86 protein-coding genes, 1 pseudogene and 2 riboswitches (2 of these 89 cut by a window edge) are annotated in these 115343 nt (G+C 42.5%); of the genes and pseudogenes, 55 read left to right on the forward strand and 32 right to left on the reverse strand.

What is annotated here, in order from left to right; translation table 11 throughout:
• A protein-coding gene (locus D1614_RS12165; protein WP_119438223.1) for a gamma carbonic anhydrase family protein crosses the window boundary here: on the reverse strand, positions 1-329 show its 5' portion. It extends 187 nt beyond the left edge of the window; the window shows 329 of its 516 coding nt (coding positions 1-329); it begins with the start codon at positions 327-329; its stop codon lies off the left edge, out of view.
• 410 nt (positions 330-739) lie between these two features.
• Between D1614_RS12165 and D1614_RS12170 the strand changes: the two genes are divergently transcribed.
• A complete protein-coding gene (locus tag D1614_RS12170; RefSeq protein WP_119438224.1) occupies positions 740-2578 on the forward strand; it encodes a 2-oxoacid:acceptor oxidoreductase subunit alpha in 1839 nt (612 codons plus the stop codon).
• Positions 2579-2580: 2 nt separating this feature from the next.
• Positions 2581-3633 (forward strand): 2-oxoacid:ferredoxin oxidoreductase subunit beta, encoded by a 1053-nt coding sequence (locus tag D1614_RS12175; RefSeq protein ID WP_119438225.1) that lies wholly within the window; start codon positions 2581-2583, stop codon positions 3631-3633.
• Positions 3634-3706: 73 nt separating this feature from the next.
• On the opposite strand, the gene D1614_RS12180 is transcribed toward D1614_RS12175, so the two are convergent.
• Positions 3707-5032: an outer membrane protein assembly factor BamB family protein gene (locus tag D1614_RS12180; RefSeq protein WP_119438226.1), complete on the reverse strand. Its 1326-nt coding sequence runs from the start codon at positions 5030-5032 to the stop codon at positions 3707-3709.
• Positions 5033-5154: 122 nt separating this feature from the next.
• On the opposite strand from D1614_RS12180, the gene D1614_RS12185 reads away from it, so the two are divergent.
• The 3 genes from D1614_RS12185 to D1614_RS12195 all read left to right on the forward strand — a co-directional run bounded on the left by D1614_RS12185 (position 5155) and on the right by D1614_RS12195 (position 9015).
• Positions 5155-5715, forward strand: a complete 561-nt coding sequence (locus D1614_RS12185; protein WP_119438227.1) for a Tll0287-like domain-containing protein — start codon at positions 5155-5157, stop codon at positions 5713-5715.
• 430 nt (positions 5716-6145) lie between these two features.
• Positions 6146-7357: a glycosyltransferase WbsX family protein gene (locus D1614_RS12190; RefSeq protein WP_119438228.1), complete on the forward strand. Its 1212-nt coding sequence runs from the start codon at positions 6146-6148 to the stop codon at positions 7355-7357.
• Between the two features lie 125 nt (positions 7358-7482).
• Entirely contained in the window at positions 7483-9015 is a 1533-nt protein-coding gene (locus D1614_RS12195) for a sulfatase family protein (protein WP_206610004.1), read from the forward strand.
• Positions 9016-9132: 117 nt separating this feature from the next.
• Here D1614_RS12195 and D1614_RS12200 read toward each other — a convergent pair whose 3' ends face one another.
• Complete coding sequence (locus D1614_RS12200; protein ID WP_119438230.1) at positions 9133-13134, reverse strand: hybrid sensor histidine kinase/response regulator transcription factor; 4002 nt, start codon at positions 13132-13134, stop codon at positions 9133-9135.
• Positions 13135-13349: 215 nt separating this feature from the next.
• Between D1614_RS12200 and D1614_RS12205 the strand changes: the two genes are divergently transcribed.
• The 27 genes and pseudogenes from D1614_RS12205 to D1614_RS12330 all read left to right on the forward strand — a co-directional run bounded on the left by D1614_RS12205 (position 13350) and on the right by D1614_RS12330 (position 57104).
• The gene (locus D1614_RS12205; RefSeq protein ID WP_175579278.1) at positions 13350-14855 is read left to right on the forward strand and encodes an IPT/TIG domain-containing protein; all 1506 of its coding nucleotides are present in this window, start codon (positions 13350-13352) and stop codon (positions 14853-14855) included.
• Between the two features lie 19 nt (positions 14856-14874).
• Positions 14875-17976, forward strand: a complete 3102-nt coding sequence (locus D1614_RS12210; RefSeq protein WP_119438231.1) for a SusC/RagA family TonB-linked outer membrane protein — start codon at positions 14875-14877, stop codon at positions 17974-17976.
• Between the two features lie 12 nt (positions 17977-17988).
• Entirely contained in the window at positions 17989-20049 is a 2061-nt protein-coding gene (locus D1614_RS12215) for a RagB/SusD family nutrient uptake outer membrane protein (RefSeq protein ID WP_119438232.1), read from the forward strand.
• Between the two features lie 36 nt (positions 20050-20085).
• Complete coding sequence (locus D1614_RS12220; protein WP_119438233.1) at positions 20086-21081, forward strand: BT_3044 domain-containing protein; 996 nt, start codon at positions 20086-20088, stop codon at positions 21079-21081.
• Positions 21082-21128: 47 nt separating this feature from the next.
• A complete protein-coding gene (locus D1614_RS12225) occupies positions 21129-22244 on the forward strand; it encodes a BACON domain-containing protein (protein ID WP_162304482.1) in 1116 nt (371 codons plus the stop codon).
• Positions 22245-22554: 310 nt separating this feature from the next.
• Complete coding sequence (locus D1614_RS12230; protein ID WP_119438235.1) at positions 22555-24444, forward strand: beta-N-acetylhexosaminidase; 1890 nt, start codon at positions 22555-22557, stop codon at positions 24442-24444.
• A gap of 71 nt (positions 24445-24515) precedes the next feature.
• The gene (locus D1614_RS12235; protein WP_206610005.1) at positions 24516-26318 is read left to right on the forward strand and encodes a hypothetical protein; all 1803 of its coding nucleotides are present in this window, start codon (positions 24516-24518) and stop codon (positions 26316-26318) included.
• Positions 26319-26359: 41 nt separating this feature from the next.
• Positions 26360-29605 carry a glycosyl hydrolase gene (locus D1614_RS12240; RefSeq protein WP_175579279.1) on the forward strand — a complete coding sequence of 1082 codons (3246 nt, stop codon included), beginning with the start codon at positions 26360-26362 and terminating at the stop codon, positions 29603-29605.
• A 75-nt stretch (positions 29606-29680) separates the two neighbouring features.
• Positions 29681-30577, forward strand: a complete 897-nt coding sequence (locus tag D1614_RS12245) for an alpha/beta hydrolase (protein ID WP_119438236.1) — start codon at positions 29681-29683, stop codon at positions 30575-30577.
• A 43-nt stretch (positions 30578-30620) separates the two neighbouring features.
• Complete coding sequence (locus D1614_RS12250; RefSeq protein ID WP_119438237.1) at positions 30621-32375, forward strand: alpha-L-rhamnosidase-related protein; 1755 nt, start codon at positions 30621-30623, stop codon at positions 32373-32375.
• Positions 32376-32460: 85 nt separating this feature from the next.
• On the forward strand, positions 32461-34131 hold the full coding sequence (locus D1614_RS12255; RefSeq protein WP_119438238.1) for a beta-N-acetylhexosaminidase: 1671 nt from the start codon (positions 32461-32463) through the stop codon (positions 34129-34131).
• Positions 34132-34309: 178 nt separating this feature from the next.
• Entirely contained in the window at positions 34310-35734 is a 1425-nt protein-coding gene (locus tag D1614_RS12260; RefSeq protein WP_119438239.1) for a sulfatase family protein, read from the forward strand.
• A 161-nt stretch (positions 35735-35895) separates the two neighbouring features.
• Complete coding sequence (locus D1614_RS12265; RefSeq protein WP_162304483.1) at positions 35896-36495, forward strand: RNA polymerase sigma factor; 600 nt, start codon at positions 35896-35898, stop codon at positions 36493-36495.
• 172 nt (positions 36496-36667) lie between these two features.
• Positions 36668-37849, forward strand: a complete 1182-nt coding sequence (locus D1614_RS12270) for a FecR family protein (RefSeq protein WP_119438241.1) — start codon at positions 36668-36670, stop codon at positions 37847-37849.
• Between the two features lie 115 nt (positions 37850-37964).
• Complete coding sequence (locus D1614_RS12275) at positions 37965-41411, forward strand: TonB-dependent receptor (protein WP_206610006.1); 3447 nt, start codon at positions 37965-37967, stop codon at positions 41409-41411.
• Positions 41412-41428: 17 nt separating this feature from the next.
• The gene (locus D1614_RS12280; protein WP_119438242.1) at positions 41429-43420 is read left to right on the forward strand and encodes a RagB/SusD family nutrient uptake outer membrane protein; all 1992 of its coding nucleotides are present in this window, start codon (positions 41429-41431) and stop codon (positions 43418-43420) included.
• A 50-nt stretch (positions 43421-43470) separates the two neighbouring features.
• The gene (locus D1614_RS12285) at positions 43471-44781 is read left to right on the forward strand and encodes a DUF4959 domain-containing protein (protein WP_162304484.1); all 1311 of its coding nucleotides are present in this window, start codon (positions 43471-43473) and stop codon (positions 44779-44781) included.
• A gap of 19 nt (positions 44782-44800) precedes the next feature.
• Entirely contained in the window at positions 44801-46696 is a 1896-nt protein-coding gene (locus D1614_RS12290; RefSeq protein WP_119438244.1) for a DUF4998 domain-containing protein, read from the forward strand.
• Positions 46697-46715: 19 nt separating this feature from the next.
• Positions 46716-48527, forward strand: a complete 1812-nt coding sequence (locus tag D1614_RS12295) for a hypothetical protein (RefSeq protein WP_162304485.1) — start codon at positions 46716-46718, stop codon at positions 48525-48527.
• A 549-nt stretch (positions 48528-49076) separates the two neighbouring features.
• The gene (locus D1614_RS12300; RefSeq protein ID WP_119438246.1) at positions 49077-50474 is read left to right on the forward strand and encodes a 3-keto-disaccharide hydrolase; all 1398 of its coding nucleotides are present in this window, start codon (positions 49077-49079) and stop codon (positions 50472-50474) included.
• A gap of 147 nt (positions 50475-50621) precedes the next feature.
• Positions 50622-50993: pseudogene (locus D1614_RS27830) on the forward strand (Gfo/Idh/MocA family protein); the annotation flags it as partial.
• A 6-nt stretch (positions 50994-50999) separates the two neighbouring features.
• A complete protein-coding gene (locus D1614_RS12305; protein WP_438268353.1) occupies positions 51000-51932 on the forward strand; it encodes a hypothetical protein in 933 nt (310 codons plus the stop codon).
• A 267-nt stretch (positions 51933-52199) separates the two neighbouring features.
• Positions 52200-52610, forward strand: a complete 411-nt coding sequence (locus tag D1614_RS12310; RefSeq protein WP_162304486.1) for a Fur family transcriptional regulator — start codon at positions 52200-52202, stop codon at positions 52608-52610.
• A 413-nt stretch (positions 52611-53023) separates the two neighbouring features.
• Positions 53024-55420: a TonB-dependent receptor gene (locus D1614_RS12315; RefSeq protein WP_119438249.1), complete on the forward strand. Its 2397-nt coding sequence runs from the start codon at positions 53024-53026 to the stop codon at positions 55418-55420.
• 9 nt (positions 55421-55429) lie between these two features.
• A complete protein-coding gene (locus D1614_RS12320) occupies positions 55430-55909 on the forward strand; it encodes a DUF4625 domain-containing protein (RefSeq protein WP_119438250.1) in 480 nt (159 codons plus the stop codon).
• A gap of 86 nt (positions 55910-55995) precedes the next feature.
• Positions 55996-56487, forward strand: a complete 492-nt coding sequence (locus tag D1614_RS12325) for a DUF4625 domain-containing protein (protein ID WP_119438251.1) — start codon at positions 55996-55998, stop codon at positions 56485-56487.
• Positions 56488-56570: 83 nt separating this feature from the next.
• A complete protein-coding gene (locus tag D1614_RS12330) occupies positions 56571-57104 on the forward strand; it encodes a dihydrofolate reductase family protein (RefSeq protein ID WP_119438252.1) in 534 nt (177 codons plus the stop codon).
• A gap of 11 nt (positions 57105-57115) precedes the next feature.
• Here D1614_RS12330 and D1614_RS12335 read toward each other — a convergent pair whose 3' ends face one another.
• From D1614_RS12335 to D1614_RS12350, 4 genes are all read right to left on the reverse strand, one after another.
• Positions 57116-57865: a phosphatase PAP2 family protein gene (locus tag D1614_RS12335; RefSeq protein WP_119438253.1), complete on the reverse strand. Its 750-nt coding sequence runs from the start codon at positions 57863-57865 to the stop codon at positions 57116-57118.
• Positions 57866-57956: 91 nt separating this feature from the next.
• Positions 57957-59237, reverse strand: coding sequence for a cryptochrome/photolyase family protein (locus D1614_RS12340; RefSeq protein ID WP_175579280.1), 1281 nt, complete (start codon positions 59235-59237; stop codon positions 57957-57959).
• 4 nt (positions 59238-59241) lie between these two features.
• Entirely contained in the window at positions 59242-59724 is a 483-nt protein-coding gene (locus D1614_RS12345; RefSeq protein WP_119438255.1) for a TspO/MBR family protein, read from the reverse strand.
• Positions 59725-59830: 106 nt separating this feature from the next.
• Complete coding sequence (locus D1614_RS12350; RefSeq protein WP_119438256.1) at positions 59831-60301, reverse strand: hypothetical protein; 471 nt, start codon at positions 60299-60301, stop codon at positions 59831-59833.
• Between the two features lie 298 nt (positions 60302-60599).
• Here D1614_RS12350 and D1614_RS12355 point away from each other — a divergent pair, with 298 nt between their 5' ends.
• The 4 genes from D1614_RS12355 to D1614_RS12370 all read left to right on the forward strand — a co-directional run bounded on the left by D1614_RS12355 (position 60600) and on the right by D1614_RS12370 (position 64277).
• The gene (locus tag D1614_RS12355) at positions 60600-61091 is read left to right on the forward strand and encodes a hypothetical protein (RefSeq protein WP_119438257.1); all 492 of its coding nucleotides are present in this window, start codon (positions 60600-60602) and stop codon (positions 61089-61091) included.
• Positions 61092-61383: 292 nt separating this feature from the next.
• Entirely contained in the window at positions 61384-62475 is a 1092-nt protein-coding gene (locus tag D1614_RS12360) for a sensor histidine kinase (protein WP_147384189.1), read from the forward strand.
• Positions 62447-63484, forward strand: a complete 1038-nt coding sequence (locus tag D1614_RS12365) for a histidine kinase (protein ID WP_119438259.1) — start codon at positions 62447-62449, stop codon at positions 63482-63484. The genes D1614_RS12360 and D1614_RS12365 overlap by 29 nt, the downstream gene beginning before the upstream one ends.
• A gap of 76 nt (positions 63485-63560) precedes the next feature.
• The gene (locus tag D1614_RS12370; protein WP_119438260.1) at positions 63561-64277 is read left to right on the forward strand and encodes a LytR/AlgR family response regulator transcription factor; all 717 of its coding nucleotides are present in this window, start codon (positions 63561-63563) and stop codon (positions 64275-64277) included.
• Here D1614_RS12370 and D1614_RS12375 read toward each other — a convergent pair.
• Positions 64271-64849, reverse strand: coding sequence for a hypothetical protein (locus D1614_RS12375; RefSeq protein WP_119438261.1), 579 nt, complete (start codon positions 64847-64849; stop codon positions 64271-64273). The genes D1614_RS12370 and D1614_RS12375 overlap by 7 nt on opposite strands.
• 47 nt (positions 64850-64896) lie before the next feature.
• Between D1614_RS12375 and D1614_RS12380 the strand changes: the two genes are divergently transcribed.
• Positions 64897-65712 carry an aminotransferase class IV gene (locus D1614_RS12380; RefSeq protein ID WP_119438262.1) on the forward strand — a complete coding sequence of 272 codons (816 nt, stop codon included), beginning with the start codon at positions 64897-64899 and terminating at the stop codon, positions 65710-65712.
• Positions 65713-65750: 38 nt separating this feature from the next.
• On the opposite strand, the gene D1614_RS12385 is transcribed toward D1614_RS12380, so the two are convergent.
• The gene (locus tag D1614_RS12385; RefSeq protein ID WP_119438263.1) at positions 65751-66911 is read right to left on the reverse strand and encodes an iron-containing alcohol dehydrogenase; all 1161 of its coding nucleotides are present in this window, start codon (positions 66909-66911) and stop codon (positions 65751-65753) included.
• Between the two features lie 48 nt (positions 66912-66959).
• On the opposite strand from D1614_RS12385, the gene D1614_RS12390 reads away from it, so the two are divergent.
• Entirely contained in the window at positions 66960-67571 is a 612-nt protein-coding gene (locus D1614_RS12390) for a hypothetical protein (RefSeq protein ID WP_119438264.1), read from the forward strand.
• A 119-nt stretch (positions 67572-67690) separates the two neighbouring features.
• Complete coding sequence (locus D1614_RS12395; protein WP_119438265.1) at positions 67691-68386, forward strand: head GIN domain-containing protein; 696 nt, start codon at positions 67691-67693, stop codon at positions 68384-68386.
• A gap of 99 nt (positions 68387-68485) precedes the next feature.
• Here D1614_RS12395 and D1614_RS12400 read toward each other — a convergent pair whose 3' ends face one another.
• The 7 genes from D1614_RS12400 to D1614_RS12430 all read right to left on the reverse strand — a co-directional run bounded on the left by D1614_RS12400 (position 68486) and on the right by D1614_RS12430 (position 73554).
• The gene (locus D1614_RS12400) at positions 68486-68947 is read right to left on the reverse strand and encodes a GreA/GreB family elongation factor (protein ID WP_119438266.1); all 462 of its coding nucleotides are present in this window, start codon (positions 68945-68947) and stop codon (positions 68486-68488) included.
• Positions 68948-69075: 128 nt separating this feature from the next.
• On the reverse strand, positions 69076-70023 hold the full coding sequence (locus tag D1614_RS12405) for a GNAT family N-acetyltransferase (RefSeq protein WP_119438267.1): 948 nt from the start codon (positions 70021-70023) through the stop codon (positions 69076-69078).
• A 274-nt stretch (positions 70024-70297) separates the two neighbouring features.
• Complete coding sequence (locus tag D1614_RS12410; RefSeq protein ID WP_119438268.1) at positions 70298-70633, reverse strand: GIY-YIG nuclease family protein; 336 nt, start codon at positions 70631-70633, stop codon at positions 70298-70300.
• Positions 70634-71059: an ester cyclase gene (locus D1614_RS12415; RefSeq protein ID WP_119438269.1), complete on the reverse strand. Its 426-nt coding sequence runs from the start codon at positions 71057-71059 to the stop codon at positions 70634-70636. It lies immediately after the preceding gene.
• Positions 71060-71213: 154 nt separating this feature from the next.
• Positions 71214-71828, reverse strand: a complete 615-nt coding sequence (locus tag D1614_RS12420) for a hypothetical protein (RefSeq protein ID WP_119438270.1) — start codon at positions 71826-71828, stop codon at positions 71214-71216.
• Between the two features lie 154 nt (positions 71829-71982).
• Positions 71983-72819 (reverse strand): class I SAM-dependent methyltransferase, encoded by an 837-nt coding sequence (locus D1614_RS12425; protein WP_119438271.1) that lies wholly within the window; start codon positions 72817-72819, stop codon positions 71983-71985.
• Positions 72820-72861: 42 nt separating this feature from the next.
• Positions 72862-73554, reverse strand: coding sequence for a hypothetical protein (locus D1614_RS12430; RefSeq protein ID WP_119438272.1), 693 nt, complete (start codon positions 73552-73554; stop codon positions 72862-72864).
• Between the two features lie 999 nt (positions 73555-74553).
• Here D1614_RS12430 and truA point away from each other — a divergent pair.
• On the forward strand, positions 74554-75315 hold the full coding sequence (gene truA, locus D1614_RS12435) for a tRNA pseudouridine(38-40) synthase TruA (protein WP_119438273.1): 762 nt from the start codon (positions 74554-74556) through the stop codon (positions 75313-75315).
• 92 nt (positions 75316-75407) lie between these two features.
• Here truA and D1614_RS12440 read toward each other — a convergent pair whose 3' ends face one another.
• Positions 75408-75902: a peptidase associated/transthyretin-like domain-containing protein gene (locus tag D1614_RS12440; protein WP_119438274.1), complete on the reverse strand. Its 495-nt coding sequence runs from the start codon at positions 75900-75902 to the stop codon at positions 75408-75410.
• A gap of 212 nt (positions 75903-76114) precedes the next feature.
• The gene (locus D1614_RS12445) at positions 76115-76828 is read right to left on the reverse strand and encodes a VIT1/CCC1 transporter family protein (protein WP_119438275.1); all 714 of its coding nucleotides are present in this window, start codon (positions 76826-76828) and stop codon (positions 76115-76117) included.
• A 193-nt stretch (positions 76829-77021) separates the two neighbouring features.
• A riboswitch (cobalamin riboswitch) is annotated at positions 77022-77253 on the forward strand.
• Positions 77254-77335: 82 nt separating this feature from the next.
• On the opposite strand from D1614_RS12445, the gene D1614_RS12450 reads away from it, so the two are divergent.
• The 11 genes from D1614_RS12450 to D1614_RS12505 all read left to right on the forward strand — a co-directional run bounded on the left by D1614_RS12450 (position 77336) and on the right by D1614_RS12505 (position 90151).
• Entirely contained in the window at positions 77336-78142 is an 807-nt protein-coding gene (locus D1614_RS12450; RefSeq protein ID WP_119438276.1) for an ABC transporter substrate-binding protein, read from the forward strand.
• Positions 78143-78146: 4 nt separating this feature from the next.
• The gene (locus D1614_RS12455) at positions 78147-78674 is read left to right on the forward strand and encodes a cob(I)yrinic acid a,c-diamide adenosyltransferase (protein ID WP_162304487.1); all 528 of its coding nucleotides are present in this window, start codon (positions 78147-78149) and stop codon (positions 78672-78674) included.
• Between the two features lie 136 nt (positions 78675-78810).
• A riboswitch (cobalamin riboswitch) is annotated at positions 78811-79107 on the forward strand.
• An 80-nt stretch (positions 79108-79187) separates the two neighbouring features.
• Positions 79188-81119: a TonB-dependent receptor gene (locus tag D1614_RS12460; RefSeq protein WP_119438278.1), complete on the forward strand. Its 1932-nt coding sequence runs from the start codon at positions 79188-79190 to the stop codon at positions 81117-81119.
• A gap of 29 nt (positions 81120-81148) precedes the next feature.
• Positions 81149-82453: a PKD domain-containing protein gene (locus tag D1614_RS12465; RefSeq protein ID WP_147384193.1), complete on the forward strand. Its 1305-nt coding sequence runs from the start codon at positions 81149-81151 to the stop codon at positions 82451-82453.
• 195 nt (positions 82454-82648) lie between these two features.
• Positions 82649-83158, forward strand: a complete 510-nt coding sequence (gene cobU / locus D1614_RS12470) for a bifunctional adenosylcobinamide kinase/adenosylcobinamide-phosphate guanylyltransferase (RefSeq protein WP_119438280.1) — start codon at positions 82649-82651, stop codon at positions 83156-83158.
• A gap of 147 nt (positions 83159-83305) precedes the next feature.
• Positions 83306-84310: a nicotinate-nucleotide--dimethylbenzimidazole phosphoribosyltransferase gene (cobT, locus tag D1614_RS12475; RefSeq protein ID WP_119438281.1), complete on the forward strand. Its 1005-nt coding sequence runs from the start codon at positions 83306-83308 to the stop codon at positions 84308-84310.
• 821 nt (positions 84311-85131) lie between these two features.
• On the forward strand, positions 85132-85893 hold the full coding sequence (locus D1614_RS12485) for an adenosylcobinamide-GDP ribazoletransferase (protein WP_119438283.1): 762 nt from the start codon (positions 85132-85134) through the stop codon (positions 85891-85893).
• Positions 85890-86444: an alpha-ribazole phosphatase family protein gene (gene cobC / locus D1614_RS12490; protein WP_162304488.1), complete on the forward strand. Its 555-nt coding sequence runs from the start codon at positions 85890-85892 to the stop codon at positions 86442-86444. Before D1614_RS12485 ends, cobC begins: the two co-directional genes overlap by 4 nt.
• The gene (locus D1614_RS12495; protein ID WP_119438284.1) at positions 86434-87912 is read left to right on the forward strand and encodes a cobyric acid synthase; all 1479 of its coding nucleotides are present in this window, start codon (positions 86434-86436) and stop codon (positions 87910-87912) included. Before cobC ends, D1614_RS12495 begins: the two co-directional genes overlap by 11 nt.
• Positions 87905-88849: an adenosylcobinamide-phosphate synthase CbiB gene (cbiB, locus tag D1614_RS12500; RefSeq protein ID WP_241558105.1), complete on the forward strand. Its 945-nt coding sequence runs from the start codon at positions 87905-87907 to the stop codon at positions 88847-88849. The genes D1614_RS12495 and cbiB overlap by 8 nt, the downstream gene beginning before the upstream one ends.
• A 63-nt stretch (positions 88850-88912) precedes the next feature.
• Positions 88913-90151: a cation:proton antiporter domain-containing protein gene (locus D1614_RS12505; protein WP_119438286.1), complete on the forward strand. Its 1239-nt coding sequence runs from the start codon at positions 88913-88915 to the stop codon at positions 90149-90151.
• Positions 90152-90208: 57 nt separating this feature from the next.
• Here the strand turns inward: D1614_RS12505 and D1614_RS12510 are convergent, their stop codons facing one another.
• The 6 genes from D1614_RS12510 to D1614_RS12535 form a co-directional block, all read right to left on the reverse strand.
• On the reverse strand, positions 90209-91069 hold the full coding sequence (locus tag D1614_RS12510; RefSeq protein WP_119438287.1) for a sigma-70 family RNA polymerase sigma factor: 861 nt from the start codon (positions 91067-91069) through the stop codon (positions 90209-90211).
• A 105-nt stretch (positions 91070-91174) separates the two neighbouring features.
• Positions 91175-92614, reverse strand: coding sequence for a Do family serine endopeptidase (locus tag D1614_RS12515; protein WP_119438288.1), 1440 nt, complete (start codon positions 92612-92614; stop codon positions 91175-91177).
• A gap of 235 nt (positions 92615-92849) precedes the next feature.
• Complete coding sequence (locus D1614_RS12520) at positions 92850-93431, reverse strand: LOG family protein (RefSeq protein ID WP_162304489.1); 582 nt, start codon at positions 93429-93431, stop codon at positions 92850-92852.
• A gap of 137 nt (positions 93432-93568) precedes the next feature.
• Positions 93569-95545, reverse strand: a complete 1977-nt coding sequence (gene gyrB, locus D1614_RS12525; protein ID WP_119438290.1) for a DNA topoisomerase (ATP-hydrolyzing) subunit B — start codon at positions 95543-95545, stop codon at positions 93569-93571.
• A 298-nt stretch (positions 95546-95843) separates the two neighbouring features.
• Positions 95844-97631, reverse strand: coding sequence for a TonB-dependent receptor (locus tag D1614_RS12530; RefSeq protein WP_119438291.1), 1788 nt, complete (start codon positions 97629-97631; stop codon positions 95844-95846).
• A gap of 11 nt (positions 97632-97642) precedes the next feature.
• Entirely contained in the window at positions 97643-100714 is a 3072-nt protein-coding gene (locus D1614_RS12535) for a tetratricopeptide repeat protein (RefSeq protein ID WP_119438292.1), read from the reverse strand.
• Positions 100715-100929: 215 nt separating this feature from the next.
• On the opposite strand from D1614_RS12535, the gene D1614_RS12540 reads away from it, so the two are divergent.
• Positions 100930-101652, forward strand: a complete 723-nt coding sequence (locus D1614_RS12540; protein WP_119438293.1) for a cell division ATP-binding protein FtsE — start codon at positions 100930-100932, stop codon at positions 101650-101652.
• A gap of 613 nt (positions 101653-102265) precedes the next feature.
• Here D1614_RS12540 and D1614_RS12545 read toward each other — a convergent pair.
• Together D1614_RS12545 and D1614_RS12550 are read right to left on the reverse strand one after the other, a co-directional pair.
• Complete coding sequence (locus D1614_RS12545) at positions 102266-102475, reverse strand: glutathione S-transferase family protein (RefSeq protein ID WP_119438294.1); 210 nt, start codon at positions 102473-102475, stop codon at positions 102266-102268.
• Between the two features lie 62 nt (positions 102476-102537).
• On the reverse strand, positions 102538-103641 hold the full coding sequence (locus D1614_RS12550) for a glycosyltransferase (RefSeq protein ID WP_119438295.1): 1104 nt from the start codon (positions 103639-103641) through the stop codon (positions 102538-102540).
• Between the two features lie 161 nt (positions 103642-103802).
• Here D1614_RS12550 and murB point away from each other — a divergent pair, with 161 nt between their 5' ends.
• On the forward strand, positions 103803-104819 hold the full coding sequence (gene murB / locus D1614_RS12555; RefSeq protein WP_119438398.1) for a UDP-N-acetylmuramate dehydrogenase: 1017 nt from the start codon (positions 103803-103805) through the stop codon (positions 104817-104819).
• A gap of 35 nt (positions 104820-104854) precedes the next feature.
• Here murB and D1614_RS12560 read toward each other — a convergent pair whose 3' ends face one another.
• The 5 genes from D1614_RS12560 to mltG form a co-directional block, all read right to left on the reverse strand.
• A complete protein-coding gene (locus D1614_RS12560; RefSeq protein WP_206610007.1) occupies positions 104855-105421 on the reverse strand; it encodes a chemotaxis protein CheB in 567 nt (188 codons plus the stop codon).
• Positions 105421-106263, reverse strand: coding sequence for a CheR family methyltransferase (locus D1614_RS12565; RefSeq protein WP_119438297.1), 843 nt, complete (start codon positions 106261-106263; stop codon positions 105421-105423). Before D1614_RS12565 ends, D1614_RS12560 begins: the two co-directional genes overlap by 1 nt.
• Entirely contained in the window at positions 106256-107878 is a 1623-nt protein-coding gene (locus D1614_RS12570; RefSeq protein ID WP_119438298.1) for a response regulator, read from the reverse strand. Before D1614_RS12570 ends, D1614_RS12565 begins: the two co-directional genes overlap by 8 nt.
• A gap of 19 nt (positions 107879-107897) precedes the next feature.
• Positions 107898-111659 carry a response regulator gene (locus D1614_RS12575; RefSeq protein WP_119438299.1) on the reverse strand — a complete coding sequence of 1254 codons (3762 nt, stop codon included), beginning with the start codon at positions 111657-111659 and terminating at the stop codon, positions 107898-107900.
• Between the two features lie 250 nt (positions 111660-111909).
• Complete coding sequence (mltG, locus tag D1614_RS12580) at positions 111910-112944, reverse strand: endolytic transglycosylase MltG (protein WP_119438399.1); 1035 nt, start codon at positions 112942-112944, stop codon at positions 111910-111912.
• A gap of 197 nt (positions 112945-113141) precedes the next feature.
• Between mltG and D1614_RS12585 the strand changes: the two genes are divergently transcribed.
• Together D1614_RS12585 and D1614_RS12590 are read left to right on the forward strand one after the other, a co-directional pair.
• Entirely contained in the window at positions 113142-113510 is a 369-nt protein-coding gene (locus D1614_RS12585) for a four helix bundle protein (protein WP_119438300.1), read from the forward strand.
• Positions 113511-113688: 178 nt separating this feature from the next.
• On the forward strand, positions 113689-114894 hold the full coding sequence (locus D1614_RS12590) for an FprA family A-type flavoprotein (RefSeq protein ID WP_119438400.1): 1206 nt from the start codon (positions 113689-113691) through the stop codon (positions 114892-114894).
• A gap of 93 nt (positions 114895-114987) precedes the next feature.
• On the opposite strand, the gene D1614_RS12595 is transcribed toward D1614_RS12590, so the two are convergent.
• Positions 114988-115343, reverse strand: the final stretch of a protein-coding gene (locus D1614_RS12595) for a glycoside hydrolase family 16 protein (protein ID WP_119438301.1). Its footprint extends 460 nt past the window's final position; 356 of the gene's 816 nt are visible here — the last part of the coding sequence; its start codon lies off the right edge, out of view; its stop codon occupies positions 114988-114990.

Here is a 115343-nt window from a genome sequence, read left to right on the forward strand (position 1 = left end):
ACTGCATTGTCCAAAATGACGGCATTCATACCAATCATTACATTATCATGCAATGTGCATCCGTGTATTATTGCTCCATGCGCTATGGTAACATTGTTCCCGATATTGGTGGGTGACTTCTGGTAAGTGGCATGAATGGTTGCATTATCCTGTATGTTGGTGTTATTCCCAATTTTTATATAATGAACGTCTCCGCGTAAAACGGCATTGTACCAAACACTGCAATTGTCTCCTATTTCAACATCGCCAATTATGGCAGCTGTTTCTGCTAAAAAACAGTCTTTACCAAATTTTGGATTTTTTCCTTTTAGTTCTTTAATAAAAGCCATTATCTGTATTGAATTTAAATAGAATACAAAAATACGAAAACCCTAAAACTATCGCATATGTCATCATTCACTTGTTAAATAATGATTACATTTGTTTGTCATTTGATTGATCAACCATCAGCAAAATCGGTTCTGAAATTATGATTTATTAGTTTTAGAGTCGTTTTTTTTATGGAATAAACGAAAGATTGTTTTTTTAGTGTGTAAATGAAATTGATCCGTTATTTAGACATGCCATTTGGTAAGTGTATTTTTTAATGGGAGTTTATATACAAATGAAACATTAATAATAGGAACAGAGTAAAGAACTAAAAATGAACGAATATGCTTAGGGCTGGCTAAAATACCCGTTATTTCAGTGCAGTTGAGCAAAATTCCTACACCTTAAATCAAAAGCAATTTTATTAACAATGAAAGAGACCAAAGTAATTGAGCTGGAAGAAGTTGCGATACGGTTTTCTGGAGATTCCGGAGACGGAATGCAGCTTACCGGAACCTTGTTTTCAGATGCTACAGCGCTTCTTGGAAATGATATTTCAACATTCCCCGACTATCCGTCGGAAATTCGTGCACCCCAAGGTACTGTAGGCGGTGTTTCCGGATTCCAGGTACAGTTTGGGCACAAACAGATAAATACTCCGGGAGATTATGCACATGTGCTGGTTGCCATGAACCCGGCAGCTGTAAAGGCAAATGCCCGTTTTATGATGCGGGGCGGAACCATTATTTATGACTCTGACTCCTTTAACGAGAAGAACCTGGCAAAGGCCAATTTCAAAACCGATGATCCTTTTGGGGAACTGGGACTTGAAGATTATCCCAAAATTGCGGTTCCAATTACTTCATTAACTCAGGAAGGCTTAAAGGAATTCGGACTGGATAATAAGAGTATTCTTCGCAGTAAAAATATGTTTGCACTGGGCTTGGTTTGCTGGATGTTTAACCGCCCACTCGAATTTGTGGATGAATTTATCCGTTCCAAATTCAAGAAAAAACCGGTGGTTGTTGAGTCGAATATCAAGGTATTGCACGACGGGTACAACTACGGAATGAACATGCAGCATATGACACCTACTTACCTGGTGCATCCTGCAGAAATTGAAAACGGGACCTACCGCAATGTGAACGGAAACCAGGCAACTGCCTGGGGACTTTTGGCTGCAGCCGAACGTGCGGGGCTGGAACTGTTCCTTGGTTCTTATCCTATTACACCGGCCACTGATATTCTTTCTGCTTTATCGGAAAGAAAAGACCTGGGCGTAAAAACCTTTCAGGCTGAAGACGAAATTGCCGGAATTGCTTCTGCCATTGGCGCCGCATTTGCCGGCGATTTGGCCGTTACAACCACATCGGGGCCAGGTTTGGCTTTGAAATCGGAAGCGATCGGCCTGGCGGTTATGGCAGAGCTTCCGCTGGTGATTGTAAATGTTCAGCGTGGTGGTCCATCAACCGGACTTCCTACAAAAACGGAACAGTCGGATCTTTTGCAGGCGCTTTACGGACGTAATGGCGAAAGCCCCGTTGTTGTATTGTCTGCCAGTACGCCTTCTGATTGTTTTTACTATGCCTACATGGCTTCTAAAATAGCTCTGGAACGTATGGTTCCGGTTATTCTTCTTACCGACGGATTTTTAGGGAACGGAAGCGAACCCTGGAAAATTCCGAGTGTGGCAGAATTACCTTCCATCACACCTCGTTTAGCTAAAGATGCAGAAGCATTTCAGCCATACAAGAGAGACGAAAAGACACTTGCACGCGAATGGGCTTTCCCTGGTATGAAAGGATTTGAACATCGCATTGGCGGATTGGAAAAGAATGTTACCGGTACGGTTAGTCATGATCCTGAAAACCACCAGGTGAATACTGAGATCAGAGAAGAAAAAGTTCAGCGCGTAGTTGAGCTGGTTCCCGATCTGGAAGTTTGTGGTGACGAAGAAGGCGACGTATTGGTAGTGGGCTGGGGTGGTACTTATGGTCACCTGATCAGTACCGTGCGTCAGTTACGTTTGGAAGGCAAAGATGTAAGCCTGGCACATTTCAACTACATAAAACCGCTTCCAAAGAATACCGAGGAAGTTTTCAGCCGTTTCAAAAAGATTATCGTTTGCGAGCTTAACATGGGACAGTTTGCCGGTTATTTGCGCGATAAAATGCCCGGATTTAATTATTTCCAGGCCAATAAAGTGAAAGGCTTGCCATTTACGGTGAGTGAGCTGAAAGAAAGTATCAACAAATTGCTGGAGGATTAATCATGACTGATCTGAAATACACGATAAAAGATTTTAAAAGCGAAAATGAAATCCGGTGGTGTGCCGGATGTGGCGACTTTGCCATTATAAACGCCGTACAACGTGCAATGGCCGGTTTGGGCATTCCGCGCGAAAAGTTTGCGGTTATTTCCGGTATCGGTTGTTCTTCCCGTTTCCCGTATTATATGAGTACCTATGGTTTTCATACAATTCACGGACGTGCAACAGCTGTTGCTTCGGGGGTAAAAGCTGCCAATCCTGAACTGAGTGTTTGGGTAATGACCGGCGACGGAGACTCGATGGCTATTGGTGGGAACCACTTTATTCACCTGATTCGTCGTAATTTCGATATGAATGTGGTGGTTTTTAACAACCGCATTTACGGATTAACCAAAGGGCAGTATTCGCCTACTTCGGAGCGTGGTTTTGTAAGTAAAACTTCGCCGTTCGGAACAGTGGAAGATCCGTTTGTTCCCGGACAGTTGGTGATTGGTGCGCGCGGAACATTCTTTGGCCGCTCCATCGATGGAAACCTGAAACTGAGTCAGTCGGTTTTGGAAGGTGCTGCAGCACACAAAGGAACCTCGGTGGTGGAAGTGCTGCAAAACTGTGTGATCTTTAACAACGGTATTCATGCTGCCATTACCGACCCAAATCACCGTGCCGACCGTCAGTTGATACTGGAACATGGCAAGCCAATGCTTTTTGGTGAAGAAAACGACAAAGGGCTTATTTTTGACAAAGGCAAGTTGAAAGTGGTGAAGATAGGTGAAAACGGCGTGAAGGAATCGGATATCCTGGTTCACGATGCTTGCGAAGAAGATCCTACCTTACATTTGGCACTGATCAACATGAAGTTGCCCGATTTTCCGGTAGCTTTTGGTGTGATCAGAAGCGTTTCCGCGCCTGTTTACGACGTGGAAATGGAAGCTCAGATCGAGGAGGTTCAGCAAACATGTAAAATTAAGAACGTAGATCAGTTGCTACGTTCAGGAAACACCTGGGAGGTAACCGGCAATGAAAACGGTAAAGGCTCAGACCCTAAATGTCAGTAAGAAAGTTTTAAGATAATTATAGAAGGCTCTGTCGTTTGGCAGGGCCTTTTTTACTAGTGCCTTTGTCGACTGCTTATTTCCCGACACAATAAATGTTTTTAACTCCTTTTAAAATATATGCATCATTTGTGGCAGCTATGGATGACCAGAATTTGTCATCGATTGAATGAGAGCTAAGGACCTCAAACGTTCGACCAGGTTTTAATACATAGGTAAGGCCTTTTTCATCGTAAAAATAAAGCCGGTCATTGCAAATCCAGGGTGAAGCCCAGCAAGCGGCCGATTTTCCAGCACTCTTTTTGTATAGCCTTTCTCCGCTGGTGGCATCAAAACACGAGATTTCACCTCCGCGGTCGGAAAGCACGTAAAGCAAGCCGTTGTAAAGAAGGGGCGAAGGATAACAAAGGCCTGCCAGAGAATCGGACCAGGCAACAAATTCGCTGGTGCTTTCTCCAGGCGCCGGAGAAATGTTGCCTTCGGCTCCTGCCTTAACTGCGTATAGCGAACCTATGTCGCGCGGTCCGCCCGATAGTCCCAGATATATCTTTTCCTTGTCAAAAACGGGTGAAGCTACGGCTCTGCCTTTTTCAAAAGCCAGTTCCCAAATCAGTTCTCCGTTTTCCGGATTGTACGAACGCGCCAGCGACCCGAGGGTGACCAATTCTGTTCGCTGCGTGTTTTTCCAAATAACAGGTGTGGAATAAGTCGTTTTCTCATCGCGTGCCACTTTCCACTTTTCTTCGCCCGTAAGTGCGTCCAAAGCCACCAGAAAAGAACTTTCTTCGTTGTCGACCAAAACAAACAAAAGCTGCTTGTAAAGCACAGGCGAAGAACCGGTTCCCCAGCCCCTTTGTGTTTCATAGGCTCCGAGGTCTTTTTCCCAGACAAGGGTTCCGTTTAAATCATAGCAATATACTCCGTGCATACCAAAGCAAACATATACGTGTTTCCCGTCGGTAACGGGGGTTTCGCAGGCGTAGGTACTTCCGGCATGTTTTGTTATCCGCGGTTTTCCTTCGCGCGAAACAACGGTCCACAGATTCTTGCCGGTATTCAAATTCAGACAGGTTAGTTGCCACTTGTAAACATCTTCCGGTTGCGACGGCAGTGTTTCGTTCTCTTTAATGGGGGCTTTTTCTACCAGCACAGCAGATGAGTAAAAGACTTTGTCACCAAAAACGATGGGAGACGACCAGCTTTCCCCATCCATTGCTTGTGTCCAGCGGATGTTTAAACTGTCGTTCCATTCGCTTGGCAAATCTTTTCCGGCAACGATCATATCTGCTCCTGCCCCCCTGAACTGGGGCCATTCATTAGTAGTACACGCTGATAGAAAAAGTAAAATTCCCGTTGTTATGAATAAAATAGTTACGGGAAGTCGGTGGTGATTTCTTTTCATAGTTGTCGGTTAAGAAGTTGGTTTTGTGCATAAATTTATCAAAAAAACAAAAGCAGACAATAGCTTGTCTGTTTTGGAAATAACACCGCATTTTGATACATTGGTTAACTAAAAAGAATAATATGAAAATAATGCGGGTTACATGTATTTTATTGTTGATGGGCTTGTTGGCATGTCAAACAAAACCGGGTATTTCGCCTGAATCTTATCAGAAATTTCAGAAAGAAGGAGATGCGATTACTTCGCAGGTGCAGGGTGTTTTACTTTCGAATGTTGCCGGTGCCATTCAAAAAGGAGGAACTGAACACGCCGTTGAATTTTGCAACATCAAAGCCACTACTTTGGTGGATAGTTTGAGCCAGGCCTTTTCCTGCAACATCTCGCGGGTTTCAGACAGGAACCGAAATCCGGAAAATACTTTGAATAAAACCGAAGCCGAACTTTGGAAACTGTTTGCAAAGAATCCTCAGGCTGATACTTTGCTGAAGGTCAATAATAAAATCACCTACTACAAACGCATTAATACTGCCATGCCTGCCTGTTTAAAGTGCCACGGCGATCCGGTAAATGACATCAATGGCGCTACTTTGGAAAAGATTCAAACTTTGTATCCTCAGGATCTGGCAACCGGATACAAACTGAACGATTTCAGGGGATTGTGGAAAGTTGAGTTTACGGATTAGCTTTTGCCGCACCTCATTTAGGTTCTAAAAACATTTCAGGAGGAGAAGTATGAAGTTGTGCTAAAAAGTCGAACTTCTAGGTAGGTTTTCCTTTTTCTTGGGCTGTCCGGATATCAAAAAGATGATTAAAAAACATCAATAACGGATAGCACAGGATGCAAAGTATATTTGTATTTAATTTCTTGTTATAGCTTATGACAGAATTACTCCGGTAATTATTCGGAGTGTCAACGCATTGGTTACATAATAAATTGAATTCTGTGAACGTCGGCAAGGTAACGACATGTGCAGCGAAATTGTTTTTTATCGAAATAATTGATTCTAAGGAGCTGATATTCCCGACGTTTGGTAAACTAGGACGGTTGTCATCCTTTGATATTAAACTAAGGTTGCTGAATTAAATAACGAACATTATACTAATCTGACAAGCATGAAAAATAGAGGTACTTTTATCGGAAAAGCAATGGCATTGCTTATTGTTCTGGGAAGTGTGTTTCCCGCACAATCGCAGCAAAAGAAAGAAACACCGCAAAGCGACTACTATGTAGCGGCGTATGTTTGGCCTTCGTGTCATGACGATCTGTTGGGAAGGGAAAAATTATGGTCGGAAGGGATTGGCGAGTGGGAAGTGATAAAAAAAGGGAATCCTCGGTACGAAGGACACTACCAGCCCCGCCAGCCGCTGTGGGGCTATGAGATGGACAATGATCCCGAAGTGGTGGAACGCTGGATCGATGTTGCCACCGACCACGGAGTGAATGTTTTTGTTTACGACTGGTACTGGTACGAAGAAGGTCCGTACCTGGAAAGTGCACTCAATGATGGTTTTCTGAAAGCAAAAAACAATTCGAAAATGCAGTTTTACATTATGTGGGCGAACCACGATGTAAAGCGTAATTACTGGAATTACCACCGCTACGGTGACGATACTTCCATTCTTTGGGATGCCAAAGTAGACCGGAAGAATTTTGAAATTATTGTTGACCGTGTGATCAACCAGTATTTCAAACAGCCCAACTATTTCAAAATTAATGGCGAACCGGTATTCTCCGTGTTTAGTATTCATAAATTGATGGAAAGCTTTGGTGGCAGCGCGCAGGAAACCCGTAAAGCGCTCGACTATTTTAGAGACGAAGTAAAGAAAGCCGGTTTTCCCGGGTTGCATATTCAGTGGAATCAGGGCGGTGGTTCAATTATGTCGGACGAAAAAGCCAAGGAATTCCGTAAAAATGTGGATGCGATGGGCTTTAACAGTGTAGCCATGTACAATATGGGGGGAATGAACGAAGATTACCTTGTGTATGGCGCCAACTCGGTTAAAATTCGTGAACAGATGAATGAAATTCTGGACGTGCCTGTTTTCCCTTGCGTATCAATTGGCTGGGACGATACGCCACGCTTTCCGGCCAAAGGAATAAAGGACGTAGTGCATTATCACAACACACCCGACAGTTTTGCCGCCTTACTTTCGAAAGCAAAAAAATATGCCGACAAGCATCCGGACCAGCCCAAACTGATTACCATAAATGCCTGGAATGAATGGGTGGAAGGAAGCTACCTGCTGCCCGATATGCTGAACGGTTTTGGTTATCTCGAAGCAGTAAAAGAGGTGATGGTTGATGGCAAATACGATAAATATTAGCTTATTCGGTTGTGACCTGAAATCAGGAGGATGTTGTTTTTGATCCGTATAAAACGCTTATCGGAATTTCTGATTGGGGTGAAATTCATCATCCGTTAACGTCTTATTGACAGAAGTATAAAATTATGAAGAATAAAATTTTTAACGTCAACCTGTTGTTGAAAAGCTGTTTGCCTGGATCATTGTCAAAAAGAAGTTTCTGTAGCAAAGAGATGGACAAGAATAACAGTATCCATTCATTCAAATACCTGGGAGTGTTGTTGATCATTCTTTTTTCTGGCTTTAGTTTTGGGCAGGCTGTTTCCAAAAAAGTACAGCGTCCCAACATTGTTTTTGTATTTGCCGATCAGTGGCGGGCGCAGAGTACCGGGTTTGCCGGAAATCCGGATGTAGTTACTCCAACCATCGATAAACTGGCTGAAAAATCTGTTGTTTTCACAAAGGCAGTTGCCAATATGCCGGTGTGTTGTCCCTACAGGGCAAGTTTGTTAACCGGGCAGTATCCGTTAACCCACGGGGTGTTTATGAACGATGTCCGGTTTAATCCGAACGCCAACACAATGGGGAAGATTTTTAAAGCGGCCGGTTACAATACTGCCTATATCGGGAAATGGCATCTCGACGGAAATGGACGATCGGCGTATATTCCCCCAAACAGAAGACACGGGTTCGACTATTGGAAAGTGTTGGAGTGTACCCACAATTACAACAATTCCTTGTACTATTCAAACAATGATATCGTTCCTTCCAGGTGGTCAGGATACGACGCACATGCCCAAACACTGGATGCGATGAATTACATACGTGAGCATGCGAATACCGATCAGCCTTTTCTGCTGGTATTGTCCTGGGGACCTCCTCATGCACCTTACCAAACCGCCCCTGAAAAGTACCGCGAAAAATACCGTGATGTCTCCATTCGTTTGCGTCCGAATGTGCCTTCGGAATTTGCCGAGAAAGCGGAGAATGAACTAAAAGGTTATTATGCGCACATCAATGCATTGGATGATTACCTGGATATGTTGTTAACAACGCTGGAACGCGAAAATATTGATGAGAACACGATTTTTGTCTTTACATCCGATCATGGAGATATGATCTATTCTCAGGGAAAGATAAAAAAGCAACAGCCATACGATGAGTCGATAAGAGTTCCCTTCTTGCTGAGGTATCCTGAAATTCACCAAAACACAAAAAAGCTGGTTGAAGAGCCATTTGGGACGCCCGATATTTTACCAACGCTGCTTGGATTAGCTGATATTGATATTCCAAAGACAATTGAAGGCAACGACTATTCGGATGTCGTGAAAGGAAAGAAGAAAGGGATTGATAATACGGCGTTGATCTCATGCGTTACTCCTTTTGGCCAATGGGGCCGGAACTATGGAGGTGTTGAATACAGAGGCTTGCGGACAAGCAGGTATACCTATACCAGGAAATTGGATGGCCCCTGGCTGCTTTTCGATAATGAAAAAGACCCTTATCAGCAAAATAACCTGATTGGAAACCCGGGATACTCAAAGATTCAACGGAAGCTCGAAAGAGAATTGAAACAGAAATTGCGCAAAAACAAGGATAAATTTCTGCCCGGTGAAGAGTACATAAAAAAGTGGGGATACGAGGTGGATGAAACCGGAACAATCCCTTACGAACTGTAAATAAACTCAATCCTGATCACTTAGGATGAGGGGTATCTGGATTATGAACAGAGCTAGATAATCTGTAGAATAAGCCTGTCGCCAAAGTTTCCAGGGCACAATTGGTAACAAATATATTTATGCATAATCTTTCGGGGAAACCCCAAATTGTTTTTTAAATGATTTTGAGAAATATGGATAGTGGTTGAAGCCGGTATTGTTAGCAACATCAATTAAACTTAGTTTTTGTTCTCTAATAAGTTCTGCGGCTCGTTTTAGTCGATAGGTTCTAATAAAATCATTCGGAGGCATATCACTGAGTCCTTTTATTTTCCGATAGAATCCGGTTCTGCTGAAACCTAGTTCTCTCGCAATAGAATCAATATTTAAGTCGGGGTTTGCTAAGTCTTTTTGAATGATTTGAATTAGTTTATCCATGAAATTCTGGTCGTGAGGGCCCAATGACGGAGGAGGAGTCTCAACTTTTGAATTTGAAGGTTCAGAATAGTATTTTCTGATATTATTGCGGCTGGTAAATATATTTTTAACGGTCAGTAATAAATAATCAAGATTAAAAGGTTTGCAGATGTAGGCATCAGCCCCTAGTTCTAATCCTTCTAACTGTTCATTGACCGAAGTTTTTGCTGTCAGCAATATGATTGGAATATGACTGAATTCGGGGTGGCGTTTGACCGAATTGCACAACTCGTAGCCGGATAATCCTGGCATTAGCACATCACTTATGATCAGATCAGGAGAATTGCTCTGAATCAGTGACCATGCAATGAGGCCGTCTGGTGCTTCAATAAGCTCATAACGACCGCTTAATATGCTTCGGATAAAACTTCTCAATTCGGTATTGTCTTCAGCAAGCAATATTGTGTAATCTTTATTTTTTTTATCTGTAATCTTCTCTTCTTGTTTAATAGGTATAATCTCTTGTATTTCTTTTTCTTCAGTAATTTTATTGGATTCAGGGTAAATATCTCCCATTGGAAGGATGAACGAGAATTGCATGCCTCCTTCTTGACAATTTATGGCTTTGATTTTTCCATTGTGCGCTTCTACCAATCTTTTAGAATAATTTAAACCAATTCCACTTCCATGATTTCCTGGAACCTTATCTGTTAATTCGTTTATTTGGCGGTACCGGATAAAAAGCTCATGAAGTTTATCGTTGGGTATTCCTGGTCCGTTATCTTTTACTATAATCTCGATAAAAGAATAAGACGGAGCCTGATAGTGTTGTTTTGCTTCATCGGGGGTGATTATGTTTAAGCTTATATGAACCATACCTCCCCGGGGGGTGAATTTTATAGCATTAGATAATAAATTGTATAGAACTTTCTCAACTTTATCTGTGTCTATCCAAAGGAACAAACTAGGAGTGAGATGTGTAAAGCTTAACGTAAGTTGTTGCCGATTGGCAGTGTCCAAAAAAATAGAATGGATATTTTTTACAAATTGTATAATGTCGGTTTGTTGGACCTTTAGATTAAACATTCCGTTTTCCATTTTATTGAAGTCGAGCAGTTGGTTGATTAATCGCAACATGCTGTGCACATTTTTGGATATTATTTTTAGCAAATGATTTTCTTTTTCTGAAAAGCTATTTGAAGTCGATAATTGCTGTAACGGAGCAGAAATCAGTGTTAAAGGAGTTCTTATTTCATGTGAAATGTTAGTGAAGAAGTTTACTTTCATATTCGAAATCTGTCTTTCTCTTTCTCTTTCTTTTTGTTCTGCCTCCAGTTGATGCTGGTTTAATCTTGTTTTTAGGATTAATTTAAAAAGTATGTAAACAATGCCTGAAATTGTGAATATGTAAATTACCCAAGCAGGCCATGAAAACCAAGGGGCTGACTTAATATTGATTCTAAGAGTGGCGGGAGCCAAACACTCTTGACCTTCACCGTTAAAAGCTTTTACTTTAAAAAGGTATTTACCCGGTTTTAAATTTGAATAAGTAGCCCTTCTGTAGTTGCCAACATAATTCCAGTCTCGTTCAAATCCTTCCAATTTATAAGCATAAGTTAATTTGGAAGAGAATAAAAAATCAATTCCGGTATAGTCAATAGAGAACACATTCTGACGATGATTAAGTGTTATCTGTTTTACAAATGGAATACTTTGGGGTAGAACAGAATTCGATGAGGGCTTTATACTTTGGTTTAGAATCTTAAAATCTGTTAGTTGGACAACAGGAGAATTTTTGGGAGACAAACTAAATAATGGGTTGAAAAATGTCAGTCCGTGGTTTCCTGCAAAAAAAATACGCCCGTCAGAATGTTTCAATTTTGCCTTTTCATGAAATTGGTTTCCCAGAGTACCATCGCTGCCAAAGTAATTTACGATTGTGGTGTCACTAACATTCAATTTGGAAATTCCAAAGGAAGTACTCATCCAGATGTATCCGTGGTTGTCTTGTTCGAAAGCCAAGATATCGTTGCTGGGTAATCCTTGTTGCTTATCAAGAATCTGATGGTGTTTGAAATCGGGCGAGAAACGGAGAGCCCCGTTCCCATAACTGCCCAACCATGTATATCCCTGCTTATCCTGATAGATTGTTATGCAATTTTTTATTATTCGTTTTGCCTGCAATGAGAGAGCTTCTAAAGGAATAATGTCGTTGTTTTGATCAGGCTTGAGAAAGTATACCCCATCATTAAAAGAAGAAAAGAGAAGACTGTCATCGTTAATAATAAACACTTCCGGGATATTTCCCGAAAAAATCAGTTGAGGGGCATCGGAGATATCTCCCCTTTTTATCTTGTACAAACCCGATGTTGAGCCTATCCAAATATTGCCCGATAAGTCGGTTTTTATTGCTCCTGCCATTTTTATATTTTTTCTGGCAATTATATTGAGCAAACCTTCTTTTGAGATACCGGCCACAACCAATTGGTCGGTTAAGCCAATCCATAATCGGTTTTTTGAATCAATGGACAGCGACTCGATCAAACAATTATTGCTCGAAAACAAGTGCGAGTTATCAAAATTATAATTGGTTAACTTTCCTGAACCCGAATAATGGAAGAGTCCATAATATCGGGTGCTGATCCATAAATTTCCATAATCATCTTCAACAAGCTGTGTGACAAATTTATCTTTAAAAGTATTACTTAAATCTTGATCCGAATTAAAAAAGTTAAGGCTATTATTCCATACCTTAAATCCTTTGTCAAATGATCCGATCCAAATATTCTTGTCCTTGTCAACGGTACAGGAAAGAAGATGAGAAGATTGCAGGTTTGCCAGTGCTTGAGGAAGATTGTGTGACAATGATTGTGAAAGAATGTCGTAATGAAAAAAGCCTTGCGATGCAGTGCCTATCAAAAGTTTTAAAGGGCTTATTTCCTGTATGAAATTTATTTGAGAATGGCAGATTAATGTGTTGTCTTTTAGTGATTTGGGGAGGTCTTTGTATTGTCTGAGTATTGGGTCGAAAAGTACGATTCCTGTATCTGTACCTAACCACCAAAAGCCTTGAGGATCGTTGTATTTACATAATACTCTTTTGTTGTCAGGAAGCGAAAAAAGTTCCCATTCTCCGCTGGTATTCCGCATTGCAAGTCCTGCGGGGTGATCCATTCCCATCCATAATCTTTTCGATTCGTCTTCCCAAATCAGATTGGGGCTTAAAGGAACCGCAGTAGGCTCTAAAATCACCTGTTTCTTTATCGAATCAAGATACGCAGGGCCTACTTGGGTTGCTATCCAGATATTCTTTTTGTGGTCTTCATAAAAGAAAAGAGTGTACGGAATTCTTTTTGTCGATAGGGGATAATGTTCAAATTTCTCTGTTTTAAAATTGAAGCAATTCACACCGCTAACTGTCCCTACCCATAGTCGGTGAGATGAATCAAGGTAAAGAGAAAGAACAAAATCGTTGTCGATCGTACTTGAGTCTTTTGGGTCGTGATAATATTGGACAAATTCATAGCCATTGAACCGGTTCAATCCCCGGGGAGTGGCAATCCACATGTACCCGAGTGAATCCTGGCAAAATGATTTGATATTTAAATTCGAAATGTGAGTAGATTCTTGTTGAAAATGCTCCTGTGAAAAGGTGTTTGAACGATAAGCATCTAATATGAAAAGGTTAAAATTGGTTAGGATAAATAGAAATATTGCATGCATATCTGTGCCTTAATTAATGGCTCGTAAAAGTATGGATTTTGATTAGACGATTAACGTCTGAGAATTACATTGAACAGATAGTATAAGGAATTGAACAGAAAATGTAACTAAAGTAGTGATAGACCAAATTGAGCATTTAATTGGAATAATTGAGCTACAGTAGTGCTGGGATAAAAATTATAATTGTGCCATACTAAAACTAAAATATTGTATGTATGAAAAAATGTAAATTGATTATGGTGTATGTCATGCAGAGGTTCCTGGTTCCTGCATGCCTATGCTTTTCAGTTCTCGTGTCATGTAATGATGACGGAGCGGGTCTTGACAGACAACCGTATGATCCAACCAAACCGATTGAAATAAATGAATTTTATCCCGACTCAGGAGGGATTGCAACACCTATTATTATAGAAGGAAGCAACTTTGGTTCTGATACTACAGGGCTAAAAGTGTTCTTTAAAGACTCCCTGGGGGTAAAGCATCCCGCTGGCTTGGTAGGATCGAACGGAAACAAGATTTTTGCCATGGTTCCAAAGTTGACCTATTTAAAAAAGGTGAATATTATTGTGGAGCGAACCGATAAGAATGCTAAAACATATGCCGGTACAGCCGAAGATTATTTTGTTTACAAAACAGAAACAACGGTAAGTACAGTCTTAGGAAAACCTGAACCCGACAACCAATCGATGCCAACGGTTGGAGGTGATTTTTCATCGGCAACGCTTTCTGCTCCGTTCGCTATTGTACTAGATGATGAAGACAATATTTTTATTACAGAACGTAGCTTTTATACTCAATCCGGATATGGAGGGCAAGGCCCAAAAAATGAAAAAGGGGAAGGCGTTGCCAGTAATCTTGTTATTGCCGACACTAAAAGCCAATCTTCTACAGTAATTCTCTATAATGCCAATTTTACCAATGCCCCTACTTTTTCGGGCGAAGCAGGAAACGAATCGGTTTATATGCCTGAAGACGACGGTTTGTACTTCTATCAGTTGCTCAAGAGTTTGAGTTATGCGCCACGCCGCCGCTCTTTGATAACCGGTCCTGATACCAAAAATGTTATCGAAGGCAACTGGAAATACTCGTTTGTGGCAAATAAAGTCGACAACATGATTTATTCCGTGATGTGGAAGGGACAATTGGTGCGTTTTAATCCCTCAACACGTAACGTAGAGGTACTACTTGACAAAGTAATACCTGACATTCCGAATGCAAGAGGCCAGTCAGGTTGTAACACCTACTGTATCTTTTCTCCAACAGATCCCAATATGCTGTATTTCGCCATGGAAGAATACAATATGATTGGCCGGGTAGATGTATCAAAATTAGCCAATAAAGACAAGGCCACCTACAAAGGCGAAGCTTATGCTGGAAGATCCTTTATTGAAGGACCAGTAAACGGTAGAGGATGGGAAGATGGATTACTCGAAAACGCACGTTTTCTGAGTCCAAAACAAATCTGTTTTACTACTGACGGTAAACTCTATATCGCAGACTCAGGAAACCATTGTATACGAGTGATTGATACCACTGCTCCAAAAGACAAGGCCACTGTGAGCACAGCTATTGGCTTGCCTCAAAGTCCTGGATTCAGGGACGGTGGACCCGAAATCGCTAAATTCTATCACCCAACAGGTGTAGCTGTAAATGCCGACGGGAGTATAGTGTATGTGGCCGATCATAGGAACAAAGTAATCCGTAAACTTTCTATTGAATAATTTTAGATATATAATTGATATGAAAAAAATAATATGTTTCATCTTACTCCTGCTTGGGCTATATCCCCAAATAAGCTACGGACAAAATAAGGTAAACAGAAACCTGGAAATATCAGGTATCGTATCTGATGCCACAGGTGCTCCTCTTCCCGGAGTGTCCATATACATAAAAAACGTTCCCGGAGTTGGAACAATATCGAATGTTGATGGTGAATTCAAAATAAAAGCAGGACTTAGAGAAACGGTGGTCTTCCAGATGATTGGTATGACAACCGTAGAATTTTTTGCTGAAAAAAGCAAGGACGATTTGAAGATCGTACTGAAAGACGATGCTCAGAGTCTGGAAGAAGTGGTGGTAACCGGTTTAACTTCACAGAAGAAGGTATCAGTTGTAGGTGCAATCACCAGCATTAATGTGGAGGAGCTAAAAACACCGGCTGCATCGCTGAACAATATGTTAGGCGGTAGAGTAGCTGGTGTTATGTCAATGACAACATCGGGTGAGCCGGGTAAAAATATCTCAAACTTTTGGATTCGCGGTATCGGAACCTTTGGTGCAAATTCAGGAGCATTGGTATTGATCGACGGTCTTGAAGGTAATCTGTCAGATGTGGATCCCGACGATGTGGAATCATTTCAAATCTTGAAAGATGCTGCGGCAACAGCTGTTTACGGTGTGCGTGGAGCCAACGGTGTGGTTATTATCACAACCAAACGTGGTGCTGCCGGCAAACTGCAAATTACAGGCCGTGCCACCCTGCAGGTAAACCGATTGAAAAGGCTACCTGAATATTTGGGAGCTTACGACTACGCCAAACTGGCCAACGAAGCCAGGGCAATGTCTGGCGATCCTGATTTATACACTCGTCTCGATTTAGATGTAATCCAGTCTGGACTTGATCAGGAGCTTTATCCGGATGTTAATTGGATCGATGAAATTATGAAAAAAACTTCTTTGCAGCACAGGTATTATGTAAGTGCAAAAGGAGGAGGCGACCTGGCGAAATATTTCATTTCAATTGGAGCACAGCAGGAATATGCTGCCTACAAACAAGAGGACTCTAAATTCAAAAAACCGGTGGCATATAACAAGCTGACTTATCGTGCCAATATCGACATGAATTTAACTTCCACAACCAAACTCTATTTTGGTGTAGATGGAAATATGATCAATCACACATTGCCCGGATCACAAAATACCAACACCCTGTGGAGTGCAGTTCGTCGTCTTACACCTTTAATGTTCCCGGTTAAATATGCCGATGGAACACTGCCTACTTATGGTACCTATGACCTGTCGTCGCCCTACACCGCACTCAATTACAGCGGATACACACAAGAAAACAACTCTCGTAACATGATTACCTTGAGCCTGACTCAAGATTTTAAAGGTTTTCTCGAAGGACTTACAGTGTCGGCACAGGTAATGGCCGATTATCAAACCTTTTTCACCGAATATCGCCGTATATGGCCCAATATGTACCGCGCTTCAGGCAGAGATTCATACGGAAACCTTATTAAATCGTTGCGCATTGCTGAAACAGCTCTTTATTATGGAAACTCAAGCGACCTGTGGAGAAAAAACTACGGCGAAGTAAAAGCGAACTGGAACCGTTCATTTGGCAGCCACGATCTTGGTGCACTTTTGTATTACTACATGGAGAATATTCAGGATACCCGGTGGCGAGATTATGCTGACAATTTGGGAATCAGTTCTATTCCTGCTCGTCGCCAGAATGTTTCGGGGCGCCTTTCATACGGATATAACAACACCTATTTTATTGATGGTAACTTTGGGTACACGGGTTCATCGCAGTTTGAATCGGGTAAGCGTTTTGGGTTTTTCCCGTCTCTTGCCCTTGGTTGGGTAGTTACCGGGTACGATTGGGTAAAAAACAATTTTCCGGCACTTTCGTTCCTGAAATTCCGCGGATCGTACGGACTCGCTGGTAATGACCAGATTTCGGGTGCTGCCCGCTTCCCGTATTTAACCTTGATCGATAACCGTGCAGGAAGCTATTGGGGATACCGTGGGGCCGGTATTGTTGAAGTACAGGAAGGAGCTGATAACCTGAAGTGGGAAGTGGCCAAAAAAGCAAACTTTGGTGTTGAAGCTAACTTTTTTGACGATAACCTGAAATTGGTCGTTGATATATTCCGCGATCAGCGTGATCATATTTTTATGCCACGTGTAACTCTTCCTAACTATCTTGGATTAGTAACCACTCCCCAATCGAATGTGGGAAGTATGCACAGTTTCGGATCCGACGGGAATATTTCGTATTTCCACTCCATCAACAAAGACATGGATTTCACCCTGCGGGGCAACTATACCTTCTCTCAGAACGTTATTGATTACTACGAAGAGAACAAGTTACCTTACGATTATATGAGTGTGACCGGTAAACCTTATGGGATTATTCGCGGATATATTTCGGAAGGACTTTTTGCCAGCCAGGAAGAAATTGAAACCAGGGCCGACCAGAGTGCTTTTGGAACCGTTCGTCCCGGAGATATTAAATACCGCGATGTTAACGGAGATGGAACGATCAATGAAGACGACAAAGTGCCACTCTCTTATGGTAACCAGGTACCACGCGTAATGTATGGTTTTGGCGCCGATTTCCGCTACAAGAAACTAACAATTGCCGTTTTGTTTAAAGGTGCTGCAAAAGTGGACTACTACCGTGCAGGACTGGGTAACGATGCCGGTTGGATACCTTTCTATAACGGAGACTTAGGAAACGTGATCAAGCTGGCCAACAATCCGGCCAACAGGTGGACCCCGGCGTGGTACTCGGGTACAACGGAAACAGAAAACCCCAATGCCGAATTCCCTCGTCTTTCTTACGGTAGCAATACCAACAACTCGCAACTTTCTACCTTCTGGAAACGCGATGGCTCCTATCTTCGCCTGCAAGAGGTGAGCGCAAGGTATAAAATGGACAATTACTCGTGGATGAGCAGACTTGGATTACAATCCATCGATCTGGAATTTGTGGCAAACAACCTGTTTACTATCGACAAGGTAAAATACTTTGATCCTGAACAAGCGACTTACAATGGAGGCGCTTATCCAATACCTGCATCCTATACATTCCAAATCTACCTGAACTTTTAATTATTACTGTATATGAAAAGTATATTTAAAATATTGATAGCAGTGGCTGCCATCTCAAGCATGGCACTTAGTTCCTGCAGTTTTCTGGATGTAGATAGCTATTTTGAAGATACATTCAGACAAGATTCTATTTTCAACAGCACAAAAAATGCTGAGGGATATCTATGGAATACACCCAAAGACTTTCCTGATCCGGGGGCTATTTGGGGTAATTCATGGAACCTCGGGCAGATGGCATCCGATGAGATTACGACACGATGGAGAACTGCTGAATTCCCGGGTGTTTTGTTTACTGTGGGAGAAATAAACGAAAGAAACGTTCCATGGAGCATGAATATTTGGTACCGGATGTACCGGGTAGTTCGTCGTTGCAACACCATGCTTGCCAATGTTGATCAGATTGGTGACATGTCAACACGCGAGAAACAGATTTATGAAGGCTATGTTCATTTTTTGCGAGGTTATGCTTATTACCATTTGTTGATGAACTGGGGTCCCTGTTTAATTGTGGGTGATGAAGTTATCCCGAATTCAGAATCTGCTGAATATTATAACAAAGAACGTTCAACCTACGATGAGTCAGTTGACTACATTTGCAACGAATTCAAGTTGGCGGCACAAGTGTTACCAACTGCAGCTCAACAATCAATGAGCCTTTCCGATCGCCCTTCCAAAGGAGCCGCATTGGCTCTGATTGCACGCTTGCGTCTCTATCAGGCCTCTCCTCTGTTTAACGGAGGTGATGCTGCACGCAGAAGTTTTGGCAGTTGGACACGGAAGAGTGATGGTGTATTTTACGTGAACCAAGTGTACGATGCACGGCGTTGGGCTGTTGCAGCAGCTGCTGCAAAGGCGGTTATTGATATGAATTATTACCAGTTACACACCGTAGATGTAGATCCGCAAAATCCATATCCACTGGCATCGAATGTTCCAACAGATGCTTTCCCCAATGGTGCCGGAGGTATTGATCCCCTTCATTCATATCACGATATGTTTAACGGCGAAGGAATTATCCAAACCAACAAGGAATTTATCTGGGCAATGACGTCTCATAATGTCACCAATTACACCCGTCACTCATTTCCGGTTTATTTTGGAGGATGGGGAGGAATGGCCGTTCCTCAGCGCGTGGTCGACTGTTACCTGATGGCGGATGGGCGAACCATTCATGACGCATCAGCGGAATATTCCTATGATGCAGATTTGACAAACACCATCGGTGGAAGTGGTAAAAAATTAGGTTCCTATGTCCTTAAAGCTGATGTTCCTAAAATGTACGATAACCGCGAGGCTCGTTTTTATGCTTCCATTGGCTTTCCCGGTGCTATTTGGCAAATGAACTCCGCGTCGCAGGATGCTTCCTACACAAAAAGACAATTTTGGTTTTCGTATGATGATGTATCGGGTATCACAGGTACAGGAAATAATATCAACGACTACAACGTAAGCGGTTATTCTCCGATTAAATATATCCATCCCGATGACTCGTGGGCGAATGGTAAAGGAAACGTAAAATCGGCTTTCGTCACCAGTCCTAAACCGTTTCCGATTATTCGTTACGCCGAAGTGCTGCTCGAATATGTTGAAGCATTGAATAATGTAGAAGGATCTGAAACCGTGGAAACATTTGATGCGGTAGGTAACGAAACAGTTGAAGTAACCATTACACGCGATGTAGCTGAGATGGCCAAATATTTTAATATGATTCGTTATCGTGCCGGACTTCCGGGCGCTACCGACACACAGTTGACTAGCCAGGAGGAGTTTCAGAAAATTATTATGAATGAGCGCCAGGTCGAATTGTTCAACGAAGGTTACCGTGTCTTTGACACACGTCGGTGGGGAATATACCTTGATGAAGATGCCAACTCATCAAACTGGAGAGGCCTTAATGTGGAAAGAGACAGAACAAACAATAACAACAACGAAGGATTCTTTGATATCATAACCATTAACACGCAAAACATTCGCGATCGTGTAGCTTCTCCTAAAATGGTGTTATTGCCAATACCTCACGATGAATTGTTAAAGGTTCCTGCCATTGATCAAAATCCTGGTTGGGATAGATAATTGTTAGAATCATAAACTAATTAAATGATTTTTAATATGAAAAATAGTATAAAAGTTATTTACAGCATATTGCTGGGACTCGCTTTTGCTGGCTGTGACTCATACGATTTCGAACAGGAGCAATACAAAAACGAGATTAATCTCCTCAGTAATTCTAAAATGATCTACGACAAGCAGGTAGCAGATTTAACTAAAAGTAGCGATACAATTTATCTGGTAGCTAGCTTAAGTGGTACAAAAAACTCTGACAAAACGTTCAACGTTGCACTGATAGAGGCTGATTCACTGTTCAATGCCTATAATAAATCGAATTTCGATATTGATTCATCACGCTTTGCACGTTTGCTACCGAAAGAGTGTTATACAATTCCTAATTTTGAGATGCAGATTCCAGCAGGTGAAACACAGGTTAAGTTCCCGATTTATTTGCAAAATCTGAACAAACTCTCTCCCGACTCTCTCTATTTTTTGGACTATCAAATAGATCCTTCCAAAACAAGCGAGTTCAATCCTGAGAAGAGCGAGGTTTTACTGCGTATTTATAAAGAGAACGAGTTCTCTACCACGAAAGAAAATGTATACTACAACTACACTTCGTCCTTTATCATTACGCTATACAAGAATAATATGGAAACACGACGTCCCACAAGTTCGAATCAAGTGTTTGCACTGGGAGGCAATTCTGTTAGAATGATGGCCGGAGATGAAACGTTTGGCAGCTATACTACTGCGTATGACCGAATAAATAAAAAAAGTATCAAAGTGGTAATCGGAGATCAAACCTCGATTAATCCATTAGCACGCAATGTGACGATAGAGCCTTACAAAGAGATCGATGTGGTTCAAATGACGCCTGTTGATATGTATGACAATACATTTTTGATCAATATAATCTCAACACCCGACGGTCGCGCCACCTACTATAAAGAGTTTCGTCTTCACTATAAATACAGGTTGAGCGATGCTGATCCTTACCGGGAGGTAAAAGCAATCTTACGTATGGAATATAGCCCAAGGGCGGAATTACTGTAATGATCATGAAAGGCCCCGTGCCAATTAGAAATAATAATAAAAATCCTATGAAAAAAAATATATTATTGTTCGGATTAATCGGAATATTGATCAGTGCATTAACTATGAATTCTTGTGCTCCCGATTACGAAACGGAGTTCGAAGTGAAAACATTGGTTGTTCCGGATAAAAGCTTAACCCCGATTTCTTTTCCTATCGAAGGCGGAAATGCTGAAGCGGTGGTAGAAACAAACGTGGAGTTAAGCAACTGGTCAGCATCTTCTAATGCTGAATGGTTAAAGGTTGAAAAAAAGGAAGGTATTGTTGCCGTTACTGCCGGAAGCAATCCAACCTACGCACCTCGTATTGCCCGTATTACTATAGAATACGGACATCAGGCGTACTACATTAATGTTAATCAAAAAGGAAACAGCCCCATACTTTTAGTTGAAGGCAAAAGAAACGGTGTAGTAAAATCGCTTGGTTCAACTGCCGCAACTTTTTCTGTTCAGGTAGAATCAAATATGAATATTAATAACTTCTTGATTCCCGATACCGCCAATTTTGTTCATTTTGAATCTATTACAGATGTCGAAGGAAATACTGATGTAAAAACAGTGACATTCAAAGTGGATCAAAACATGAGCCGAAATCCCCGTTACAGTATGGTGACATTTCAGTCTTCTGACAATTATGCCTATACTGCATCATTTGTTGTTGCTCAAGCCGGAATAGTATTTACCGAAATTCCTTTAAGGGCTGATATGCTTTCTTCCAACGCGCAGGAAGTATATGAAGGGCCAATCGCGAATCTGTTGGATGGGGACCCCGGTACGTTCTTCCATTCTGCCTGGTCTTTTTCTATAAGTGAGGCTCATTATATTCAGGTTAAACTGGATGAGCCAATTTCTGGTTGTATTTTCTGGTATCAAAACCGAAACAACGGAAATGGCAAGCCAACAGATGTGTCGGTAATGGTTAGCGCCGATGGAGAAACATGGACCGAAATGACACACATCACTTCTGGGTTACCGACAGGACCATCAGAGACATATGAATCGAACTATTATACTTCGGAAACGCCGTTTACACATTTCAGGTTTGTAGTATATAAGACAAACGATGGTGTAGCACCCACATTCTTTAATATGTCAGAATTCCGGATGTATTGTATTGAAGAGTAAACTCGAATAGAAAAACTTGAAAAGACTGTATGTTTTATCAAGTGAAAAGCAAAAATAATTAGGGTGAAGGCAGCCATCTTGGCTGCCTTACTTTCAGCTAATTTTAATGTGATTCTTTTTGCAAGTAGATTGACTAAAAAATGGCTGTCTCGAAACAAGTAACAGTCTGGCCGAAAAATGTAGTCGAATTGAATTTTAATCTTGCTGTTGATTGGAAAATGGAAGTAAGGAAAATCTTTACAAATCAAATATTGGGATCAAGAGCTGGAACGAAGTATTGAAAAATATTTCTGAACAATAGAAAAATGAAATGAGAAAAACAAAAATAAACAAATGGTCTGCGTTTATCTTATTTGCGCTGGCTTCCTCTTTACAAATAAATGTTTCCTGGGGGCAGGAAAACGAAGCACTGATTCCCAAACCCGTATCAGAAACCAGGCGTTCAGGTCAGTTTGTTCTTTCCGGAAAAACAAAAATGCAGGTTTCTTCGGATAACGCAGAATTACAGACAATAGCCGATCTGTTTATTGGCGATATTGCAGAACTTTCAGGAATTTCGATTGAGAAAGGGGAGAGAAAGGCAAAAAGTACCATTGAGTTTAGGTTGAACATGGTGTCCGACTCTTTGCTGGGTACCGAAGGATATAAAATGAAAATTGCTCCCGGGCATGTTCTTATTCTGGCCAATCAACCACAAGGGATTTTTTACGGAGCACAAACATTATTACAGATGATCCCTGCAAATAGTGCAGCTGAGGTGTCCATCCCATGTGCCGAATTGATTGATTATCCGCGTTTCGGATGGCGTGGCTTGATGCTGGATGTAAGCCGCCATTTCTTTACCAAAGAAGAAGTGAAACAGTATATCGATCAATTGGCAAAGTACAAATACAATGTATTCCATTGGCATCTGACCGATGATCCGGGGTGGCGGATTGAAATAAAGGGATTGCCTGAATTAACCAATGTGGGTTCCCTGCGGGTTCCACGCACCGGAAATTTTGGCCATTTCCAACCTCCTTATCCGGGAGAAGAGGCTACCGATGGCGGATTTTATACACAGGAAGACATTCGCGAAATAGTAAAGTATGCCCAGGAACGTTTCGTTACAATTGTTCCTGAAATTGATATTCCGGGGCATAGTCTGGCGTTTATTGCTTCCTATCCCGATGCTTCGTGTACGCAGCTAAAATATCCGGTAAACGCAGGTTTTGCCATGCCTGTCGACCGGGTTCTTTGTGCCGGGAACGAAGATAATTTCAAAAAACTTGAACTTATTTTTTCAGAAGTAGCTTCGCTGTTTCCCGGAGAATACATTCATATCGGTGGCGATGAAGCTGAAAAGGATTATTGGCGGGAGTGTCCGAAATGCCAGCAGCGAATGAAAACCGAAGGGCTGAAGAATGAAGATGAACTTCAGAGTTATTTTATAAAAAGGGTAAGTAAAATACTGGAAGCAAACGGGAAAAAACTGATTGGATGGGATGAGATTCTTGAAGGCGGACTGGCACCCGATGCAACCGTGATGTCGTGGCGGGGAACCGAAGGGGGAGCTGCTGCAGCAAAAGCCGGGCATCCGGTGATTATGACCCCAAACGAATTTTGTTATCTCGACCATACTCAGGGCGAAAATGTAATCGAACGTTATGGCATCCTTTTCTGTTGTTTTATGCGGATGCGCGAAGTATATAAATTTAATCCGAATGAAGGTGTAGCTGATTCAACTTATGTGTTGGGGGCACAGGGAAATCTTTGGACAGAGATGGTCCCGAATTACCGGAGGGCAGAATACATGACCTGGCCACGTGGAATGGCTTTATCTGAAATAATGTGGTCGCCAATTCGAAACCGCGACTGGGACGAATTTGTGTCCCGTGCCGAAGCTCATTTCCCCCGGTTCGAACAAGCCGATGTGAATTATTCTCCCGCAATTTATGACCCGGATATTAAGATGGTGGAATCAGATACAGGGGAATATCAGATTATTTTTACTCCGGAAATTAAGGGATTGGATATTTATTACTCGTTTGATATGACTTTCCCCGATAAATTTTATCCCAAATACGAAGATAAACCTATTTCTATTCCGTCAGGAGCGACTGAAATATGGGCAATTTCGTATAGGAACGGGAACCCGATTGGCCGTTTGCTGGTGATAACACTGGATGAGTTAAAGAACCGTCTTGAAAAGAAAAAGTAATCAGGTTTGGTTTTTACCATTTCTTATTGTGACTGAGTGGAAAACTATTGCTAAAGAACAATTTGACAGAAATGATCAACTATAAGTTATTAAAAATAGTATTTGTATTGTTGTTTCTTCATGCCAGCTCAGGCATGGCTCAATCTGTAGTTAGCGACCAGTGGGCGGCAACTGATGCACTCGGACGCGAGTTGCGTAATTACAAAACTGCCGGAGATAAAAAGAAGGACAAATTCATTGCTATGTTTTACTGGACCTGGCACCAGGGAAATGACGACACTACCTACCAGGTGAAAAACATCACCGAAATAGTCCGCCAGTTTCCCGAGGCGATGAAAGACTACCATCATCCGGCATGGGGAACCAAACAACCCGGCTTTTTTTTCTGGGAACAACCGCTGCTGGGATATTACAAAACCACTGATCCATGGGTGCTTCGGAAACATGCTGAAATGTTGGCTGATGCAGGAGTGGATGCTGTTTTCTTCGATTGCACCAACGGTAGTCTTACCTGGGAAGATTCGTACGAAGCTTTGATGAAATCATGGGATCAGGCGCAGGAAGATGGCGTGAACGTTCCGAAAATAGCCTATATGTTGCCATTTGGACCGGCTCCTCATTCGCTGGTGTCACTCCGTCAACTTTACCGCGATGTGTACAACCCCGGCCGGTATAAAAACCTTTGGTTTATGTGGAAAGGAAAACCCTGCATAATGGGGTACCCCGATAATTTAACTGATTCGGAAGAAGACCGAGAGATTGCCGAATTTTTCACTTTTCGTCCCGGACAACCCGATTATGTTGACGGGCCTTCGCGAAACGATCAGTGGGGATGGCTCGAAAACTACCCGCAGCACGGTTATGTGAAGGCAGAGAACGGAACCTTTGAACAGGTGACGGTAGGTGTGGCACAAAATGCCAGTCCTGAAACCAACGGGCATTGCTGTGCCTTTAACCTTCCGGGGGCACAGGGACGTCATTTCAGCAAACAAAAGGGCTTTGACCCGCGCGTGGATGGATACCTGTATGGATGGAATTTTCAGGAACAGTGGGACCGTGCCTTTGAATTGGACCCGGAACTCGTTTTTGTTACCGGTTGGAATGAATTTATAGCCGGACAGTGGTTGCCAGAACATGGCTGGACGGGTGATCCGTTTTCTTTTGTCGATCAGTATGACTGGGAACACAGCCGCGATATTGAACCCAACAAAGGCTGGGGCGACAAGGGAGATGTGTACTACCTCCAGCTGATTGATCAGGTACGCAAATTTAAAGGGATGACACCGCCCGAAAAGGTTTCTGCAGCTAAAACAATAAAGATCGGAAAAGCAGATGGATGGAACGATGTGCAGCCATATTATGCCCATTACAAGGGCAACACGGAGCACCGAGATCACAGGGGACGTTACGATCAATACTATGTAAATAATACCGGACGAAATGATATTGTGGGAGCAAAAGTAGCCCGCGATGCTCAAAACATTTATTTCTATGTTGAAACTGCAGAAAAGCTGAGCCCCAAAACCGACCGTAACTGGATGATGTTGCTGATCGACTCGGACCGGGATAAATCAACCGGATGGAATGGCTATGACTTTATTGTGAACCGGATTGCACCAGACAAAAAGGCAACCGTGGAAAAAAATATCGGAAACCGTTGGGAGTGGGAGAAAGTTACCGGAACAAATTATGCGGTTAACGGAAATAAGCTGGAATTGGAAATTCCCCGAAATATCCTGGATTTGGATGGGAAAAGCGTTGACATTGAATTTAAATGGAATGATAACATGCAGGAGAATGGGAACATTATGGATTTTTATGTAAACGGGGACACGGCTCCCGGCGGGCGTTTCAATTTCGTATATACAGAATAGATTGACTATAAGATAGTTTAACCAACTAATAATAATATACCATGAAAATTACTTTATCAATAGTTCTTTCTTTTATTATAGGATCGGCGCTTTTTGTCAGCTGCGAACAGTCTGACAGTGCAGTGCCTGCCAAGGAAATGGAAACTGTTTTTGTGAATCCACCCGACTCCATTCAAACCAGTTGTTACTGGTACTGGATTTCAGATAATATATCAAAGGATGGGGTGGAGAAAGACCTGGAATCGATGAAAGAGGCCGGCATTAACCGGGCATTTATCGGATACATCGGGCAGGATGATGTGCCTTACGGAAACGTAAAAATATTCAGCGATGAGTGGTGGAAAATACTTCATGCGGCGCTAAAAAAAGCAACCGAGCTCGACATCGAAATCGGTATTTTCAATTCGCCGGGTTGGAGCCAGTCGGGTGGCCCGTGGGTAGAAGCCAACGAAGCCATGCGCTATCTTGCTACCTCGGAATTGCACGTAAAAGGCCCGCAAAAATTAAGTCAGAAACTGGATGCTCCGGTTGAACCTTTCCAGGATGTAAAAGTGATTGCCTATCCCGAACCTAAATTCTACGGGCAGATTTTTGATTCCAAAGTCGGAAGCATCTCGTCATCGCCCAAAGTGGCAGGTTTGTCAAAAATAACCGATAGAAATTCTGCGACCGGAATTAACTTCCCGGGCAATGGCGATTTCATCATCGATTTCGAAGCCGGGGAACCTTTTACTGCACGCAGTCTCTCGGTAACTTCTACCGAAAATGCCATAAACAATCCCGCTGTTCTTCAGGTGAAGGAAAGTGACGGCAGCTATCGCACAATTTCCGAATTTAACATCGACCGGTACAACTCAGCGTTAAACGTTGGTTTTAATCCCTATGCGCCAATCGTTGTATCTTTTCCCGCCGAAACGGCTACTTCGTTTCGCCTTGTCATCAAAAATATAAACCCGGGGATGGGGCTAACAGAAGTGGAACTTTCTTCTGCTGCTCGGGTAGAACGTTACCCCGAAAAAACACTGGCAAAAATGTATCAGACCCCGCTGCCTTACTGGAAAGAATACCAGTGGCGCGAGCAAGCAGAACCCGAAGTGAAAGATGCGGTGATCGACGCTTCGAAAGTGATTGATCTTACTGCTCAAATGTCGGCCGATGGTACTTTGAATTGGGAGGTACCGGAAGGAAACTGGGTAATTCTGAGAACCGGTATGACCCCAACCGGGGTGACCAATGCTCCTGCTTCACCTGAGGCAACCGGGCTGGAGATCGATAAAATGAGCAAAAAGCATGTGGAGAAACACTTCTACGCCTACATTGGCGAGATACTGAAACGAATTCCGGAAGCTGACAGGAAAACATTTAAAGTGGTCGTTCAGGATAGCTACGAGACCGGGGGACAGAATTTTACCGATGATTTTCTGAATGAATTTAAAGAAAGATATGGGTACGATCCGCTTCCCTTCTTGCCTGTTTACAATGGTTTTGTAGTAAACAGTCAGCTGGAATCCGATCGCTTTTTGTGGGATATGCGACGCATGGTAGCCGATAAAGTGGCTTACGATTACGTGGGTGGCTTACGCGACGTAAGTCATAAACACGGCTTGCACACCTGGCTCGAAAACTACGGACACTGGGGATTTCCCGGCGAATTTTTAATGTACGGAGGCCAGTCGGACGAGATTGGCGGCGAGTTTTGGAGCGAAGGAGAATTGGGAGATATTGAAAACAGGGCGGCCACTTCGTGTGGGCATATTTACGGGAAAACAAAAATTTCGGCTGAATCTAATACGGTTGCCGGTGGCTCTTTCAGCCGGTACCCTGCCCGATTTAAACAACGCACCGACCGGTTTTTTGCGGAAGGGATCAACAATACGCTTTTGCATGTTTACATCTCACAACCTTACGAAGATAAAACGCCGGGAGTAAATGCCTGGTTTGGAAATGAATTTAACCGGAAAAATACCTGGTATCCGCAACTGGATGTTTTTGTTGACTACCTGAAACGCTCGAATTACATGCTTCAGCAAGGTTTGAATGTGGCTGATGCTGCTTATTTTATTGGGGAAGATGCTCCTAAAATGACCGGCGTTACTGATCCCGAGCTTCCGGTAGGCTACCAGTTTGATTACATGAATGCCGAAGTAATCGAAAAATTCATGACAGTACAGGATGGCTTGATTACACTTCCGCACGGAACGCAATATCGTATTTTAGTTTTGCCCAGGCTCGAAACCATGCGCCCTGAATTACTGGCAAAGATCAGCCAGCTGGTCAACGACGGAGCTGTTGTATTGGGCCCGGCGCCCAGGCGTTCACCCAGTCAGCAAAACCAGCCCGAAGCTGACCGGCAGGTGGCGGAAATGGCTGCCGAATTGTGGGGCGATGTGGATGGAGAAAATGTAAAATCGCGCAAAGTGGGCAAAGGGCTTATCATGAGTGGTTTGTCGATGAAAGAAGCATTTGCATTGATCAACTGTGTGCCCGATTGTAAACTTCCCGAAGATCATAGCATACACTTTGGCCATCGCACTACAAAAGATACGGAAGTTTATTTTGTAAGCAACCAAACCGGCGAAATCAAAGAGATAACGCCTGAATTTCGGGTAAGCGGTTACCAACCTGAGCTTTGGGATGCCACCACTGGTTCGGCGCGCAAACTTCCGGCTTATGAACAACTGGAAAACATAACTTCGGTTCCTCTAAAACTGGCTCCGTATGAAAGTGTATTTATTGTGTTCCGCCAAAAAGCAGGAAAAGCAAGCGCTCAGGGTGTGGAAGCCAACTATCCGGTGAAAGTTGTTTTGGCAGATTTCGGGCAAGCATGGAAAGTGCAATTCGACGCTTCGCAACGTGGCCCTGAAGAACCGGTGATCTTTGATAAGCTGCAGGACTGGGCGCAATCTTCTGACGAGCGCATCAAATACTATTCTGGAACGGCTACCTATACACAAAACTTTAGTTTGGAAGCTTTGCCCGGAGGAGAAAATATTTTGCTTGGGCTGGGCGATTTAACAGCCATGGCAAAAGTGTATGTGAATGATACATATGTCGGTGGAGTTTGGACACCTCCGTACGAACTGGATATCACGGATTTTGTAACTCAAGGCGAAAACACGCTTCAAATTGAGGTGGTAAACACTTGGGTAAACCGGCTTATCGGTGATTGGAACCTGCCCGAAGACCAACGGAAAACATGGTGCCCAATAAATAGGTATAATGCCAATAGTCCTTTACAAGCCTCCGGTTTGTTTGGGCCGGTTGCCGTTTATGGTATAAAATATTAAGCTGTAAGTAATAAAACAGAATTTGCCTTTTCCCTGGCAAAGGGAGTAGTGAGTTTGATTTTAAAATATTTTTTCATGAAAATAATAGGATTCTTATTTTATCTCTTATTCGTACTTTGTTTCTGTGCCGGTGCACAAACCGTTATCCCGCTTTACGAGGGCGCTATTCCGGGAGAAAAACAACACGAGAACAAAGAGTACGATGATAACGGAATCTATTCTTTCGTTTCAAAACCTGACCTGACCATTTATCTTCCGGAAGTTGATAGCAAAGTAAAAACAGCCGTTGTAATTTGTCCCGGAGGTGGTTATCACGTGGTTTGTGCCAGTTACGAAGGGCACAAAATAGCCAAGGAGATGAATAAAAAAGGAGTGGCTGCTTTTGTGCTTAAATACCGTTTGCCCAATGACAATACTTGCGAAAATAAGTCAATAGCGCCTTTACAGGATGCGCAGCGAGCCATTAAGGTTGTTCGTGATAATGCCGAAAAATGGGGGATTGATCCCAACCAAATCGGGATTATGGGTTTTTCGGCCGGAGGGCACTTGGCCGCGACTGCCGGTACTCACTTTTCAAAGAGTTACATCGAAAACAAAGAGGGCACCAGTCTGCGACCTGATTTTATGATGCTTGTTTACCCGGTAATTTCCATGCAGCCGGAATTGACACACGGAGGATCGCGTGATAACCTGCTTGGGAAAAACGCCTCTTCTGAATTATTGGAGCTTTTCTCCAACGAAAAACAGGTTACCGAAAAAACGCCGCGCACCTTTTTAACGCATGCGCAAGATGATGACGTGGTTTCGGTAGAGAACAGCCTTCGTTTTTACGAAGCGTTAAAAGCAAAGAACGTTTCGGCAGATATGCATTTGTTTTCGAAAGGCAAACACGGGTATCCGCTTGAGCCGGCTGCTTCCAACTGGTTGGGCGACGTTTTCAAATGGATGAAAGAGCAGGAATTAGTCGATTAAACAAAGGAGATTTACACAACATCGCAACATTAACTTTTACTATATGAACACCAAGATTTTATTTATTTTATTATTTCTAGGCATTTCGACCGGAGCCTATAGCCAGGTTCCGCCGGTGGTGGAAGCTTCCAACAATTCGGTTCGCTCAACTGTCTTAACGCAAAAATTTCTTAGTCCAACACGCATTGTATGGAAATCGGATGAGACAGGTAAGCAGGTGCTTAATGCAGAGAGTATTCTGAATCCCGGTATCGGACAGGCCGATCTGAACCAGGGGAAATACCTGACGCTTATCAACGATCAGGATTTGAAAGCAGGATTGATTCTTGATTTTGGCTGTGAAATACAAGGGGGAATTGAAATAGTTACTACAATAAACAATCAAAATCCGACCGGGCGTATTCGTATTCGTTTTGGCGAGTCGGTGAGTGAAACCATGAGTGAAACTGGTCCCGGGGGGGCAACAAACGATCATGCGATGCGAGATTTTACAATGCAACTTCCATGGCTGGGGCGTCAGATTATTGGCGAATCGGGGTTTCGTTTTATGAGGATTGATTTACTTGACCCGGATACAAAAGTTGAAATTAAGGAAATAAGTGCGGTTCTCAGGTACCGCGACATTCCTTACCTGGGATCATTTACCTGTAACGACGAACGGCTCAATAAAATATGGATGACCGGCGCTTATACCGTGCATCTGAACATGCAGGATTACCTGTGGGACGGGGTAAAACGCGACCGTTTGGTTTGGGTAGGCGACATGCACCCCGAAGTGATGACCATTAACTCAGTATTTGGAGCCAACGAAGTAGTGCCCAAAAGCCTTGATCTTGCCCGCGACCTTACACCGCTGCCCAACTGGATGAATGGAATCAGTTCCTATTCAATGTGGTGGCTTCTGATTCATCGCGACTGGTATTATTACCACGGCGATTTGGCTTACCTGAAGCAGCAGCAAAATTACATGGTTGATTTGTTAAACCTGTTGTCTACTAACATCGATGCTAATGGCAAAGAAACGCTGGACGGAGGTCGCTTCCTGGATTGGCCTTCCAGCGAAAACCAGGAGGCGGTTCATGCGGGTTTACAATCGATGATGGTGATGACTTTTGAAGCCGGTACTGATCTGTGTGAAATACTGGGCGATAAGGAAACCGCTAAACTTTGTCACGCATCGGTTGAAAAATTAAAGAAACATGTTCCCGGTATGGCCGGATCAAAACAGGCTGCTGCTTTGCTTGCCATGTCCGGATTAGTGACAGCTGCACAGGCAAACAATGAGGTTCTCGCCCGGGACGGAGTACATAAAATGTCGACTTTTTATGGGTACTACATGCTTATTGCGCGTGCTATGGCCGGCGATTACCAAGGGGCTATTGACAATATTCGTGAGTATTGGGGAGCTATGCTCGACTTGGGAGCCACTACCTTTTGGGAAGATTTTGATATTGACTGGACTCAAAATGCAACACGCATTGACGAGCTTGTACCCGAGGGGAAAGTTGATATTCATAAAACATATGGAGGCTATTGCTACAAGCAGTTTCGCCACAGCTTTTGCCACGGTTGGGCATCGGGGCCCACTAGTTGGCTTTCGCAATATGTGCTGGGTGTAAAGGTTTTGGAGCCTGGATGTAAGACAATAAAACTGGAACCACACCTAGGTGATTTGCAATGGGTTAAAGGAACTTTTCCTACACCATATGGGGTTGTAGAAATTGAGCACCGAAAATTGGAGAACGGAGAAGTAAAAACAACTTGTAAAGCTCCCAAAGAGGTAAAAATTGTAAGATGATAAAACAAAACTAAGTTTGATCATTTTGATCTTGCAAAAGAGTCAATTCAGATAAAATTATACTAATCTTTAAGTAATTGTAAATATGAGAAGTAAAAAAAAGAGAGGAGAGGTTTTGGACAGGGGAGTTGAGAATAAGCTTATGGCTTCACCTTTCAAACAGTTTTATGCCATTGTTTTGTTATTAGTAGCTATGTTCCCATTCATGGTTCAGGCGGCTGATATTCATATTCTTCCGGAACCTTGCAGTGTAGTGGATCTTCAAAAGGAGGTTTCGTTGACAAGAAATTTGAAAGTGTATATCGATAAGAAGTCATCACTGGATAAAGACTATGTGACGCAAGTATTAACGGAGGAGGGATTTGACATTCGGGTGGTAACTTCAGAAAAAGCTGCTGACCTTGTTTTTCAAATGGACGGTAAGGTTGTACCCGAACAAGATGGCTATCATTTGATGGTGTACAGTCCGGAACGGAAAAAGCAGATTTATGCCGTTGGAAACTCGAAAAATGGATTGCTATATGCGTTGCAGACTTTTAGGCAACTTATTGTCAGCTATGGCGCTCAGAAGAAAATTCCATCATGTGAAATAACAGATTATCCTGCATTTATGTGGCGCTCATACATGTTGGACGAATCGAGGCATTTTCATGGAAAAGAGGTGGTAAAGAAATTATTGGATGAGATGGTCCGGCTTAAAATGAATGTTTTTCACTGGCATTTAGTTGATGACCCGGGATGGCGTTTGGAGATAAAAAAATATCCGCTTTTAACCGAGATCGGATCCAAAGGAAACTTTACGATGATGTGCGATGGAATTACTCCTTTGGATTCAGCAAGTTTAAGTTTAACGGATCGTTGGTATTATACACAGGATGAGATTCGGGAAATTGTGGCTTATGCCGATGCAAGAGGTATTAGTATTATGCCGGAGATTGAAATCCCGGGGCATGTCACTGCTTCACTTTATGCATATCCCTGGCTGGGTGCTTCAAGTAAGCAACATGGGAAAACTGTTGCAGGCGATCTTTACGATGTTACTGACCCAAAAATGGAGCAGTTCTTTTATGATGTTTTGGACGAGGTTGTAGCTTTGTTTCCTTCAAAGATTGTGCACATTGGCGGAGATGAGGCCAATTATGTGCATTGGCAAAACTCACCGGCTATTAATACTTTTATGCAGGAAAACAATATTCCTACGTATACCGATTTGCAAATGTGGGCCAATAATCGGGTTTCAAAATACCTGTCTTCCAAAAATGTAAGAATGATGGGCTGGAATGAGATAACCGGGGAAAATATTCGTAACGATGCCCATATCCAAAAAAGTGAGTCTGAGACGCTGGCTCCGGGGACTGTGGTTCAGTTTTGGGATGGTGAAGTTTCGCTTATTAATAAAGCCATTGACAAAGGCTACGATGTGGTGAATTCCAACCGGATTTATACATACCTGGATTATGACTACGGAGCAATTCCGTTGGAAAAGGCTTACAGTTTAATGCCTGTTCCGGAAGGGATAGCTGACAAGGATAAGGAAAAGATATTAGGTGTTGGCTGTCAAATGTGGGGCGAATTTATCCCAACAACCGCACGCTTGTATTATCAAACTTTTCCGCGTATTGCTGCCTATGCCGAGGTTGGATGGGTGGCTCCGGAACGCAAAGGCTCTTATTTATTTTTTAGAGAGCGACTAAAGGCGTTTGAAACGATTTGGGAGAAGCTGGGGTATCTGAATGATCAAAAAGATAAATATTAGCATGTGAGCAATAGTCCGTAAAAGGGCTATTGCTTTTTTGTTTCATTTGATTCGTATGTATTAACTTGGTACTGGCTTAGGGGAATTCAAATATAGAGAAGTAGTTATTTGATTAAAACAAAAAAGCTTTGTCCGAAAACATAGCCATTCGGATGCGGATAATCTAAACTTATTGACGATGAAAACGAAACTATTTATTATTGTCGGCTTTTTGTATACAATATCGTTGAGTTTGACAGGCTGTGGCACAGGAGAGAACTCAAGCCAAAAACAGCCGCCCAATATTATTTTCCTTTTAACCGATGATCAGCGGTGGGATGCGATGGGTGCCATGGGAAATAGCATTATCAAAACACCGAATATGGATGAATTGGCCAACAACGGAGTTTTATTTACCAATACCCACGTAACCACTTCTATTTGTTGTTGCAGCCGTGCCAGCATTTTATCTGGACAATATGTTTCCAGACACGGAATCAATGGATTCAGTACACCTTTTTCAGAAGAAGCTGTTCAGGAAACCTATCCTTTGCTTTTAAAGAAAAATGGATATTCAATCGGCTTTATTGGAAAATACGGGATCGGTAATCCTGCTCAATTTCCGGATACGCTCTATGATTACTGGGCTTGCGATGCCAAACATCAACCCAATTATGAAAATGAAGATGAAAGCGGAAATTTTATTCATTACACGGATGTTGTAAACAAACGCATCATGGATTTTCTCGATACCTACGGAAAAGAGGAAAGTCCGTTTTGTTTGTCGGTTAGCTTTAAGGCACCGCATTGCGAGGATGGTGATCCGCGTCAGTTTATTTATGCCGAGCGGTATAAAGATTTGTATGCCGATGTGGAAATTCCTTTGCCCGAAACCGCCGATTCATCTTTTTATAATTTCTTCCCCGAAGATTTTAGAAACCCTGTAAAGAACGGAACTACTTTTCTGAACGAAGGCCGGAAACGTTGGAAGTTGCGGTTCCCGAACGAAGAGAAGTACCAAGAGTCGGTGCGGTCGTATTACAGGCTGATTACCGGCGTGGACGATGTAATCGGAAATTTAAGGCAGAAGCTGGAAGAAACAGGACAGGCAGCAAATACGGTCATAATTTTTATGGGCGACAATGGTTTTTATCTCGGAGAGCACGGGCTTGCCGGAAAATGGTATGCGCACCGCGAATCGGTAAAAGTGCCGTTTTTTATTTGCGATCCAAGATTTGATGATCAGTTCCGGGGGCAAAAAGTGAATGACTTTGCGCTGAATATTGATGTGGCTCCTACCATTCTTGCGCTGGCCGGTGTCGACATTCCTGAAGATGTGCAGGGAGTCAATGCCTTGGGTTTAGTGACAAAAAATGCCTCGGAACGAAAAGAGTTTTTCTACGAACATAAAGTTGAGATCCCGACAATACCCAAGTCGGAAGCCGTAATCTCTCAAAAATACAAATACATAAACTATCCTGAGTTAGGCACTCCGTTTGAAGAATTGTACGACCTTGAGCGTGATCCTCTTGAAAAAACAAATCTTGCTGGTAACGAGGATTATATAGATGTGTTAAATGAATACCGGCAAAAACTGGCAACGCTGGCAGAGGGTGCAAAGTGACAATACTATTCTTTTACTGGTAGTGTTGTGAATAGAGCCGGAGTTGGCTTGATTTATTTTTGCGATGTTTTTTCTATATCATAAGCTCAGCTTCGTTTTTTGTTGAGGCCTTTCATCCAGGGTAGGATTGTTTTTGTTTAAAAATCCCTAGATTTGGTGCTGTGGTCAAACATTCAGTAACATTACCGGATAAGAAACTGTGGGAGAATTTTCTGTTGGGAGATTCAACCTCGTTTAAATTGATCTATGAAAGGTCGATATACGATTTGTTGGCCTATGGAAGAAGCTTTTGTCAGGATCAGGAGGTAGTGAAGGACAGCATTCATGATTTGTTTGTTGAATTACACAATACCCGAAGCCGGCTTGGCAAAACGGATAAAATATTACCTTATCTGATGGTTATCCTCAAACGAATTTTGGTAAAGAAACTTCGTAAAAAGGAAACGAACAGGCTTTTAGATATCGAACGTTTACCATTTATGCTGGATATTTGCGAAGATGAAACAGACTCTGATGGTGACGATAATTTTGTAAGATTAAAAAAAGCACTTGATGAGTTGACTCCCAGACAGCGGGAGGCTATTCATTTGAAGTATTCAGCGGGCTTAAGCTACGAGGAATTATCAAAGGTAATGAACCTGAACTATCAAACATCCCGCAATTTAATATTCAGAGCGATTCAAAAACTGAGAGTTATTCTGAAGGAAAATCAGGTAGTGGTACTTTTGCTTGTTAGTCTTGACCGAGCAAAACGAAAATAAAATACCCTGCTCTTTCTTTTATCCCATTTGTGCCGTAATTGCACGTCTTCGTGTATTCGTTGACCTATTTATTCGCGGAAAAATACAGCGTCTTTAATTTTTTTAGAAAAAAAACGAAAGTAAGTGGTTACAAAACAAACTTTCGTTCCATTATAGTATAAAACTTACTTGTATGGAGAATAGTCCGCCTGGAAATTTTCAAGAACTAATAACGAATTCACATTTTATTGATTGGGTAAGCAATCCAACGCCGGAATCAGAGCAGTACTGGCAAAGTTTTGTACAGAAGAATCCATCGATCCGGGATGAGTTTGAAAAGGCACGGTATGTCGTAAAAACGCTTCAGCGAAAGAGAAAAGCAATTGATGACGATAATGTTCGTGAGATATGGGATAGCATTCAGTCCGACCTGAAGCCCAAAACAGACAACCTGAAGTTGTTTCGTTGGTGGAGAGTAGCAGCTGCAATTGCAGTGATTATTGGGCTCGCCGGATTGTTCTACCTGAACTTTGACCGGCAAGATATAGATTATAGTAAAATTGCGGTTACCGGTACCGACGTAAGCGATATAACACTGGTTATGTCGGATGGCAGTCGAAAAGTATTTACTGCTCAGCAAACTTCTTTCTCCTATTCACAGTCGGGATTGGTAATGGTTGACTCAACAATGCTAATAACAGAGCCCAACGGTAAAGCAACAGGTTCGCATCAGGAATTCAACCAGTTGATCATTCCCTTTGGAAAACAGTCGACTTTGTTCTTGGCTGATGGAACAGAAGTGATTCTGAACTCAGGGAGTCATGTTATTTATCCGGTAACTTTTACGGGGGCAAAGAGGGAAATTTATTTGGAAGGAGAAGCCTATTTAAAGGTGTCGCATAATGCCGAAATGCCTTTTTATGTAAATACCAACGAAATGAATGTAAGAGTATTGGGGACAGAGTTTGATGTAAGTGCCTATGCCGAAGAGAATACCAGTTATGTTGTACTGGTAAATGGTAGTGTTGAAGCGCAGCTTAACGATGAAAACGTGTTACTGCAAGAAAACGAAAGGCTAACATTTAGAAAATCAGTCAACCGTATTGAAAAAGCCGTTGTAGATGTTCGCGAATATATTTCCTGGAAAGATGGATGGATGTACTGCAACAACGAGTCGATTGGAGATATAACTAAAAAACTATCAAGGTATTATAACCTCGAATTTGTTTTTCAGAATAAGAACGCAGAGATGCTGACAATGACCGGTAAACTGGATTTAAGATCTGATTACAGAAATGTATTGGATGTTATATGCTTTTCAGCCCCTGTTAAATATACCGAAGAAGAGGGAAGAATAATTTTTAACTTAAAATAAACCTAAAGTTTCAGGCCTATGATATGAACCTAAAAAAGGGCAGGCTTACTGGTACTAATCCTGCCCTTGTCTTAACCACATTTTAGAATCGTAATTAAAACTTACAAACAAATTTATGAAAAAAATCAAGCATGGAGTTTCCATTTTTGGGAACTACGAAAAATTATTGCTGACTATGAAACTATGTCTGCTTCTATTTTTTATCTCAACTTCAACGCTTTTGGGGAAAAGTGTGTATTCACAAAACGCTGCTTTATCCTTACAACTAAAAGACGCGAGTTTTAGAGATTTTGTTGATGCCATTGAAGGCCAAAGCGAGTTTATTTTTGTCTATTACGACGGGATTTCAGACTTTGACAATGGAATAACCATTGATGTAAGAAATCAGTCAATAGAAAAAATACTGGATGAAGTTTTTAAATCCACAGATAAGGCCTATAAAATAATTGACCGGCAAATTGTTATCGGGACAAAAAATGTGACGGTTGAAAAGTCGCAGGTGCCCGATCAAAATACAAAGATAAAAGGTACAGTGACTGACCTTGAAGGGCTTCCGCTACCAGGTGTAACAATTACCATTGTTGGGACCACGCGGGGCGTGATAACTGACAATGATGGAACATATTCTATTGACGCTAAACCATCAGATAAGCTTGTTTTTTCGTTTATTGGGATGGAGAGTCAAACAATAGAAGTTGGGAACCAGTCCACCATTAATGTTAAACTGAAAGAAAAGACAGAAGAACTGGATGATGTAACAGTAGTGGCTTTTGGTAAACAACGCAAAGAAAGTGTAATTGCTTCTATTGAAACAGTTAAGGCTTCAGATCTGAAAATTTCTTCATCGAATCTTACCAGTGCCTTTGCGGGAAAAATTCCGGGAGTGATATCTTATCAGTCAACCGGAGAGCCTGGTGCCGATAATGCCCAGTTTTTTGTGCGCGGAGTTACAACGTTTGGTTATAAAAGTGATCCACTTATCCTTATCGATGGTTTTGAGGCCAGTACAAATGATTTAGCCCGCATTCAGCCAGATGACATTGAAAGTTTTTCGGTGTTAAAAGATGCATCGGCTACCGTACTTTATGGAGCGCGTGGTGCAAACGGAATCATTGTGGTAAGCACAAAAAGCGGGGCTGAAGGAAAGGTTAAAATCTCTGCCCGTGTTGACTTTAACGTGGCAAAACCTACCAAAATGGTTAAGCTGCTTGACGGTGTGGAATATATGCGTCTATACAATGAGGCACTTGTTTCGCGTTACGACGATATGGAGCACGGCGTAGATGAGATTCCTACACCGCCATGGTATAGTGAGGAGAAAATAAGGGCTACGGAACGTGGCGATAATCCGATGATTTATCCGAACGTTGATTGGTATGATATGCTGTTTAAAAATGGTACCACCAACACAAAGGCCAATATAAATCTATCCGGAGGGGGAAAGTCGGCTCACTACTATGTAGCGGGTGGAGTTGATCATGAGACAGGATTGTTAAAGGTTGATAACCAGGATAATCTTAATAATTTCAATAGTAATATTAACATCATTCGGGTTCATTTACGTAGTAATGTGAGCTTTTTATTAAGTCCTACTACCAAATTAGACACACGTATATATGGCCGTTTTGAGAAATATAATGGGCCTTATACCGGTGCCAGTGAGATTTTTAACAGAGTAATGGATAGCAACCCTGTTGATTTTCCTGCTGTGTGGAAGCCAGATGCACGTAATCTATCAACCCGATGGACTCTTTTTGGTAATGCTGATCCAATGAAAACCAACCCGTTTGCAGAGATGGTTCGTGGTTACCGGGAGAACAACGAAAGTACCATTTCGGTGCAGGCTACATTAATGCAAGACCTGGATTTTATTACTCCTGATTTGAAACTGCAATTAAAAGCTTCTGCCAATACATGGAACTACAACTCCGGAGCCAGAAGATATGCTCCGGTATATTATGCATTAGAGCAATACGATTCTTTTACTGAAAATTATACCCTTTATAATCTTACTCCCAATACAGTGCCTTACCTTGGTGATACCGAGGCGAGTAGGGATGGTAATACCCATTTTTACTTTGAAGGCAGATTGAACTGGGATAAAACGTGGGATAAGCATACCGTATCATTGATGACCGTTGGAATTAAAGAACAAAAAATCCTGACCAACGGACAAGGAGGTTCTATTTATTATACTTTGCCCGAACGAAACCTGGGAAATTCAGGACGTTTTTCCTACGATTACGATAAACGTTATTTCGTGGAATATGCTTACGGATACAATGGATCTGAAAAATTCTATGGGAAAAAGCGCTTTGGTTTCTTTCCTTCGTACGGACTCGGCTGGATTCCCTCGAACGAAGCATTTTGGGGAGCAGGCTTAAAGAATACAATTAGTTTATTGAAATTTAAGTTTACTTATGGTAAGGTAGGTAACGATGCCATTGCAAGTCGTGAAGGTCGTTTCTTTTATTTATCGCGAATTGTAAGCGGCGGAGGTGATTACCAGTGGGGTAGAATATTTAGCCAGACTTACTCCGGGTTTCAGTTTGCCCGCTATGCCAATCCGGATATTTCGTGGGAGGTGGCCGACAAATATAATCTTGGAATAGAAGTGGGATTATTTAAGGATGAAGCATTGAAACTTCAGGTAGATTTGTTTGAAGACCATCGTAATAATATCTACATGGTGCGCGAGAACTTTCCTGAAACTGCCGGCTTTCAAACAGCAATTCACGGAAATGTTGGCAAAGTATTGTCCAAAGGCCTTGATGGCTCATTAGACTTTAAATACTCTTTTAATTCTGATTTCTGGTTAATGTCGAGAGCCAACTTTACTTATGCCACCAATAAATACCTGGAGAAAGACGAGAAAAATTACCGGGATAAATATTTAAGTTCCATCGGTCATCCTATTAATCAAACATGGGGATTGGTAGCCGAAAGACTTTTTGTTGACCAGGCAGAAATAGATAACTCACCAAGACAGGAATTTGGTTCATATATGAGAGGTGACATCAAATATTTGGATGTAAACAACGATGGTGTTATTAACAGCAACGACCGTATTCCGATGGGATACCCGACCGTCCCCGAAATTCAGTATGGTTTTGGAATGTCAGCAGGATATAAAGATTTTGACTTTTCCTTTTTCTTTCAGGGGAATGCCAGAGTTTCATTTTATATCAATCCCGAAGGCATAGCTCCTTTTGTTAACCGGCGAAATGCACCAGAGATTATTGCCCGTGATTCATGGAGCGAAACACATCCTGATGTACATGCTTTTTGGCCACGGTTGGCTACCTACCAGGTGAATAACAATATTCAGCAGTCATCCTGGTGGTTAAGAGAGGGGAGTTTCTTGCGTCTTAAAACCGTAGAACTGGGATACAACTTGCCATTTGCAAAAAGATTGGGAATGGATAGTTTGCGTCTTTACTTCAGCGGAGAGAATATTTTTACTGTTAGCTCCTTTAAACTTTGGGATCCCGAGATGCGTGGAAACGGATTAGCTTATCCTATTAACCGACGGTTTAATGTTGGATTACAATTGAACTTCTAACTAAAAAAATAAATAAAATGTACGCATTGAATAAATATATCAGAAGATATGTAAGTACGGCAATCGTTTTACTTTTCTTCTCCTCTTGCAGCGACTTTCTGGACATTGTGCCAGACAATACGATTACGTTGGAAGACTATTTTACAAACAAGGAAACTGCTTATAATGCATTGAGTAATGTTTATGCAGGAATTCCGAATAATCAACTTATACACAATTCCGAATGGTTGTTAGGTGACGACTGGTTGGGACAAAGAGATGCAACAAAAGCACAAAGTGGTTTAGCCGGAACACGTATTATGGAAGGGAACCAAAATACAACAAGTCCGTTGCTTGGTTTTTGGCAAGGATCTAACTACGCAACAGACTTGTATGAAGTCATCCGGTCAGCCAATACTTTTCTGGAATATATTCATTTGGTGAAAGATCTTTCAGATGAAGAGAAAGCCCAGTGGATTGCCCAGGTAAAGTTTCTGAAAGCCTATTACCATTTTATATTGATTCAGCATTACGGGCCTATTACGTTGGTAAAAGAAAACGTTAAACCCAATGCCCATTCAGATGAATTATTTGTCAATCGCTCAAAAATCGATGAGTGCTTTGACTATGTTCTGGATTTAATCGATGAGGCCATTCCTGATTTGGATGACGAAACCTTTGAAGATGAATTGGGAATGATCAATCAATCAATTGCAAAGGCCATTAAAGCACGCATTTTACTTTTTAGGGCAAGTCCGCTTTTCAATGGAAACAAGGATTTGTATGGCGACTTCTACGACCATGACGGAGAAACATATTTTCCGATGGATGAAGAAGGATCGGAGCGATGGACACAAAAATGGAAAGATGCACTGGTTGCAGTAAATGAGGCAATTGACAATTGCGAGACCGAAGGATTTGGTTTGTATGAATATGACGATCAGCCTTATAAATTTGATACGGAAGATTGGGCCGCCAATCCTGAAGCTTTGAAACGGATATATACGCTGAGAATGTTGATTGTAGATCCGTGGAACAAGGAATGTATTTGGGGGCGTACTTATCCTACAGGGCAAAGCAATACAATTCAGGATGCAAGTAACATTCGTTTGCCTCGAACTTTTACAAACGGAGTGCAGGAAACAACAGCTAATTCTTATAACTGGGCCGGAGCAACTTTCCAAATGGTAGCCAGGTACTACACGCAAAATGGTTTGCCTATAGAGGTAGATAAAACGTTTGATAAAAATAATATGTACCGCCTTATATCTACTCCGGCAGAAGATTCTGAGGAGTATGATCCGCTTCGTGGAGTTTTACAGCCCGGATTTATGACCGTTAGTATGTATCTGAACCGTGAGCCTCGCTTCTATGCCAATTTAGGGATAACAGGTGGTTATTGGAGAGGACATCAGTACAGGATTGATACAGAGATGTATGGAGGGACTCCGGGAGGATATGATCCGAGTGTTAGCCCCACTGATTTTCTTTGGAGCGGTGTTGGTGTTCAGAAGTTTGTTCACCCCGAATCAAAGTCCGGAAGCTGGATTCGTCAAATACATTTTCCGTATCCGATTATCCGTATGGCCGATCTTTACCTGATGAAAGCCGAGATACTTAACGAACTTAACGGACCTGGACAAGAGGTTTTTGAAGAAATAAATAAAGTGCGTCAGCGTGCTGGAATTCCAAATGTTGAGGCAGTATGGTCTGATCCTACTTTGTGTAACAGTATGTATCTAAACCGGCATTTGGAGAAGGATGGATTAAGAGAGATCATTATGAGTGAGCGCAGCATCGAATTTGCTTTTGAAGGAAGCCGTTACTGGGATGTAGTTCGTTACAAAAAAGCAACCGCTGAGTTTAACACCCCAGTAACCGGGTGGACAGGGAATGCTTATGGGCAGCAGAATTTCTTCCGCTTGGAGGTTAAACAGCGCCGAAGATTTCTTAACCGTAATTATTTGTGGCCTATTTCTTTAAATGAAATGAATACCAATGCCAATCTTATTCAAAATCCAGGTTGGTAATCTTCAACAAGAGTAAAAATTCTAAAATGAATCATCTCATGCAAAAAAGAATGAAAATATACATAAGTATCCTGGCAGCTATTCTGTTAGGTTTTGGGGCCTGTAAAGAAAATGAACGTTTCGAGATCGGATACAGCGACGATATTCCACCGGCTACTCCCCAGTTTGTCAGATATAAGCCAACATATGGGGGAGCTCGCATTTTTTATACGCAGCCCAACGATAAAGACCTTCTTTCTATTGATGCAACTTATATAAACAAGAAAGGAAAAGAAATGTGGTTCTCAGTGTCTTATTACGAAAACTACATTGATGTTTATGGTTTTGATACAGAAGAACCTTATACCATTCAGCTGTTTGCGGTAGATAGGGCAGGCAATCGATCCGAAAAAGTTCCTGTTGTAGTTGAGCCTTTGGAACCGGCAGTTAAGCAAGTGGCCAGTACAGTTTACTGCATTGCCGGTTTTAGTTCTTTCTACATCAACTGGGAAAATGGTTTGATGCAAAGTATGAATATTTTTCTTGATTACTCCTATCAAAATGCAGAGGGGCAGTTACAGGAAAGTCATATAATCTATACCTCAAGAGAAGCAGAAGAAAGAAGATTTATCCGCGATCCCGGGCTCTCGGTAACAGCACCGGTTAGCGTAAAAGTGAGGGTGGAAGACGAATTTGGAAACACAAGTAATACGCTTGATCTTGGAACGATAACATTGCTGGAAGATCTAAAAATACCAAAAGATATTTGGCAAATCCCGGGCACAAATGACTCTACCATTATAAACAGAGATGGCGAAGTGGTAAATACCGGTGTTCCAATGGGCTTTTTTAATGGACTGGAAGGACGTGATTACATGGCCATTGATGATATTGTTAGTGATGGAACCTTTGTCAATTTTACGCATGCTTACGGATGGGGGCGTACTGGAAACTCAAGGGATGGAAATATGCCCTGGAACTATATCATCGATTTAGGTGACTATTATGAGTTAAGCCGTATTGTGACTCATCAACGGTACCGACACACTGGAGCTAACGAGTACAGTGGACGGGAAGATTATTACCGCGGAGAAAACGTGGGAATTTATGCGATGTGGCGTTGGGATGAAGAAACACAGCAGTGGGACTCCATCACTACTCATAAAATCACCTTCCCGGTTGATTTACCTGATCGTCAGTACAGAATATTGGGACGACAGGGAGATATGGCATATATGTATCCCGAGTCTCCGAAATTCACCAAACCAACGCGTTGGTTCCGTTATGAAGCCATCGCAGGATTTAATGATAACTATAAGTCGCTAAATGGTAATTGTTTGTCAGAAATTACTCTTTACGGGCGAAAATCTGAAGGTTATTAATAACTAATTAAGACTAAAAATGATGAAGATATTTTCAAAAAAGCAAAATACGCTTGTCCGTTTAGGCGGTGTATTTATTGGCATATTTCTGACCTTGTTGATATATAGTTCGTGTGTCGATAGTATCTACGATAATATAAAGGAGTTTTCGAAAGAAGAGATCGTTTATCCTGCAGCATTTGATACTTGCTATGGTACTATTGGCTACGAGAGAGTCGAAATCGATTTGAGAAAAGACGGACGGATTCCGGCCAGTAAAATTAGTATGGGCAAGGCAAAGAAAACGGTGGTGGTTTATGATGAAAACACGCCGGAACCTACAGTTATCAGAATAGACAGTGTTTGTTCATATGTAAATATTACCGGACTTACCGAACCACGTCTTTACCGGTTTAAAATTTATACCGAAGATGAATATGGATCGAGGTCAATTCCACAGGAAATTTCATTGATTCCTTATACTTCTTACGATCGGGATGTGCTTAAATTGGGGATTTTAGACCCAACCGTCTCGGTGGCGCCAAATGCTTTGGTTATGGAATGGCCAACAGGTTTGAATACAATAATGATGGAGTACCATGGTTTGAGTTTTCAATATTCTGATAAGGACGGGGAATCTCAGGATGGTATACGTTCAAAGGAACCTCGTATTTATTGCGGCAATTTGCCTGCAGGACAGGAAATGACTTTCAATATGAAATACAAGGTACTTCCAATCCTTGAAGATGGCTCTAAACTGCTGGATACGCTTGAAGTGGCAAAGCCTTATATTGTACAAATGCCTACACCTGAACAGCAATTTATTCCCCAGGAATTAAAAATCCTAAAAGCTAACGGCATTAGTACATTTACGACTGAAGCAGTGCAAGATATCAACGAGTTGGTATATCCGATGAATATGACCACGTTTGCGGATCTATTCTTCTTTCCAAACGTTTCAACACTTAACCTCACCGGCAAAGGACTACCTGAAACACTGGAAACCTTGACCTATGCAAGAAATAATGAACATAGTATTGTTGGAGGAGGAGAATGGCAGGAATTTTTGATGCCGGTTGATCAGCCATCCAAGATAAACGGGCCTGAAAGTCTCCAGACTTTGAAAGATATGTTGGATGCCGGGCAAATTACCCACATTAAATACATCCCGAAATCAATGGGTTTTGATTTTGATAAGTTTCTGGCGCCTTACGTTGAGTCAGGTGTGGTAGAATTGCTTACAAATGACAATCCGTTTTTCCCGGATCATGTATTCGTAGGTCCGCAATTTTTTGCTAACGGTACTGTACAGACAACAAACTGGAATATGAAGCTTGCCTACTCTGGCGACTTTTTACCTCGGCCAGGCCTTTCAGATATTACTAATTTTGATCCACAGAGCGACATGGTGAATGGTAAACCTGTCGACTTGCATTTAGAGCAACTGATTCAGAGTGATGGTGAAAATATTTACCGTGGTGTCATTGAGCGACACAATCCTTCTTTCTTCTTTGCATTGCCCAGGCAATGGCGCTTTGATAATGAACGTTATCCGTATCTGAAGTTCAAAATGTTTATTGGAAGTGATAAATCACTACTAACTAATGTGGGAGGAAATAGATATCATGTATTCCGGGCACCTTGGATACGCCCAATGAACAGCTTATGGTCATTTGGACAAAATAGTGACTATGGACAGGAGAGTTGGGATGCCGGTCGTCAAGATTTGATGACCGATGACGAAATTCAAAATTCGTGGCGGGAGTATACAATAAATATGAGTAATAATGATGGTGGGGACAATTCCAACAAGCGCAATCGTGTTTATGTCGTGAATATTGGACACGAAGATGGCGTAACATGGAATTATAATGAAGAAAAGCAGCTGGTTATTTACATCGCTGACTTCCGTTTATGTAAAACTCCTAATGATTAACAACATTCAATTTAGAATCATGAATATATTTCGAATTTATAAGTCAATTATATATTTCGCGATTGCATCAAGTACACTTTTTATTGCTTGTGATCGTGACGACGATGATGATGTTCCGGTTATTGTAGATGATGTTTATACACCGGTAGAGATGACGCCTGTAAGTGGTCTTCGTATTGCGTGGGACTACAGTTCTTTGCAGCAGTTGGCTGATGAGGGGAGTAGTCCGGAAATGATCCGTCTTTCTGATTCATCGCTGGTAATGGTATATGAATCAGCAGGAAGCATTCATCTGAAGAAAAGTTTGAACAATGGTGTTTCCTGGGATAATTCTTCGGTCTTGTTCTCAAAATCTACACATAAAGGCTATGATGGGGAATATGAGCTTACTTATACCGATTTGATGGTGCAACCGACCATTGTACTATTAGAGAATGGTGACTTATTGGCCGCATGCGGAGTTAGATACAGATATACCGTTTCGGACTCAGATATTGAATTTCCAGCTTCCATTCGAGTGAGACGCATTGCCGAAAATGGAACTGTTATGGAGCCTGTTCAGGAAGTATATACAAATTTAGGGTGCGAACATCCTGATTTTTTGCAACTTCCTGATGGCGTAGTTCAACTTTACTTTTCAAACGGTTCATCTTCTGTGGATCTAGAGATGATGAGTTCGACTGAATTATCAGTGGATATAGAAGAACAACGGATCGAAATGATAAGTTCCGGCGATGGAGGACAAACATGGTCCGGTGCTGTTGAAGAATTTGGCCCGGATGGTATGTATTCTGCCTGGACGGGAAGTAAGGTTATAGCATCTCGTGCAAATAAAAATAACAATTGTCCTTCAGCTACGATTGTGAACAACGATATTGTGATTGCTTATGGTGATAACAACACCGTAACTTACAAACCCTACGTTGTACGCAGTTCTATTACCAATAACTGGCCATATCCGATTACCGGCGATACGCCTGACCGCGATTATGCTCTATATGAAATCCTGCCTGAAAAATACAATATGGGAGTTCCGGATTTAGTATCACTTCCGCAAGGCGAGACTATTTTGGCCTACGAAACCAATGCCGGAAGACCCAGTGATAAAAAAATAATGGAAGTCGCAATCAGTAGCGAGAATGCGATGGATTTCAAACATCGTACCCGGCCTTTCCCTTTCTCGCTGGATACAGAGGCAGTAGGGAATTCGTTGCTGTATTTTAACGACAGCTCTGTGGTCGCTTTAACTTCTACCGATTTTCAAAACAATGAAACCCTTGCACCGTGGATGATTAAAGGATACCTGGTAAATGAACTCGTGATAAATAAACGTGAGATTGAAAACCATCCAATTTTTGTGGGCGGACAATCTGAAGCAAATATTCGGGTAGGTCTTGGTATTGATGAAACCAACCTGTATGTGGATGCACTAGCCATTGATCCGACTCCGGTTTTAGCTGAAGCAGGCACGGAAAATGGAGACGGTATCTACCTGTATATTGACGCGCCAAATCGCTCTTTACTTGATGTGGACGCAGGTATTTTCAAATTCTGGATTTCATCAAAAGGCGAGGTTGTTCGTTGGGATGGTAAAGAAGGTAGTTGGATACCTGGTTCTTCTGATGGGGTTGAAGTAATTGAAACGGCTACAGATTCCGGTTATAAACTGGCAATTACGCTATCAAAAGAGGAGTTGGTCAATTTTAACACTGATGGTATTCGTTTTGGTGTTGGTTTATCCGACTTTGTTAATCCGGAAGAAGGAAAAACTGAATTATTATCGCTTTGCGAAGATATGCGTTCCAGTACCTGGTTAAAAGTATCTTTCTAAATGAAGTGATTTTCTTAAATAACTATTTATTATTTACTACTATTTGTTAGTTGGCTCAATGAAAATACCGGGATACTTTCCCGGTATTTTTTATTTGCGACCTGCATACTTTTAGCGTAGACTCTTCTTGACTAACAGAATAGTTTCATCTATTAAATTGTTTGTTTTCAAAGATTCGTCAGCTGACGGACTGCCATCTTCTTGTTTGCTCGGGTTTCACACGCTCATGTCATTTTAAAAGGTTTTAGGGACAAGTTTGTAGAATATTAAAGTAGTCTGGAATCACATTTTCAACATTGAATAGAATGTTAACAGGCTCTTTCAGGAATTAAATAATTTTTCTATTTTCGTGCACGTACACGGAGCTGGGGTTTAAATCGGTAACGAATCAGTAGAAGTAGTAAGAATGGCGCTTTGGAAATACAATTTTTGAGTAGGTCACCGCTTCAGTACTGAAGGAGATTCACATTCTGATTATAACTAAAGAATCAACGAGCCAGTCTTTTATAATCATGATCTGACGAATCATAGAATCTAAATAGTGAACAAATGAAGCAACTAACAAAATTTACCACCTTGCTGATCCTTGCCGGATTTCTGGTAAGTGCAAAAGCTGACAAAGAAAACAACTGGACCAATCTTTTTAACGGTAAAAACCTAAAGGGCTGGAAAGTACTAAACGGAACAGCCGAATACAAGGTAGAGAACGGCGAGATAATCGGGACCAGTAAAACAGGTACTCCCAACACCTTTTTGGCCACCGAAAAAAACTACGGAGATTTTATTCTTGAGTATGAAATGAAAATGGAGTCCGGTCTTAATTCCGGGGTGCAGATCAGAAGCAATAGTTTGAAAGACTACAAAGATGGCCGCGTGCATGGTTACCAGGTAGAGTGCGACGATTCGGAAAGAAAGTGGTCGGGCGGAATTTACGATGAGGCACGCCGCGGCTGGCTTTACTCGCTGGAATACAACCAGCCCGCTAAAGGAGCTTTTAAAAACGGCGAGTGGAATAAATACCGTGTGGAAGCCATTGGCAACAGTATACGCACCTGGATCAACGGTCAGCCGGTGGCCAACCTGGTAGATGACCTGACTGCCGAAGGTTTCATCGGACTGCAGGTACATTCCATTGGGAATAATGAGAAACACGAGGGTAAAACCATTCGCTGGAAAAATATCCGGATCATGACAGAAAACCTGGAAAGTGCCCGTATGAAGATGCCCGATGATGTGCGGGAAGTAAGCTATTTAACCAATACGCTTACCGAAAACGAAAAGAATGATGGATGGAAGCTGCTTTGGGACGGGAAAACCACCAAAGGATGGAAAGGAGCAAAAGCAGAGTCGTTCCCGGCCAAAGGATGGCGTATCGAAGACGGAACATTGGTAGTTGAAAAAGCCGATGGTGCAGAATCGGGAAACGGTGGCGATATCATTACTGAGAAGCGCTATAAAAACTTTGTGTTGGAGGTGGATTTCAATATGACAGAAGGCGCCAACAGCGGCATAAAGTATTTTGTGCAGGCAGATCTTAACAAAGGAGAAGGATCGGCCATTGGTTGCGAGTTCCAAATACTTGACGACAAGAATCACCCCGATGCAAAAAATGGATTGCAGGGCAATCGCACGCTGGCTTCGCTGTACGACCTGATTCCGGCCAACGGAAAGTTTTTCAATCCCTTTCTTCAGGTAAAGAGATTTAACGGAGTAAACAGCTGGAATCGTGCACGGATTGAAGTAAACGGAAACCACGTTGCACACTACTTAAACGGTTCTAAAGTAGTGGAATACGAAAGAAATACCCAGGAGTGGCAGGCACTGGTGAATTACAGCAAATACCAGAAATGGGAAAACTTTGGAAATTTCGAAGATGGCCACATTCTTCTTCAGGATCATGGCGACGAAGTGCGTTTTAAAAACATAAAAATCAAAGAACTGAATTAGCTGATTTTATAAATCAGGACCTTTTTAACGATAAACCAATTAAAGATGCAAACAAACAGACGAAAGTTTATTCGGAATTCGATGCTGGGGCTGGGAGCAATGACGATTGTTCCGGGACACGTTGTGTTCGGAAAGCCGGGCCGTGTTATGCCCAGTGATAAAGTAAATGTGGCTTTTTGCGGAATAGGAAACCGTGGTGGGCAGATACTGAAAGATATTATGCGAACCGGCTTGGCCAACAACGTGGCCATGTGCGATACCGATATGGGAGCCAAGCACACGCTCGATTCGATCAAGGAATTTCCGGATGTAAAACAATTCCAGGATTTCAGGGTGATGTTTGACAAAGCCGGGAAAACCTTTGATGCTGTAGTTGTAGGCACGCCCGACTTCTCACATTTCCCAATCACCATTCTGGCCATGTCGCAGGGGAAAGGTGTGTACGTCGAAAAACCTTTGACCCGTACCTTTCAGGAATCTGATTTATTGATGAAGGCGGCGGAAAAATACAAGGTGGTCACCCAAATGGGAAACCAGGGGCATTCGGATGGAAATTACTTTCAGTTTAAAACCTGGGTGGAAAAAGGCATTATAAAAGACGTAACAAAAGTGGTAGCCCATATGAACAGTGCACGCAGATGGCATGGTTGGGACACTGGGATGAAGACTTTCCCAAAGGCTGAACCAATGCCGGAAACACTGGATTGGGACACTTGGCTGGGAACGGCTCAGTACCACGATTACAACAAGGATTTTGTTAACGGACAATGGCGTTGCTGGTACGACTTCGGTATGGGGGCACTTGGCGACTGGGGAGCGCACCTGATTGATACGGTTCATGAGTTTTTGGAGCTGGGCTTGCCCTACGAAGTTGACCCGGTAAAGATCGAAGGGCACAATCCGTTGTTTTATCCGCAAGCCACCACACTCGATTTTAAATTCCCAAAAAGAAAGGGGATGCCGGCGCTTACCATCAGTTGGTACGACGGGGTGGATAATCTTCCGGAATTACCTGAAGGTTATGGTGAATCGGAACTGGCTTCCAATATTCCCGCTGCCAGTACGGGCCAGATTGAAAAGCGAAAACTCAATCCTGGGAAGATAATTTATAGCAAAGACTTGATCTTCAAAGGAGGTTCACACGGAAGTACGCTATCGATTCTTCCATCAAAGAATGCTGAAAAGGTGATGAAAAATCTACCGGAAGTTCCGGAAAGTACATCCAACCATTTTAAGAATTTCTTGCTGGCGTGTAAAGGCGAAGAAAAGACCCGGTCGCCGTTTGAGGTTTCGGGGCCATTGAGCCAGGTGTTTGTTCTAGGTACGCTGGCACAGCGCTTAAATACAAAACTGACTTTCGACCGTGACACGCAGCAGATAACTAACCATACGGTTGCCAACGAATTGCTACAGGGACCGCCACCACGAAAAGGCTGGGAAGAATTTTACCAGTTATAACCAATAAGAAAGCGCTTACATTAAGCGCTTTTTTGTTTTATATGATTCGTTCTTTGAATCAATGAGGCTATGATTTTGTTCCTTGAAATCATTTAGCCGAACTTGTGCTTGTCCGGTAGGCGGGAATGCTGGTTCGCAACTGACAAACAATATGACGTTCAAGTTTTCTATTCAATTATAAACCCTGTTTATTCAAGTCCTCATAATCTTCAAATTTACTTTTTAAAATATTTGCAACATTGTTGCATTTGATATATGTTTGCAACAATGAATCCAAAGGAAATTCTGAATAGTCATAATCTGAAGCGTACCAGTTGTCGCGAAGGCATAATTGAAGTGATTATGTCATCAGATAAAGCATTGTCAGAAAATGAGATACGCGACCGATTGTTTGGAAATTATGACCGAACAACCTTTTATCGTTCGTTTAAAACCCTGGTTGAAAGCAGCATTGTTCACAAAATAGTGGTGGATAACAACCTGGTGAAATATGCGCTCGATAACCAGGTTACCCATAAGAATGAACACGCACACTTTTATTGCAACGAATGTAATTCGGTGGTTTGCCTGGAATCGGTAACCATCGAAAAGCCGGCATTGCCCGAAGGATTCAGCAGCTCAGAGATTGATTTTGTAATAAAGGGAACCTGCAAACTGTGCAAGGAGAAAGCCGAATAGATTGACAAAACACATTCAACATATAGCCTGGGTTTTATGGGTGGTTTTTGCGTTTCCAATAACGTACCAGCCCCTTCACATCGTCTGGCATCATGGCCATCGCGAATCAGCTGATTGTTGCCACGAAGCACATGTTTGTCACATTGGTAACCGGGAAAATCAATCGGGCGAGAGACTTGTCGAAAAAGAGGATCAGTGCCCGGTTTGTGATTTCCAGTTTTCAGTAAACAGTGTTGCGGTTCATATTGTGGCCGAGAGCTATGTGCCGACAGTGAGAATAGCTAGGAACGAGGCGGTCACTGAAAAGTTTGTTCCCTGTATTGTACTCATCAAATCGCCCCGCGCGCCGCCATCTGTAGCGTAACATTCTTCCCCCATATTTTTTAGAATTATACGAACTCAATTTTATTGAAATGAGGAAAATACTCGTGTTGTTGAGCATGAGCGTTGTGTGGTGTGCTGTTTCGGCTCAAAATACTTTTGTGCTTTCCGGCAAGATCACCGACGAGAAAAACAAAGAACTTCCAGGGGCTGCCATTGTGGTAAGCCCGGGAGAAAAGGGAGTTGTTTCCGATGCGCGTGGCAATTACCGGATCGACGGAATAACTGAAGGAAAATACCAGGTTCGGGTGTCTTTTATCGGGTACCGGGAGCTTACGGATTCGGTTCAGGTCAGCTCGAACTCAACTTTTAACTGTAAACTGAAGTTTGTGCCGCTCAACCTGCAGGAAGTAGTGGTTACCGATAATTATGCTGAAACACGTAAAAAGGAAGAAACCCTGAATGTGGAAGTGGTTAACGATGATTTTCTGCGCCAAAACGCGGGAGGAAGCCTGATGAAGTCGCTGGAGCGGCTTCCGGGAGTTTCTACCATCGACATTGGTTCAGGGCATTCAAAACCTGTCATTCGCGGACTGGGTTTTAACCGGGTAGTGGTGGTTGAAAACGGAGTAAAACACGAAGGACAACAATGGGGGGCCGACCACGGACTGGAAATTGATCAATATTCTGTTGATAATGTGGAAGTGATCAAAGGCCCGGCTTCGCTGATGTTTGGCTCCGATGCCGTTGGTGGTGTTATCGATATCAAACAAAATCACCTGCCGGTTGACCATTCAATAAACGGCGAGGTAAACCTGGTTGGAAAGACCAACAACAACCTGCTGGGGACTTCGGTGGAGGTTGCCGGAAGAAAGGACTGGTTTTTTGCAAGGTTACAGGCAACTGTTCTCGATTACGGCGATTATAAAGTGCCTGCCGACAGCGTTGATATTTATTCGTACCGTGTGCCGCTTTACAAAAATCACTTGCGAAATACTGCGGGTTACGAACGCAACTGGCATTTATCGTTCGGCATTGTAAAACCGCGGTTCCAAAGCCGTTTTTTTGTTAGCAATATCAGTAGTAAGAGTGGCTTTTTTGCCAATGCGCACGGCTTGGAACCACGAAATGTTGACACTGAACTACACGATAAATCCAATCGCGATATTTTGTATCCCTTTCAACAGGTCGATCATTTTAAAGTGGTCAATAAAAACTGGTGGAAATATGGAAAAACCAGTTTTACAGCCGATTTGGGTTTTCAGCGAAATTTCAGACAGGAAAAAAGCTATTACACAAGTCATGGATACATGCCACCCGTTTTCCCTGATACGATGAGCTTTGCGGCCGATTTGGAGCGTGAATTTGATAAATATGTGTATACTGGAACTTTAAAGGCCAGTTTGGAGCAAAATACCCAAACGACCTATACGGCCGGAATAAGCAGCGAATACCAGGAGAATCGCATTGATGGGCGGGGATTTATTATTCCGGCTTTTCAGCAATTTACGCTGGGCGGATTTCTGGTTGCGAAACATTCTTTTTCTGAAAAAAGCTTGTTGCAGTTCGGTTTGCGTTTCGATTACGGTACGATTAAAACAGAAGCTTATTACGACTGGTTTTCGTCGCCAACCGAAAATGGCAGCTCGTATTTGCAACGGGCGCAGGACTTAGACCGAAGTTTCTCCAATGTTTCGTGGTCGGCAGGGTATAGCTACTCGCCCGAGCACTGGCTACTTAAAGTAAATGTTGGGAAAAGCTTTCGAATGCCCATTGCCAAAGAGCTGGCAGCAAACGGGGTGAACTATCATCATTTTAGTTACGAGGTGGGAAATCCTGATTTGTCGGCCGAAGTTTCGTATCAGTTGGATGGCGGCGTGGAATACCATTCTCAAAAACTGGCAGTGGGGATAACGCCGTTTCTGAACTACTTTCCGAATTATATTTACCTGAACCCAACCTCGGAGCACGATCGTTTGTACGGAAACGGGAACCAGGTTTATATCTATCAGCAAAGTGAAGTTTTTCGGCTGGGGGGTGAGTTGCATGCGCATTACCAGCTTTTGAAATCGCTTCAGGTGGGAATAATGGGGGAGTACGTTTATTCGGAGCAGTTGTCGGGCGAGAAGAAAGGATTTACACTACCGTTTTCTCCGCCGGCTTCGGCAATTGTTAACCTGAAGTACCGGAAAGAAAAGTTCCTGTTTTTTCAGCATGCTTACACCTCGGTTGATTACCGTTTAACAGCCGCTCAAAACAACATTGTGCCTCCCGAAGAAACAACAGATGCTTATCAGACAGTTAACCTCGGAATGGGGGGAGAAGTGAAAATCAGGCAACAAAACCTGAAACTGTCATTGCAGGTACAAAACCTGTTTAATACCAGATACTTTAATCATACCAGCTATTACAGGCTGATTAATTTACCCGAATCGGGACGGAATTTTATCTTGAATGTTTCCATTCCCTTTTCGGGCGAAATAAAATAAACAATTATTATGAAAACAAATTTGAGATTCTTACTGCCTCAGGCGAAAACAATTATTTACGGATTGTCAATGTTCACTGTATTCTTTCTTGCAAGTTGCAGCGACGACGATGATTCGCAGAAGCCCTTGGTGTCAAACCTGGAAGTGGGGCACGGCGATACGATTCACATTGGTGAAGGAATTCACCTGGAATTCGATGCTGAAGACGATGGCTTGCTGGACTATTACCGCATTCAGATTCATCCGGAAAACGGGCACAATAAAAGTGCTTTGGGAGAACTGGCCTGGGATTACGACAGCACCTTTACAGAGGTTTCGGGTTTGCGCAATCATACGGTGCATCATCACAACATTATGGTGCCCGAGGAAACAGCTGAAGGTGCGTATCATTTCCACCTGATGGTTGCAGACAAAGCCGGAAACGTGACGGCCATTGAGCGGGAACTTGTGGCTACTCACGAGGAAGGTGAACATACCCACGAAGATTAACTTATTTCTAAAAATGCAGGGAAGAGCCGGCGACAGGCACTTGCGGGCTCTCTCTGCAAATATTTAATTCTTAAAATATTGAAACGATGAAGACGCAAAGTAAAATTCTTTTATTACTAATGCTGGCAATAACTGCTTTTGCCTGTTCCGAAACCGACGACAAAGACGATCAGAAACCTGTAATAAGTATGTCAGGAACTGAAGTATTTCCGAATAACTGTGATACGCTCTATTTTGGGGAAGCCTTCACTTTCCGGATTCACTTTTCGGATAACCAGGAACTCGGTTCTTTCAGTATTGCCATGCACAATAATTTCGACCATCATTCGCACAGCACCGAGGTAACAGAGTGCGTATTCGGACCCGTAAAGACTCCGGTTAACGCGTTTACTTTTATTGAAGATTACCCCATTCCGGAAGGAACCAAAGAATACGAAGTAAACATGAGTGTTGAAATTCCGTTGGGCGAAGGAACTATTCCTTTTGATGAAGGCGATTATCACTTTTTTATCAGTTTAACTGACAAGGCTGGTTGGTCGACGCAAAAGGGGCTAAGTATAAAAATTCTGCACCGTTAAGCGCTAAATGAATTTTGCCGTGTTTTATTGACGAGGTAATGAATTCTCCCTATATTACACGACAACTTTAGACTGCTTTCAACATGAATTACGTATTTATAGCTCAGAGTATTGACGGATATATTGCCGACAAAGACGGCGGTATTAAATGGCTGGAGAGCGTGCCCAACCCCGATCAGATTGACATGGGGTATAAGGCTTTTATGGAAAGGGTAGATGCCATTGTGATGGGACGGGCTACTTTTGAAACCGTTTTGGGATTTGGCATTCCGTGGCCTTACGAAAAACCTGTTTTTGTGCTCAGTAACTCGTTGAAAACGATTCCTGATACATTACAGGAAGAAGTGGAGTTAATGGCCGGTTCTCCGGAGGAAATATGCGCTGCTTTACAAGACAGAGGTTACGAGAATCTGTACATCGACGGAGGCAAGACGATTCAGTATTTTCTGGCAGAAGATTTAATCGATGAAATGATTATCACCACCATTCCGGTAGTTCTTGGCGGAGGTATTTCTTTGTTTGGAGAACTTCCGGCCCTGCTGGAATTCAGCCGGCTGAAAACCGAAGTTTACCTGGACGAGGTGGTCCAAACCAGGTATATCCGAAAAAATACTTAGGAAAACGGAAATCAGAAAGTAAAAGCCATTCCCAGGCCCATTTGCTCGCCGTTGTAGTAAGGCACAATACAACCAGAAATATTGTCGCTTCTTTTAAACAACGTTTTCCGGATGAAGGGGTGAACCCAGTAGGCAATTTTTGTACTAAGCATCCCGATTCCGGCACCGGTAGCAACATCGGTTAGCCAGTGGCGGTTGTTGTACATGCGGAAAAAACCGGTTCCGGCGGCCACCAGGTAACCCGAAATACCATACCAAGCCGATACGTCTTTGTACTCCTGGTAAAGAAATTCGGCACCCATAAAAGCAGTCGCTGTATGTCCCGAAGGAAACGAATTCCGGGAAGAACCGTCGGGGCGAAGAATGTTGCTCGAGTTTTTCAGAATTGTTACCGTACTTCCCATCAGTAAATAGGCGGTGGCTAAAATGGTTGTCCTGTCTCTGAAATTATGTTTCCCTTCCACTCCGGCAAGGTTCAAGGCATATACCGACACAAAAGGAGCATATTGTGAAAAATCATCTATGGTAAATCGTTTATCGATGTGTTCGGTTATTTCTTCACTTACTTCAGAATTGAGGTCTTTTATAAAATCACTTTCCAGTCCAATAACCCCGAATGTAATCAGCGCGGAGGGAACAGCAAGTGCAGCCGGCTTAAATTTGAGCTCCTGATTTGTTTGTAAGGTGTCTTTCCGGCTGGTATTTCCCAGTAAAGTAAGCTGTCCAAGAACAAGGGCTAAAAGGAATAAAATAATCTTCACTTGTTGAATGTTTTGAGTTGTAAATCATAAAGTAAATTCAATATTATGCAAATTGTTTGGGAATTCCAATAGATGGTTGATTGTCTGTGATTTACTTGATGATTCCCTGCTGATAAGCAGCAAGCGCCCGCTGGCGGGCAAAAGTGTGCTCGACCATGGGAGTGGGGTAATTAAATGAATTCAGTTCGGGAATCCAGCGTTTTACATAATCCAGTTTTTTGTCGAATTTCTTTTGTTGTTCGGCTGGATTGAAAATCCGGAAATAAGGAGCGGCATCGCAACCGGTACCCGCTGCCCACTGCCAGTTGCCATTGTTCGACGACAATTCGTAATCCAAAAGTTTTTTGGCAAAGTAAGCTTCTCCCCAGCGCCAGTCGATCAGCAGGTGCTTGCACAGAAAGCTTGCCGTAACCATCCGGACACGGTTGTGCATGTAACCGGTTTCGTTTAATTCGCGCATGCCGGCATCTACCATCGGATAGCCGGTTTCGCCGCGGCACCAGCGTTCAAATTCCTTTTCGTTGTTCCGCCATTGAATTCCGTCGTATTTGGCCCGGAAATTATGATGAACCACCCGGGGATAATGAAAAAGGATCTGCATAAAAAACTCTCTCCATATGAGTTCGCTCAAAAATACCGGGAATTTATCGTAGACTTTGCGAACAATGTCCCGGATACTGACGGTGCCAAAACGAAGATGAACACTTAGGTTGGATGTGCCTTCCAGGGCCGGTAAATTCCGGGTTTGCTCATAATTACCGATTACCGAAAAGTTCGCGTCTTTTACAGGCATGGGATTCTCTGAAAAGCCTATTGCCTCAAGGGATGGAAAGTCGAAGTTTTTCTTTTCAAAATTTTCCCATTTTGTGTTTTGAAAAGCGGGCAATCCTTGTGTTTTCAGTTGCTGCAGCCATCTGCTTTTATACGGAGTGAAAACGGTATAACATTCTCCATCTGGTTTCATCACTTCGCTTTCTTCAAAAACAACCTGGTCTTTCAACGAAAAAACAGGGATGTTGGCAGCTGCCAGAAAAGTTTTTACCTGCTCATCGCGCCGGATGGCGTAAGGTTCGTAATCCTTGTTAAAGTAAACCTCTTTAACCGGGAATTGCTGAATCATTTCTTTCCAAACCTCTTGCGGATCACCGTGTTTGATAAGTAACCCCGACCCGTGTCTTTTGAGTTCAGCATTTATTTTTTCCAATTGCCGGTATATAAACGTAATCCTTGCATCGTCAGGAGGCAGTTCATCCAGAATGTTTGTGTCGAATATAAAAAGAGGGATCACCTTTAGTGTCCCGGAAAGTGCTTTTGCGAGTGCGGTGTTGTCCTCCAGCCGGAGGTCTCTTCTGAACCAGAAAACAGCGTTCATCTCTTTAATTATTAACCAGTATATAGGCGTTTAACGAAGTTGCCAGCAACAACCATACAAAATACGGTACAACAAATATCGTTTTCCAGTTTAATCCTGACATGTATTTAAACATAAATAATCCTACTACTAACGTAAGGGCAACGATAATGATCAACGCCGAAAGAATGAGGTGAAAACGAAAAAATACCGGCGACCAGCCAACATTTAAAATCAGTTGAAGCACAAACAAGAGCAACAATGTTGTTTTATTGGATTCCTGCTTCCATAAAAAAGCCATGAAAACTGAGAAACAGATCATAATGCTTGTCCAGGCAAGACCAAACATCCAGCCCGGCGGTGTCCACGGTGCTTTGTCGAGTTGCAGGTACCATTGCGAAGCCGGACCATTGTTCATGAGGTAACTCCCCAAGCCCAGGGCCGCAAGATTGACAATCAGAAAAAGAAGCGCTATTCCTGCAAAATGGGTATTTATTATTTTCAGCATAAACTACCTGTTTAAATGTTAGAAGAAAGATTGCTGTTCAAATTTCTTTAAATAACAGGTGATAGTTGTTTTTGTTTATTTTTTAATTCAATAAAGTAAACAAAAATTACAGAGCTTCCAACTCTTCCTGATAATCGAACTGAAGATCTTCGTGCAAGCCGGAAATGGCTTTTTGAATACGTTTTACCTGGTTTAGGTAGAGATTGAAAACCACGCGGTTGGCTTTGTAATTTAGTTTCGACTGCTTCAGTTTCTTGCAAAAATAAAGCAAGAGCTCAATTTCCGTTTCCTTTTTACCCGAGTAACGAACGTACTTGTTGGTGGTTTTTAAAACTTTCCGAATTGTTTTTTTGGCCAGGTAATAACTGCTGCGGTTCATACTCCGAAATTCCAGGTCGATTTCTTCCTTTACCTGCCGAACATATTCGTCTTCGTTGCTTGCCTCAAACAAAAGGTAGCTAAGCAGTTCTTTGTTTTCCTTCTTAAACCGGGCAAGCCTGAGGACAAGTTCCTGTAAGGCTTCTGGCGGCAGGTGGCTAAGTTCTTTTCTGATATGACTGACAGAAGCTGTTTCCATATAAATACAAAGAAAATCAATAAAAACTGATCCTCAAAGAACACAGAAGTGCCGTGTCTGATTATTTCCTGTGTTTCTTCCAATACGGGGTCTTCCTGTTCGATTTAGGCCGTTTTATCTGCAAAGAAACGACGAACGACAAATATTTGCGATTATTAATCGATAATGACCGTGAATGAAGTTTGCAGGAAAAAATACCCCGTTTGTAGTTGTTTATTTGTCGGTTGCTGAATTAACTGACGTCGCATCAATGTGTTACGTAAATTTGGATCATTGAAACAATTTAAACAGCAACATCATGAAAGCAAAACTGGTTCTTTTCGCAATTTGTGCCGCCCTTCTTAGCATAAATGTAAATGCAAAAATTAAGGACGGAAAGGCAATGACAGGTAATTCTCTGAGTGAGTTTGGTAAATATACCATAACAAATTCTGAATCACCAATGGTTTATCAAGACAAAGTTCTTGAAACGTACGACCTGAATTACGAAAACACTTCCAATCCGGTAAGAATTGGCGTAGTGCAGGAAAAGAAATGCAGAACTTTTATTGTGCGTAACGACGAGTTTGAAATCCAGTACACCTGCAATAGCGGCGTATTTGGAGTGAAAAAGATCGAAAAACGTTTCCAGGAAATCCCAAAGGAAGAAATGGAAATGAAACTGAATAAGGTAAGTTATTATGCACAACGCGTAATTTGTCAGAACCAGAAATCGACAGATGATTTACTCGGATTGATCGCATGCTACTTTCCTGACCTGGTGAATGATGAATATTCAGCCAGTTTTTAACAAGACTTAAACAGCGCAATTTTTTTCATAGAAGTATGAAATTACAGGACCCCGCCAGAGGGCGGGGTTTTTCTATTGAAACAAAGGACGGGTAATATAGAATAGAAGAGTAAGTACACGCTCTACACAAGAGAACCCTGTGCATCAATTGCACAGGGTTTTTATTTTTCCTGCATTTATCTGTTCGCAGAATGAGCTTTGTCAAGTGTTCGTTTTCAATAACTTTCTATCTTTATTCGATTGATAATTGGCAACAGAGCGTTTAAAGATCAAACAAGAACCGGAGCAACGGATGAACAAATTGTTGTATGATAACAGGTTATGGTACAGGGGAAGCAGGCATTTGCTTTTCTTTGTTTCACTGGTGTTGTTGTTTTCTTTTATCCTTCGCAGCCAGCAACCGCACGAATCTTATTTCACCCTATTGAAAGTTACAGCGATAAATGCAGTTTTTTTTCTGGCATACGCTTACATTACCATTTTCTTGCTTATCCCGGAGTACCTGTTAAAACAGAAGGTGTTGTATTTCATCCTTTTTTTTGTGCTTGTAGGTATTGCCTTATCTGCTCTGAAGCTGATGGTTTCTGAAACCATCTTTTATGCGTCTATTTCTCCGGGAATTATACCTGAATCGGGCATTATGAACCTTCGCTTTATTGTGGTGAATGCAAAAGACATGACCTTTATTGTGGCTGTTCTGAGCATTGCCAAATACGTGAAAGATTATCTTTTTGCAGAGCGTTTACGGAAAAAACTGGAAGAGCAGGAAAAACAGGCGCAGCAAAAACTTATGCAATCGCAGTTTGACCCGCATTTTCTGTTTAATACCATTAACAACCTGTACGCTTTGTCGTTACTGAATCCGGAGAAAACCAAGGAAGTAATTCACCGGATAAAAGTGGTGCTGAAGTACATAATTGACGAGAGTCAGAAAACTTCGGTGTTGCTGGCCGACGAAATTACTTTAATCGAAAATTATATTCAGCTGGAAAAGCTGCGCTATGGCAAACGGTTGAAAGTAGCCCTCCATACCGAAGGAAACCTGGAGGAAGTTCGCATACCACCCATGATCCTGTTTCTGTTGGTTGAAAACTGTTTTAAACACGGGAGCAGTCTCGACGCAGGTATTCCCTGGATTGATATAAAAGTGGAAGTAGATGGGGGAAAAGTGTTGTTAACGACCGAGAACAGTAAGCCCAAAACAATTGCCGGTCTTGAAATAAAACGCAATGCCGGGCATGGATTAAAAAGCCTTGAAAAAAGGCTCATGTTGTTGTACCACAAAGACGGATATCACCTGGATATTCACAGCGAAGACCGTCTGTTTCGTGTAAAATTGGAATTGAAAAAGAACCTTGAAGTCAGTTTTAGCACATATCGATAGAAAAAAGGTAGTTCTGCATTGCCTTTTTTGGCTGGTCTGGATTGTTTCATTTGTATTCATCCAAAGCCTGGGGCTGCCGTCGCGCGAATACTTTGTGTGGTTCATGTATTACGTGATCACCCTTCCGGTATTTGTGTGCCATACCTATCTTATTGCCTATTGGTTGGTGCCTGATTATTTCTTCAAAGGAAAATATTTGTTGTTTTTGCTGATCGGATTTGCATTGCTGGTGGTCTTTTCCATTATTGAACTGGTGGTTAGCAACAACCTGGTGTTTAAAGTTTTCGACTCTTCAAAAGTATTCTCGCCGGGCTATTTAAATCTTAAAAATATATTGATTAGCGGACTGGGCAACCACTATATTATTTTTGTATTTCTGGCCATAAAAGCGGGCCGTTCCTGGTATTTTTCAGAAAGACAAAAAGAAGAGCTGCTGATATCAAAAACCGAAACCGATCTGGAGATTTACCAGTACCAATTGCAGCCCAAACTGATTTATTCGCTGATCGCCGAAGTGGAAAATACAGTGGCTGAAAGCCCCGAAAAAGCGCCTGACTTAATTATAAAGTTATCCGGCTTTCTGAACCGTTTCCTGTTTGAGGGGAAAGAAACCATGATTCCCTTGCAGCAGGAAGTGAAACTGATCGAGGAGTTTTTGGATATTCACCGCTTTGCATTAAACGAGCGGCTGAAAATAAATTGTGTGGTTACCGGGAACTTAAAACCGTTTGTGGTTCCCCCGCTTATGCTGTTGCCCTTTATCAACGATTTGTTAAAAATTGTTTACGAGTGTAACAATTTCTTCGAAACGACAGTCCTTATAAAAGCGGAACGAAAATACCTGTTGTTTTCTTTTACCATGTGGAGCGAAAACAGTTTCCGTTTGAGCGACAACGACAACATGGAGATTACAAAACAACGATTGAATTACTGGTTTCGGAATAAGCATCGCCTGATTGAAAATATGGATGACAACTTCAGGGAAATAAGTCTTGAAATTTATTCTTAAAACCTGTAATATTTTTTAGAGAATAACTACTTATTCGTTAGCAGAAAACAGAAAACAAAAGCTATTCGTAATTACCATGAAAACTAAATGCCTCATTGTCGATGATGAGCCCCTCGCGCGTGATTTGATGCGAAGCCACATCGAAAAACTCGAAAATTTTCAGATTGTAGCTGAATGTGGCGATGCGATGAAAGCGCTTCGGGAGCTCCACAACCACAACGTTGATCTGATGTTTATGGATATTCAAATGCCGCAGATTACGGGCATTGAGTTTTTAAGAACGCTAAAAAATCCTCCGAAAGTTATTATTACCACCGCTTATCGCGAGTATGCGATTGACGGTTTTGAACTGGATGTGGTGGATTTTCTTTTAAAGCCGATCACTTTTGAGCGCTTCCTGAAATCGGTCAACAAATATTACCAAATTAACCTCGAAGATAACCAGAATGTGAAACCGGTAGCGGTAAATAGCACAATGGACGAGGCGTTTATTTATGTGAAAGAAAACAAGAAAGTGCTAAAAGTACACCTGAATGAGATTTTGTACGTGGAAGGATTAAGTGAATATGTTCAGATATACACCGACAGCCGCAAGATCATTACCAAATGCAGTATGAACCACATGGCTGACAAACTTCCGGACTCTAATTTTATGCGGATTCATAAATCCTACATTGTTTCACTGTCGCGTATCGAAGCTTTTACTTCCAGCAGTATTGAAGTGCCGGGCAAGGAACTTCCGATTGGGCGGAGCTACAAAAACTCGGTTATCGAAGCATTGCAGATTCAGTGATGAAATTCGGTTTTATCACCACCTTCAAATAGATTCCAAAGCCTCAATATGCCTGAATTGGCCGGATAAAGAGATTTGACAGGGGAGAGGCCAAGTATTTCTGTCCGTATTTTATTTACAGCCAGTAGGTTTTCGGCAGCTGATTCACTTTTGGCAGTTGAAGTAGCTACCAGGGCCAGTACCGTTTTTAGGGTGGTGGCTCTTACCCGAATGGTGTGCTTCGAAAATTTGGCCGGGTGAAGATGTATGTAGCGTTCTTTCTGATCGCCCGTTTTGATCAGCCAGTCAGAACCGTCGGACAAGTTGATTTTCTTCCAGGCTGATTTGCCCAACCATGTACAAAATGTGCTTTGATTCCTAATATTCTGCTTTTCAAAATAAGCTTTACATTCCTTGCAGATGGTTGAAACACATAGTTCTCCGAGATAAAAATCAGTTAAGTTATTTCCGATCGGAAGTAGTTTTCCATTGATTTGTTCCGGCGTATTCCAGTCCTTTATTTCATCGAGCAAAAAGTGAAAATGATGTTTGTAGGGATTAAAAGTTACCGGTAGTGGAATTTCTGCCTGCATTTTGAACGCTTTGGAAACAATTCAATAAATTTACAGAAAACACCAAAATGGCTCTTTACCCAATTCATAAATTTTTTATTCTGAATGGTGAACTAAAGACCAACGATGAGTTCAAACCGGCAGAAAACGAAGGAGGAGTTTACGAAGTCATCCGGATAGTGGATGGAAAACCGCTTTTTTTAGAAGAGCATCTGGCGCGTTTTAGCCGATCGGCAGAAATAGCGGGGCGGGAAATCCGATATTCCGGAACGGATGTCAGCAATTACTTGCAGGATTTGATCCGGGAAAATAAGGTTTACAACGGGAATGTGCTGGTTTCCTGTAAAGTGAATCTAAAGGCCTTTTTTATTGCCCATTCTTACCCCACTAAAGAGCAATATCGGTCGGGAGTTGAGTGCGGGCTTTTGCATGCAGAGCGGGAAAATCCGAATGCCAAGGTTTTTCAAACCACGGTTCGCGGACGTGCCAACCAAATGATCGCAGAAAAAGGATATTACGAGGTGTTGCTGGTCGATCACAACGGAAATATTACCGAAGGGAGCCGCAGCAATGCATTTTTTATAAAGGGGAGTCAGCTGATTACGCCGCCTTCAGAAAAAGTATTGTTGGGTGTTACACGGCAAAAAGTTATTCATTGTGCACGGGATTTGGGTATCGATGTAAAAGAAGAAGAAATCTCGCTTACACGTTTGCCCGGTTTTAATGCGGTATTTATTACCGGAACTTCGCCCAATATTCTTCCGGTTTCTAAAATTGGTATAACTGATTTTGATGTGCAAAATACCTTGCTTCGGAAACTTATGAAGCAGTTTGATCTATGTATTGAACAATACGTACGGAACCATAAAAAAAAACGAAGGTGATCCATTTGTCAGATCACCTTCAACATATTTAGATCATTTTACAATCGGTCCTTTAAAATGGCTTCCACTGTTTGGTAGTCGATGTCGCGTTGTTCGCCAAACTTCATCCCGCTTTCTTTAAAACGAAAGGTGATCTTGTCGATGGTTTCAGCCGGTACGTCATATTCGGGCAGGGTAGTGGGCACTCCCAGCGATTCAAAAAAGGCAATGGTTCTGGCAATGGTGGCATCAATTCTTTCCTGGTCCGAACCTTCTGTAATGCCCCAAATCCGTTCTCCGTATTGCAGAATTTTGTCTTTTTTACCGGCTCTCTTCAGGTTCATCATTCCCGGCAAAACAATGGCCAGCGTTCGTCCGTGATCAATGCCATGGAAAGCAGTCAGTTCGTGGCCTATCAGGTGAGTCCCCCAGTCTTGCGGAACACCCACAGCAATTAGCCCGTTGAGCGCCATGGTGGCACACCACATAAAGTTGGCAGCGGCCTGGTAATCGTTGCGGTCAGCCAGAACTTTCGGGCCTTCTTCAATAAGTGTTGTAAGAATGGCCTCTGCCAAGCGGTCCTGCAGCGGTGCATTTACATCAAACGTAAGGTATTGTTCCATCACATGCACAAAAGCATCTACCACCCCGTTGGCTACCTGGCGGTCGGGCAGGGTAAATACGCATTCCGGATCAAGAATGGAGAATTGGGGCATTACCAATGCCGAGCCAAACGCTTTTTTCTCCAGTGTTGCTTTGCGGGTGATTACGGCATTTCCGTTCATTTCGGAACCCGTGGCCGGAAGTGTGAGAACAGCCCCCAAAGGCAGCGCTGCTTTTACCGGCGAGGTAGCGGGTTTGTCTAAAATATCCCACGGATCGCTGCCCTCAAACAAAACGGCAGCCGCAATAAATTTTGTGGCATCAAGCACCGATCCGCCTCCCACCGAAAGCAGGTAGTCAACTTTTTCTTTCCGGATCAACTCCACTGCCTGCATACAGGTTTCGTAATGAGGATTGGGTTCTATGCCGCCAAATTCCAGCAAATCGAAATCTTTCAATGCGGTTTTTACCTGGTCGTAAACCCCGGTGCGTTTGATGCTTCCGCCTCCATAGGTCATCAGTACTTTTTTATTTTTCGGAATTTCATTCACAACATTTGGGATGGTTCCTTTTCCAAAAACTATTTTTACAGGATTTTTGTATTCAAAATTGTACATGACTTTTATTTTTAATATTCAGTTTGAACTCGTCTAAAGGTAAAACAAGTGCTTCAAAGTTTTAAAATATTACGCGGAAAATCAAAAAAGACAGACACTGATTTTCGGGAATCGATACCGGAGGCCAGCGACGAGGAAATCGTACAAATTCTGAAAAAGAGAAGCTACTATATTCCGGAGGCGGCCGAACTGGCAATCACTGAAGCGATCAAACGTGGAATCATACATTCGGAACAGGATCTGTTTGCAGAGGAGTACAAGGAAAAAGAGCTGTCGTTTACATGGTTTCCACGCATTCACGATCTTTTTACGCGGGCGAAAATCCGCAAAAGTATCGCCCGCAGCCTGGTGATCGCCGGTGTAATTCCGCTGGTTTACGGCATGTTGGAAATGAACCGGGGAGTGCGCTGGGAAGGCAGTCTGATTCTGGTGTTTGGACTTCTGTGGATGTTCCTGGCCGCTCAACTTAACAGACATTATCACAAAAATTTTGTGTTTGGGCTTTTGGGTTGCGATGTTATCGGAGCAGCTTATGTTTTTTTCAGGATTGTCCTGCATTCCGAAAAACTGTTCCTGGATTTATTTATTGCCGGGGCGCTTTTTGTGCTGGTCACTTACGGGCTTTTTTACCTGGTGCTGATGAGACGCTCCGATAAGTAGCTCCTGATTCTTTCTTCCTGCTCATTCTTCCGTTCGTCCGCCATTTTCAACAATTCATCGAAATAAAAGTGTTGCTTTGCAGGCATTGTTTTAGCTTTGACCCTGTAACAATTGAAGCCATGAAGATTTTATCATCCATTTTTTTCCTTTTGATTTTTGCAACAGTATCGGTTTACGCCCAGGAAGACAGCGACTGGAGTTCGAAAGAGTATTCCGTGAAGGATTTTTCGAGTGTGTACCTGAAAGGCGGTTTCAAGGTTTACCTGATGCAGGATTCTGAAGCCGGTTTGGTCATAAAAACCCGGGACGCCGATGTGCTGGACAAAATTGATGTGGACAATTGGGGCGATGAACTCCGGATTGAGGTAACGCGTGAATATTTGCCGTACGAAAGAATCCGTTTGTACATCACTTTTGACAAACTGCGCGAACTTACAATGGAAGGCGGCTTAAATGTTTATTCTGAAGGATATCTCGATTTAAACGATTTGCTGCTGCATGTAAGAGGCGGTGCCAAAGTGGATCTGCGGATGAAGGCCGACGATGTGAAAGTGATCGGCGAGGGCGGCGTGATGATCGATCTGAACGGAGTGGCCCAAAGTCTTTCGGTTGAACTCTCGGGTGCCGGGCATGTAGATGCCGGTGAACTGAAAGCAAAACACGTTGATTTTAAGATAGAAGGAGTAGGCACCGGAAGTGTGTTTGCCACCGAAACGCTGAATGCAAGGATAGAAGGAGTGGGGAAAATCCGGTACAAAGGAGAGCCGCGTGTAAGCCAAAACATCGAAGGACTCGGCTCCGTATCAAGAGATTAAAGAAATTTACAATACTACAAACCGGTATTCATAGGCCGGTTATTCTTAGGTTTGGTTTAGGTTTTATTAAAGGCTGCTGTTGAGCAGCCTTTTTTCATTTTAATCTATTTGTATGATTTTAATTTCTTTTCCCTGAAACTGTACTTCGTCCCCGGCTTTTTTGCCTGCCAGCAATTTCCCGACAGGTGAAACAGGGGAAAGGCAAAAGATAACTTCCTTGTCTAGCACTACTTTCCCGTGGGCGATGGAAAAGAAATAGGTGCCTTGACTGGTTACTACCAGGCTCCCAAATGCAACGTTTGTAAATTTTGAGTTGGGATCGATCCTGGAAAGACTGGTTTTCAGGCTTTCTGTTTGTGCGAGCTGGGCCTGGCTTTTTTCCAGTTCCATTTGTACCATGGCCCGCCCGGTTTCGTATTTGTCGCCAACGCTGCTTTTGGTTTCGTTATCGCGCGATTCTTTGGCTGCTTTAATGGTTTGTTCCAGCAGGTCTGTCTTTTCCCGGATCATCTTATTCAGTTCTTCCAGGATAAGCGCTTTTATATTTTCAGGCTGTTGCATCAGATGTTTATTGATAAAAGAAAGAAAACGATCACAAATATTGCAAATAATGGCGGTAGGGAAAAATGCCTGTCCATTTTGCTGGTGTTTTATGATTGCTTTTCAATGTGGAATTCTTAAGTCCCGTACTATCTGTTCGTGTGCTTTATTGTTTCTCTTGTTTCGAAATGAATCATTCGGTATTTACTCACATAGCCGCTTTTTTCGATGGCTCTTTGCGAGGCATGGTTATCGGCAGCACAACCACAGCTGGCTTTCATGTTGTTTTTGAGTGCGAAATCCCGTAAGCTCAGCAATATTTGCGCGCCAATGCCATTTCCTCTTTCCGACGGCTGCACCCACACTCCCAAATCGTAATAATTCCATCCGGGAATGGTTCTAACCGCCATTCCGCAACCAACCAATGCATGCCCTCTGTAAAACTCAAATACATGTTCGTTTTCAATAAAGCCAGTCAATTGTTCGCGGGTCTCAAAAAGTTCTTTTATCGAATCGTCCTGCGCGTCCAGCAAGGCAACGGATGATTGGCAGGCCCTTCTCATGCTTATTCCGGGATCGGATTCGATCAGCGGGTGGGCATAATCGCGGTAAAGTATCCCAATTACCGAATAGGGGAGCAGGCTCTCTAAACAATTGCACAGCAGGAGGGAATCAAACGATTTGCAGTAAATGTCAGTTATGGATAAATCGCTGATCAGCTGCCGGAAAAATCGCTTGCTTTCGGGTATGTATGGGCCGGCTATATAAAATTCGAGCAAAACACCGCCCCTGGTTTTAATGGCATATCCCATTGGTTGGGTTCTGGTTTGGAGACTGTAAAATTCAGCATCGCCAATCATTAGTTCAATAAACAGTTCCTGAAACTGGGGCAATGAATGTAAATAATCGGTGCGGAGCTTTTGAATTTTATCAAGCGTTGTTTTTACTGGTTTCATAATTGGTTTTAGTTGGTTGAAACAGATGGCGTTCTTTTTCCAGGGATGGTTCTTTTGGGCAAATGACTTCTGCATTGTCTTTTGCTTCATTCCAAGCCCGGTAATCAGACTTTTACCCTTGGTAATTGCTTCTTTACCCAAGCGGATGATCCTTTTTACCTAAAGGATTGTTTCGCTACCCAAGGTAATCTGTATCATCCTCGAGGTAATTGTTCCGATTACCAAGGTAACCATAGATTTTACCTAAAGGATTGTTTTCTTACCCAAGGTAATCTCTATGATCCTCGAGGTAATAATTCTGATTACCCTGGTAAAAACTCTCATCCTCAAGCGGATTTTTATCTTCCCCGAAGTTTGAAAAATGCTGAAGGCCTCTGTTGATAAGGCGCAGCGGAGCCCTCATTGCACCTGCTTTTCAATAAGTGTTTTCAATCTTTAGCTCTTTGATTACCGTATCTTGAAGATTCTTCAACTCCCTGGTGTAGTTGATGTTTGCTTCATCCGTTTTCTTTAACGTGGATAAAACCTCAAAAGCGAATTTGTCTTCTCCAAATTGATTCCAATCCTTTTGCAACTCCGTGTTCCTGTGGCTTCCAAATTTAAGTTCCATTTTATGGCGGTTCCACTTCGATTCCATATCAACGCTGTTGTCTACCAGGCATTTTTTGTTTACAGTACATTTTACCTGAAAAACACCCGTTGGAAACTTCATTTGTTTGTATTCGTCCTTCAGTTCTTTTTTTGTCTTCATTTATATAAATCCTAGTTGTTTCATAACTGTTTTTCTGTCGAAAATCTGCGTATGTCCGTTTATCAGATCGTCCTTAAAGTGATAGACGGTAATTCCTGTTGTATTAATGGTTCTTTTTGTTGGGGGATGTTCCCCAATCTTTCCAAGATTTGTTCCGGTTAAAATCCAGGTTACCGCCACATAATCTTCTTCCTCAATTGCGGAAGTTATTTCAAAATGTATGTCCGGAAATGGTTCAAAAGAACCTGACTCCAATCGATTCTTAAATTCTGAACGGGATAGTGTCTTCCCTTGCCAGGGGTCGCCTGGGTCGAGATGGATGGTGTACTGATTATGGATATACTTTTCAATTTTCTCCAAATTCTTTTCATTCCAGATTTCGTGCATAAACTCCCGCAGGAAAGATTCTTTGTTTATTGTGTTCATTTCTGTTCTTTGATGCTAAGGTTGATAAATGTATTGGAGCGATCCTGACGTCTCGGTATATTGATGCGTACCACAACCCCCGCTGTGCAAAATGGCATTGTGTTAGCAATTGTTAATTTGGTTAAGTCAACAGCACCATCTAATATACTTTATATTACTTACTATACTTAATGATATTACTATTTCTGTAATACTGGTTTTTACTCTTAATGTTGTCGATTTTATTTAAGTTAATAAAGCAAATATGCACTGCATTTCTTAATGCTTTATTGTAGAGTAAATCAATATTCTCTTTTAGCATCGAGCCCGATTTATATTCTAAGTATTCAATTGTTCTAAACGAGTCGATTAATTTGTTTTTATCATCGTTCAGGAAAACTTCTAACTCAACAGTAACAAAAATACGGTTCTTGAAAAAGCGAACAGAGATTTTTTGCATTGAATTTCGAAGAACACAAGTTACTTTATAATTCTCTCCTTCATTGGTAAATTGTCTTCTTATTGCTTTTGTAATTTCAGCTTTGTGTTCCTCTGTCAATTTGGGGTAAGCCATATCTTTCCATCCTGGCATCGCAAACAAACCAGGTCTTTTAATCTCTTGCTCCGAAATATGTTGTCTTAAATCAAATACCTCAACTTCAGGATATTTTCCATGTATTCGAACTACCTCAATTTCTTTGTCGCTATACACAAAGCTGAGAAACTTTCCATAACATCCCGACAGTGTAAGCATTATAACAAGTGACAGTAAAACAGGTTTTAGTTTCATTTTATAGAATTGTTTTGTGGGTGTAATTACTTAGTAGTTTGTCTCTTTTAATTTTTATTCTTGACAAAGATAATAGTTGGTACATGTTGTCGGGAGGCAGTTGGCGTACCGCCGAACCCTGCCCTGCCATATGCACTGAGTTAGCCACCGTAATTTATTTTTTTTCACAGTCAATTAATACAAATGGCACACTTAGCTTGAATATTCCATCAGTCTGCGATTGTCTATTTAATTCAATTTCTATTTGTCTAAACACTTCTTCTTGTTTGTCAATCGGAACAATCTCCTTCCACCCATCGATAAATGCAAGTCGAATAAAGTAATGGTTTAACATTGTTGTTCCGTCTACAAACTTGTATTCAAACTTATCTTGTTTTACCGACTCAATTAAAAAACCATGAGATTCAATTTGTCTAATATATTGGTCAAGCGGCTTACGCTTTTTATAAATTTGTTTCTGCATCGCTTCAAGACAAGTCCTAAGTTTTAGATTGGTCAATACTTTTCCCATTATTGAGTAAAACTCAATCATGGAGTCATTTAAATTCATAGTCTGAATAAATTGACCTCCTGTTTTAATTATCCTAGAACATTCTGACAATGATTTATCAAGGTCGGTTACGTTGTTTAATCCATTATTGCTTACGATTAAATCGATTGATTTGTCTTTTATTGGAATGTCCTCTGCTATCCCACGAATAACTTCAATATTTTTTATTCCATAGAACTCAATTTTCTTTTCTGCTCTATCAATACCGGTATTCCAGGGGTCAATTCCATAGACTTTTGAATCACTGCCTAATCTCATTGCAATTTCTGTCAAAGGGAAACCTGTACCAAATCCAATGTCAACTGCATTGATTCCTTTTTTGTATTTGATTCCATCAAGTAATTTTAGTCCAAATGGTGCTGCCCATAGTGGTAATTCGTCATAAACTTCAACCAGTTTTTTCGAGTCATAATTCCAATTTGTCTTTAAATATTGTGTCATATTGCAAATCTTCAGTCATTATGGTTTGTTAGCATTAGTTTTTTATTTTATAAATAATTTTAATCCAATTGAAAAATTAAATCCGGCTTTTACACCTTCCTTTTCTCTGAATTCGAAATCATCATACATGTCGCGTTCAAAATATTCTGTTGGCATTGGGTTGATAATGTTAGAAAATGAATTATTCCTAATCTTTAAACCTAAGCCTGTATAAAAATTCAATCCCAATTTTCTCCCCAGATTACTAAATGTTCCAATATTGAAATTGAACCCATACTTTTGTCTTAGATAGTCCGCCTGGTCATAACTAAAATACCCACCACCAGTTGGAGCATAGCTTAAATTGTGAAAAACATCTGTATGATGAATATAGTAGAGTTCGAACGAACAATATCCTGTAGCCTTTTGTGATTGCTTAATCACATAATAAAGCTCTGGTCGTATTTCCCATAATTTATAATCTTCTTCAAAATTTTTATCAATGTACTGTGTATAGGATATATTTTCATTCCCATATCCGAAATTGAACCCAATTTTCCATTTTGGATGGATATCCTGAATATATCCGACTCGCCATCTGGGGCTGTATTTATTCAAGGATGAAAAAATATCAAACGTGAAACATGATTCATTCTTTGTATGAGAATCTTTAATATTAACATTTTCTTGAGCATTCAGATTTAATATGCTCAAGATTATTGTCAGTGAAATGAATATTTTGCGTAAGTGGTTCATTTGTTTAAAATTAATGCTAACGTATGTGGAAATGCATTACATTTATTTCGCTATTGGAACTTCTATTCTATCGCAACTCAAACTTCTGCTAAAACAACACGTTACCTGTTTACAACTAATTACAAACGTATAAAAGCATCAACAATCAGAAATTATCCGTTATTCATCCAAGGGTGGCAAAAATCTCTCGCAGCTGTTCGTCTCGGGTGTCACCTGTACTTGCGGGAACTAATTTAACAAAAGTTTTTGCTGATACAACAGGCAGTGGTCAGTATTCAGTCGCAGTTTGCAGGGATTGAAGGATTGATGGACTGAAGGATTGATGGACTGAGGGATTGAGAGTGCAGTGATCAGTCGCAGTATTCAGGGATTGAAGGACAGAAGGATTGAGGGACTGACGGATAGAATTTTGAATGATCAATAATCAATATCCAATTGCCAGTGGCTAGTGGCTCGTAGCTAGTGGCTTGCAGCTTATTCATGCATTCAAGCATTGTAGTTGAAGGATTGAAGGGAAGTGATCAGTATTCAGTCGCAGTAGGCAGGGATTGAAGGACTGAAGGACTGAGGGATTGAGAGTGCAGTGATCAGTCGCAGTCTCAGTTTTCAGGAAGAATTGAATTCCCAATAGTCAATATTCAATACTCAAAAGCTTGCGACTAGTAGCTTGCGGCTTGCAGCTTATTCTCGCATTAAAGCATTTTAGCATTCAAGCATTGTAGTTGAAGGATTGAAGGGAAGTGATCAGTGTTCAGTTGCAGTTGGCAGGGATTGAAGGACAGAAGGACAGAAGGACTGAGGGACTGAGGGACTGAATTTCCAATAATCAATATCCAATTGCCAATGGCTAGTGGCTCGTAGCTAGCGGCTTGCAGCTTATTCCCGCATTAAAGCATTTTAGCATTCCCGCATTACCCTACTGTAGAAAAGCTAGTGGCTATTGGCTCGTCGCTCGCAGCTCACAATTAAATACTACCTTTGCCGCAAAAGCAGGAAACCATGCTACACCGGTATTTTTTACAACTGAGTTACAACGGCACGCGCTATCATGGCTGGCAGGTGCAGCCCAATGCGGTGTCGGTGCAGGAAACCATCGAAAAGGCGCTGTCGACGCTTTTGCGTGAGCCGGTGTCGGTGGTGGGCGCCGGACGTACCGATACCGGGGTGCATGCTTCGTACTTCATTCTACACTTCGATTTGCAAAAGCCGGTGGCTGCCGGCTACGATCTGGTGTACAAACTCAACAGCTATCTTCCGAACGACATTGCCGTACAAAAATGCTGGCCTGTAAGCGGGGAAGCGCACGCACGTTTTAGTGCCACTTCGCGCACCTACCACTACTTTATTACCACCGAAAAAGATCCGTTCTCGAACGAAACGGCTTACCGCTACACGCTTCCGCTGGATGTGGATAAAATGAACGAAGCAGCGCAAATGCTTTTCAACTACGAAGATTTTACCAGTTTCAGCCGCCTCCATACCGACGTAAAAACCAACAACTGCAAAATTTATCGGGCCGAATGGAAAAGAGAAGGCGCCCGGTTGGTGTTTGTGGTCAAGGCCGACCGTTTTTTGCGGAACATGGTGCGCGCCATTGTGGGTACCCTGCTCGAAGTAGGTAAGGGAAAGCTTTCGGTTGCGGAATTCTGTGCAATCATTGAACGGCAAGACCGTGGCGCCGCCGGAGCTTCTGCACCCGCGCACGGACTGTTTTTGGTAGATATTGAATACCCGGAAGCAATCATCCATTCAAAAATGTAAGAATAGCTGCAAGCTGCAAGCCACTAGCTTTGAGCCATTACTGAAAATAACAAAGGCTCAGAGGATTGATTTTTCTGAGCCTTTGTTGGTCATTATTCACTTAATACCACTAAATGTTCTTTCCAGTGATCGGGTATTGCATTCAACTCATATATTTGAAGTCTGGTTTGATCTGCCGAAATGTTTTGCGGGCTAAGTGTCTCAGATATAAAATCATTATCCAGTTTATACATGGCGCCAGTAGCCGGGTCAACAATCAGCATTCCGATAAGTCCTCCAAAAATGATATTTCCCCAGTACCATCCGTCAAGTTTGAAGTGGATAGGGACAACTTTCTCTTCATAACCCGATTTTGAGAACTTAACACTATAACTGGCTTTCTTGAAAAAACCGTCACCTGCCTTAAGATCAACTACAGCAGGAGTGTTTCCGTTAAAGACTTCTTTCCCTTTTTCTGTGGTTATCGAGATATTAGCCTCAGAGGGGTTACTGTTAATGCTAACAGAATAGATGCTCTTGCTTACAATACTTGCGCAACTGGTAAGTAGCAGAACTGCGAGGATAAAAGCGGTTGTTTTTAGTTTCATTTGATTAGGATTAAAATTAATTATTGTGCCTACTTAGGTTTATAGTCTTTTCATAGGCGTTATTCAGACTTTATATTGTTGGTTTTATTTGTGTTACAGTTGAAAAATGTGTGTGCTACAATGTTGTTTACGTACAGCTCAACTGTACGTGAATATAGAGAATTTTCTCCTCAAAATTTGATGGGAAAATCCGTGTTGTGTAACATATTTCTTTAGAGGTTTACCCCAAAAAAATAACCAACAAGGGCGGTCATTCCCATGGCGGCCGTTCCCCAAAAGGTAATGCGAACAATGGCTTTCCATATTTTTGATCCGCCTGTTCGGGCCGATAAAGCACCCATGACGGCCAGAAATAAAATCGAAAATACGTAGAGCGAATACTCCATATGTTTTAAGGGGAAAAAGATGGCCACCAGTAAAGGCAATATGCCACCGGCCGTAAACGACAGGGCCGAAGCAAGTGCGGCCTGAATCGGGTTGGCCTGATTGAGTTCGTGTATACCAAGCTCGTCGCGCACGTGGGCTGCCAGCGCATCTTTTTCAGTCATTTCGGTAGCTACCAGCAGAGCGGTTTCTCTGGTTAGTCCCCGTTTTTCGTAAATAGCGGCCAGGTATTTCAGTTCACCTTCGGGGTCTTCCTCCAGTTCCTGTTTCTCGCGCTCAATGTCTGCTTTTTCGAGGTCGGTTTGCGAACTTACCGAAACATACTCGCCGGCTGCCATCGATAAGGCTCCGGCAACCAAGCCGGCCACTGCCGCCAGTACAACCGGTTCGCGGGTGCTGCTGGCTGCTGCCACGCCAATGGCAATACTGGCTGTCGATAAAATACCGTCGTTAGCTCCCAGCACTGCTGCTCTGAGCCAGTTGCTCCGGTGTACAAAATGCGGTGATAAGTATTCTTCCAGGTCCAGTTTAAAGTATGTCATCTCTTTCGGTTTTTGAGAGATCAAAAGTGCAAATATTTTTTGTTTTACAATTGCACACGAAGGAGGAACCGGGTTTTGTTAACAAAGACAATCATTCATTTTAAGAACCTTACCGGTGTTTCGGAACCCGGTTGTGTTTTATTTTAAGCCGAAAGAATCACGCAGCCTTGCATAAATAAAAAGTTCGTGACTATCTTTGCCTGCGAATTTTGGTTCGAATGTTCATGCATCATGAACACGATGAAAAGGGAATCCGGTGATCCGTCAATTGACGGAAAATCCGGAGCTGTACCCGCAGCTGTGAATCCCATCCGTCAACTGACGGATTGTGTTGTTGAACTGCAAGCCACTGTTCGTCGCCCGACGGATGGGAAGGCTCAACAACCGGGATAAGCCAGAAGACCTGCCACAATTCGTATTTATTAATTAAGCTTCGGGATAAAAGCTTGAGAAATATTCGAAAGTATTTTTCACTGGTTTATCCAAAGCTCCTTAAAAATTATTGATATGAGGAGGTTTGTATTTTTATTTCTGTTATTGATTTCGGTTTCTGTTTTTTCGCAGGAAGTGAAGCGGGTGGTTTCGCTCGCCCCGTCGGTTACCGACAATATTTACCTGCTTGGCGGCAACCACCGCCTGGTGGGTTGCACCAGTTACTGCGTGCAGGCAGTGAACGACGGCGTGGCACAGGTGGGCTCGGCCGTTCAGGTGAATGTGGAGAAAGTGTTTGCACTGCGCCCCGACCTGGTACTAACCATGCAGCTAACCAAGCCGCAGGATATCGAGAGTTTGCGGAAGCTGGGCATTCGGGTGGAGGTAATGCAAACCCCCAAAACTTTTGAAGAGATTTGTGAGCAGACCACGACTATCGCCCAATTGCTTGGCTTAAACGAGAAGGCCGAAGAGATTGTAACTACTGCGAAACAGCGGGTGGCCGAGATAAAGCAGCAATCGCGCTCCTTACCTTCGGGCAAAGTGTTTTTCCAGATTGGCGCCAGTCCCATTTACACGGTGCTTCAGAATACTTACATGAACGACTACATTACTTTCTGCGGTTCCATTAATATTGCCGAAGGGTTGAAGGTGGGCACCCTGTCGCGCGAAAGTGTGGTGCTGAAAAAGCCTGATGTGATCATAATTGCCGAAATGGGAGGCTATGGTAAAAACGAAAAGGAAGTCTGGGAAACGTATGGTTCCATTCCCGCGGTGAAAAACGGAAAGGTTTTTCTGATTTCTTCTGAAACTTCGTGCAGCCCAAGCCCCGTAAACTTTGTAAGTGCGCTCGAAGATGTTTTCCGGTTCATTAAAAACTAAACAAATGGAAAAAGGATTGGTACATATTTACACCGGCGACGGAAAAGGAAAAACCACAGCATCGGTAGGGCTCGCGGTTCGGGCGCTCGGTCACGGGTGGAAAGTGGTGTATGCTTCGTTTTTCAAAAGGCCCGACACCTGCGGGTACAACGAGGTACGCGTGTTAAAGGAGCTGGGAGCTACGGTGTTTTCTTTTTCGGAAGGGATGCCGATGGCCAATAAACACATCAGCCGCGAAGAATACCATTCGGCGGTTGAGAGCGGATTGTCAGAATTGAAGAAATACATAGCCGGCAATAAAATTGATTTGCTTGTACTGGATGAGATTCTGATTGCGATTCAATGCCATTTTATTGAAGAGGATGAATTGAAGCGGTTCATAAGCGAAAAACCTGCTTCGATGGAACTGGTGCTTACCGGAAGGGGAGCCACCGCCGGATTAAAGGAACTGGCGGATTATGTGACAAATTTAAGCAAGGAGAAACATCCCTTCGACCGGGGAATCAGTAGCCGGGAAGGAATAGAGTACTGATTGATTTTCAGTATAAAAGAAAGCAAGGGATTGATAAGGTTTAACTCTTCCTGCTTGTGTTTTTCCGCAATAAAACATTGTTAACAAAAGAAGGAAACAATCAACAATGCTTGCACAGAAGAAAAGTTTGTGTTTATCTTTGTCAGCGAATTTTGGTTCGAATGTTCATGCATCATGAACACGATGAAAAGGGAATCCGGTGTAAAACCGGAGCTGTACCCGCAGCTGTAAGTTCTAGTTTTTCTTAAGATTTGCGAGAGAATCGAAACAAATCATTAGAAAAACAGAATCCCGAAGAAAATCAAACAAAGCGATGGTTTTCGAGGGATCTGTAACAAACTGATTTTTCTTACACCATTATCCGTCGCTTGACGGATGAGAAGGTCTAAGTCAGAGAACAAGCCAGAAGACCTGCCACAATTCCTGTTAAATAATTAAGCTTCGGGATAAAAAGCTTGAGAAATATTCGAAAGTATTTTTCACTGATATCCAAAGCTCCTTAAAAAAGTTTAGATGAGGAGGTTTGTAATTTTTGGGATGTTCATATTGGCTGCGGTGTGTGCTGCTGGCCAGGAACAATTTACATTGCTTGATACGGTTCATGTAGAAGAAGTTGTTAGTTACGGTAAATTAAACAGGTACCAGTCGGGGGCAAAGATTGTGACTTTACCGGCAAACCGGTTTTTTCTGGGACAAGACGGAAACATGGAGCAGCTTCTTTCGCGAACCATGCCCATAGCATTTAAAGCAAATGCCGGAGGACTTTCAACGATTCGTATTCGCGGAACAGCGCCCGATCATACAAGTATCAATTTTGGAGGTATAAATCTGAATTCGCTGACATTGGGGCATTCCAATGCAAGTAATCTGACCATGTATTTGTTCGACAATATTGGAGTGCAATACGGTAGCGCAAGCTCGGTAAATGGATCGGGAAGTATTGGTGGTGCCATTCATCTTGGTTTGCAAAATAACTGGACGGATGGTTTTAAAGGTGAGGCGCGAATTTCGAATGGTTCATTTGGCGAACAATTTTACGGTACAAAACTCTTTGTTGGAAACGGGAAATTTGAAAGTGTTACGCGGGCTTATTACTACTATAAAAAGAACGATTTTAAATTTACCAATCCGAATTATCGTGATTTCGAAAACCAGGTATTTGAGATTGAAGATACACAGCGCAACGCCGACGTTAAAAATTATGGCTTCCTGCAGGAATTCAATTATAAGTTTGAAAAAGACAGGTTTTTTATATTCAACGTATGGGCTGAAAAGAACTGGCACCTGGTTCAGCAAAATATGCAGTCGAATTTATCTAATCCCGACAAACGGGAAGAATACCAGGATAACCATATCCGTGTATGGACGGGATATAAAAACCGCAAAAACCCGCTTAAGTTCGAGATTAACGGAGGCTATGTGTATGATAATGCCGAGTACAATACAAATGAGCAGGATACCATTTCAACTCAACGCATAATAGGGGAAGCATTTCTCGAACATGATTTTGCGAGTAATGCAAGTTACAAAGTAGGTGTAAAGGCCATCCGGATTCGTCCAAAGGTGTATGCATATTCCAAAACACTGGACTACGAAGACCGGCTGGATTTTTATGCCTCTTATTATCACCGCCTTTTTAATAAGCTTACAGCCACTTTAAATCTGCGCCAGGGATTTGTAACCGATTATGATGTGCCCTTCACTCCTTCGGTTGGAATGAACTACCTGGCCGTGTCAAAAGAAAAATACATTTTGAATTTTAGCGGTAACATAGCCCGCAGCTATCGTGTTCCAACTTTTAACGATCGTTTTTGGGTCCCCGGCGGAAATCCTGACCTGGCTCCGGAAAGGGGAATGAACTATGAACTGAGTACAAAATGGAGCTATTGTGTTGGAAATACTTCGGGAAATATTTCGGTAAATGCCTTTTTTATGGATGTCGATGACTGGATTCTTTGGCGGAATGGTGGATCGTTTTGGTATGCCGAAAATGTTCAGAAAGTGGAAAGCAAGGGAATTGAGTTTATGACCGACTGGAGCTATACCGTGGCAGGTGTGAAAACACGCTCGGGGCTGAATTACTCTTATACTTCAACCAATCGTGTAAAATCGTTGAATCAAACAAATGCCATTGGCAGACAGTTGGAATATGTGCCAAAACACCTGGCTAATTTTTTCACTTCTTCAATTTATAAAAAGTTCGATTTTTCAATTGATGGAATTTTTAAAGGCGAACAGTTTACCGATGAAGAAGAAAAAAACATTCTTGATGCCTGTTTTCTGTTAAACTTTGCCGTTGGCTATAAACTTAGTATAAACAACGAGAATCGTTTGGGTATCACCGGAATGTTAAACAATGTTCTTGATACAGATTACCAGTCGAGCTGGGGGTATGCCATGCCCGGAATCAACTACCGGCTGAGTATTACTTACAATTTCAAATAATCGTGATAAAAATCTATAATTCAAAGAAAATGAAAAACAAACTAAAGATTCTATTTTTCCTGGCTATTGCAGTTGCATTTGCTTCATGTAGCGAAGATGATTCAAACACAAAAGCTGGTTTTACCTTTTCTCCAGAAGAAAATATTCAGGCAGGTGATACTGTTTTCTTTACAAACACTTCAATTGATGCCGTAACTTATCAATGGAGTTTTGGAGATACAGAAACATCAACAGAGGAAAATCCTTTTCATATTTATACCGAGCCCGGAATTTATGATGTTACCCTGGTTGCCACCAACGGAGGTGTTGCAAACACAGTAACGCAGAAGGTTAATGTGGCAGTTGATTTTGGCTATATCATAAATTATGGAAGTTATAACGGCGCTAAATCAACAATTGCTGCCTACAACAGATATGACGATATAGTAGTTAATGGATATTATACTGAAGTAAATGGTGTTAGTATGACTTCAAATGTTCAGTATGCATACAATTACAAAGGAAATATCTATTTTATGAATAATAATGCAGATGGTATTTCCTGGGTTAATAATAAAACTTTCGAACAAACGAATAATGCAATAACCACTGACATTAATAAACCACGTTTTTGTATCGGTTATGGAGACTATTTGTATGTTTCTTGTTGGGAAAGTGATGCTATATTTAATGGTGATTTGACTGTTTCTTACATTGCAAAAGTAGATTTAAGGTCGAATAATGTAGTGTCGAAAATAAGTTTACACGGCGGACCTGAAGGCCTTGAGATTGTTAATGATAAACTATATGCTGCATTGACATTTAAAGATAGTGTTGCAATTTTGAATCTTACGAATGAGAGTGTAAGCTATATTGAGACTCCGGCGCGCACGACCAATTTTGAAAAAGACAATGAAGGTAATTTATATGTTACACTTACACGAGACTGGGATGACTATGTAACACAAACCGGAATCGGTTACATTAACACTGCAACAGATCAGTTAGAAGCTATTTACAATTTAGATGGTGTCGGTACTTCTTATGACAATGTAATGGAGCCCAATGCAGATTTTTCGAAGTTGTATGTGATGTCGTCGGTGTACGATGCTAATTATAATGTAAGTGGAAGTATTGCTGTTTTTGATGTTGAAAGCAAGAGTTTTGAATCAGAAAACCTCGTTGATGGTATTTCTGCTATAAATGGAGTTGATTTCTATGACAACAAAGTATTTTGTTTTATTTCAGAATCAGTTACCGGGAACGGTAAGGCAATTACCTACAGCGAAGACGGAACCAAACTAAAGGAGTATAATACAGGTATTGCACCTTTCATGCTCCTTGCATCAGAATAAAAATCTTCATGTATTATAGTTCATTTTGAAAATCGTAAAAAACCGGAATAGTTTGGCTGTTCAGGCCACTTCCGGTTTTTTAAACGAAAAGCCTTGAAACAAAATTTAAGATATGATTGCTTAAGTTTGGTACTGAAAAGTACCGGATTGTAGAATGGCCCCCGACAGAGGTTGGGGGTTTTTTAATAAAACACAATGGCTGAAATCATTTTTATAACAGGCGGGCAACGCTCGGGAAAAAGCCGCTACGCACAAAGCCTGGCCGAACAGCTTTCGGATGCCCCGGTTTACCTGGCAACGGCCCACATCTGGGACGACGACTTTCAGAAGCGCGTGGATCGTCATAAATCGGACCGGGGAGAGCAGTGGACCACGCTCGAAGAAGAAGTAAACATCAGTAAACTGGAGCTTACCGGAAAGGTAGTGCTGGTGGATTGCATCACGCTGTGGCTCACCAATATTTTTTACCAAAACAACAGCGATGTAGACCTCAGTCTGGCGCAGGCAAAAAACGAATGGAATGCGTTTATCCAACAGTATTTTACCGCCATTGTTGTAAGCAACGAACTGGGAATGGGGGTTCATCCTGAAAATGAACTGGCCCGGAAATTTGCCGACCTGCAAGGCTGGATGAACCAATACATTGCCTCACTGGCCAACGAAGTAGTTCTGATGGTTTCAGGAATACCGGTAAAAATAAAATGAATATCGAATGATGATTAACGATTTCAGATTTCAGAATGCCTGGCGACTTAGCGCCTTCACGAGAGAACTATTCTTCGGGTCCTGATGGTTTAAATGAAATCTGCGGTTATTTGCGCAATCTGCGGGAAATTAAAAAATCTAAAAATTATGACAATTAAAGAACAACTTCAACACAAAATAAACAACAAAACCAAACCTCTTGGTTCGCTGGGATTACTGGAAAAACTGGCTTTACAAATAGGGGAGGTGCAGAATACCTTATCTCCCAAAATCGAAAAACCGGCGCACCTGGTTTTTGCTGCTGACCACGGACTGGCCGACGAAGGAATCAGTCCGTACCCAAAAGACGTTACCTGGCAAATGGTGATGAATTTTTGTGGAGGTGGCGCAGCAATTAATGTATTTTGTAATCAGAACGACATCAGCCTGAAGGTGTACGATGTGGGTGTAGACTACGATTTTCCGGCCGAATTGCCCATTGAGAAAGCTAAAGTGGCCTACGGAAGCCGTAACATGAGAATTGAACCTGCCATGACACCGGAAGAATGCAGCGCCGCAATGAAAGTTGGTGCCGATGCCGTTCGGAAAGAGGCGGAGAACGGAAGCAACACCATTGCCTGTGGCGAAATGGGAATTGGAAACACTTCGGCATCGTCGCTGTTAATGCACCGGTTTATCGGAGGCACCATTGAAGAGTGTACCGGGCCGGGAGCAGGACTAAATAACAGCCAGGTTGAGCATAAAATTAATGTGCTGAAAGAAGTGGCCGGAAAGTATAACCCGCAAACTCCGGAAGAAATTCTTGCCACATTTGGCGGAATTGAGATTGCCGCAATGGTGGGGGCATATCTGGAAGCTAAAAAGCAAAATATGCTGATACTGATTGATGGTTTTATTTCTACGGCCGCAGTAATTACAGCTATTCAAATGGATGCTTCGGTTAAAAACAATTGTATTTTCTGTCACAGTTCCGATGAAAAAGGACACAAAATAATGCTGGAGTATTTGGGTGTGAAACCATTGCTGCATCTGGGAATGCGTTTGGGTGAGGGAACAGGCGCTGCAGTTGCCATGCCACTGGTGAAATCGGCCGTAAACTTTTTAAACCAAATGAGCAGCATGGAAGATGCGGGCGTTTCCAATAAAGAATAGGCGGTGTTGTATTAAATCAGTGAGACTCTGATTTCAGGAGCGCTAGTGAACTGAAATTATGAAGTCGAACTGATCCCGATGCACCGCAATCGGGATCTAATGGGTTTTATTCCCCGCCCCTTGGGGCGAATTAAGAAATATCATGCCTTTGATACCCCGCCTGCTTGCAGCGGGGTAGTTCATTAAAACAATCTGCAAAACGGGGCCGGACGGATGCAAATAAGCAAAAACATTTTACAAATAGACACAGGGTTTATTCGATGGAGCATCTTGGTTGTTCAAAAGAGCATTCTGATTCATCGATAGAGCATCATGGTTGTTCAAAAGAGCATTATGATTCATCGATAAAGCATTCTGGTTGTTGAAAAGAGTATTCTGATTCATCGATAGAGCATCTTGGTTGTTCAAAAGAGTATTCTGATTCATCGATAGAGCATCTTGGTTGTTCAAAAGAGTATTCTGATTCATCGATAAAGCATCTTGATTGTTCAAAAGAGCATTATGATTCATCGATAAAGCAACCTGACCGACCGAAAGAGTAGTTGAAATAAACAAATAGGATTCTGTATATTAGAAAATGACAGAAGACACAGCAGGGAGATGATTAACTTTGAAAAAAATTACAAAATAAGTTCAAATAAACAGGAATTAGTAAGACAAACGAGGTACACATGGAAGCTTTTGGAGATTGCAGATAACAAGCAATTCGCCGTATAAATTGTAAAAATAACCATGGTAAAAATAGCATGTACAAAAATGATCATATAGCAGCATGCCTGTCTTGTATCAAGTATCCGGAATCCTGTATCTAAATTCAGAAAATGAAAAACGAATTTAAAATATTTCTGACAGCGCTGATGTTTTATTCGCGGGTTCCCGTAGGCAACATTGTTGGATGGAACGAGGAAATGCTGAACAAAGCAACCCGCTACTTTCCGCTGATTGGATGGTTGGTGGGAGCTTTTGGAGCGTTAATCTTCTGGGCGCTGTCGGTGTTTCTCCCGTTATCTTTGGCGGTTTTACTAAGCATAGTGGCAACAATTCTGTTTACAGGTGCTTTTCACGAAGATGGTTTTGCTGATTTCTGCGACGGTTTTGGTGGCGGCTATACTCCCGAACGCATTCTCGAAATAATGAAGGATTCACGTATTGGTACTTACGGAACCATTGGTTTGCTGATGATGTTGGCCACAAAGTTTCTGGCTTTGTCTCACATCGAAGCGGTGCGGATTCCCTTTATTTTGATGGCCGGGCATGCTGTGAGCCGCATTTTTCCTGTGTTGATGATTTATTCATCGGTATACGCCCGTTTGGATGCTACCAGTAAAACCAAGCCCGTCGGGAAAGCTGATTCCACCTATTCGCTGGTTGTTGCGATTGCCTTCGGCGCACTGTCGCTGGTGTTTTTACACTGGGAAGAAGTTGTAGTTGTTCTCGCATTGCTTTTATTGCTCACTTATTTCTTTCGGAATTACATTACCCGGAAACTGGGAGGTTACACAGGCGATGTGCTCGGAGCATTGCAGCAATTGTGCGAAGTATGTTTTTACCTGGCAGTTTTAGCCATTCAGTATTACCAATGAAACTATACGCGATCCGTCATACAAGTGTGGATGTGAAGCCCGGAATCTGCTACGGACAAAGCGATGTGGATGTGGCTGAATCATTTCACCGGGAAAGGACAGCAGTGAAAGTAGAACTGTCCGGCCTTCATTTTGATAAGATTGTGAGCAGCCCATTGCAACGGTGCCGGAAACTCGCTGAATATCTTTTCCCGGCTCAGAATATTCTTTTTGAGGAACGTATTAAGGAACTTGATTTTGGCGACTGGGAACTAAAAAGCTGGGACGATATTTACAATTCAGAAAAAGGGAAGAACTGGATGGACAATTACCAAAGCTTGCCGACCTTGAACGGCGAAGCCTATCCGCAAATGCAGGACCGGATTGCCGCGTGGCTGCAAGAACTGAACGAAAGCGGAACTGAAGCCGTTGCGGTAATCACACATGCTGGTGTAATTCGTATAATAAAACATTTAGCAGAAGGGCAGCCAATGAGCGGGTTGTTTGCTGAGTTTAAGCCGCCTTACGGAAGTGTCACCATTTTCGACTTTAAGAAGAACAATGAGAAATAAAAAACGATACCGCCCGATTATGTTCGTGGGCACCGGCTCTGATGTGGGGAAAAGCGTAATCAACGCCGGGTTTTGCCGCATTTTTAAACAGGATGGTTTACAGCCCGCTCCGTTTAAGGCGCAAAACATGTCGCTGAACAGTTTTCCGACTCCCGATGGTTTGGAAATTGGCCGGGCACAGGCAGTGCAGGCCGAAGCCTGCGGAATTCCCTGCCGGGTTGAGATGAACCCCATACTCTTGAAACCCACGGGATACATGGATTCGCAGATTGTGCTAAACGGAAAGCCCTGGGCAAATAAATCGGCCAAAGCCTATTTCAACGAAACCGACCGCGATTTTCTGTTTAACGAAGCGATGAGGGCTTTTTCGAAACTGGAGGCCGAATTTAACCCGGTGGTGGTGGAAGGTGCGGGCAGTATTTCCGAAGTAAACCTATGGAAGAAGGACATTACCAATATGCGTGTGGCGGTGGAAAAAAATGCTGCCACTTACCTGATTGCCGACATTGACAAAGGCGGCGTTTTTGGCAGCGTTTACGGTACCATGATGTTGCTTCCGGAGAACGAGCGAAAACTGATCAAAGGAATTATTATCAATAAATTCAGAGGCGATATTTCGCTGTTTCAAGACGGTGCGCTTAAACTGGAAGAGCTTTGCGGAGTTCCGGTTGTTGGAATTATTCCGCATTTCCGCGACATTTATATCGACGACGAAGATTCGGTGGTGGTGGATAAAAAGCGCTTTTCTTCGGTGGAAGGGAAGATTAATATGGCAGTTGTGCTCTTGCGGCATATGTCGAACTTTACGGACTTCAATGTGCTGGAACAAATTCCGGAAGTCAACCTGTTTTACGCTGCAACTCCCGAAGACCTGACTCAGGCAGATATTATTATTCTGCCGGGATCAAAAAATACGATTTCCGATCTTCTGTTTTTGCAAAAGCAGGGCATGGCAACCGCCATTAAAAAAGCGCACGAACAGGGAATGGCGGTTTACGGAATCTGCGGAGGTTTTCAGATGATGGGGAAGTGGGTGCGCGATCCGCTTCAGATTGAAGGAGCCGTGGAAGCTGTTCCGGGGCTGGGGATTTTGCCGGTGGAAACTACGATCACCAATGAAAAAGTAACCGAGCAGTGTTCCTTTACATTTCAGAAAACGAAGATTGAAGGAAGCGGCTACGAAATTCATATGGGGGAAACAGTGGCGGAAAATGACAGCCCGCTTTGTATTATCAACGGAAAAAAGAAGGACGGTTACTATTTGAATGACAAGGCCTGGGGCACTTATGTTCACGGAATTTTCGACAACAGTGAAATCATAAGAAGTGTGTTAGACTCCATTGGGAAGAAGCTTGGTTCGGAGGTTGATTTTAAGCGCTTCAAAGAAGAACAATACGATAAACTGGCCTCCTTGATCCGCGAAAATGTGGACATGGAATACATTTACAAAAGCATTCAAATTGATTGACTTCCCCGAGATAGTATATCCTTTACTGGCTGGCTTTGTTCTCGATCTGCTGATCGGTGATCCACACTGGTTGCCGCACCCGGTTCGTTGGTTTGGCTGGCTAATATCTAAAGGAGAAGCGCAACTGAACAAAGGCGATGGGAGAAGATGGAAAGGCGCCTTTTTGACGCTTGTACTGGTTCTATTTGTGTTTTTTGTGCTTTGGTTGGGTCTGAAGTTACTGCCCGAAAAATCAGTCGTTTTTTATGTAATTACTTCGGTTTTTGTTTTTTACGGGCTGGCCAACCGCTCACTTATTTACGAATCGTTGCTGGTAATTCGCCGCTTAAAAAGCGAAGGAATTAAAGCCGGCCGGAAGCAACTGAGTATGATTGTTGGCCGCGACACAAGAAATCTTGATGAACAGCAAATAAGAACTGCAGTACTGGAAACCCTGGCCGAAAACTTAAGCGACGGAGTGATTGCCCCGCTTTTTTATTATGCGCTGGGAGGTATTCCCGGCATGCTGGCCTACAAAATGGTTAACACCCTCGATTCAATGATTGGCTACAAAAGCGAACGATACCGTGATTTTGGCTTTTTTGCCGCCCACCTTGACGATGTGTTGAATTTTGTTCCGGCGCGTTTAACGGCTTTTCTAATGGTGCTGGTGACGTTCAGCCGCAGAGGTTTTCAGTACCTATTTCGGTTTGGAAGGCAACACAGCAGCCCCAACGCCGGTTATCCGGAAGCAGCTTTGGCTGGTATTCTCAATGCCCGGTTTGGCGGCCCCAATATGTATCACGGAAAGTGGGTGAACAAGCCTTTTATCGGAGAGAATCCGCGAAAGTTGACCGACAGTGACATCTATAAAACTTGCCGGATTAATTTCGCCGTTGCTGCGGTATTTGTGTTGGTCATTTGCATCTTTTATGTCTCGATTTTCCGGATACTCTGATTTTCTGCATATCTTTCGTATCTCAATTAGGTTCGTGCTTGATTGCAAAGAAGCAAGAATTTTATGAATGCATATCTTTTTATAATAGGACTCTGTGTCATTATTATCATTTCGTTTTTTACCAATATTCTTTCTAAACGGACCAATGTGCCAAGCGTGCTGGTACTTATTCTGATGGGGATCGGCATTAACCAGCTTCTGCTTTCACTAAAGATTGTTCCCAGCTTTTTTAGTTCGCTCGAAATACTTGGAATTGTAGGGCTGATTATGATTGTACTGGAGGCTGCCCTGGACCTGGAGCTGACCCGCGAAAAATGGCCGATTATCTGGAAATCGTTTACCATTGCTGCACTCTCGCTGGTACTGACTTCGTTTACACTGGCTTCTCTTTTGAAGTTCTACATGACCGATAAAAGTTTTATGCAGGTATTGGTGTATGCGCTTCCTTTATCGATCATGAGCAGCGCCATCATTATTCCCAGCGTGGGGAACCTGGTAAAATACAAAAAGGAATTTCTGATTTACGAAGGAACCTTCTCCGATATCTTGGGGATCATGTTTTTTTACATGATGGTGGAGAATGTAGACGTGGAAGGCATGCGGCAACTCAGTTTTGTTGTGATTGGCAACATTTTGCTAACGCTCTCTGTTTCGGTGGTTTTAAGTTATGTGTTGTTGTACATAATTCAGAACATTAGGGGAGAGGCAAAATTCTTCTTGTTTTTGGCGGTGCTGATCATGCTTTATTCGGTGGGCAAGCTTTTTCATTTGTCGTCGCTGCTGATTATTTTAATGTTTGGCTTGTTGCTGCGAAACCACAAACACCTGCTGTTCTGGAAGCTCGAAGAATGGCTGAGAGACGATCGTATTGAACGCCTCTATGATCAGTTTAAGATGATAACCATCGAGACATCTTTTGTGGTGCGTACCTTTTTCTTTGTTGTTTTTGGAATGACACTTCCTCTAGAAACGCTATTGAGCGGGAGGGTTTGGTTGATTAGTGCAGTGTTTTTGCTGGTTACTTACGCGCTTCGTTTTGCTTTGTTCAAAGTAATCGAAAAGAAAGATATTCTTCCGCAGGCGTTGATCTCTCCGCGTGGTCTGATTTCGATACTTTTGTTTTTTGCGATTCCCGATTCGCTTCGAATCGAAAGCTTTGAAAACGGTATTCTTTTTCTTGTGATTATTGCCACCAGTATTATTATGGCATCTGCATTAATTGCCTATCGTAAAAAAGAAAACAGGGGGATTGAAGAAGGTTTTGCTACGGTGCCAGGTGGTGTAGCCGAAGTAGAGGAGTAGGCGATTCGAGGGCATTAAAAAAGGCTGCCAACAGTTGACAACCTTTTTTCAAAATTTTTATCCCAGATATGTTTTTAATAACTTGCTTCGCGATGTATGTCTTAATCGTCTGATAGCTTTTTCTTTTATCTGTCGAACCCTTTCCCGGGTTAATCCAAATCGTTCACCGATTTCCTCCAATGTCATTTCCTGGCACCCTATGCCAAAAAACAATCTGATGATGTCGCTTTCACGTTCTGTCAATGTCGCTAGCGCGCGATGAATCTCTTTCGACAATGATTCCATGATAAGGCTGCGGTCGGCATTTGGCGAATCGTTGTTCACCAAAACATCGAGCAGGCTGTTGTCTTCTCCGTCAACAAACGGTGCGTCAACAGACACATGACGTCCGGAAACACGCAATGTGTCAGCCACCTTATCGGCAGGTAGTTCCAGTGAATCGGCCAATTCTTCGGGCGATGGTTTGCGCTCGTGTTCTTGCTCAAATTTTGAATAAGCCTTATTGATCTTATTCAGCGAACCTACCTGGTTCAAAGGCAAGCGAACGATACGCGATTGCTCTGCAAGAGCCTGAAGAATGGATTGGCGGATCCACCATACTGCGTAAGAAATAAATTTAAAACCGCGGGTTTCATCGAATTTTTCTGCTGCTTTAATCAAACCGAGGTTTCCTTCGTTGATAAGGTCCGGTAGGCTAAGTCCCTGATTCTGGTACTGTTTTGCCACCGAAACCACAAAGCGAAGGTTCGCCCTGGTTAATTTTTCCAAAGCAGCCTGATCTCCTTTTTTAATCCGCTGTGCTAACTCTACTTCTTCTTCGACAGTAATTAGTTCTTCCTTACCAATTTCCTGCAAATACTTGTCTAAAGAGGCACTCTCACGGTTAGTGATTGACTTTGTGATCTTTAGCTGTCTCATATAACTTTCTTAAAAAATCGTGCAAATATAGAACATAAATTATTACCGGTCAAGGAGAAACAAATGATCTATTTGTTGTTAATACAAACTTAATGATTTGTCTTGTTATTTACTCACTCCAAAAACAAAATAAGCCGGTTCACCGTTTGGATACACTCCTTCTACTAAAATTCCTCCTCTCGCGTTTCCAATCTCTCTCTTAAAATCATTGACCTCGTAAATAGGTTTTTTGTTCACGCTGGTGATCACAAATCCTTTTTCAAGTCCGGCGTCTTTCAGCTTTCCTTTATCAAGTTTTGAAATCATTATTCCATGGTCAATGTCTAATTTTTCCTTCAATTCGTTATCAATGGTAACAAACTCAGCCCCTAAAACACTTACGTTATCTCTTACAATCTGAGTGTCGCCATGTCTGTTACGCAAAGTAACGGTAAATTGTTTCCTTTCATTGTTCCGCAGAACATCAACTTTTACATCATCACCGGGGCGGTACTGACTTATTTTTTCCTGCAACTCAGCAGATGTCTTCACTTTTTCTCCTCCAACGGCGATAATAACATCTTCAGCTTTAATTCCGGCTTCTTTTGCTGCCCCGTTTTCGGTAACCGCTCCTACATAGACTCCTTCAACACGCTCAAGGTTTAATTTGTTCGCAATTTCTGCATTAACATCGCCAATATTTACTCCAAGCAAGGCGCGTTGTACCTCGCCGTATTTCTTCAAATCTTCCACAATCTTTTTTACAATGGTTACCGGAATGGCAAATGAATATCCTGAATATGAGCCTGTTCTGGATGCAATGGCAGTATTGATTCCCACCAGATTTCCTTGCTGATTTACCAGTGCACCACCACTGTTTCCCGGGTTAACGGCTGCATCGGTTTGTATAAAAGATTCTATTGAATAAGTGTCTTCATTAATTCCCAGGTTACGGGCGCGGGCGCTTACAATACCGGCAGTTACCGTTGAGGTAAGGTTAAACGGATTTCCGACAGCCAGTACCCATTCGCCTAATTTTAAGCTTTCCGAGTTTCCGTAAGTCAGATAAGGTAAATCTTTTCCGTCAACCTTTAGCAAAGCCAAATCGGTTGAAGGGTCGGCGCCAACCAAACGTGCTTCAAATTCGCGTTTGTCATTGAGTATCACTTTAATTTTCTGAGCGTCTTCAATAACGTGGTTATTGGTAACAATATAACCGTCTTCCGAAAGGATCACTCCTGAGCCAAAGCCTTGACGTACCTGAGGTTCACTTCTTCTTAAACCAAAAAACTCATCGATAAACGGATTTCCGCTCGACCACTGTCCGGTGCGAACGGATTGAGTGGCAATGTGTACCACGGTATGTATCGATTTTTCTGCGGCAAAGGTTAGATCGGGTAGTGTCTGCTCACTGTCGGCCGGTAAGCTGGCATATCGGATGGCTGATTCTTCTTTTACTGTTACAACTTGTGGTTCATTGAAGAAGGTGCTGTAAGCCCAAACAGCAATAAATGCACCTGCAATCACAAGTAAAAATGTGAATGATATTCTCCCAAACTTCTTCATGATAGTAAAATTTAATTCATTAAATAATTGCACTCCCTGCAATCAAATTTACTGCCAGTATGTCGTGATGACACTATGCTTTTGTTCTATTTTGCATAATTTAACAACAGTGCTGCATGTTTGTTAAAAATATACAACCGATTTAGGTGCGGACTGTAAAAATGTCAGAATGCATACCTTGCCGGCTTTTTATCCTATCTGACATGGTTGTTGGCTGAAAATTACAGTTTTGCTTTTATTTTTCCGGTACAACAAACCACTTTGAGTCCAGCTCAATTTCTTTGTAGTTGACAATGTGGTTCAGGGCATCTTCCGAATCTTTGGCCACGTAATACAATTCCCTGTAAACCGGTTTGGCAAACTGTTCGGTATAGGAAATTTCAAATTGTTTGAAAAGGTGATCGAAAAAGCCATTGGTGTTGATAAATACAATGGGCTTGTGATGGTACGAAAGCTGACGAAGTGTGATCACTTCGAGGATTTCTTCGAGTGTCCCGAATCCGCCGGGTAAAGCGATGAATGCATGCGATAGTTCACGCATGTGTGCTTTGCGTTCCATCATATCCTTGGTTACAATCACCTCGTGCGAGTTGTCAGATGCCAGCGACCGGTGTATCATCTTTTCAGGAATAATACCGATTGTTTTGGCGCCTGCCTTGCTGGCGGCAATCGTAACCGCTTCCATTAGTCCCACATTGGCACCTCCGTTGATTAACGAGTGATGATTTTGCCCAATGAGTGTACCCAGTTGTTGGGCTTCCTTAAAATATACATCGGGAATGGCATTGCTGGAAGAACAAAAAACGCAAATATTCATCAACTTGATTTTAAATACTGTGATATTGGATACTGAAAAGAAAACCGGGAAGTTCCCGGTTTTCTGCATATTTTAAATGAAATTTTCAGTGCGAAAGTGGATTGTTTCACTTCAGTTCTAAAAATTTCAATTCCGAATTACGCATCAATTTTGGCGTAAGTAGCGTGGTCTTCAATGAATTTCCGTCGTGGCGGAACATCATCACCCATGAGCATAGAGAAAATATGGTCGGCTTCTGCCGCATTTTCAATAGTTACCTGCTGAAGTGTGCGGTTTTCCGGGTTCATAGTGGTATCCCACAATTGTTCGGCGTTCATCTCTCCCAAACCTTTGTAACGCTGTACATGAACACTGCTTTCGTTTCCATCTGCCCATTCCTGGATCACAGCCAGACGTTGTTGTTCGTTCCATGCATAGGCTTCTCTTTTTCCTTTTTTTAGCAGGTAGAGTGGAGGAGCGGCAATGTATAAATATCCTTTTTTGATCAGATCGTTCATGTACCGGAAGAAGAAAGTCATAATCAAGGTTGCAATGTGGCTTCCGTCCACGTCGGCATCGGTCATGATTACTACCTTGTGGTAGCGCAGTTTGTCCAGGTTCAGAGCTTTGGAATCTTCTTCTGTTCCGATGGTAACCCCCAGTGCTGTAAAAATATTTTTGATCTCTTCGTTTTCGAAGATCTTGTGCAGCATAGCTTTTTCCACGTTCAGGATTTTACCGCGGAGTGGCAAAATTGCCTGTGTGCGCCTGTCGCGGCCTTGTTTGGCCGTTCCGCCTGCCGAGTCACCCTCAACCAGGAAAACTTCGCATTTGGAAGGATCTTTTTCCGAACAGTCGCTCAATTTTCCGGGAAGTCCACCGCCTGAAAGTGCATTTTTGCGTTGCACCATCTCGCGGGCTTTGCGAGCCGCATGACGAGCCTGTGCTGCCAAAATCACTTTGTTTACGATTTGGCGGGCTGCCTTTGGATTTTCTTCCAAATAATATTGCAGTGCTTCGCTGGTGGCCTGGTCAACCGACAAACTCACTTCCGAGTTTCCGAGTTTTGTTTTGGTCTGGCCTTCAAACTGTGGTTCGGCAACTTTCACCGAAATAATGGCAGTCAAGCCTTCACGGAAGTCGTCTCCACTAATGTCAAATTTCAGTTTGGACAACATGCCCGACTGATCGGCATAATTTTTCAGTGTACGGGTCAATCCCCTTCTGAAACCGGTAAGATGTGTACCTCCTTCAATGGTGTTGATGTTGTTCACATACGAATGGATGTTTTCCGAGAAGGAGGTGTTGTATTGCAAGGCAATTTCCACCGGAATTCCGTTTTTCTCGGTGGTGATGTGAACCACTTCGTCGATCAGTTTTTCACGTGTTCCATCCAGATAATTCACAAACTCCTTCAAACCTTCTTCCGAATAGAAAGTTTCGGCTTTATTGGAGCCGTCTTCTTCCTGCTGACGCTCATCGGTAAGATTCAGCCTGATTCCTGCATTCAAAAATGCCAACTCCCGCAAACGAGCTGCCAGTATTTCGTACTTGTAAACCGTTGACAGGAAGATGCTTGTGTCGGGTTGGAACGTTACAATGGTTCCTGTAATATCGGTTTCGCCAATAATTTTTGCATCGTAAAGAGGCTTTCCGATACTGTATTCCTGTACCCATACATTTCCATCGCGGTGAATTTCTGCTCTCAGGTGAGTAGAAAGTGCATTCACACACGAAACACCCACACCGTGCAAACCTCCGGAAACTTTGTAAGAGTCTTTGTCGAATTTACCACCGGCATGCAAGACGGTCATTACCACTTCCAGTGCCGATTTGTTTTCTTTCGTGTGTCTCTCCGTCGGAATTCCCCTTCCGTCGTCTTTTACGGTTATTGAATTATTTGAATGAATGATAACATCGATGTTGCTACAATAACCGGCAAGTGCTTCATCAATTGAATTGTCCACCACCTCGTAAACCAAATGGTGCAAACCTTTTTCGTTTACGTCGCCAATATACATGGCCGGTCTTTTTCGTACAGCCTCCAGACCTTCGAGCACCTGGATACTATCAGCTGAATAGTTTCCGTTACCGTTGCCGTTGTTCCGGACTTCTTTTTTTTCAATTTCGCTCATCTCTTCTATTTAAATATTTGATCCATTTAAGGATGCTTTAAAATAAAATAGTTTCCCGGCAGACTTATTGAATAGTCACTGAAGGAAACTAGTTGATTTTCAAGTTCTTGTCTTGTGTGGAAAAAGATTTTGAAATCACCCGTCAAAGATAAAAAAAATAGCCGGAATACCGCTTGTTCTGATGGTATTTGCAGGTGTATTTGTTAACAACTTATTAACGTGAAAATGAGCGGGATAAAGTCAGGTAACAGAACAATAAAAAAGGGAGCTTTTGAGCTCCCTTTTTTATTGTTCTGTTTTAAAATGCATAACTTATTCCTGCCAGCCCATTGAGGCTTTGTACCGGATAACCCAGCCATCTTTCGTATTGCTGGAACCCAAAGTTATTTAACTGTGCAAATACTGAAAACTTGCTGGTGATCTGGTAATTGGCTTTTAGGTTCAGGTCGAAGGCAGATTTAAGCTTGTTGACTTTGTATACGGCATCTTCGGTTCTTCCAGGGATAGCCGGATCAAAATCCTGGCTTTGCAGAATCAGTGCACTTCTTTCACCCATCAAATAAACATCGGTTGAAACGCTTAGCTGTTCCGTTATTTTGTAGCCCAGCGAAAAGGTAGCATCCCAGTCGGGAAGGTTCCAGGCTTCTTCTTGCTTGTCGGTTTTGTACTTGTAGTAATTCACCGAAAGTGCGAGATCCAGTCTATCCGACGATGCATGGAAGATCTCAGCATTTAGTTTTAAGCGGTCGATATCGTCGTAAAGCACCGCAAAAGTATTGTCAACGATCCGAGGATTTGGATTAATCTCCGTGCTTGCATAATATGTTTCGTTCAGGTAATAAAGCGGCTGGTCTCCGGTAATGGAATATTCGGCTGAAAATTTAAAGGCCGTTTTACGTGAGAATTTGCCATCAAAGCCACCGTAAAAACGAATCTTTTCCACCGAGCTTTTTAGGTCGTGGTCTGGATTTACAAACGGATTTTCGTAGGCTACTTTTGAGTAGTAATTGTTGATGAAATTACCGTCGATTCCGGCGTACAGATTGATGATTTCCTTAACCGGAGCCCAGTTGGCACGGACGACGGGCGCTATTTTGGCTTGTGTGTCCGTGGTGTTGTCCATGATGAACCAAAGGTTGACTCCCAGTTTCAGGTTGGCTGTTTCGTTTCCGATGTACCAGGCCGGTTTGGCAAATAATACGGTCATCGAGTGCTTATTAAGCGTAGTGTCTGACGGAACAAAAATATTGCTGGCCTGCGTGTATTCAAGCCCTGCGTCGAGCATTCCGATTCCCACCTGCAGCGGGGCGCGTACATTGGCCGTAAAATTGGCAAAATGTTCTTTTTGTTCGGTTTTGGTGCCAAAATAATGGTAGTCGAACGAAAAACCGAATTCCTGCTCATCAATGTCGGCGTTTATGTCATCCAGATCAATGTGAAAGCTTCCTTTGGTAAATGCTTGTTTGGTGCCAAAATAGTTGATCTGCTGATCGTCGCGTAAAAGTAATTCGGGCACTTCTACCACGGGGTAACCGTAGTAATTGAACCCGTCGTTTTTGATGTTGGCATTTACGGATAGAACCGAACTCTGAACGGAGTGTTTTACAAAAAGCTCCAGTTCGTTGTTCATAAACGGCGCATCTACCTTATTTCCTCCAGGAAGTTCTATATCTCCGTATGATGATAGGTGTTTTCCATGGATTCCGAAAACGGTATTTTTTGAATTCAGGTTGTTAAAGAAAACTTCTGCGTATGGTTTGTAGTAGCTTCCAAAACCGGCCCGAACCAGTCCGTATCCCCGTTGTGTGTGGGGTGTTGTTTCAATGGTAGCGGCTTTTAGCGGCGTTACCGAAAAAGTGCTGAAAACCGGCTGGCTCTGAATGGAATATTGAAAAGTTGGCTTTTCAGCCTGTTCTTCATCTATCTTGGGCATGCTGTTCAGCTTGTTGGCATCCGAAATGGTGGGAACGTATGCCCGCGTAACTTCCACTTCGCGCCTCAGTGTGTCGGTTTGTGTTTGCGCCTGCACCGAAAGACCTGCTCCGGCAATAATGAAAAGTAGAATATATTGGAATCTTCTGTACATGTCTTCTGCTTTTAGTTTTGTTTAATTTCCATTTGAAACGAACTGTCAACAGCATTTTGCTGCTGGCGGGCTTCTTTTTCCTGGATGGCTGCCAGTCGGCGGTTGGCTTCTGCCTTTATGCCGTCATCGTCTTCGTTGTAATTCTCCGACAAACTTTTTAGCGTATGTTTTGCCTGGAACGGATCGCCCTTATCTTCGTAAATGCTGGCCAAAAGCAGGAATGATTTTCCGAGCCAGTAAGTGTAGGGTGTTCCTTTCTCAACAAAATCAATGATTGTTTCTTCCGATTTTGCGAGATTCTTGTTTTTGTAATAAATCTCGGCCAGCAGGTATTTGGCTTCAGCTCCCTGTTCCAGCTGTGTGTTTTTTGCCACATCATTCAGCGGATCTATGGAAGAGCTGAGGTTGCCCAGTTCGTAGTTGGATTTTCCGATGGCATAATCGGCTTCGTATTTCAATGCGTCGCTGGTAATGTCTTGTTTCTTCACTTTTTTGGCGGCCTCAATGGCTTGCTGGTACTGGCTGGCCAGCAGGTAGCACCTCATTTGACCAATGTTGGCTTTCAGGATGTTCCATTTGCTGTTTGCTACTTTTTCCAGGCGGTTGAACATGTTAAGCGCAGCTTCGTAGTTTTCTGACTTAAACTGCATTTCAGAAGCTTTTGAAAGCGCCGGCTCGCTAAACAGGTTATCGGGCTGGTTGGCTACCCAGGTGTAGTGTTCGTTTGCTTCGCTGTAGGCGCCATCTTTGTATAGCATTTCAGCCAGGTAAAAATGCGCATTTAGCTGATATGCTCCGTTGGGGAACTGTTCGAGGTAATGACGTAACTGTGTTCCGGCTTCCGGTTTGCCATCCATGTAGAGACGTTCGGCAGCCATGTAGGTCATCTGGTCCTGCTCGGTGGCGCTAACCGTAGCTCCGCCTCCCAAACGACGGATGTAGGCGAAATATTCATCCACATTGTTTTGCTCAACGTAGCAGTTTTTGATCCCCAGAAGCGCCGATTCGGCCTCGGGTGTGCCTCGGTAGTTTTCGGCTACTTCCTTGTATTGCTGCAGCGCTTTGTTGTAGTCGCCGTTGTTGTAGTTGATCAAACCAAGTTGTAGCAAGGCTTTCCGGTAGTACGAACTTTCAGGATAAGTGGCAACCAGTTTCTGGTATTGCTGCACAGCGTCGAAGTTTTTTCCCAGACGTTCGTTGGCGCGACCCAGTTCATACAGTGCATCATCGGCATATTCCGACTGCGGAAAATCGCCGAGCAGCCGGTTCAGGTTGTCAATCTTTTCTGTATGTTTTCTTTGCAATCCCTGGCAGAAAGCAATTTGCAGCAGTGCATAATCGGCTTCAAAAATGTGCATATTGTAGGCTTGCTGATAGTTTTCCACTGCCTGGTCGTATTTCATTTTCTGGAAATAGTAATCTCCCAGACGATTGTAGGCATCGGCCAGATTTGGTGCATTGCTGCTCTTGTTTTTTGAAACAAATTTGCTGAAATGGCGGAAAGCAGCTTCCGGGTCATCCATTTTCATGTAGGCATATCCCAGGTTGTAATCGGCAGTGCCCGACTCGGCAGTGGTTGTTGCACCGGGAGTCTGCTCAAACCGGTTGTAAGCCAATACTGCGGCATTGTAATCGCCCGAGCGGTAAAGAGCTTCCGATTTCCAGTATTGGGCGCGGGCATTTAAATCGCGGCTGTATTTGCCGTTGTCAAGCGACAGGTTGAAATACTCAATCGCCTGTCCAAAATCTCCCGCGTTGAATAATTCCAGACCACGGTAGAAAGTTACCCGTTGGTAGGCTTTCAGCACATCGGGTGTTTTGTTCCGGATCTTTTCGATCGACTCGATGGCGTCTTTGTAGTTGCGTGTTACCATGTAAACATCCACGAGAATGCGGTAAGCTTCCGCGTTTCTGTCTGAATTCGGATATTCGCTGATGTAGCGGTCGAAAGCCTTGATGGTTTCGTTAAACGGTGAATACGAAAGCTCGTATGTCAGTTTTGCATAGCTAAACAAGGCGTCTTCCTTGATTTTAGGATTGAAATCAAACTCGGAAGCTGCATTAAAAGCGGTTTTTGCTTTTTCTTTCTGATTGAGTTTTATGTAGCAATCGGCCAGGTGGTAACAGGCGTTTTGTGTCAGCTCGTCTTCTCCGGTAGCTGCTTTTTCAAGCAGGGGAGCGGCTTCCGCGTATTTCCCGGCCTGGTAATAACAGAACCCCAGAATATAGTTTTCTTCCCGCGTTTTGGGGCCCGAAGTTTGGAAATAGGTTTCCAGGTAAGGAATGGCTTTGTCGTAGTCTCTTAAATGAAAATAAGAATCGCCAACAATCCTCGAAAGTTCGGTTTTGTGTTCATCCTGAACATCGTCCATAATGGGGACGGTATAGTTTACCACTTCGCTGTATTTGGCCTGCTTGTAGTAAATGTGGCTTACGTAAATGGGAATTACCTGCGAATAGGCCGGATCGTTATTCAGATCCGAAAATCCTTGAAGGGCAGCATCGTAGTTGCCATTCAAATACTGGATGTGTGCCCAGTAGTAACCCGCGGGTTTGCTGTAAAGATTGTTGCTTCTTCTTACTATTTCGAATTCGGCCAGTGCAGCTTCGTTGTTTTCCTGCATCAGGTTCGAGTAGCCATTTTGGTACTGAATTTCTGTCCGGTCGTTTTCCGAAAGGTCGCTTCTGTCAACATGCTCAAAGCTACGGATTGCTTTGGCATACTGGCGTTTTTCAAACTGAACTTTTCCGATCTCGAACCACGCGGTGTTGATGTACGGGCTTTCCGGGTAAGCCGAAATGAAATTGTCCATCATCTGGTCGCCCGAACGGTAGCCTGCGTGCAAAGCACAGGCGGCTTTAAAAAATTCTGCTTCGGAATAAAACTCCGATTTGTCCTCCACCTGTTCTTGTATTTTTTCAAACTCGCGAAATGCCGAAACAAATTTATTTTGTTCGTAAAGTTGTTTGGCCACAGCAATTTTTTGCTCAAGCTGAGTATAAAAAGCCGTTTGCTGGGCATTTGCAAAGGGTTGAAAAATAAGGATGAGCGCGAAGGATAAAATCAATGGTATTGTCTTCATGCTTTATAGTCTCATTATTAGTGAATTAATCGGCTGTGGAAGTGTTTCTGATTTTCCAGTTGCCGGTATTTTATTGAAAATCTAAGATAGTCAATCTCAATTTGGCCCTTGTTTACTAATTGTTCTAATTCTTAACAAGAAACTGTTTATTTCTTTTGTTTATTATACCTTCGGACAAATATTTTCCGTTTAAATTGGTACGTCAATCATTCAGAATGGACAAGAAAATAGTCATACAACTGGAGCAGGCCGCTGTCTATCAACGGGAAAATCTCATTCTTCTGGATGTGGATCTTGAGGTGGAAGCGGGTGAGTTTATTTATGTGATCGGGAAGGTGGGAACCGGTAAGTCGAGCCTGATTAAAACCCTGAATGCCGAATTGCCCCTGTTTCAGGGAAAAGGTGAGGTGCTGGGCTTTCAGCTGGCAGGCATTAAAAACCGTGCAGTTTCTCAGTTGCGAAGAAAAATGGGCGTGGTTTTTCAGGATTTTCGCTTGCTTACCGATCGTAATGTTTTTCAGAATTTGTCTTTTGTTTTGCAATCCACCGGTTGGAAGCAAAAAACGGCCATTATGGAGCGCGTGATTGAGGTGCTGAATGTGGTTGGAATGCTTCAGAAAAAAGACAAAATGCCTTACGAACTGAGTGGGGGTGAGCAGCAGCGGGTAGTTATTGCACGGGCTATTCTGAACAATCCTGAAATCATACTGGCCGATGAACCCACCGGAAATCTTGATCCGGAAACCTCGGAAGAAATACTCGATCTTTTTATCCGGCTAAACGAAGAAGGAAAAACGATTTTGATGGCTACCCACGATTATGCCGTGATTGCCAAGAAACCCGCACGAACCTTGGTGTGTGCCCATGGAAAACTGTCGGATTCGGAAGAAAATAAAGAGGTAATTGAGTTTGAAAACTTATTGGAATCAAATATTTAAGCCGGCAATCTCAAGTAAGGCATCCAATTCTTTATCCGATAATCTTTTCTTTTAACCTTCTCAATAAATGCATTTTAGTTTATCCTGCCGGAGGCCTTCATCTTTGTCTTAAAACAAAGACGAAGCAGCCCCGAGTACTCGGGGCAAGGCTGATTTTTACCTTCATCCGTTATCTTCACCCCGGCTAAGTTCGGGCGGGTGATCTCCTCGATTCCTCGGAGCTTCCCGCTCTCACTAACCCTGGGTTTCGATCCCGGAATCGATAAAAATAGGCCATTGCGCTTCGAGCTAACGATAGATCGCGAAAGTTGGCCTCGGTCGGTGAGCCGAAAAACAAGTGAAGACGGCGTTAAAAGAGTTCGGCTGTTTGACCCCGAGTATTCGGGGGAGTTCCGAACTCTTAGCCGGCTACACGTAGTTTTTTCGAGCGAAGCGGACGCAGCCTTGGCTTTTCTGTTTACTCTTTGTGCCAAAACAAAGAGTAAAATCCGGCTGATAAGCCAACGACAAATAGAAGTAGTAAATCTTACGTATTTAAATAGTTTGACACCAGAAGTCAGGTGAACCAGTATTTATTGAGTAATTTTGTATCAGAAATGTAATAACAACAAGATTAAACCTCTTCGAGAAAGTCTTTTGCATTTTGAAGGTATTTTTTCTCCTGAAGATGTTCTTCTACCTCATCCAAAGCATTGTTTAGTCCATCAACATATTCGATTTGTTGTTGTGATAATCTTTTGACTTTTTTAATTCCAAGATTTTTCAGCAATTCAATAAAGAAGTTGAATTTATTATCCGGTATGTCAAGTACTATTCTTTGCATAATTTCTTTCCTGAAACAAAAGTAGCTTAAATTGGGTTTAAACTCAACCAATTAAATCGTTTTTATAGAAAACCAGAAAAAATCTCCTGGATTACTTTTTCTTCTTTCTCCCAAATAAGATCAGCTGCAGCTATTGACAGGTAAGCCTTCCATTCTTTTCTTTTTGCCTGGTCGTTTAAGGCATCCTGAATGTTTTGTGCCAACACCTCCGGCTCCAGAGAATCAGTAATAGCTCCTACTTTATATTGATTCACAATGGCGGCCATCTCTGGTAAATTGGTCACCAAAACCGGTATCCGGGCCTGGATGTAATCAAAAAGTTTATTGGGAAGTGCATAGCGGTAATTCAGGCCCAGGTCTTCTTCGATCGAAAGTCCCAAATCAGCCTGTGCAGTTAGTTTTGCCAGTTCCTCCAGCGGCAGCCGCCCTTTGAATTCCACTTTGTTTTCAAGCTTTTCATTTATAACCAACTCCTGTAGTTGTGTCCGGATGTCGCCATCGCCGGCAATTACCAGTGTTGCATCGTTGATGTGGTGCATCGCCCGGATTGCCTGTTCAAGGCCGCGACCTATATTCACAGCGCCCTGGTACAAAATCATTTTCGAACCGGAGGAAGCAGTCGGCGTTTGTGGCTCCTTTGAAAGAGGAAGGTTTCGAACCACTTTAAAATCGACACCGTATTTTTCGCGGTAGACATTTGCAATTGAAGTGCAAACGGTGTAGGCATGCTTTATTTTCGGGAGGATCATTCGTTCAATACGTTCCCATATTTTCTGAACCCGCGGGCGGTTGATCAGCTCCGGAACCTGTGTAAAATATTCGTGGCTGTCGTACACCAATGTTTTGCCTTTGCAGCGCGAAGCAAGATAGTTGGCAGGTAGCGAATCCAGGTCATTGGCAAGCAAAATATCGTACTTCGCAAAGAGCAGGTGCACAAAAAGCCTGAAGTTGTATTCGGAATAAAAACAGGGCCCTTTCCTGAAAAAGAGTTTCATCCTTTTGGTTGAATAATCTCTTTTTACGTCCAGGCTGTGAGGTAATTTCCGGCCAATGAGTAACACTTGAAAACCCATTTTCAGGAGGCTTGTACAAACCTTGTGTACCCGGTTGTCTGAAACCAGGTCGTTGGTTACCGAAACAATGATTCGTTTTTTTGCTGTTTTCAATTAGCGGACGGATTTGGAACTGTAAATATAGAACTTTTGCATCGTCAGAATATTTTTCAACCTGGCATTTTCAGGAAGGGTTTTGAACAAATCGAAACAAGGGACTTGCTTTGAGCTGACATGTTTTGTGAATTCATCTATCTTTGCGCAAAAATTTTGAAATGATCCGCTTTTTTGAAAACTACTCACTGAAAGACCACAATACGTTTGGGATTGACGCCAAAGCCAAATACTTTTTCGAATTTACCGAGGTAGAAGACCTGGCTGTTTTTTTTCGCAGCAATAAAAGCTGGCGCGAAGAAAAACTGATTGTGCTGGGGGAGGGCAGCAACATTCTTTTTATGAATGATTTTGATGGTTTGGTGATTCATCCCAAAGTACCCGGGATTTTTCCGGTACACGAAGACCGTCAGAATGTGTGGATTGAGGCCGGAGCAGGTGAAAGCTGGGACGAATTGGTTGAATATTGCGTGACTTACGGACTGGGAGGCGTTGAAAATCTTTCGTTGATTCCCGGAAAAGTGGGGGCTGCACCGGTTCAAAACATTGGTGCCTACGGACAGGAAGTTTGCGCGGTTGTGGAAAAAGTAAAGGGTTTTGACCTGGAGAAAGAGGAAATTGCGGAGTTTTCGGCCAATGAATGTCGCTTTGCCTACCGCGACAGTATTTTCAAAAGCTACCTGAAAAACAGGTTTATCATCACTTCGGTGGTTTTCCGGCTGGAAAAATTTCCGGAGTTTAAGCTGGGATACGGCGATTTGGAAGCAAAAGTGAAGGAAAAGGGCGATGTTAGTTTGCACACGATCCGCGAGGCGGTGATTGAAATTCGCTCTTCAAAATTACCCGATGTAAAAGAGTTGGGAAATGCCGGTAGTTTCTTTAAAAATCCGGTGGTGGAGGCTTCGCTGGCAGAACGCCTGAAAACGGAATTCGAAACGCTCCCGGTGTATCCGGCAGGAGAGGGGAAAGCGAAACTGGCGGCAGGCTGGCTGATTGAACAGACCGGCTGGAAAGGTGTGCGCGAAGGCAATGTGGGCGTTCATGAAAAACAGGCGCTCGTGCTGGTAAATCATGGCAATGCCACCGGAAAAGAAGTCTGGGACTTTTCGGAGAAAATAAAACGTTCGGTGCATGAAAAATTTGGCGTTGAACTGGAGCGGGAAGTAAACTGTATCTGATCGTTTGCGGGGAGGTTTTAATTCGGTGCCGGAGTTTATTTTGTTCGCACAAGTTGGTATAAACTGTCAGCTATTTCTTCGAGGTTTAGTTTGAGGTCGGGTTGAACCGCTTTTAAGGCAAATCGTGGCATTACCGGCGAAGTGGCTTTGCACGGATTCTGAATGATGGTTTTTCCTCCAAAGTGTTTGATGGTCTTGAGACCATTGGTTCCATCCGAATTGGCTCCCGTGAGCACAATCCCGATCAATTGGTTTTTGTAAGCCCAGGCGGCTGTTTCAAAAAGAATATCAATGGATGGCCTGGAGAAATTCAACTTTTTTTCAGCTGATAAAGAAAAACTGTAATCATCTTCGATTTGCAGGTGGTAACCGGGAGGGGCAAAATAGACAAAGCCCGGAAGTATGGGCTCATTAGCTTCTGCTTCTTTTACTTCCAGTTCGCAAATTGCATTCAGGTGGCGAATAAAAATGTCGTTGCTGTGCTCGCCTATGTGCAATACAATGACTACAGGAACAGGGAAATCTTTTTTTAGTTCCGGCAAAATCATATTCAAAGCTTCCAGCCCGCCATAAGAGGTGCCTATTACAATCGCCCGATACATCAGATTATTTTCTTTTTAAATATTTTCAGCCGTTGATCGATGATGTCAAATTTATCCTCTACACTGGTAAACCTCAAACTTTCTTTGGTACCCAGACACAATACACCCGAAGGAGTAAGGCTCTCATGAAACAGGTTCAGCACTTTATCCTGCAACTGTTTTTCAAAATAGATCAGTACGTTTCGGCACAAAATCAGGTTTACTTCCGCAAAAACACTGTCGGTTACCAGGTTGTGGTCCGAGAAAACAATGCGGTTCGAAAGCATTTTGTCAAACATAACAGACCCGTACATCGACTTGTAGTAATCGTCCAGCTTTTTCCTCCCGCCTGCTTTCAGGTAGTTGTTCTCGTATTGTTGCATGTCTGACTTCTGGTAAACCCCCTCTTTGGCTATTTTGAGCACCTTTCGGTTAAAATCAGTGGCATAAATCTGGCAGCGGTCCAGTAATCCTTCTTCTTGAAGAAGAATAGCCAGGGAATAAACTTCCTCGCCGGTAGCGCACCCGGCATGCCATATTTTGAAAAATGTATAGGTTTTTAGCTTCGGGACAATGTTTTCGCGAAACGACAGGTAAAATTCGGGATCGCGGAACATTTCCGTAACATTGATCGAGAGCTCATCCAGTAATTCCCTGAAAAAGTCGGGCTCTCTCAATATCCTGTTTTGCAGATCTGTAACTGTCTTCAGACTATTCAAGCCAAGGAAGTTGAGTACCCTGCGCCGAACATGAGCTTTGCTGTAATTTCTGAAGTCATAACCGTATTTCAGGTAAATGCCCTCAAAAAGCAATTTTAGCTCAATGGCCAGTAATTCGGTGTTTGAATCATAGTAGTTATTCATATTTCAGCGAAAACCCGTTTGCTTTAACTTTGAATCCTTCCTGCAATACTGTTATAAGTTCCTTTTCCGAAAATGGTTTACTTAAAAAGTTATTCATTCCTGCACTAAGGCAATTATCTTTATCCTTGTTTAATGAATTGGCCGTAACCGCAGCAATGTAAGTCCGCGGGAAATCTGCATTTTCCCGTTCGTATGCGCGGATCATGGACGTTGCCTGTAGTCCGTCGGTGCCGGGCATTTGCATGTCCATAAATACAATGTCGTACGGATTGGCTATGTGCATATCAAAGGCTTCCTGTCCGTTTTGTGCAATATCGCTGTTGTAACCCAATTGTTTAAGCGACAATTTAAACACTTTTTGGTTGATTAGATTGTCTTCTGCCACTAAAATCCGGATATCTTCAGGAAGTTGATACTGCAACTCTTTTTCCCGTTCTTCCAGGGTGGATTTTTTTAACGGAAGTCTGAAATAAAATTCAGTGCCTTTTCCCTCGGTGCTTATCACATTGATTTCGCCATTCATCAGGTTTACCAGGTTTTTTGATATGGCCAGTCCAAGACCGGTTCCTCCGTATCTTCTTGACATGGATGATTCGGTTTGCTGAAATTCCTTGAAAAGGACTTGTTTGCCTTCTTCTGAAATGCCGATGCCGGTATCAATAACCCTAAAAAGAATGCGCGAGGACTGCTCGTATTCATCCACTAATTCAATGCGGATTTCGACTTTTCCCTGGGGAGTGAATTTAATCGCATTGTTGACGAGGTTCATAAGAATCTGGTTGATCCGCAAGGGATCGCCACAAAGAACCGAAGGAACATTTTCGTCAATGGTATAACTGAAGTTGAGGCCTTTTTCTTCGGCTTTAAAGCGAAGTAACTGGTAAATGTTTTTCACCATGTCTCTCAGCTGGAAACTGATGGACTCGAATTGAACCTGGCCCGATTCAATCTTCGAGAAATCGAGAATGTCGTTGATGATCAGCATCAGGTTTTCACCCGATTTGGCGATGATGTTGATCAGGTCCTGCTGTTCGGCGTTCAACTCCGATTTCTGCAACAGCCGGGAAATACCAATAACCCCGTTTAGTGGCGTGCGAATCTCATGCGACATATTGGCCAGAAACATTGACTTTACACGCGTAGCTTCTTCTGCTTTGTCTTTTGCAGCTTTTAGGTTCAAGTTGGCTTCTTCCATGTCTCTGAGCAGGCGGTCGAGCCTTACCCGCTGATTATAAAGATCCAGGAAGATTTTTACTTTGCCCCGCAATATGTCCGGAATAACCGGTTTGGGGATAAAATCCACCGCGCCCGTTTCAATTCCTTTTATTATGTGCAAATCGCTCTGGTGAATGGCCGAAACAAAGATAACCGGCAGGTATCTGGTTTTTTTGCGTTGGCGCATCAGTTCCAGGGTTTCGTATCCGTTCATTTCGGGCATTTGCACATCGAGTATAACCAGCGCAAATTCTTCTTTCAAGGTAAGCTTTAAAGCTTCTATGCCTGATGTAGCCCGCACAATTCGTATATCAAAATCTTCCAGGATAGATTCCAGGCTGATCAGGTTTTCGGGGAGGTCATCAACAATAAGAATTTGGGGTTTGTTTGCGTCCTTCATTTGTTTTTCTTTTTCAATACTAATTCTTATACAGCCATATCTTCAGCATCGAGAATAACTTTTCTTCGTCCAAAGGTTTGGCCAGGTAGTCGTTTGCTCCGTTTTTCAGCGCATTTTCATGGTCTTCTTTCATTGCTTTGGCGGTTAAGCAAATGATTGGGATGTTTTTAATCTCCTTGGTTTGGCGAATTATCTGCATGGCTTCGTAACCATCCATAACCGGCATCATTACATCCATCAGTATGAGGTCGAAGTCGTGATTGTGTTTCAGGATATCGAGCGCCGCTTGTCCGTTGTCGGCTTCCGAAACAATTATTTCGCGTTCTTCGAGCATTTGTCCCAAGGCAAAAACGTTACGAATGTCGTCGTCCACCACCAACACCTTTTTGCCTTTGAAAATCAGGTCGTCATTGGCAAGCGTTGTTTTGGTTTTGATGCCGGGAATATTTTGTGATACCTGGTGTAAAAAGAGTGTCACTTCGTCCATCAGGCGTTCATCCGATTTTATCCCTTTTAAAATGATCGTATTCGTATAACTTTCCAGTTCTTTTATTTCCTGCTGGCTCATTTCCTTGCCCGTGTATACAATCACTTTCGGGATGGGGACGTTGTTCGATTTTAGTTTCTCCAACAGTTCTTTGCCTGAATAATCGGGCAATCCCAAATCAAGGATGATGCAATCGAACGAATCATTTTTCATTAACTGGAAGGCCTGTTCGGCCAGTCCGGCTTCGATAATGGTCAAGTCGAAGTCAAACAGCAAGGTTTTGATCAGTTCCCTGGTTTGAAGATTGTCTTCAATGATCAACATCTTCTTTAGTGAACTGTCGAAATGCTTTTCCAGTGATTTCAGTGCATCTGCAAACTCTACCGTTTCCAGCGTTTTTAATTCTGATTGGTCTTTTTCCAGGTCGTGCTCGATGGGGCTGATAACATGAACCGGTAACTTGCCCAGCAGTCTGTGGTTCTTTAGTTTTAAATAATCCTGGCGGTTGCCGGTGGCCAGCTCAACAGCCAGCATTACTGCTTTCGGTTTGAACTTTTCGGCTAAGGCAATTCCGTCTCGGATGGAAGGAGAAACAATCACCTTGTATTTCCTTTCGCGGGCCTGTTGCATGAGCTTTTGCGCCTGTTCTTTGACAGGATGAATAACGAGAACCGTTTGTTCGTTGCCGGTTTCGTTGCGGTCGTCTTCCAGGTAAGGAAGCAGGATGGCTGGCCCCTTGTCAGCAGCTATTTCCTTTTTAACCTTTTTTACTTCTTCTTTTATTGCCGGGTTATTGCCTGGTTCAATTGGCTGAACTTGTTGCGATTTCTCGCCCGGAAGATAAACATAGAACGACGATCCCTGGTTAACAACACTTTCCAGTTGGATTTCGCCACCCAGTATTTTTATCAGTTCGCGTGAAATGGAAAGCCCCAGGCCCGTTCCTCCAAATTTCCGGGAGATGCTGCCATCTGCCTGCTGGAAAGCTTCAAAGATGGATTCGAGCTTTTCTTGAGGGATCCCAACTCCGGTATCCGAGATTTTTATACAGCAGGTGTTTTCAATGGTTAAATCTGTTGATCTGAATTTGGTTTTAGCGGGCGTTGGCATAAATTCAACGGCCACCTTACCTTTACTGGTAAATTTAAATGCATTCGATACCAGGTTTTTTACCACCTGCATCAACCGGTAGCGGTCGGTAAGCAGCTTGTGCGGGAAAGCAGAATCAATGGTTACTTCAAACGCTAGATCTTTGTCGTCGGCCAATGCATTAAAGCTCATTAGTATCTCATCCTGGAGGTCGGAAGAAAGAACATCCAAAAATTCAATGTTCATTTTTCCGGCTTCAATTTTTGATAAATCCAGAATCTCGTTGATTAAATGAAGCAGATCAGAACCGCTTTTGTAAATGATTTTTGCCGATCGCACCTGGTCTTCCGTAAGGTTTCCTTTTTTGTTGCTGCTTAGCAGGTTCGATAAAATCAGCAAGCTGTTCAACGGTGTCCGAAGTTCGTGAGACATGTTCGCCAGAAACTCCGATTTGTACTGGCTGGCCTGCTGCAGTTCCCGGGCTTTGTTTTCAAGTTGTTCCTGGGTGGCAGTTAACTCCTGGTTTTTTATGCTGATGTCTTCTTTTTGTACTTCCAGTTGGCGGGTACGCTCTTCCAGTTCTTCATTGGCCACGCGCAATTCTTCTTGCTGAACCTGTAATTTCTTTTCATTTTCGGTCAGCACTTTTGCATGTTCAGTCAGTTCTTCATTGGCTACCCGCAGTTCTTCTTGCTGAACCTGTAATTCGCTGGCCTGATCTTGAGTTTCCTTTAGCAGCTCGTCTGTTTTTATTCTGCTTGCAGCCGAGTTGAGTTTTATCGCAATGATTTCCGAAACCGGATGCAGAAATTCCAACTCGATATCGGTGTAGGCATAAATAGAGGAGAGTTCAATTGCTCCAATCAATAAATTGTTAAAAACCAACGGTACAATAACTACTTGCTTGGGTTTGTAATTACCGGTTGCCGAAAAAGTAGCGTACAAATCTTCCGGTATGTCAACAAGCGTTTTTATTTGCTTTGAATTTGCCACCTGGCCAACAATTCCTTCATTTAGTTTTATGAACTTATTCGCTTTCTCTGGGTCAATCCCCAGGTAACTCAATAGTTCAAGGTGTTGACTGTCGTGGTTGAAATAATAAATTCCGCCCAGTTGAGAATGCAAACGTTCCGTTAAAAACAGGATGGATTGCCGGGCAATTTCCTGCAGCGTATCGTTACTGTTGAGTTTGTCGTTGATGGTATTGAGGCCCGCCCTGTACCACGTATCCAGTGTTATTTTCTCATGAGTTTCCTTCAGGTTTTGGGCCATCTGATTCAGGGCGATGCTTAATTCATCTTCTTCTGACCGGGGCGTTATCTGGCTGCTGTAATCGCCACCTGCCACTTTTTTAGTATAGTCGATCACTTCGCGGAACCCGTGTTGCAGTTTGCGAAAAGACCGGGCTAACTCTCCAATTTCATTTTTCGAATCAAAGGCAAGCTCGGTTTTAATATTCCCTTTTGCTATAAGATCGAATTGCTTTACCATTTCCCGAACAGGAACGTTAATCGACCGGGAGATATAAAGGGATACGGAGCCAATACTGAATATCAGAAGTAAAACAATGAGAATAATTCCGAGGTACAGCAATTTGTTAACAGAAGCAATCAGATCATTAATAGAGGTGGCAAAATCATTGTAAAACAACCGCATCTGGTCAAGTTTCGGTCCTAAGGATGCATCTATTTCACTTTTGTCGACTTGTGAGTCAACAATCAGATCCTGAATTTCTTTCCCCAATTGGTAGCCCTTCTGGGCTATTTGCTGCGCCTGTGCCAGTTCATCAGGTTTTACCGTACTCAACAGTTTTAACCTTCCTGCCATCAATTCAGCATTTGAGCGTTTATAGTCGTACGCCTCTTTGTAATGATCGTACAATGTGTCGATGAATTCTTTTTTGGGAAGCCCGGTTAATTGATCGAGAGTTCCAAAAGTATACGACATTTCATTGGCGCGTTGAATTCGATCAATGGCTTGGTCGAGCATTGCTTCGTCGTGAAACATATGATAGCGGTAATAATCTTCAATGCCCTCCTGGAAAGTAAGGTTATGAATTCGCTCGGCATTGATAACTAAACTCAGCGTTTTGCCCGTGTTGTAAAAATAATTGGAGATGGCTCCGAGGAGGATTAGCCCCAGAAACGGGAAAATGCTTAAAATCCGGAGTTTGTGGCGGATTTTAAGGTCATTAAATGTAAGCATAAAATAAATAGTTGATTTTGGCGCAAAAATATACAATGATTCCACATAACGACCCACTGGTACATGCTTGTTTTAACAATTTATTGTTTATTATTTAACTATGAGTTCGGAGCAACCAAACCCGTACTTTTCTCGATTTGAATCAGGACTGGAAGTATAAAATCAGCATAGAATCTCCCCTGAATGATTTCGTTGGAATTTGCACTCTTGAATCAGTTTTTTTCCAACACAATAGTTATAGCCTTTCCTTCTATTTGTAAATCCTGTTTTTATCAAGTGCCGCGCGGTATTTGGCAGCGTTTCGGTTGTGTTGAGCCAGTGTTTTGGCAAAGTTGTGGTAGCCCGAAAAATCTTCCTTCGCACACATGTAGATAAAGTCGTGTTTCTCGTAGTTCAGTACGGCATCAATCGAGATAACCGAAGGAAAACAAATGGGGCCCGGAGGCAAGCCTGTATATTTGTAGGTGTTGTAAGGCGAATCAATTTCGAGGTGTTTGTTGAGGATTCGGCGGAGCGAAAAATCGCCCACAGCGTATTTAATGGTGGGATCGGCTTGTAGCGGGATGTTTCTACGCAACCGGTTGATGTAAAGACCCGCAACCCGTTTCAGCTCATCGGCTTTGGCAGTTTCCGATTCAACCACCGAAGCCAGGATGGAAACCTGCACAGGATTGAGCTCCAGTGCTTTTGCTTTGTTTTTCCGGTCTTCGTTCCAAAAACGTTCGTATTCGCGGTACATGCGGGTGCCAAATTCTTCTGCATCGGTGGTCCAGTACATTTCGTAAGTGTTCGGAATAAACATGGTACGGTAGGTTTCTGCATCAAAGCCTCTTTCCCTGATTTCCTGCTCGTTGGAGAAAAGCTGCAAAATCGACAACGAATCGGCCCACAGGTATTTACTTACTTTGCCTGCAAGATCTTCTTTTATGCGAACGTTGTTGAAAGTTACGTCCACCGGGTCCTGGTTGCCGCTCCTGAGTTTATTTACCAGCGCATTGGTGGTCATGTTGGCTTTCAGTTGGTAGCGCCCCGGTTTTACATTCGAAGGGTAGCTTTTTTTATCGCAAACCCATTTAAACGCTTTGTTGTCGTTGAGTACCGCCGCCTTTTCCAGTTCCTTGTACACTTCCTCAAAATCCTGGTTTTCCCTGATCAGTAAAACATAGTCGGTTTTTACGTTGGCGTCAAAAGTATAATGATAGAGTTTGTAGGCACGCGCTCCCACAATTACAAAGGCTATGGCAAAGAAAATAATGATGAACTTCCCGATTTTTGGAAACGTCATAGCCCTGCTTTTTTGTTCGATCGTCATAAATATGATAGTTTACCGTTCAAAGATAAAACTCTTTCACAAAGAGGGAATAAAATAGAAATGATTAAAAAGATGGAGCGAGATAGAGGAGAGATGGAATAAAAGATTGATAACTTCAAGATTTTATGACTTTTAACTAATTTGGAATTCAAATTAAACCCATACCTATCATGACAAATCTAATTTGGCTGGAATATAAAATTCAAATTAGGGACAGACTTAAAATGTTTGCTCTAAAAATTCTGCAATTGTCTGAAATGATTCCAAACTCCGAAAGAGGCAGGATATTAAATAACCAACTGACAAAATCTGGAACTTCGGTTTACGCTAATTATCGTGCTGCATTAAGAAGCAGATCCAGGGCCGAATTCTTTTCAAAATTATCCATCGTTGTCGAAGAAGCTGATGAAACGGAAATGTGGCTGGATTTGATGATGGATTCAGGCATATTAAACAACATTTTTACAAAAGAAGTGCATTCTGAAAGTATGGAATTGTTAAAGATATTTGCCTCTATGCGAAAACGAGTTTCAAAATAGAATGATTTCAATCTGCAATCAATCTCTTTCAATCTGCAATCAATCTCTTTCAATCTCCTTCAATCCCAACTAACATACACTTAACGCATATTCTAAATAACCCCTGTAGATAATTTTTTACTGGTTGATCAGTCGAAATTCATTAATTTTGGCCGAAAATTCTGAAAAACTGAAAATTATGTTACAAGTTAATCTTGCCGAGGATATCTATTACCTGGGTTTTAACGACCGCCGGACCCATCTTTTTGAGAATATCTGGCCCATTCCGCACGGAGTTTCGTACAACAGTTACCTGATTGTTGATGAAAAAGTGGCTTTGGTTGATACCGTTGAACGTGCGTTTATCGATGATTACCTGGATTCGATCGAGGAAATTATCGGCGACCGCGAGGTAGATTACCTGATCATTAACCACATGGAGCCCGACCATTCGGGAGCTTTGAAGGCGATTGTTCACCGCTACCCGGGAATTACGCTGGTGGGGAATAAAAAGACTTTTGACTATGTGGAAAGTTATTACCTGAAGCCGAATCATACGTTGATCGTTCACGACGACTCGGTACTGGATCTTGGAAAACACAAACTTCAGTTTCAAACCATCCCGATGGTTCACTGGCCCGAAACCATGGTTACTTACGAAGAAACCAACAAAATTCTGTTTTCGGGCGATGCCTTTGGTAGCTACGGAACACTTGACGGCGGTATTTTTGACGACGAGATCAACCTCGAATTTTACGAGGTGGAAGTGATGCGCTATTTCACCAACATTGTTGGAAAATACTGTGCCCACACGCAACGTGCGATTAAAAAACTGGCGCCGCTTGATATTAAAATGATTGCCGCCACTCACGGCCCGATCTGGCGCAGCGACCTGAACTGGATTCTGACCCGTTACAACAAGTGGAGTTCTTATGATCTCGACTGCGGGGTGGTGATTGTTTACGGTTCGATGTACGGAAATACAAAGAAAATGGCCGAGACCATTGCCCGTCAGCTGGCAGTTCGCGGCATCAAAAACATCCGGGTTTACGATGCTTCAAAAACCCACTCGTCATACATCATCAACGACATATTCAAATACAAAGGTTTTATTGTTGGTAGTGCTGCTTACAACAACGCAATGTTCCCGAACGTGGAAACGCTGCTGACTACCGTAGAGCACATGGCTCCGAAAAATCACTACCTCGGAATTTTTGGAAACTATTCGTGGAATGGTGGCGGTGTGAAAAACCTGAAAACGTTTGCCGAGAACATTAAGTGGGACTTGGTGTACGATCCGATTGAAGAAAAAGGGAACATGAAACCCAACACCAGCGAAGAACTGATTAAACTCGCCAATGCCATGGCCGATAAGTTGCTGGAATCATCTCAGGCTGAAAAATAGAAAGTCATTCAGTTAATGGCTGAAACGATATTGAAAGAGCTGTCCACGTGGGCAGCTCTTTTTTTGTATCGATGATTCAGTTTTTTCCGAGCCTTACTTTTTGTAAACTTTTACATAATCAACCAGGAAGGTGTCAGGCGCGCAGGCATTTTTTATTCCTTCAAGAGTTGATGGGATTTCCATACTCAGGATCATGTACTGGTCGATGTGTGACAAACCTTCACTCAGTTCGTGGTATTTCAGCCCGTCGATGTAAAACGCATATTTTTCGGGTGTCCACTCAAGGGCAAAAGTATGAAAGCCTTCCGACAAGCCTTGCAAGGTGCTGTTCATAGCTCCCGAACTTTTTTGGTTGGGGCCGTAAGCCCAGTGTATACAGTGGGTGAGGTGGTCGTCTCCCAATCCTTTGAAATATTCAAAAATGTCGATTTCGGCGCCAAAGGTTGCGG

It is taken from the genome of Maribellus luteus, from assembly GCF_003576475.1.
In the GTDB taxonomy this organism is placed as follows: Bacteria; Bacteroidota; Bacteroidia; order Bacteroidales; family Prolixibacteraceae; genus Draconibacterium; species Draconibacterium luteum.

What these genes read in the sequence shown, in the direction of transcription:
- D1614_RS12170 (WP_119438224.1), top strand. Translation starts at nt 740, where the DNA reads ATGAAAGAGACCAAAGTAATTGAGCTGGAAGAAGTTGCGATACGGTTT.
- D1614_RS12175 (WP_119438225.1), top strand. Translation starts at nt 2,581, where the DNA reads ATGACTGATCTGAAATACACGATAAAAGATTTTAAAAGCGAAAATGAA.
- D1614_RS12180 (WP_119438226.1), bottom strand. Translation starts at nt 5,032, where the DNA reads ATGAAAAGAAATCACCACCGACTTCCCGTAACTATTTTATTCATAACA.
- D1614_RS12185 (WP_119438227.1), top strand. Translation starts at nt 5,155, where the DNA reads ATGAAAATAATGCGGGTTACATGTATTTTATTGTTGATGGGCTTGTTG.
- D1614_RS12190 (WP_119438228.1), top strand. Translation starts at nt 6,146, where the DNA reads ATGAAAAATAGAGGTACTTTTATCGGAAAAGCAATGGCATTGCTTATT.
- D1614_RS12195 (WP_206610004.1), top strand. Translation starts at nt 7,483, where the DNA reads ATGAAGAATAAAATTTTTAACGTCAACCTGTTGTTGAAAAGCTGTTTG.
- D1614_RS12200 (WP_119438230.1), bottom strand. Translation starts at nt 13,134, where the DNA reads ATGCATGCAATATTTCTATTTATCCTAACCAATTTTAACCTTTTCATA.
- D1614_RS12205 (WP_175579278.1), top strand. Translation starts at nt 13,350, where the DNA reads ATGAAAAAATGTAAATTGATTATGGTGTATGTCATGCAGAGGTTCCTG.
- D1614_RS12210 (WP_119438231.1), top strand. Translation starts at nt 14,875, where the DNA reads ATGAAAAAAATAATATGTTTCATCTTACTCCTGCTTGGGCTATATCCC.
- D1614_RS12215 (WP_119438232.1), top strand. Translation starts at nt 17,989, where the DNA reads ATGAAAAGTATATTTAAAATATTGATAGCAGTGGCTGCCATCTCAAGC.
- D1614_RS12220 (WP_119438233.1), top strand. Translation starts at nt 20,086, where the DNA reads ATGAAAAATAGTATAAAAGTTATTTACAGCATATTGCTGGGACTCGCT.
- D1614_RS12225 (WP_162304482.1), top strand. Translation starts at nt 21,129, where the DNA reads ATGAAAAAAAATATATTATTGTTCGGATTAATCGGAATATTGATCAGT.
- D1614_RS12230 (WP_119438235.1), top strand. Translation starts at nt 22,555, where the DNA reads ATGAGAAAAACAAAAATAAACAAATGGTCTGCGTTTATCTTATTTGCG.
- D1614_RS12235 (WP_206610005.1), top strand. Translation starts at nt 24,516, where the DNA reads ATGATCAACTATAAGTTATTAAAAATAGTATTTGTATTGTTGTTTCTT.
- D1614_RS12240 (WP_175579279.1), top strand. Translation starts at nt 26,360, where the DNA reads ATGAAAATTACTTTATCAATAGTTCTTTCTTTTATTATAGGATCGGCG.
- D1614_RS12245 (WP_119438236.1), top strand. Translation starts at nt 29,681, where the DNA reads ATGAAAATAATAGGATTCTTATTTTATCTCTTATTCGTACTTTGTTTC.
- D1614_RS12250 (WP_119438237.1), top strand. Translation starts at nt 30,621, where the DNA reads ATGAACACCAAGATTTTATTTATTTTATTATTTCTAGGCATTTCGACC.
- D1614_RS12255 (WP_119438238.1), top strand. Translation starts at nt 32,461, where the DNA reads ATGAGAAGTAAAAAAAAGAGAGGAGAGGTTTTGGACAGGGGAGTTGAG.
- D1614_RS12260 (WP_119438239.1), top strand. Translation starts at nt 34,310, where the DNA reads ATGAAAACGAAACTATTTATTATTGTCGGCTTTTTGTATACAATATCG.
- D1614_RS12270 (WP_119438241.1), top strand. Translation starts at nt 36,668, where the DNA reads ATGGAGAATAGTCCGCCTGGAAATTTTCAAGAACTAATAACGAATTCA.
- D1614_RS12275 (WP_206610006.1), top strand. Translation starts at nt 37,965, where the DNA reads ATGAAAAAAATCAAGCATGGAGTTTCCATTTTTGGGAACTACGAAAAA.
- D1614_RS12280 (WP_119438242.1), top strand. Translation starts at nt 41,429, where the DNA reads ATGTACGCATTGAATAAATATATCAGAAGATATGTAAGTACGGCAATC.
- D1614_RS12285 (WP_162304484.1), top strand. Translation starts at nt 43,471, where the DNA reads ATGAAAATATACATAAGTATCCTGGCAGCTATTCTGTTAGGTTTTGGG.
- D1614_RS12290 (WP_119438244.1), top strand. Translation starts at nt 44,801, where the DNA reads ATGATGAAGATATTTTCAAAAAAGCAAAATACGCTTGTCCGTTTAGGC.
- D1614_RS12295 (WP_162304485.1), top strand. Translation starts at nt 46,716, where the DNA reads ATGAATATATTTCGAATTTATAAGTCAATTATATATTTCGCGATTGCA.
- D1614_RS12300 (WP_119438246.1), top strand. Translation starts at nt 49,077, where the DNA reads ATGAAGCAACTAACAAAATTTACCACCTTGCTGATCCTTGCCGGATTT.
- D1614_RS12305 (WP_438268353.1), top strand. Translation starts at nt 51,000, where the DNA reads ATGGGAAACCAGGGGCATTCGGATGGAAATTACTTTCAGTTTAAAACC.
- D1614_RS12310 (WP_162304486.1), top strand. Translation starts at nt 52,200, where the DNA reads ATGAATCCAAAGGAAATTCTGAATAGTCATAATCTGAAGCGTACCAGT.
- D1614_RS12315 (WP_119438249.1), top strand. Translation starts at nt 53,024, where the DNA reads ATGAGGAAAATACTCGTGTTGTTGAGCATGAGCGTTGTGTGGTGTGCT.
- D1614_RS12320 (WP_119438250.1), top strand. Translation starts at nt 55,430, where the DNA reads ATGAAAACAAATTTGAGATTCTTACTGCCTCAGGCGAAAACAATTATT.
- D1614_RS12325 (WP_119438251.1), top strand. Translation starts at nt 55,996, where the DNA reads ATGAAGACGCAAAGTAAAATTCTTTTATTACTAATGCTGGCAATAACT.
- D1614_RS12330 (WP_119438252.1), top strand. Translation starts at nt 56,571, where the DNA reads ATGAATTACGTATTTATAGCTCAGAGTATTGACGGATATATTGCCGAC.
- D1614_RS12340 (WP_175579280.1), bottom strand. Translation starts at nt 59,237, where the DNA reads ATGAACGCTGTTTTCTGGTTCAGAAGAGACCTCCGGCTGGAGGACAAC.
- D1614_RS12345 (WP_119438255.1), bottom strand. Translation starts at nt 59,724, where the DNA reads ATGCTGAAAATAATAAATACCCATTTTGCAGGAATAGCGCTTCTTTTT.
- D1614_RS12350 (WP_119438256.1), bottom strand. Translation starts at nt 60,301, where the DNA reads ATGGAAACAGCTTCTGTCAGTCATATCAGAAAAGAACTTAGCCACCTG.
- D1614_RS12355 (WP_119438257.1), top strand. Translation starts at nt 60,600, where the DNA reads ATGAAAGCAAAACTGGTTCTTTTCGCAATTTGTGCCGCCCTTCTTAGC.
- D1614_RS12360 (WP_147384189.1), top strand. Translation starts at nt 61,384, where the DNA reads ATGAACAAATTGTTGTATGATAACAGGTTATGGTACAGGGGAAGCAGG.
- D1614_RS12370 (WP_119438260.1), top strand. Translation starts at nt 63,561, where the DNA reads ATGAAAACTAAATGCCTCATTGTCGATGATGAGCCCCTCGCGCGTGAT.
- D1614_RS12375 (WP_119438261.1), bottom strand. Translation starts at nt 64,849, where the DNA reads ATGCAGGCAGAAATTCCACTACCGGTAACTTTTAATCCCTACAAACAT.
- D1614_RS12380 (WP_119438262.1), top strand. Translation starts at nt 64,897, where the DNA reads ATGGCTCTTTACCCAATTCATAAATTTTTTATTCTGAATGGTGAACTA.
- D1614_RS12385 (WP_119438263.1), bottom strand. Translation starts at nt 66,911, where the DNA reads ATGTACAATTTTGAATACAAAAATCCTGTAAAAATAGTTTTTGGAAAA.
- D1614_RS12395 (WP_119438265.1), top strand. Translation starts at nt 67,691, where the DNA reads ATGAAGATTTTATCATCCATTTTTTTCCTTTTGATTTTTGCAACAGTA.
- D1614_RS12400 (WP_119438266.1), bottom strand. Translation starts at nt 68,947, where the DNA reads ATGCAACAGCCTGAAAATATAAAAGCGCTTATCCTGGAAGAACTGAAT.
- D1614_RS12410 (WP_119438268.1), bottom strand. Translation starts at nt 70,633, where the DNA reads ATGAAGACAAAAAAAGAACTGAAGGACGAATACAAACAAATGAAGTTT.
- D1614_RS12415 (WP_119438269.1), bottom strand. Translation starts at nt 71,059, where the DNA reads ATGAACACAATAAACAAAGAATCTTTCCTGCGGGAGTTTATGCACGAA.
- D1614_RS12420 (WP_119438270.1), bottom strand. Translation starts at nt 71,828, where the DNA reads ATGAAACTAAAACCTGTTTTACTGTCACTTGTTATAATGCTTACACTG.
- D1614_RS12425 (WP_119438271.1), bottom strand. Translation starts at nt 72,819, where the DNA reads ATGACACAATATTTAAAGACAAATTGGAATTATGACTCGAAAAAACTG.
- D1614_RS12430 (WP_119438272.1), bottom strand. Translation starts at nt 73,554, where the DNA reads ATGAACCACTTACGCAAAATATTCATTTCACTGACAATAATCTTGAGC.
- truA (WP_119438273.1), top strand. Translation starts at nt 74,554, where the DNA reads ATGCTACACCGGTATTTTTTACAACTGAGTTACAACGGCACGCGCTAT.
- D1614_RS12440 (WP_119438274.1), bottom strand. Translation starts at nt 75,902, where the DNA reads ATGAAACTAAAAACAACCGCTTTTATCCTCGCAGTTCTGCTACTTACC.
- D1614_RS12445 (WP_119438275.1), bottom strand. Translation starts at nt 76,828, where the DNA reads ATGACATACTTTAAACTGGACCTGGAAGAATACTTATCACCGCATTTT.
- D1614_RS12450 (WP_119438276.1), top strand. Translation starts at nt 77,336, where the DNA reads ATGAGGAGGTTTGTATTTTTATTTCTGTTATTGATTTCGGTTTCTGTT.
- D1614_RS12455 (WP_162304487.1), top strand. Translation starts at nt 78,147, where the DNA reads ATGGAAAAAGGATTGGTACATATTTACACCGGCGACGGAAAAGGAAAA.
- D1614_RS12460 (WP_119438278.1), top strand. Translation starts at nt 79,188, where the DNA reads ATGAGGAGGTTTGTAATTTTTGGGATGTTCATATTGGCTGCGGTGTGT.
- D1614_RS12465 (WP_147384193.1), top strand. Translation starts at nt 81,149, where the DNA reads ATGAAAAACAAACTAAAGATTCTATTTTTCCTGGCTATTGCAGTTGCA.
- cobU (WP_119438280.1), top strand. Translation starts at nt 82,649, where the DNA reads ATGGCTGAAATCATTTTTATAACAGGCGGGCAACGCTCGGGAAAAAGC.
- cobT (WP_119438281.1), top strand. Translation starts at nt 83,306, where the DNA reads ATGACAATTAAAGAACAACTTCAACACAAAATAAACAACAAAACCAAA.
- D1614_RS12485 (WP_119438283.1), top strand. Translation starts at nt 85,132, where the DNA reads ATGAAAAACGAATTTAAAATATTTCTGACAGCGCTGATGTTTTATTCG.
- cobC (WP_162304488.1), top strand. Translation starts at nt 85,890, where the DNA reads ATGAAACTATACGCGATCCGTCATACAAGTGTGGATGTGAAGCCCGGA.
- D1614_RS12495 (WP_119438284.1), top strand. Translation starts at nt 86,434, where the DNA reads ATGAGAAATAAAAAACGATACCGCCCGATTATGTTCGTGGGCACCGGC.
- D1614_RS12505 (WP_119438286.1), top strand. Translation starts at nt 88,913, where the DNA reads ATGAATGCATATCTTTTTATAATAGGACTCTGTGTCATTATTATCATT.
- D1614_RS12510 (WP_119438287.1), bottom strand. Translation starts at nt 91,069, where the DNA reads ATGAGACAGCTAAAGATCACAAAGTCAATCACTAACCGTGAGAGTGCC.
- D1614_RS12515 (WP_119438288.1), bottom strand. Translation starts at nt 92,614, where the DNA reads ATGAAGAAGTTTGGGAGAATATCATTCACATTTTTACTTGTGATTGCA.
- D1614_RS12520 (WP_162304489.1), bottom strand. Translation starts at nt 93,431, where the DNA reads ATGAATATTTGCGTTTTTTGTTCTTCCAGCAATGCCATTCCCGATGTA.
- gyrB (WP_119438290.1), bottom strand. Translation starts at nt 95,545, where the DNA reads ATGAGCGAAATTGAAAAAAAAGAAGTCCGGAACAACGGCAACGGTAAC.
- D1614_RS12530 (WP_119438291.1), bottom strand. Translation starts at nt 97,631, where the DNA reads ATGTACAGAAGATTCCAATATATTCTACTTTTCATTATTGCCGGAGCA.
- D1614_RS12535 (WP_119438292.1), bottom strand. Translation starts at nt 100,714, where the DNA reads ATGAAGACAATACCATTGATTTTATCCTTCGCGCTCATCCTTATTTTT.
- D1614_RS12540 (WP_119438293.1), top strand. Translation starts at nt 100,930, where the DNA reads ATGGACAAGAAAATAGTCATACAACTGGAGCAGGCCGCTGTCTATCAA.
- D1614_RS12545 (WP_119438294.1), bottom strand. Translation starts at nt 102,475, where the DNA reads ATGCAAAGAATAGTACTTGACATACCGGATAATAAATTCAACTTCTTT.
- murB (WP_119438398.1), top strand. Translation starts at nt 103,803, where the DNA reads ATGATCCGCTTTTTTGAAAACTACTCACTGAAAGACCACAATACGTTT.
- D1614_RS12560 (WP_206610007.1), bottom strand. Translation starts at nt 105,421, where the DNA reads ATGTATCGGGCGATTGTAATAGGCACCTCTTATGGCGGGCTGGAAGCT.
- D1614_RS12565 (WP_119438297.1), bottom strand. Translation starts at nt 106,263, where the DNA reads ATGAATAACTACTATGATTCAAACACCGAATTACTGGCCATTGAGCTA.
- D1614_RS12570 (WP_119438298.1), bottom strand. Translation starts at nt 107,878, where the DNA reads ATGAAGGACGCAAACAAACCCCAAATTCTTATTGTTGATGACCTCCCC.
- D1614_RS12575 (WP_119438299.1), bottom strand. Translation starts at nt 111,659, where the DNA reads ATGCTTACATTTAATGACCTTAAAATCCGCCACAAACTCCGGATTTTA.
- mltG (WP_119438399.1), bottom strand. Translation starts at nt 112,944, where the DNA reads ATGACGTTTCCAAAAATCGGGAAGTTCATCATTATTTTCTTTGCCATA.
- D1614_RS12585 (WP_119438300.1), top strand. Translation starts at nt 113,142, where the DNA reads ATGACAAATCTAATTTGGCTGGAATATAAAATTCAAATTAGGGACAGA.
- D1614_RS12590 (WP_119438400.1), top strand. Translation starts at nt 113,689, where the DNA reads ATGTTACAAGTTAATCTTGCCGAGGATATCTATTACCTGGGTTTTAAC.